We start from the raw sequence: 113,871 nt of genomic DNA, 5'->3' as shown, positions 1-113,871 counted from the left end.
CTCCCACGGACGGCGCGCTCGACGCCGCCGACGAGGCGGTCGACCTGCTGCTCGACACCGGCCGTGCCCCGGGCGACGTGCTGGTGCTGACCACGGGTGAACAGCACCCGTGGGCAGCGCACGAGCTGTCCTTCGGCGAAGCCGCCTACTGGGCGCAGCACGACGCCCGCGACGACGTCTTCTACGCGGACGTCACTGCCTTGGAGCGGGCGTCGTCCCGGCCCGTGGTGGTCGTCGCGCTCAACGGAGGCGCCGATGACGCCGCCGCCCGCGCGCTGCCCGCGGCCCTGCAGAAGGCAGCCGCGTTGCTGATCGTGTGCGGCGACCCCAAGCGGATCACCGCCGTGCTCGGCGTCGGCGTCTGAGTCGTCGGGCGGGTACGGACCCCCTTGGTCCGGTCGTGACCCGGCTGCCCAGTTCATGGGCAGCCGGTGGATGACGTCCGTCAGCGAGCTGCCGTGCGCCGAAGCGCGTCGGCAGCACCTCCGGCGGTGCGCAGTGGCAGCGGATCCGTCTCGGCCACGGCATCGGCCGGATGCCCCGGCGTCGATGTCGAGTTGGGCTGGCGCCCGCCGCGGCCTTCGCCCAGCACCTGCCAGCCACCACGGGTCAGCGTGATGTACGCACCACAACGCAGCCCATGCAGCGTGCAGGCGTCCCGCAGCCCCCACATCCAGGCCCCGTCCTCCTCCGTCCAGCGCTCGTCGCCGTCGCGGCAGTAGAGCAGCACGGCGGTGCGCACCGGCGTGCGGCGCCGCAGATCGTGCGGTATGACCCGGCGAAGATGTGCCAGCAGGGCATTGCGCAGCTCCCAGCCGTCCGCTGACGCGGACTGCCGGGAGAACGAGGCACTGGCGGCGAGTCGTTCCTCGTGGTCGAGTACGGCGACGACGGCGGTCGCCGGCTTCGGGTGGTGCCGCGTGTGCAGGGCACCGACCACCTCGCGCGGGTTGCGCAGCAGAGGGATACCGGCCGCAGTCCACTCGGCAGGCTCGAGCATCCTGGCGAGGCGGCTGGCGGAGTTCGCCGAGGTAGTGATCGAGGTGGCTGCGGACGAAGCGAATCCGAAGGTCACGGTCCTCCCTTCGCATACGCGCCCACAGTGCGGGCAGGGTCGGGTGAGGGCGCGCCACGGCATGGCCCTTCAGGACCGCGAACGGGCCGTGCGGGGAGCAGTCCCAATTCTTCCTGGCCCATGGGATTGCGGCAACGAGCAATTTGGAATCACCGACGGGAATCGGCGGGTATGAGGCTGATATCCCTCCCCAGTGGGCCCAACTGACTTCCGCGTCAGTTCTGAATAGCAAGGACCAGCGGAAACACCCCCTTCGCGCCCGCCCGGCGCAGCAGCCGTGCCGCCACGGACAGCGTCCAGCCGGTGTCCGCGTAGTCATCGACCAGCAGCACCGGGCCATCGGCGGCGGTCAGCGCCTCGGCCAGCTCCGGTGGCACGACGAACGCCTCGTGCAGCGCCCGCACCCGCTGGGCGCTGTTGGTACGTGAAACACGCACATCCGAGGCCTGCGGCAGGTACTCGACGGAGCCCAGCAGGGGCATCCGTCCGACGTCGGCGATGCGGCCGGCGAGCGAATCGATGAGCCGCGGCCTGCTGCGGGATGCGACGGTGACGACGCCAACCGGCCGTGGCGGCACATCGGATGAACCGGACGACCAGCCACCCGGCCCCTTCGCCCAGTCGGAGAGAACGGTCACCACCGCACCCATCATGTCGTCGGGAACCGGCGCGTCCGGTGCCTGAACGGCAAGCATCGGACGCAGCCGGTTGCCCCAGCCGATGTCGGAGAGCCGCCCCAGCGCCCGCCCGGAGAAAGACTGTTCGTCTTCCGGAATACGGCCCTTGAGGTTGACCCCGACGGCCGCCAGCCCGGTCGGCCACATCTTGCGCGGCTCGACCTCGACGCCCGGCCGGCCCAACTCCCCGCGCGCGGCGTCCAGTGCGGCAGCCGACACCTTGTCACTGAAGCGCGCTCCCGAGCAGTTGTCACAGCGCGCGCACGGGGCGGCCTCCTCGTCGTCCAGCTGACGCCTCAGGAACTCCATCCGGCAGGACGTCGACCGCGCGTAGTCCCGCATGGCCTGCTGCTCGGACTCCCGCTGACGCGCGACCCACGCGTAGCGCTCCGCGTCGTAGGTCCAGGGTTGCCCCGTGGCGGTCCAGCCGCCCTTGACCCGCTGGACCGCACCGTCCACGTCGAGCACTTTGAGCATGGTCTCCAGCCGCGTACGCCGCAGCTCGACCAGGGGCTCCAGCGCGGGCAGGGACAACGGCCTGTCCGAACGGGCCAGCACATCCAGGGTGCGCCGCACGAGCTCCTCGGGAGGGAAGGCGACCGACGCGAAGTACTGCCAGATCGCCTCGTCCTCCCTGCCGGGGAGCAGCAGCACCTCAGCATGCTCGACTCCGCGGCCTGCGCGTCCGACCTGCTGGTAGTAGGCGATGGGGGAGGACGGCGAGCCGAGATGCACCACGAACCCGAGGTCCGGCTTGTCGAACCCCATGCCCAGCGCGGAGGTGGCGACGAGGGCCTTCACCCGGTTGGCGAGGAGATCCTCCTCGGCCTGCTGCCGGTCGGCGTTCTCCGTGCGTCCCGTGTACGAGGTCACCGTGTGACCGCACTGACGCAGATAGGCGGTGACCTCCTCGGCCGCCGCGACTGTCAGGGTGTAAATGATCCCGGAGCCGGGCAGCTCGCCGAGATGGTCGGCCAGCCAGGCAAGGCGGTTCGCGGCGTCGGGGAGCTGGAGCACGCTCAGGCTGAGACTCTCCCGGTCCAGCGGGCCACGCAGCACGAGGGCGTCCGTCCCTGCTCCGGTGCCCAGCTGCTCGGCGACGTCCGCGGTCACCCGCGCATTGGCGGTGGCGGTGGTGGCGAGGACCGGGACACCCGCGGGGAGCTCGGCGAGTATGGTGCGCAGTCTGCGGTAGTCCGGCCGAAAGTCATGGCCCCAGTCGGAGATGCAGTGGGCCTCGTCCACGACCAGGAGGCCGGTTGCCGCCGCCAGCTTGGGAAGCACCTGGTCGCGGAAGTCGGGGTTGTTCAGCCGCTCGGGACTGACGAGCAGCACATCCACCTCGCCCGCCGCGACCTCGGCCTGGACGGTGTCCCACTCCTCGGTGTTGGAGGAGTTGATGGTCCGGGCGTGGATGCCTGCCCGCGCCGCGGCCTCCACCTGGTTGCGCATGAGGGCGAGCAGCGGGGAGACGATCACGGTCGGGCCGCTGCCGCGTGCTCGCAGCAACGATGTCGCGACGAAGTAGACGGCGGACTTTCCCCAGCCGGTCCGCTGCACGACCAGCGCGCGGCGCTTGTCGGCGACGAGGGCCTCGATCGCCCGCCACTGGTCCCCACGCAGCCGCGCCGTGCCCGAGGTGTCCGAGACGAGGCGGGCGAGTACGGAGTCGGCCGAAGCCCTGAGCTCTGCGCGGTCTGCGTTGGTCATGCCCCCATGCAACCCGATGGCACCGACAAAGCGCGAATGCGACGGCGCTCCCTGTGGATAACGTTATCCACAGGGGTCGCGGAGCGGACTTCTTCGCGAGACCGTCGTGCCATGAACAAGCACCACGATCCCACCGGGCCCGGCGGCGACCAGCAGATCACCCTGCGCGGCCCCGCCGAACTGGCCGATGCCCTGCCGTACATGATGGGCTTCCATCCGAACGATTCGATCGTGCTCGTCGCGTTGCACGGCAGCCGCGGTCGCTTCGGCGGCCGACTGCGGCTCGGTATTCCCCGCTCGCCGCGCGAATGGCAGCCTGTGGCCGAGCAGCTGGCCGAGTGCCTGATCCAGGGCTGCGAGCGCCGCGGCTCCCGCCCCGACGGCATTGTCGTCTTCCTCTGCCAGGACCCGGTCGGCGAGGAGACGGGCCTTCGGGTGATGGAGCGGTTGCGCCCGCTCGCCCAGCGGCTGCGCACCGCGTGCGGGGCCCTCGAGGTGCCTGTGTACGAGGCGCTGTGCATTTCGGACGGGCGTCATTGGTCCTACTGCTGTCCCGATTCGCGCTGCTGCCCGCCCGAGGGGAGCCCTCTGGCGCTGCCGGGCACTTCCGTGATGGCCGCTGCGGCAGCCTATGCCGGAATCCAAGTGCGCGGGAGTCTGCGGGAGTTGGAAGAGCGGTTCGCGCCCTTGAGCACGACCGATGCGCCGGAGCAGGTGCGAGCCCTGGACGAGGCCGGTGCGGCGCTGGTGCCCAGGATCCTGGAGGAGCAGGGCAGACGGCAGGTAGCCGCGGAGACCCTCGCCCTGGCCGGTCGGCTGCTGGACCGAATGGCCGGCGCACCGCGGACCGGCGCGTGCGCAGCAGCCGACTCCGCCGACGACCGGCTGATCACCCACGGCGAAGCGGCTGAGGTGATCCTCGGTCTGCAGGACCGGGAGACCCGGGATCGGGCGGCGGCGTGGATGGAGGGCCCCGATGCCCCTGCCGCTCTGCGCCTGTGGCGCGCCTTGTCACGGCGATGCCCGGGGCCCTACTCCGAACATGCCGCGGCTCCCCTGACCCTCGCCGGCTGGGTGTCGTGGTCCACAGGTGACGAGCCCGAGGCCCGAGTCGCCTTCGGGCTCGCGCTGCGCGCCGACCCCGAATACGTCTTCGCGCGACTGTTGCACCAGGCCTGCAACCAGGGCCTCGATCCGGAGACGCTGCGCAGCTGTCTGCGGAAGGCAGGCGGCGCGCAGTCTGCCGCCGGGGCCGGCGGCGCCCTCGAGAATCCGGGCAGCACCGGCAGTCGCGACTTCCGAGGACCCTCCGACCCCTGCACGAGGGCCGCTTCGCGGGGTAGGCATCCGCGCCCGGGGCGGGTCAGGACATCTGCCGGCAAGCAGGCCCGGGCGTCAGTCAGGCCTCGTCCTGACGCGGCTGCCGCCAGGACTCGTTCGCGCGCGGGCAGGCGCACCGGACAGCGTGGTGCCCGCGACGGGCGGTGACGACCGTGACCAGGGCACCCCCCACCCGGAGACCCGGCACCGACACGGCCGGCGATCTTCGCGGAGCGCACTCGGCTCACCGGCCGGGCGGCGTCCATCAGCCTCGCCGGCGCCTCCGAGGCCTTCCGCCACCGGCTGCCCGCCCGGAGAGGTACGCGGGGAGCAGCGCACGCGTACAGGGTGCCGGTGCCGAATCCGTCGGCGTGCCGTCCGGTGGCTCCGGCCGCCTGCGCGATGGACGGTGGCGGAGAGGCACACGCCCTGCGGATCAGCAGGCTCGGGTTCGCGACGGCCGAGCAGGCGGCCGAAGGGTTCGGCCGGGCGGGCGAGCCACCGGCACCGCGGCGCGGAAGGAGGGGCGAGAAACAGTTGGCGCAGGTGGCGAAGGGTGTGTTTATCGTCAGGGAGACGACTATGATCGCGGCATGTCGCCCTACGACCCGTCGGCCTTCCCGCCTTTCGCCGTCACCGTCGACCTGGTCGTGCTCACCGTGCGCCGGCATGCGCTTTGTGCGCTGGTGGTGCGCCGCGGGGAGCCGCCGTTCCAGGGCCGGTGGGCGCTGCCCGGCGGTTTTGTCAGGGGTGACGAGGATCTGGCGGCGGCAGCGGCGCGAGAGCTCGCCGAGGAGACCGGACTGTGTGCGCACGACCCGGCGTCCCCGGCGCCCGGAAACGGCGCTCATCTGGAGCAGCTCGCCACCTACGGCGACCCCAAGCGGGACCCCCGGATGCGAGTGGTGAGCGTCGCGCATCTCGTGCTCGCCCCCGATCTGCCCGCCCCCCGCGCGGGCGGTGATGCGAACAGCGCGCGCTGGGCCCCGGTGGAGGACCTGCTGGGCCAGGAGGAGGGGTTCGAGCGTGAAGGTGAACAGCAGGCTCCGCTTGCGTTCGACCATGCGCGGATCCTTGCGGACGGGGTGGAGCGGGCCCGCTCCAAGATCGAGTACTCCTCGCTGGCCACCGCTTTCTGCCCGCCCGAGTTCACGGTCGGCGAGCTGCGGCGGGTGTACGAGGCGGTGTGGGGAGTCGCGCTCGACCCCCGTAATTTCCACCGCAAGGTGACCGGCACCCCGGGCTTCCTGGTGCCGGCGGGTGGCACGACGACCCGCCAAGGCGGTCGCCCCGCCCAGCTGTTCCGGGCGGGCGGTGCCACGGTCCTCAATCCGCCGATGCTGCGTCCCGAGGTCTGACGACTCCGACCCGTGGTCCGACTCACCCGCACCCCTGCCGGAACGCGATGCGGGCTGACACCCGGGCGTCTGGCTGCTGCGCGAAAAGTCTGAAATGTCGCGTTATCTTGCTGCGGTACCTGTGCTGCCGCTGAGCGGTCTCCCCTTCCGCGAGAGAGGCGAGAGAAGCGATGCTCCAGGCCATCGGACTCACCAGCATCACCCGTGGAGACCGGCCGCCGGCCGTTGACGACCTCAGCTTCGAAGCCCGACCCGGCGCCGTCACGGCGCTGCTGGGCGCGGCCGGCTCCGGAAAGACCACGGCACTGCGGCTGATGCTCGGGCTCGAGTCCGGCCGAGGGGTCACCTACTTCCGCGGGCACCCCCTGTACCGCGTCGCCAACCCTGCGGGCGAGGTCGGGGTGCTGCTCGGGGATGTACCGGGGCACCCCGGCCGGACCGTTCGCGGCCAGCTGCGCATGTTGAGCGCGGCCGCCGGGGTCCCTGCCGCGCGCGCCGACGAGCTGATCGCCGTCGTCGGACTCGCCGGTCTGGCAGGGGAAGGGATGGGCACGCTCTCCCTCGGCATGGACCGCAGACTGGGGCTCGCCTCGGCCCTGTTGGGCAGTCCGCAGACGCTCGTACTCGACGAGCCGTCCAGGGGTCTCTCGCCCCGCGACAGCACTTGGCTGTTCGGGCTGCTTCGTGCCCATGCCGCCGACGGCGGCACCGTTCTGTGCGCCATGAGCGACGCCAAGGAGGCCGCCCGCATCGCCGACCGCGTCGTCACGATCGACCAGGGTCGTCTCGTCGCGGACCAGGACGTCGCGGACTTCGCGCGCACCAGGCTCCGCCCCCGCGTCGCCGTCCGCACCCCGCATGCCGCCCGCCTCTGCGCCGTCGTCAGCCGTGAGGCGCGCGCCGCCCAGCGCTCGGTGGAAGTGGTGGCCGAGAGCAGCAGCCGGTTGTCCGTCTACGGCAGCACCTGCGCCGAGATCGGAGATACCGCGTTCCGGCACGGCGTACTGGTGCATCGGCTCACCGACGAGGCCGGCGACACGGGTGCCGTCGTGGTCACCAGACCGGCCCCAACGCCTGACACCGCGCCCGCCACCGGGTCCGGCAACTCGCCCGCCACAACGTCCGGCCGGGTATCCGACCCCTCCTCCCCGGCCCGGACGCACTCCGCCCGGCCCGCGCGGGAGGTCATCGTCGCCCTGCCGCGGCGCCCTGTCCGCAGTCCTGTACGGCCGCTGCGCTACGAACTCCACCGCCTCCTCGGCACCCGTACGGCCTCGCTGATCGCGGTCGCCGTGCTCGCCGCCTCCCTCGCCTTGTGCGTGCTGCTCGCTCGTACCGTAGCCGTCCTGCAACCAGGCGTGTTCGTCGCCTGGTCCCCGTTCCTGCCGTTGCCACCGGCGGCCTTCGGTGCCGGGCTCGTGGGGGCGCTCTCCTTCGGCGAGGAGTTCCGCTTTCCCGCCCTCGCGGCAGCGCGTGGCACCGTGCCTCGCCGCCTTGCCCTGTTGTTCGCCAAGCTCGCCGTGACCGCGGCCGCCGCTCTGCTGCTCGCCTCGGTCGTCGTGGTGGCCGACGTTTATGCGCTTCGTCTGGTGTACGGGGCAGATCTCACACCCGTCCCGCAAAACTGGCTTGCCCTGGCGACAAGTTGGGGCGCTCTGTGCGTGGGCTGCGCTTGGGCCGGGCTGCTCGCCGCGGGGATCTTCCGTGTCACGGCCGCCGGGATCGCGGCCGTACTCGCGGTACCGGTCCTCATCGCACCGCTCGTACAGAACGCGCTCGTCACTCCGGCCACCCGTTCGATCGCCGGACTTCCCGGCCGGCTGCGCGAACTGGCCTGGATGCGACTGCCGCAGCAGGCCGAGCACTGGCTGACGGCGGCCGCACAACTGGTGGCCCAACCTGTCGGAGCAGCCTTCGTCTTGTCGTTGTCCGTCCTGATCTGCACATATCTGCTCATCGACCTTCGGCGCAGGGCGCGTTGGTGATCAAGGCCGACCGGCTATCCGCGAACTGCCCACAACTCCCTAGAGGGTGCTCGTTTCCTTCCGATAAGGCGTCAATTGCAGGGTGGACGCCGATCACCCTTTCGTGTGCTTTTCACCAAAGACCTCAAGGGGTCCGGAAGCCACGCCGACAAAGGATGCGTGAGTACCCTTGCGCACACCATGATGACCGCCGCCCGCCCCGCCGAGTCCGGCCTCGCCGGCCCGGGCGAACTCGACCGATACCCCTACGCGGAGTCGCCGGGCGCCGACCGCGTCGGACCCCCCTCCTGGGACGCCCCCGACGCCGAGCTGGGCCGGGTGGGCCGCCGTGCGGCCGGCAGCCGGGGCCGCGGACTGCACGGCCAACTCGTACAGCAGCTCGGCCAGATGATCGTCTCCGGGGACCTGGGCGCCGACCGCCCGCTCGTCCCCGAGGAGATCGGTCAGCGCTTCGAGGTCTCCCGCACCGTCGTACGGGAGTCGCTGCGCGTCCTCGAGGCCAAGGGTCTCGTGAGCGCCCGCCCCAATGTCGGTACCCGGGTCCGCCCCGTCAGTGACTGGAACCTGCTCGACCCCGACATCATCGAGTGGCGGGCCTTCGGCCCGCAGCGCGATGATCAGCGCCGGGAGCTCAGTGAGCTGCGCTGGACCATCGAGCCGCTCGCCGCTCGCCTGGCCGCCGGGCACGGTCGGGAGGACGTTCAGCAGCGCCTGACCGACATGGTCGAGATCATGGGCCACGCCCTCGCTCAGGGTGACGGGATCACTTTCTCGCGGGCCGATGCGGAGTTCCACTCCCTGCTCATCCAGCTCGCCGGCAACCGCATGCTCGAGCACCTCTCCGGGATCGTCTCCGCCGCCCTCCAGGTCTCCGGCGGCCCGGTCTCCGGCTGTGACCGCCCCACCGAGGCCTCCCTCGCCCACCACGCCAAGATCGCTGACGCCCTCGCCTCCGGTGACTCGAACGCCGCGGAGTCGGCCATGCGTCAATTGCTCACCGGTCACCCGGAAGTGGAACGAGTGGTGCCCGCCCCGCGCGAGCACTGACCGCGGTCGGCCGTGGCCTGTGTTCGCGGCCGAGGAGTGCGGGGGTGTACGTACCGTGTGTCTGTCGCCGGATTCCCTCGGGATCCGGCGACGCGATTGTGGGTGAATGCGCAACTACGGCCGCTTTGTCGCATATGGGGTGTGACTCGGGCCACGTGGATTGGGCGTAACACTCCTCGGAACAGCGCGATGACCTAAGAGGTGACAGCCGAGGAGGGAATACAGCCGCCATGGGCGGTGCTGTGACAGCTCCGAGGTTCAGCCCGCGCCAACCGGTCCATCCATAGTCCGGTGGTCGTCGGCTCCGGCCCGATCATGGGCGGAGCCGGAAGTCGTTTTCCATCGTTCCGAGAGGTTGTTCGTGTCGGCCAGCACATCCCGTACGCTCCCGCCGGAGATCGCCGAGTCCGAGTCTGTGATGGCGCTCATCGAGCGGGGAAAGGCTGATGGGCAGATCGCCGGCGATGACGTGCGTCGGGCCTTCGAGGCTGACCAGATTCCGCCAACCCAGTGGAAGAATGTTCTGCGCAGCCTCAACCAGATCCTCGAGGAAGAGGGTGTGACGCTGATGGTCAGTGCAGCGGAGTCGCCGAAGCGCGCCCGCAAGAGCGTCGCAGCGAAGAGCCCGGCAAAGCGCACCGCCACCAAGACCGTCGCGGCCAAGACCGCCACGGCGAAGACCGTCGCAGCCACCGCGGCGCCGGCGGCCGATCCCGTCGACGCCCCGGCCGACGACGAGTCCGCGGCAACTGCTCCTGCCAAGAAGGCGGCCGCCAAGAAGGCAGCGGCCAAGAAGACGGTGGCGAAGAAGACCGTCGCCAAGAAGACCGCGGCGAAGAAGACCGCGGGCAAGAAGGACGCCGACGAGGCTGTCGAGGGCGAAGAGCTGCTCGATGACGTCCAGCCCGGCGCCAAGGGCGACGAGGAAGAGGCCGAGGGCGAGAGCAAGGGCTTCGTCCTGTCCGACGACGACGAGGACGACGCGCCTGCCCAGCAGGTTGCCGTTGCCGGCGCAACCGCCGACCCGGTCAAGGACTACCTCAAGCAGATCGGCAAGGTCCCGCTCCTCAACGCCGAGCAGGAGGTCGAGCTCGCCAAGCGCATCGAGGCGGGTCTGTTCGCCGAGGACAAGCTGGCGAACTCCGACAAGCTCGCCCCCAAGCTCAAGCGTGAGCTGGAGATCATCGCCGAGGACGGCCGCCGGGCCAAGAACCACCTGCTGGAGGCCAACCTCCGGCTGGTCGTCTCGCTGGCCAAGCGCTACACCGGCCGCGGCATGCTCTTCCTGGACCTGATCCAGGAGGGCAACCTCGGTCTGATCCGCGCGGTCGAGAAGTTCGACTACACCAAGGGCTACAAGTTCTCCACGTACGCCACCTGGTGGATCCGGCAGGCGATCACCCGCGCGATGGCCGACCAGGCCCGCACCATCCGTATCCCGGTGCACATGGTCGAGGTCATCAACAAGCTCGCGCGCGTGCAGCGCCAGATGCTCCAGGACCTGGGCCGTGAGCCCACCCCGGAGGAGCTGGCCAAGGAGCTCGACATGACCCCTGAGAAGGTCATCGAGGTCCAGAAGTACGGCCGGGAGCCGATCTCGCTGCACACCCCGCTGGGCGAGGACGGCGACAGTGAGTTCGGTGACCTGATCGAGGACTCCGAAGCGGTCGTTCCGGCCGACGCGGTCAGCTTCACGCTGCTGCAGGAGCAGCTCCACTCGGTACTCGACACCCTGTCCGAGCGGGAGGCGGGCGTGGTCTCCATGCGCTTCGGTCTCACGGACGGTCAGCCGAAGACCCTGGACGAGATCGGCAAGGTCTACGGCGTGACGCGCGAGCGCATCCGTCAGATCGAGTCCAAGACCATGTCGAAGCTGCGCCACCCGTCGCGTTCGCAGGTGCTGCGCGACTACCTCGACTAGGCCGCGAGCGCAATCACACATCGGCGAAGGGCCCGGAATCCCGTGAGGGAGCCGGGCCCTTCGCCTTGCCGTGCAGGTGCGCACGTGCCCGGGTTGGCCGACTCTGAGTGGACCACGCAGAGTGCAGGAGGCTGTATGCGTTTTTGTTTCACCCTCCCGGGCCCGGCCAGGGCATCGGCACTGTTTGCCGCAGCGTTCCTGGCCCCGCTGATCGTGCCCGCTCCCGCGGCCGCCGACAGGGTCGTCATAGGCGGGTACCCGGTGCGGACCGAGGACAGTCCATGGGTCGTGGCACTCTCCAGCCGTGACCGGTTCGGCGGAACGCGGGCCGGGCAGTTCTGCGGCGGTGTGGTGGTGGCTCCCACCAAGGTCATGACGGCCGCCCATTGTCTGAGCCGGACCGTGCTCGGCAAGGAAGTGAGCGACGTCCGCGATCTGCGGGTCATCTCGGGACGCTCGGAGCTGAACAGCGCCCAGGGCCGCGAGATCCCGGTGCGCAGCGCCTGGACCACGCCTGGGTACGACCCTGCGGCCAACAGCTCCGACCTGGCCGTGCTGACCATCGCCGAACCGTTGCCCCCCTCGGCTGTGATCCCGCTGGCGGGCGAGGGAGACCCGGCCCACCAGCCCGGTACGCCGGCCACGGTCTACGGCTGGGGCGACACGAAGGGTGACGGCAGCTACGCCCCGTCGCTACGGGCGGCACAAGTGACGGTGCTGCCGGACGCGACATGCGGGACGGCGTATCCCGGGGGCCTCGGCGGGCGGTACACGCAGGCCACGATGCTGTGCGCGGGAGACCCCCGTGGGGGTTACGACGCCTGCCAGGGGGACAGCGGCGGGCCACTGGTCGCCCAGGGCAGGCTCATCGGCCTGGTCTCCTGGGGCAGCGGCTGCGGACTCGCCGGGAGCCCAGGTGTGTACACGAGGGTTGCGGCCGTGGCCAGGGGCGGTTTGGGCGAGGGCTGACCGGTCGGGGGCCGAGCCGTAGGGCAGAGCGCTCCGGGACACGGGCCTGCTGGTCGTGGGCGGAGCAGCCCGGGGCCGTGGGCCGACCCGACAGGTCCTCTGCGCGGCAGGGACCGGCGCCACGTTGTGGTCGCCGCTGCGGCGGCCACTGCAGCCGTGACAGAGCGAGAGCGGGCGGCTGCCCCTGGTGTTCGGGGGTAGCCGCCCGTCGTCCGGTCCTGGACCGGCACTGTGGCTCGTCGTGGATGCGAGGCGTCAGTGTTCCTCTTCACCGGCGCCGGCCGGCACGGCCGTCAGTCGGTCCGTCTCGTCCTGTATTTCTGCGGCGATCTTCTTGAGTTCCGGCTCGAACTTGCGCCCGTGGTGTGCGCAGAAGAGCAGTTCACCACCGCTGATGAGGACGACGCGCAGGTACGCCTGGGCGCCGCATCGGTCGCAGCGGTCAGCGGCCGTCAGCGGGCTCGCGGGGGTCAGAACAGTAGTCACGTCGCCTCTTCTCTAGCTCGACGAGCTGTCGTACCAGGGTCAACATCCAACCAGGCCGAAAACGTTCCCGCTCGTGGCTTTTCCTTGAAACTTCTTCCCAAGGTGGCTGTCTGCTGCCGGTTGGCGGCGAATGAGCCGTATTGCTTCGCTCTACGGATTTCGCGTTGCTTGTCTCGTTTGGCCCTCCCGGCTGGGTTGCCGGTTGTTGATGAGGACGTGCCCGGAGCCTAAATGGTTCATGCCTCGAAGGGAACGTGATGTGCACGTCACCCCATCGAGGGATCGAACATGCATGCGAGGCTGGACTAGCATGAGAAATGACGAGGGTGGTGTTACATCGGCTCTACCAGGCCTCGGTAGGCTCTCACCGGCGACCGACGCCGGGCCCTTACCCCACTTGGCCACATTTGAAATTCAGCGAGGAGCGAACCGCGTGACCGCCGAAACGTCCGTGCCGTCCACAGCGCTGCTGACTGCAGACCGTGACGGTTCCAACTACACCGCGCGGCACCTGCTCGTTCTGGAGGGGCTCGAGGCCGTCCGCAAACGGCCGGGCATGTACATCGGGTCGACCGACAGCCGCGGCCTGATGCACTGCCTCTGGGAGATCATCGACAACTCCGTCGACGAGGCCCTCGGCGGCCACTGCGACCACATCGAGGTGATCCTCCACGAGGACGGATCGGTCGAGGTCAGGGACAACGGCCGTGGCATCCCCGTCGATGTCGAGCCCAAGACGGGTCTGTCCGGCGTCGAGGTCGTGATGACCAAGCTGCACGCAGGCGGCAAGTTCGGTGGCGGCTCCTACGCGGCTTCGGGCGGTCTGCACGGTGTGGGCGCGTCCGTCGTGAACGCGCTGTCGGCCCGCCTCGACGTCGAGGTGGACCGAGGCGCTGCCACCCACATGATCAGCTTCCGGCGCGGGGTGCCCGGCATCTTCACCGAGTCCGGGCCCGACGCGCCCTTCGACCCGGCCAACGGGCTGCTCAAGGGCAAGCGTGTGCCCCGGACCCGTACCGGCACCAGGGTGCGCTACTGGGCCGACCGGCAGATCTTCCTCAAGGACGCCAAGCTGTCCCTGGAGAACCTGCATCAGCGCGCCCGCCAGACCGCGTTCCTCGTGCCCGGCCTGACCATCGTCGTCCGCGACGAGCGCGGCCCGTCCGCCGACGCCGCGGCCGGCGACGGCAAGAGCGTGGAGACCTTCCGCTTCGACGGCGGCATCAGCGAATTCTGCGAGTACCTCGCCCAGGACAAGGCCGTCTGCGACGTGCTGCGCCTCACCGGGCAGGGCACGTTCAAGGAGACCGTCCCGGTCCTCGACGACCGCGGCCACATGACCCCCACCGAGGTCACCCGTGAGCTCGGCGTCGACATCGCCCTGCGCTGGGGCACCGGGTACGACACCACGGTCAAGTCGTTCGTCAACATCATCGCCACCCCCAAGGGCGGCACCCATGTGACCGGCTTCGAGCGCTCCATCACCAAGACGGTCAACGAGGTGCTGCGCTCGGCGAAGCTGCTGCGCGTCGCCGAGGACGACATCGTCAAGGACGACGCCCTGGAGGGCATGACCGCAGTAGTCACCGTCCGGCTCGCGGAGCCGCAGTTCGAGGGCCAGACCAAGGAGGTTCTGGGCACCTCCGCGGCCAACAGGATCGTCGCCAATGTCGTGGCCAAGGAGCTCAAGGCGTTCCTGACCTCCACCAAGCGCGACGCCAAGGCACAGGCCCGTGCCGTGCTGGAGAAGGCCGTGGCCGCGGCCCGTACGCGGATCGCGGCCCGTCAGCACAAGGAGGCGCAGCGGCGGAAGACCGCACTGGAGTCGTCCTCGCTGCCGGCCAAGCTCGCGGACTGCCGCAGCGACGACGTGGAGCGCAGCGAGCTCTTCATCGTCGAGGGGGATTCCGCGCTGGGCACCGCCAAGCTCGCCCGTAACAGTGAGTTCCAGGCACTTCTGCCGATCCGCGGAAAGATCCTGAACGTGCAGAAGTCGTCCGTCTCGGACATGCTCAAGAACGCCGAGTGCGGCGCGATCATCCAGGTCATAGGGGCCGGCTCGGGCCGGACCTTCGACATCGACGCGGCGCGCTACGGCAAGATCGTGCTCCTGGTCGACGCCGATGTCGACGGGGCGCACATCCGCTGCCTGCTGCTCACGCTCTTCCAGCGCTACATGCGGCCGATGGTGGAGGCCGGCCGGGTGTTCGCCGCAGTGCCGCCGCTGCACCGGATCGAGCTGGTCCAGCCCAAGAAGGGCCAGGACAAGTACGTGTACACGTACTCCGACAGCGAGCTGCGGACCACCCTGCTGGAGTACCAGCGCAAGGGGATCCGCTTCAAGGACTCCATCCAGCGCTACAAGGGCCTCGGTGAGATGGACGCCGACCAGCTCGCGGAGACCACGATGGACCCGCGCCACCGCACTCTGCGCCGGATCAACATCAGCGACCTCGAGTCCTCCGAGCAGATCTTCGACCTGCTCATGGGCAATGAGGTCGCGCCCCGCAAGGAGTTCATCACCAGCTCGGCGGCCACCCTGGACCGCTCGCGCATCGACGCCTGACCCGGCGCTGCCCACCCAGGGGTGGAGACGCAGGCTCCACCCCTGGTCCGATCCGGGCCGCGCACCCCCTCCGTAGCATCGAAGCGTCGGAGGGGGACGGAGTGGCTGGTGACAAGTGGACCGACTGGCCGATGCGAGAGTCGCTCTCGCGCGTCGGCATCCCCCGAGCCCGGACGGTGCTCGATGGTGCCCTGATCGCTGCGCTGTCGAGCTGGGCGGGGTACAGCGCCTACGCATCGGAGGTCTTCGACGGCCTGCGGGTGGTGCTCCCGCCGCTGGGCTTCCTCGGCTGCGCCGCAGCCGTCCTCGGCTACCGTGCGACCACCCTCGCCAACCGGCTGCTGCCCTCGCTCGGGATGCTCGCCGCTGTTGCCGCCATCGGCGGGGGGGCGTACGCGGGCGGCGCCGACGTTCCGGCGACCGTGCTGTGGGTCTGCACGTGTGTGATGGCGATGGAGCGCCTCCCGCTCTTCGCCGCCCTGGCCACGGTCGCGGTACTGGCCACAGGCTTTGTGCTGACCGACGACAGCGAACTGGGGCCCTGGCTCACCACGGCAGCGGTACTGCTGACCGGCTACTCGCTGCGCCTCGACGCCGCTGCCCGGGGCACCGGCTTCCGGCTCCTCGCGCAGGAACGCGTCGCGCGCGAAGCCGAGGCCATCTCTGCGGCCCTCGGCGAGCGGGCCCGCATCGCACGCGAGATCCACGATGTGCTTGCGCACAGTCTCTCCGCTCAGCTGGTTCACCTGGAGGCGGCCCGGCTGCGGATCGAACGTGAACCGGAAGGGCCCTTCCGCGATCAGATCCTGGAGCGGGTGGTGGCGGCACGTGGCATGGCCAGGGAGGGACTCGCCGAGACCCGGCAGGCGCTCTCCGCACTGCGCGGGGAACTCGCGCCCGTCGAGGACTATCTGCGGCAGCTGGCCGCCGCCGACGAGGCACGGACCGAGGTGACGGGGGAGCGGAGGCAGTTGACGGCCGAGGCGTCGCAGGCCGTACGCAGAGTCGCGCAGGAGGCCCTGACCAATGTGCGCAAGCACGCGCCCGGAGCCAGGGTCCACATGCTGCTTGCCTACCTGGGGGACGAAGTGACCCTGGAGGTACGGGACTCGGGCAGCGAGGTCGCGCCCGGCGAACTCGGGGCGGCAGGCGGCGGGTACGGTCTGCTGGGGATGCGAGAACGGGCGGAACTGCTCGGCGGCTCCCTGGAGGCAGGACCGGAGGGAGAGGGCTTCGTGGTGCGCCTGCGAGTGCCGGCATGACCGGGCAGATCGCCAGGGTGATCGTCGCCGACGACCAGGCCGTGGTGCGCGAGGGCATTGTGATGCTGCTGGGCCTACTGCCCGGTATCGAGGTCGTCGGTTCGGCCAAGGACGGCGAGGAAGCGGTCGCCCTGGTCGCCGAACTCGCCCCCGACGTCGTCCTGATGGACCTGCGCATGCCCCGCTGCGACGGCGTGGAAGCGACGCGCCGTATCCGCAGCGAACATCCGGCGACCCAGGTCGTGGTCCTCACCACGTACGCGGACGACGACTCGCTGTTCCCCGCGCTACGGGCAGGGGCACGGGGCTACCTCACCAAGGATGCCGACGGCGACGAGATCGTGCGGGCCGTCCAGGACGTCGTCGCGGGACGGGCCGGGCTGTCGGCAGTGGTGCAGCGACGGCTGCTCGAGCGGGTCACCGCCGAGCCGCAGCCGGTCGGCCCGCGGCTTCCCGACGGACTCACCCGACGCGAGGGCGAGGTCCTCGGTCTGATCGCGGAGGGCCTGAGCAACGCGGACATCGCGCGCAGCCTGCAGATCTCCACGGCCACGGTGAAGACTCACATCAACAACCTCTTCGCCAAGGCCGGCCTTCACGACCGGGCCCAAGCGGTGCGCTACGCCTATCGCGAGGGCCTCGCGCAGCCACCGGGGTCGAGCATCACCTGATGGGGTGAAGACCACGAAGAGAAGAGTCCGGGATCTTCCTGATCTGTCCATCCTTGGGCAAGCGGCCGAGACGGTTCGCTGACAAGGAGAGCTGAGCGGTGGAGAAGCAGGAAGCTCGGGATGCCGCGGCGGTGCGGCTCGATGACCCGTGGTACGACGCGCTGGCCTCCGGCTGGGGTGATCTGGGCGGTGCGGGGGTCCCCGTGCCCGTCGCACCACCCGCGAAGGCGGCTGCGGCCGCGGGAGGGTCCGGCAGCGGGCCCAGCGCGGCCGACATCTACCTGGAGGTGCAGCGCAGCGCCGCCTTCCAGGAGGTACGCAGCCGCTATCGGCGCTTTGTCGTCCCGACCGTCCTCGCCTTCCTCGTCTGGTACCTGGCGTATGTGGTCGCCGCCACCACCGCGCCGGATCTGATGGCCAGGCCCGTGGCCGGCGCGGTGAATGTGGCGATGGTGGCCGGCCTCGGGCAGTTCCTCACCACCTTCCTGCTGACCTGGGCCTACGCACGTCACGCGCGGCTGCGACGGGATCGTGCGGCCCTCGACCTGCGGTGGGACACCCAGGAGATGACCCGGGGGGTCGGGCGTTGAGCGGCGACCACCAGGCCCTGGCGCTGCTGCTGTTCAGCGCGTTCGTAGCCGTGACGCTCGGCATCACCACGTGGGTGAGCCGCAACAGGCACGGCTCGGCGGAGGAGTTCTATGCGGGCGGGCGGCTCTTCTCGCCCATGGAGAACGGGTTCGCGATCGCCGGCGACTACATGTCCGCCGCCTCCTTCCTCGGTATCTCCGGACTCATCGCGCTCTTCGGCTACGACGGCATGCTCTACTCGGTCGGCTTCCTGGTCGCCTGGCTGGTCGTCCTGTTCCTCGTCGCCGAACTGGTGCGCAACTGCGGCAGGTTCACCCTCGCCGACGTGATCGCGTCCCGGATGGCCGAACGCCCCGTCCGTATCGCGACGGGAACTTCTTCGGTCACCGTGTCCGTTCTGTACCTGGTGGCGCAGATGGTCGGAGCCGGAAGCCTGGTCGCGCTGCTGCTCGGCGGGACGAGCGAGGCCGCGCGCTCGTGGACCGTCATCGGTGTGGGTGCCCTGATGGTGATCTATGTGTCGTTGGGAGGGATGCGAGCCACCACCTGGATCCAGATCGTGAAAGCCGTGCTGCTGATGGCGGGCGCGATCGCGATGACCGTGCTGGTGCTGATGCGCTTCCACGGCGACTTCAATGAACTGCTCACCACCGCCGCCGAACGCAGCGGCCACGGCAAGGACTTCCTCTCCCCCGGACTCCGGTACGGCGGGGACTGGATCGCGCGCCTGGACTTCATCAGCCTCGGCCTGGCGCTGGTTCTCGGCACGGCAGGTCTTCCGCACATTCTCTCGCGCTTCTACACCGTGCCGACCGCGCGGGCCGCCCGCCGCTCGGTCGTCTGGTCCATCGGTCTCATCGGCAGCTTCTATCTGATGACGATCGTGCTCGGCTTCGGCGCCGCGGCCGTGGTCGGCACCGACGAGGTACGGAAGTCGAGCGCCGCGGGGAACACGGCCGTGCCGCTGCTCGCCCTCGACCTCGGTGGGGGAGCGGGATCGACCGGAGGCGCCGTACTGTTCGCGGTGGTCGCAGCCGTGGCCTTCGCCACCATCCTGGCTGTCGTCGCGGGCATCACGCTGGCCTCGTCGGCCTCGGTGGCCCACGATCTGTACGCCTCGCTGCGGCGCCGCCACGCCCGTGGAAAACCGGCCGGGAGCAACTCCCGGACGCAGCACGGCGAGGTCGGGGTCGCCCGGGTGGCCGCGGTCGGCATCGGAGCCGTCGCCATCGCGCTCGGCCTGCTGGCACGCGATCTCAATGTCGCCTTTCTGGTGGGTCTGGCCTTCGCGGTCGCCGCCTCGGCCAATCTGCCCGTGCTGCTCTACTCGCTGTTCTGGCGGAATTTCACCACCCGTGGTGCGGTCTGGTCGGTGTACGGAGGCCTGGTCCCGGCCGTGCTGCTCGTGGTGCTGTCTCCGGTGGTCTCCGGCAGTCCGCAGGCGCTGTTCCCCGGCGTGGACTTCCGTCTCTTTCCACTCGAGAACCCGGGACTCGTTTCGATTCCGCTGGGCTTTCTGGCCGGCTGGATCGGAACGGTCACCTCGTCGGAGCCTCCGGACGCGGCGAAGCATGCCGAGACCGAGGTACGAGCGCTCACGGGCGCGGGCGCGGTCTGAGCCGTCGGCGGGCCGGACTCGTGCGCGGGCGGGGGCAGACGCTTGCCGTCCGGACGAGGGTCGGAGGCTCGCCGTCCGGACGTGGGTCAGAGACTCGCCGTCCAGACGTAGCGGTGCTCCGGGCGGCCTGTCTCGCCGTACTTCAGGCTCAGCTCCACGCGGCTCCCCCGCTCCAGCAGCTTCAGATACCGCTGCGCGGTCTGCCTGCTGACCCCCGCGCGGGCGGCGATCTCCTGGGCGGACAGAGGCCCTTCGGCGGACAGCAGAACCTTGCGCAGCAGCTCGGCGGTGGTCGGCGAGTGGCCTTTGGGCAGTTCGGGAGCGACCGACCCCGCGGACAGGGCACCGAAGATCCGGTCCACCTCCGTCTGCTCGGCCTCGCCACCCTTCTCCAGGGTGCGGCGGAGGGTCGCGTATGCCTCCAGCCTGGCGCGCAGTCCCGCAAAGTTGAACGGCTTGACCAGATACTGCAGCGCACCGTGGCGCATCGCCGACTGGACCGTGGCCACGTCGCGTGCCGCCGTCACCATGATCACATCGGTCTGGTGGCCGAGGCGGCGCAGCTCCCGGACGACCGACAGCCCGTTCTCGTCCGGCAGATAGTGGTCCAGCAGGATCAGTTCCACCTGCTGCTCAGAGATCCGGGCGAGAGCCTCCGCGGCCGAGTGGGCCTGTGCGACGACCTGGAATCCGGGCACCTTGGCCACATAGGCAGCGTTGATCCCCGCCACCCGGATGTCGTCGTCGACCACCAGCACGCCGATCATCGGATCGCCTCTCCTGCGCTCGTCTCTCCCGTGGCCGCCGGGCCCGCTGGGGCGTCCTTCGTCGTCGCCGGCCACTGCTCGGTCAGCGCTTCAGGGAGTACGACGGTGAATTCGGCGCCCCCGGCCGCCGCCCCGCGCACCCGTGCACTGCCGCCCTGCCGCTGTGCGAACCGGCGTACCAGGGGCAGTCCGAGGCCCCGCTTGCCGTGGGCCGGCAGTTCCTTGGTGGTCCAGCCCTCGGTGAAGATCAGTTCGCGATGATCGGCAGGGACCCCCGGTCCGCTGTCCGCGATCCGCAGCATCACCGTGCGTCCCTGCGCACGCAGGTCCACCTCGATCCTCGGGTCCTCCGAGCCGGCGGCCGCATCGAGCGCGTTGTCCACGAGGTTGCCGACCACTGTCACCAGGCCTCGCGGATCCACCAGCCGGTCGGGAAGCAGTGTCGCCGGGGCAATCCGCAGCGACACACCGCGTTCCGCCGCCACCGTCGCCTTCCCCACCAGCAGCGCGGCCAGCAGCGGGTCATGGATCTTCTCGGTGACCTGCTCCGCGGTGGCCCGGTGGACCCCGACGACCTCGGTCACGAACTCCACTGCCTCCTCGTGCATCTCCAGTTCAAGAAGCCCGAGCAGGGTGTGCATCCGGTTGGCGTGCTCATGGTCCTGGGCACGCAGGGCGTCGATGAGCCCCCGGGTCGAGTCCAGCTCGCGGCCCAGCTGCTCCAGCTCGGTCCGGTCACGCAGCGTGGCGACGGCACCGCCGTCGTCCGTGGGCATCCGGTTGGCGATCAGCACCCGGTTGCCGCGTACCGTCAGCAGATCCTCGCCGCTCACCCGCCCTGCCAGGACATCGGTGGTGCGTCCCTCGCCCAGCACCGCGTCCAGCGGCCGCCCGGTCGCATCGGGGCCGACGCCGAGCAGCCGCTGCGCCTCGTCGTTCAGCAGCCGGATCCGCCCCGAGACGTCGAGGGCCACGACGCCTTCCCTGATGCCGTGGAGCATCGCCTCGCGTTCCGCGAGCAGCGCCGAGATGTCGGAGAAGGCCAGGTCGTGGGTCTGCCGCTGCAGCCTGCGGGAAATCAGATAGGCCGCGAGCGCTCCGACGGCCAGTGCACCTCCCGCGTAGGCGAGGAGGCCCGGGATCGCCGCCAGCAGCCGGGCGCGCACGCTGTCGTACTCGATGCCCACCGAGACCGCGCCCACGATCCGGCCGTCGGCGTCCCGCAGCGGTACCTTGCCGCGGGCCGAGCGCCCGAGCGTGCCGCTGTCGATCTCCATCACCCGCCGGCCCGCCAGTGCCGCGCTGGGGTCGGTGGAGACGATCCGCCCGATCTCGCCGGGGGAGGGGTGGGACCAGCGCACTCCGCTGTCGTCCATGACGACGACGTACTCGGCGCCGGTGGCCACCCTGATCCGTTCGGCCTCCGCCTGCACAGGACCCGTGGCGGCCGGCCGGGAGCCGGTCAGTTCGGCGGCGAGCTCCGGTGACGCCGTGGTCTCGGCGATGGCGAGTGCACGGCGCATTGCCTGGTCGTCGAGTTGTGCGCTCAACGGCGCGAGAAACAGTCCGGTGGCCAGCGCGGTGACTCCGGTGGCGATGGCCAGCTGCATGAGCAGGACCTGGGAGAAGACCCGCTGCGGCCAGCCGAAGCGCCGTCGCCGGGCTGGGGCGGTCGGGGCAGGGCTCATGCCTAGGAACGGTAAAGGGCTCAGCGCCCATTCCGAAACGTCCAGCCCAGCGCAGGCCTCCTGCGCATCGTGCGATGCACTTACGTTTCTCCTGTGAGCGACGGAGCCGCCGGTGCGGTCGGGTGCCACGGTTCCGGACCGCCCCGGCGGCGTCGGTGCTGTGCGGCCACGACGAGACCTGCGGCTCCATGGACACAGACGGACGGCTTCTCCAGGACACGGCGGTGCGGTCCTCATGTGCGCCTACGGCGGGCTCGGCGCAGGCGCGGTCGGCGCAACGAAGTAATCGCGGGCAGGTGGCCCGGCAGATCCAGCTCGCGTTCACTTGGCGTCGCGCCCCTATTCTGGGGCCGCCCCGCAGTCCGGAACCACGAGGTGCCGCCTTGAGCGTGAGAAAGTCACAGATCCCTGTCGTCGTGCTGACGGGCTTTCTGGGGTCCGGCAAGACCACGCTGCTCAATCATCTGCTCCGGCACAACGGCGGCAACCGCATCGGCGTCGTCGTCAATGATTTCGGCTCCATCGAGATCGATGCCATGACCGTCGCCGGGCAGGTCGGCTCCGCCGTCTCGCTCGGTAACGGATGCCTGTGCTGCGCCGTCGACTCGAGTGAGCTGGACGAATATCTGGACCGGCTGACCAGCCCCGGCGCGCGGATCGACGTGATCGTCATCGAAGCGTCCGGACTGGCCGAGCCGCAGGAGCTCGTGAGGATGATTCTCGCCGGCGACAATCCGCGTGTGGTGTACGGCGGGCTCGTCGAGGTCGTCGACGCCGCCGAGTTCGACGAGACACGGGCGCGGCACCCCGAGATCGACCGGCATCTCGCGATCGCCGATCTCGTCGTGCTGAACAAGGCGGACCGGGTGGCCGAGGCGGAGCTGGACCGTATCCGCGGGCAGCTCGCCGATCTGAGCGCCGGGACACCGGTCGTGCCCGCGCGCTACGGCAGGGTCGATCCGGAATTCCTCTTCGACCACGCCGCCCGGCCGGAGCGGGACACCGGCACCCGCCAGCTCTCCTTCGAGGACCTGTACGAGGGGGAGCGCGATCACGCGGACCATCTGCATGCCGCGTACGAAAGCATCGACTTCACCACGCCCGAGCCCATGGACCCGCGCAGGCTGATGACCTTCCTCGACTCACGGCCGGAGGGGCTCTACCGCATCAAGGGGTTCGTCGACTTCGGGGCCGCCGATCCGGGCAACCGGTATGCCGTGCACGCGGTCGGGCGGTTCCTTCGCTTCTACCCCGAGCCCTGGCCGCGTGACGGGCAACGCCTCACGCAGCTGGTGCTGATCGGCTCCGGCGTCGACCGCGTCAAGCTGCGGGCGGAGCTCGACGAGTGCCGCACGGCCTCGCCGCAGGGCGCCCCCGATGAGCACAGCATGTGGGGCGTCCTGCGGTACGTGCCGCGCGGCGGCGACGAGCCCGACCCGGGCGCTTTCTAGCTCGCCGGGCCGGCCACCACCGAGACCGACGAGGCCAGCGGTGTGCCCGAGCCGTCCCGGCGGGGGTCCGGATCCGGCAGGTCGGCCGGTGCACCGCTCTTCTGCGCCGCACGGGCCGGGGCAGCCCCCGCCCAGGCCAGGATCAGCATGTCCTCACCCCTGAGGAAGCGCTGGCAGCGCACGCCGCCCGTGGCGCGGCCCTTGCGCGGGTACTGGTCGAACGGCGTGAGCTTCGCCGTCGTCGGTGCGTCGTCCAGCGTGCCCCGCGATCCGGCAACCGTGAAGACGACCGCGTCCGCCGCCGGGTCGACGGCGGTGAACGAGATCACCTCGGCCCCCTCGGTCAGCTTGATGCCGGCCATGCCGCCCGCAGCCCGGCCCTGTGGCCGCACCTGAGAGGCCGGGTAGCGCAGCAGCTGGGCGTCGGAGGTGATGAAGACCAGGTCCTCTTCGCCCGTGCGCAGCTCGGCGCCGCCCACGATGCGATCCCCCTCCTTGAGGGAGAAGATCTCCAACTCGTCCTTGTTCGCGGGATAGTCGGGCACCACCCGCTTGACCACACCCTGCAGAGAGCCCAGTGCGAGCCCCGGCGAGGACTCGTCGAGCGTGGTCAGGCAGACCACCGTCTCGTCGGCCTCGAGGGACAGGAACTCGGCGACCGGCGCCCCGCCCGAGAGGTTGGGCGCGGACGCGGTGTGCGGCAGCTGCGGCAGATCGATCACCGGCAGTCGCAGCAGCCGCCCGGCCGAGGTCACCACACCCACGTCGCCGCGCGCGGTCGCGGGCACGGCCGAGACGATCACGTCGTGCTTGGTGCGCTTGCCCGCGTCGTCGGGCAGCGGCTCCCCGGTGACCGTGCGCGCCAGCAGACCCGTGGAGGACAGCAGCACACGGCACGGGTCGTCCGCGACCTCGAGTGAGCCCGCGGCCACCGGCGTTGCCGCCGACTCCAGCAGCACCGTGCGCCGCTCGGTGCCGAACTTCTTCGCCACCGCGGCCAGTTCGCCCGAGACCAGCTTGCGCAGCTCGGCATCCGACTCCAGGATCGCGGTCAGCTCATCGATCTCGGTGTTCAGCCGGTCGCGCTCGCTCTCCAGCTCCAGACGGTCGAACTTCGTCAGCCGGCGCAGCGGTGTGTCCAGGATGTACTGCGTCTGGACCTGGCTGAGCGAGAAGCGCTCGATCAGCCGCTCCTTGGCCTGCGCGGAGTTCTCACTGGACCGGATCAGCCGGATGACCTCGTCGATGTCGATCAGGGCGACGAGCAGGCCCTCGACCAGGTGCAGCCGGTCGCGCCGCTTGGTACGCCGGAACTCGCTGCGCCGGCGCACCACGTCGAAGCGGTGGTCGAGATAGACCTCGAGCAGTTCCTTGAGGCCCAGGGTGAGCGGCTGGCCGTCCACCAGCGCCACATTGTTGATACCGAAGGACTCCTCCATCGGCGTCAGCTTGTACAGCTGCTCGAGGACGGCCTCGGGGATGAACCCGTTCTTGACCTCGATGACCAGGCGCAGACCGTGCCGGCGGTCGGTGAGGTCCTTGACGTCCGCGATGCCCTGGAGCTTCTTCGCCGAGACCAGATCCTTGATCTTCGCGATGACCTTCTCCGGGCCGACCGTGAAGGGCAGTTCGGTGACGACCAGGCCCTTGCGGCGCGCCGTCACGTCCTCCACTGCGACCGTGGCGCGGATCTTGAAGGTGCCCCGGCCGGACTCGTACGCGTCCTTGATGCCGTTGAGCCCCACGATGCGCCCGCCGGTCGGCAGGTCCGGTCCCGGCACGTACCGCATCAGCGTCTCGAGGTCGGCGCCCGGGTGCCTGATCAGATGGCGGGCGGCGGCGATGACCTCGCCCAGATTGTGCGGGGGCATGTTCGTCGCCATACCGACCGCGATTCCGGACGCGCCGTTGACCAGCAGGTTCGGATAGGCGGCGGGCAGCGCGACCGGCTCGCGCTCCTGGCCGTCGTAGTTCGCCTGGAAGTCGACCGTGTCCTCGTCGATCGACTCCGTCATCAACGAGGTGGCGTCGGCCATACGGCACTCGGTGTAGCGCATGGCGGCCGGCGGGTCGTCATTGCCCAGCGAACCGAAGTTGCCATGGCCGTCGACCAGCGGCAGGCGCATCGAGAAGGGCTGCGCCATGCGCACCAGCGCGTCGTAGATCGACGCGTCGCCATGGGGGTGCAGCTTGCCCATGACCTCGCCGACGACACGGGCGCACTTCACATAGCCGCGGTCGGGGCGCAGCCCCATCTCGTTCATCTGGTACACGATCCGGCGGTGCACCGGCTTCATGCCGTCACGTGCGTCCGGCAGGGCCCGGGAGTAGATCACCGAGTACGCGTACTCGAGGAAGGAGCCCTGCATTTCGTCCACGACGTCGATGTCGAGGATCTTCTCCTCGAAATCGTCCGGCGGCGGGGTCTTCGTGCTGCGGCGGGCCATCGCGGCTGCTGCTCCTTCACGTACCAGGCTGGATCTGACGCGGACCATTGTGGACCGTCCCACTGACAACGCCGACCTCGACCCGGGAACTTCGCCAGGCGTCAGCGCGCTTGCATACAGTGGCAGGTCTGGGAGCAAATCCAGTTTCGCGATCGAAGGGACGTACATGCCCATGGGTCACACGGCCACAGCGCAGGCCGGTTCCGGCGGCCTGACAGCCACAGAGCACCGCCTGGCCAACGGCCTGCGCGTGGTGCTCTCCGAGGACCACCTGACCCCGGTCGCCGCGGTCTGCCTCTGGTACGACGTCGGTTCACGCCACGAGGTCGCGGGGCGTACCGGCCTCGCCCACCTCTTCGAGCACCTGATGTTCCAGGGCTCGGGCCAGGTGAAGGGGAACGGCCACTTCGAGCTGGTCCAGGGCGCCGGCGGCTCGCTGAACGGCACCACGAGCTTTGAGCGCACCAACTATTTCGAGACCATGCCGACGCATCAGCTGGAGCTGGCGCTCTGGCTGGAGGCGGACCGGATGGGCTCGCTGCTGGCCGCCCTCGACGACGAGTCGATGGAGAACCAGCGCGATGTCGTCAAGAACGAGCGCCGCCAGCGGTACGACAATGTGCCGTACGGCACGGCCTTCGAGAAGCTGACCAGCCTCGCCTACCCGGAGGGCCACCCGTACCACCACACCCCGATCGGCTCGATGGCCGACCTGGACGCGGCGACCCTCGAGGACGCCCGTGCCTTCTTCCGCACCTACTACGCGCCGAACAACGCCGTGCTGTCGGTCGTCGGCGACATCGACCCGGAGCAGACGCTCGCCTGGATCGAGAAGTACTTCGGCTCCATCCCGTCCCACGACGGAAAGCAGCCCCCACGTGACGGCACCCTGCCCGAGAACATCGGCACGCAGCTGCGCGAGGAGGTCGTCGAGGAGGTCCCGGCCCGTGCGCTGATGGCCGCCTATCGGCTGCCCCACGACGGCACCCGCGAGTGCGACGCCGCCGACCTTGCGCTCACCGTCCTCGGCGGAGGCGAGTCCTCCCGGCTGCACAACCGCCTCGTGCGCCGTGACCAGACGGCTGTCGCGGCCGGATTCGGCCTGCTGCGCCTGGCCGGCGCACCGTCGCTGGGCTGGCTGGACGTGAAGACGTCCGGTGGTGTCGAGGTCCCGCAGATCGAGGCCGCGGTCGACGAGGAGCTGGCGCGGTTCGCCGCCGAGGGCCCCACGGCCGAGGAGATGGAGCGGGCGCAGGCGCAGCTGGAGCGCGAGTGGCTCGACCGGCTGGGCACCGTCGCCGGCCGCGCCGACGAACTGTGCCGCTACGCAGTGCTGTTCGGCGACCCGCAGCTGGCGCTGACCGCCGTGCAGCGGGTTCTCGAGGTCACCGCCGAGGAGGTGCAGGCGGTCGCGAAGGCCCGGCTGCACCCGGACAACAGGGCGGTCCTCGTCTACGAGCCCATCGCCCCGGACGAGGCCGACGAGGCGGACCGGACCCCCGAGAACGCCGAGAACGACGACAACGACGAGCACGAGGGGGCGGACCAGTGAGTGACGCTGCCGTGACCATGGACTTCCACCCGCAGCCCACCCCCGGCACGGCTCGGCCCTGGGCCTTCCCCGCCCCCGAGCGCGGCACTCTGCACAACGGTCTGACCGTGCTGCGCTGCCATCGCCCCGGCCAGCAGGTGGTGGCGGTCGAGATCTTCCTCGACGCCCCGCTGGACGCCGAGCCCGAGGGGCTGGACGGCGTTGCCACGATCATGGCGCGGGCTCTGTCGGAGGGCACGGACAAGCGCACCGCCGAGGAGTTCGCGGCCGAGCTCGAGCGCTGCGGTGCCACCCTCGATTCGCACGCCGATCACCCTGGCGTCCGGGTCTCCCTGGAGGTTCCGGCCTCGCGACTGCCCAAGGCGCTCGGCCTGCTCGCCGAGGCGCTGCGCGCTCCCGCGTTCGACGCCAGCGAGGTCGAGCGGCTGGTGCGCAACCGGCTGGACGAGATTCCGCACGAGACCGCGAACCCGGCCCGGCGTGCCGCCAAGCAGCTGTCCAAGGAGCTCTTCCCGGCCGCTTCGCGGATGTCGCGGCCGCGTCAGGGCACCGAGGAGACCGTGGCGCGGATCGACTCCGCCGCTGTACGGGACTTCTACGAGGCGTACGTGCGGCCCGCCACCGCCACCGCGGTGATCGTCGGCGACCTCACCGGGGTCGACCTGGACGCCGTACTCGCCGACACCCTGGGAGGCTGGACCGGCGAGCCGGCCGAGAGCCGTCCCGTACCGCCGATCACTGCCGACGACACCGGCCGTGTGGTGATCGTGGACCGTCCCGGCGCCGTACAGACCCAGCTGCTCATCGGACGTATCGGTCCGGACCGTCACGACCGTGTGTGGCCGGCCCAGGTGCTGGGCGCGTACTGCCTGGGCGGGACCCTCACCTCGCGGCTCGACCGCGTCCTGCGCGAGGAGAAGGGCTACACCTACGGCGTACGGGCCTTCGGCCAGGTACTGCGTTCAGCGCCCGACGGCACCGGAGCGTCGATGCTGGCCATCAGCGGCTCGGTGGACACGCCCAACACCGCCCCGGCGCTGGACGACCTGTGGAAGGTGCTGCGCACGCTGGCGGCCGAGGGCCTCACCGACGCCGAGCGCGATGTCGCCGTGCAGAACCTGGTGGGCGTCGCCCCGCTGAAGTACGAGACGGCGGCGTCCGTGGCGGCCACGCTCGCCGACCAGGTCGAGCAGCATCTGCCGGACGACTACCAGGCCCAGCTGTACGTACGGCTGGCCGAGACGGGCACCGTCGAGGCGACCGCGGCAGCGGTCAGCGCCTTTCCGGTGGACCGGCTGGTCACGGTGCTCGTCGGTGACGCGTCGCTCATCGAGGAGCCCGTCCGGGCGCTCGGCATCGGTGAAGTGACCGTTGTCACCAGCTGATTGAGGCGGCGGGCGACCGTCGGCCCGGTCGACAACAGAGAACACACAAACGGAACCCCGACTTCGGATGCGTTGTCGGGGTTCTGTCTTTTGTCCCCCCTGTCAGGGTAATTGCCTCTATCTCCTGTGGTGTGCGCTACAAAAGGGCCTGATTTTTTGCTGATTGACAGAAGATCGGCCTAGCGTCGATGCGGCTGTCCGCCGGTAGCCCGTCGCATCCGCGGCATCGGACAGCCATCGCCGAGTCCCCGTCCGGCGCGAGCCTGGGGAGCCGGGGACCCAATCGTCCCTGGGGTGAATCGGGCGCCTTCGTACCTGTGCGGAGGGGCCCGTAGGAGACCTTCCTGCTCCGAACCCGTCAGCTAACCCGGTAGGCGAGAAGGAAGGAAAGGACCAGCCACTTCATGGCGTTCACCCGTGCCACCGGGAAGCATCGTGGTCCGAGCCGGCTCGCGCGCCGCAGCGCAGGCATTGCCGGTGTCGCGACCCTTGCCACCACCGGAGTCATCGGAACCCTCGCCTCCCCGGCGCTCGCCGCCGACAGCGAAACACCTTCCATCGAGGACACCGGTCTGACCCAGGTCGTGACCGTGGACTCCCTCGCCGACGAGATCGCCGACCAGGCCGCTGCCCAGAAGCAGGAGGCCGTCGAGGCCGAAGCCAGGGCGAAGGCCGCGGCCGAGGCGAAGCGCAAGGCCGAGGCCCGCGCCAAGGCCGCTCGCGAGGCCAAGGAGCGCGCCGCCCGTGAGGCCGAGCGTCGTCGCCTGAACTCCTTCCGGCCTCCGGTCGCCGGTTCCTATGTCTCCACGGCCTACCAGGCCGGCGGTGCGCAGTGGTCCTCCGGCAGCCACACCGGCATCGACTTCCATGCCGCCTCCGGCACTTCGGTGGTGGCCGTCGGCTCCGGCACCGTCGTCGAGGCCGGCTGGGCCGGCGCGTACGGCAACAACATCGTGATCCGGATGAACGACGGCACGTACACCCAGTACGGCCACCTCTCGTCCATCGGTGTGTCGGCCGGCCAGCGGGTCACCCCCGGCCAGCAGATCGGCCTGTCCGGCTCCACCGGGAACTCCAGCGGCCCGCACCTGCACTTCGAGGCCCGGACCACCCCGGACTACGGCTCCGACATCAACCCGCTCGCGTACCTGCGCTCGCACGGCGTCAGGATCTGATCGCACGCACCGTTCGAAGGCCCCGGCCGGCCGCCGGGGCCTTCGGCGTTTCCTGTGTCGGCCAAAAGATATCCATGAATTTCGACCTGCCATCGGAAAATCACGCCGATTGCAATAGAGTCACGGAGAGGAAGAGGGCTTGGAACGTACTCGGTCGGCTGCGTTTCGCGCGGATTAAAGCGGAGGTTCGGTCATGCGCATTCCCGCGCACTCGGTATGCACGGCGATCCGCGACGACATCGTCTCCGGCGTGTACGAGCGCGGCAGCCGGCTGACCGAGGAGCAGCTGGCCCGCCGCTACGGGGTCTCCCGGGTCCCGGTCCGCGAGGCCCTGCGCACCCTGGAGTCCGAGGGCTTCGTCGTCAGCCGCCGGCACGCCGGCGCCCATGTCGCCGAGCCCACCGAGCAGGAGGCCGCGGACCTGCTGGAGATCCGGATGCTGCTGGAGCCGCTGGGTGCGGCGCGGGCGGCCCAGCGGCGTACCGAGGCGCATCTCAAAGTGCTGCGCGGCCTGGTCAGGCTGGGTCAGGAGCGAGCACGCCGCGGACAGGGCGAGGATCTGCGCTCGCTCGGCAGCTGGTTCCACGAGACCCTCGCCCAGGCCTGCGGCAGCCCCGGCCTGATCGCACTGCTCACCCAGCTGCGGCACAAGATCGCGTGGATGTACGCCGTCGAGCAGCCCGCCAGACCCGTCGAGTCCTGGGCCGAGCACGGCGCGATCGTGGATGCCGTGGCGCGCGGGGACGTGGAGCGGGCGAGGGCCTTGACGGCCGTGCACGCGGAGCGGGCCGTGGCGGCGCACCGGCTGCGCAGGCCCGAGTGGGTGAGGACTTCGCAACACGCCGTAAACACCGCGAGCGTCCGCAATTAACAAAAGCGTCGTATACAAAGAGAAGTCGCTTGCGGCCCCTGTTTTATGCTGCCCGAATTCGGTGCCCGGAAAAGAAACGAGACCGCGGCTTCCCGATTCGGGATGCCGCGGTCTCGTTGCGGATGATTTCGACCGGTAATTCGTCCGACGGGCCGAATCGGCCGGCCGTGTCAGACGGTCTCGGGGAGCTCGTCGAGACCCTCGGCCACCAGCTTGGCCAGACGGTCCAGGGCGCCCTCGGCGCCGTCGGAGTCGGACGCGAGCACGATCTCCTCGCCTCCGTGGGCGCCCAGGCCGAGCACGGCCAGCATGGACGCGGCGTTGACCGGGGGGCCGTCGGCCTTGGCGATCGTCACGGGGACGCCGGAGGCCGTCGCGGCGCGGACGAAGATGGACGCGGGGCGGGCGTGAAGGCCCTCGGCCCAGCCGACATTGACGCGGCGCTCAGCCATGGTGTTGCCCTTCAAGTCTCAACGGTTGTCTAGACCAGTCTCTCACGGGTTGCGCGGTGCTCGTATCGCCGAGCCGTGGACCGGTTGCGGACCGCCGATCGGCGTGTACAGCCTGCCTGTCGGCAACCGCCTCCGCGACCCGTGGACGGGCCGTACGCTTGCCCCATGCAGACCTCGTCGGAGCACGCTTACCCCGATCACTGGGAAGCAGACGTGGTGCTGCGTGACGGCGGCACCGCGCGCATCAGGCCCATCACCACCGAGGACGCCGACCGGCTGGTCAGCTTCTACGAGCAGGTCTCGGACGAGTCGAAGTACTACCGGTTCTTCGCGCCCTACCCCCGGCTCTCGGCCAAGGACGTCCACCGCTTCACCCACCACGACTACGTGGACCGGGTGGGGCTCGCGGTCACGGTCGGCGGCGAGTTCATCGCCACCGTCCGCTACGACCGCATCAATGCCCAGGGCCGACCCGCCAGCGCACCGGCCGACGAGGCCGAGGTCGCCTTCCTCGTCCAGGACGCACACCAGGGCCGCGGTGTCGCATCCGCCCTGCTGGAGCACATCGCCGCGGTGGCCAGGGAGCGTGGCATCCGACGGTTCGCGGCGGAGGTGCTGCCCGCCAACAACAAGATGATCAAGGTGTTCACGGACGCCGGGTACACCCAGAAGCGCAGCTTCGAGGACGGCTCCGTCCATCTGACCCTCGACCTCGAACCGACCGCCAAGTCCCTCGCCGTGCAGCGCGGCCGGGAGCAGCGCGCCGAATCGCGTTCGGTGCAGCGCCTTCTCGCCCCCGGTTCGGTCGCCGTGGTCGGCGTCGGCCGGGTGCCCGGCGGCGTGGGCCGCACGGTGCTGCGCAACCTCCTCGACGGCGGTTTCACCGGCCGTACCTACGCGGTGAACCGTGCCTTCCCGAAGGAGTGGTCCGAGGTCGACGGCGTCACCGCCGTGCGTTCGGTCGCCGAGATCGGGGAGCCGGTCGACCTTGCGATCGTCGCCGTCCCGGCCGAACGGGTGCCGGACGTGGTCGCCGACTGCGGCGAGCACGGCGTCCAGGGACTGGTCGTCCTCACCGCCGGATACGCCGAGAGCGGGGCGGCGGGCCGGGAGCGCCAGCGCGAACTGGTGCGCCAGGCCCGCTCGTACGGGATGCGCATCATCGGCCCGAACTCCTTCGGGATCATCAGTACCTCCGACACGGTGCGGCTCAATGCCTCGCTCGCCCCCGAGGCGCCGGCCCCCGGCCGGACAGCGCTGTTCACCCAGTCCGGGGCGATCGGCATCGCCCTGCTGTCCGGGCTGCACCGGCGTGGTGCGGGACTCTCCTCGTTCATCTCGTCCGGCAACCGGGCGGATGTGTCCGGCAACGACTTCCTGCAGTACTGGTACGAGGACCCGGGCACGGACGTGGTCCTGCTGTACCTCGAATCGATCGGCAACCCGCGCAAGTTCACGCGACTTGCCCGGCGTACGGCGGCCGTCAAGCCGGTCGTGGTCGTCAAAGGGGCGCGGCACAGCGGCGCCGCCCCACCGGGGCACGCGGTGCCGGTGACCCGTATCCCCGACGCGACGGTCGGAGCGCTGCTGCGGCAGGCGGGCGTGATCCGCGTCGACACGGTCACCGAACTCGTCGACGTGGGGCTGCTGCTGGCCGGGCAGCCGCTGCCGTCGGGGCCACGCGTGGCGATCCTCGGCAACTCCGAGTCCCTCGGACTGCTCACCTACGACGCCTGTCTCACGGAGGGCCTGCGTCCGCTTCCGCCCCTCGACCTCACGACGGAGGCGACGCCCGCGGACTTCCGCGCCGCGCTGGTCGAGGCGCTGCACGACGACGCATGCGATGCCGTGGTGGTCACGGCGATTCCATGGGTCGGCGAGAACGGTGTCATCGAGTCGGGCGACGGTGAGGTCCTGGCCGCGGCGCTGCGCGCCGCGGCGGCCACGGCGCCGGCCAAGCCGGTGACGGTGGTGCATGTGGAGCTGGGGGGCCTGGCGGAGGCGCTGTCGGCCGCGTCGAGCACGGCGACGGCGCCGGGCGGCACCCGTCTCGCGGCGGAGCCGGGGGCAGGCTCCCGGACCGCGGCCCCTGCCGCGGAAGCGGCGCTTTCAGGCGCGGCGGCCCACCGGCCTGCCGGCGCAGTGGCCGCGGGCGTGCCTGCGGCGGGCAGTTCCCCTGTGAGCGTGCAGGCCCCGTCTCGTGGAGGCGGCCCAACACGCGCACATGCCGGTACGCCCTCCGCCGGCGCTCCGCACGGCGGAGCCGGCGTCGACGGGGCCGGCAGTGCGGATCACCCCGACCTCCCGGACGGCGCCGCGCGCCCCGTGGCCGCGGCGCGCCGCGACGACGGCGGTGCCGAGCCCTCCGGGAACCGGTCCCCGAAGGCTTCCGGGGATGGCAGGGGCGGGGGGAACCGCATTCCCGCGTACCCCGCCGCCGAGCGGGCCGTCCGGGCCCTCGCCGAAGCCGTCCGGTACGCCCAATGGCGCCGGCACGCCGCCGAGCCCGGCAAGGTGCCCCAATACGAGGACATCGACGAGGCCGGCGCAGCCGGGCAGATCGAGCGGCTGCTCGGCGACGCCGGTGATCCCCGGGGCTTCACCCTCGACCCCGGGGGCGCCAACGAGCTTCTCGCCCGGTACGGGATCCATGTGCGCACCGCCCTCCCCGCCCTGGACCCCGACGCCGCCGTGCGGGCAGCCGGGCGGCTCGGCTATCCCGTGGCGCTCAAGACCACGGCCCCGCATCTGCGCCACCGCGCCGACCTCGGCGGCGTACGGCTGGATCTGGCCGATGAGGCGCAACTGCGACAGGCGTACCGCGAGTTGACCGACGTGCTGGGCAAGCCCGCCGAGCTGCAGCCGGTCGTCCAGGCGATGGTCCCGCGCGGCGTGGACACTGTCGTGCGCGCGGCCATCGACCCCGCCGCCGGTGCCGTGCTGTCGTTCGGGCTGGCCGGCGCACCCTCCGAGCTGCTCGGTGACACCGCCCACCGGCTCGTCCCTGCCACCGACCGTGACGCCGCCGAGCTGATCCGGACCATCCGCACGGCCCCGCTCCTGTTCGGCTGGCGTGGCTCCGCGCCCGTCGACACCCCCGCGCTGGAGGAACTCCTGCTGCGCGTGTCGCGGCTGGTCGACGACCATCCTGAAGTGGTCGGAATCGGTCTTGAACCGGTCGTCGTCGCTCAGCGCGGCCTCTCCGTGCTCGGCGCATCCGTACGCCTCGCACCACCTCCGGCCCGCACCGACCTGGGGCCCCGCAGACTCCCCAGCTACTGAGCGCTCACCGCCCCCGGGGCCCCGTAGGATGGACCGCATGGCGAAGACCGGTACGACGACCCAGGGGCTGCGCGCGGCGATCGAGCGCAGCGGCTACTACCCGGCCCTCGTGGCCGAGGCGGTGGAGGCCGCGGTCGGGGGTGAGCAGATCGCGTCGTACCTGGTGCACCAGGAGACCACCTTCGACGCCAACGAGGTGCGCCGCCATGTCACGGTCCTCGTCCTGACCGCCACCCGTTTCGTCGTCAGCCATACCGACGAGCAGGCCGCCGACACCAGCTCCCCGACGCCGTACGCCACCACCTCCACGGAGTCGGTCAAGCTCGGCCGGATCTCGTCCGTCGTGGTCAGCCGGGTCGTGGCCAATCCGGAGTCGTACGCTCCCGGCACGCTGCCCCGCGAGGTCGTCCTCACCATCGGCTGGGGCGCCGTCTCCCGTATCGATCTGGAGCCCGCTGCCTGCGGCGACCCGAACTGCGACGCCGACCACGGCTACACGGGCAACTCCACCGCCGACGACCTCAGCCTGCGCGTCAGCGAGGCAGGCGACGGCCCGGACACCGTCCGCCAGACGCTCGCCTTCGCCCAGGCGCTCTCCGAAGCCACGGCAGCCACCCGCTGATGGTCCAGCCCACCCAGCCCGCAGTGTGGCCGGACGAACCTGTTCCGCTTGCCCTCGACACCGCTCCCGTTCCCGAGTACGGCAGCGGCTCCCTCGCCGATCTGCTGCCGACGCTCGCGGCAGGCCAGGGCGTACCCGGGCTCATACCGAGCATCCCCGAGCTCACCCCCGCCGACCGGAACTGCGTCTTCCTGATCGACGGGCTCGGCTGGGAGCAGATCAAGTCCCACCCCGACGAGGCCCCGTACCTCACCTCGCTGCTCCCGACCTCGCGCGGCGGCACCGGGCGCCCGATCACGGCAGGATTCCCGGCCACCACCGCCACCTCGCTCGCCTCGGTCGGCACCGGCATGCCGCCCGGAGCGCACGGACTGCCCGGCTACACAGCCCGCAACCCGGAGACCGGCGAGCTGATGAACCAGCTGCGCTGGAAGCCGTGGACCTCGCCGCGTGTCTGGCAGCCCTACCCCACGGTCTTCCAGCTCGCCGACGAGGCGGGCGTGCACACCGCGCAGGTGTCGTCCCCGACGTTCGAGCACACCCCGCTCACCAAGATCGCGCTCAGTGGCGGCACGTTCCACGGCCGTCTCTCCGGCGAGGACCGGATGGACCTCGCCGCGGAGCATCTGGCGGCGGGCGACCGGTCCCTCGTCTACACGTACTACAGCGACGTCGACGGCAAGGGCCACCGCTTCGGCGTCGACTCCGACGCCTGGCGCGGGCAGCTGATGTACGTGGACCGGCTGGTGCAGCGCCTCGCGGAGCAACTGCCGCCCCGGGCGGCCCTGTATGTCACCGCCGACCACGGCATGATCGACATTCCGTTCGACGAGCAGTCGCGCATCGACTTCGACGAGGACTGGGAGCTGCGTGCCGGCGTCGCGCTGCTGGGCGGCGAGGGTCGCGCCCGCCATGTGTACGCCGTGCCCGGCGCCGAATCCGATGTGGCCGCCGTATGGCGCGAGGTGCTGGGCGAGCAGTTCTGGGTGGCGAGCCGCGACGAGGCGATCGCGGCCGGCTGGTTCGGCCCCACGGTCGACGAGCGGGTGTACGCGAGGATCGGCGATGTCGTCGCCGCGGCCTGCGACGACGTCGTGATCACGGCCTCGGTGAATGAGCCGCACGAGTCGGCGATGGTCGGTATGCACGGCTCCATGACCCCCGTCGAGCAGCTCGTCCCGCTGCTCGAAGTACGCTCGTAACCCTCCCGCGCCGCCGTCCGCCGAGCCTCGACGCGCGTACGGTCGGCGCACACCACCGACCCGAAAGGTCCTCGACTTCCCATGCCCGAGCTGGTGTTCTTCTCCGGAACAATGGACTGCGGAAAGAGCACCCTCGCTCTTCAGATCGAGCACAACCGCTCCACGCGCGGCCTCCAGGGCATGATCTTCACTCGCGACGACCGGGCCGGCGAGGGCAAGCTCTCGTCCCGTCTGGGCCTGGTCACCGACGCGGTCGAGGCCGATGAGGGCATGGACCTGTATGCCTACCTCGTCGATCACATCACGCGGGGAGGCCGGGCGGACTACCTGATCGTGGACGAGGCCCAGTTCCTCGCGCCGGTCCAGATCGATCAGCTTGCGCGCCTCGTTGACGATCTCGAGCTGGATGTCTTCGCCTTCGGTATCACCACCGACTTCCGGACGAAGCTGTTCCCGGGATCGCAGCGCCTGATCGAACTGGCGGACCGGATCGAAGCCCTGCAGGTGGAGGCGCTGTGCTGGTGCGGAGCTCGCGCCACCCACAATGCCCGCACGATGGGTGGGGAGATGGTCGTCGAAGGCGCCCAGGTGGTGGTCGGTGATGTGAACCAGCTTGCGGGCGAGGTCGGTTACGAGGTGCTGTGCCGACGCCATCACCAGCGCAGGACAACCAGCGCGACAGCCCACGCGAGTGCCCTGTCGCCGGACGTACTGCCGGTCGCATCCGACTGACCGCCACGTGGCGCCCGTGCCGGGCGGGTACGTGTCCGGCCGGGGGAAGTGCCCCCAGGGGAGCGCCGATTGACGCTTCGGGTGACGCTGCGAGGTTGTGGCCCTCTTCTCAGCAAGCATTGACGCGGTTTTCACGGCGCTGTGACCCGCGCCGCCTAACGTCCGCCGTGTGTCCAGTATCCGCAGACTTCTGCCGTCTGTCCTGGCCGCCTTGGCCTTCACCGCCACCGTGTCGTGCCAAGTGGCCGACGAGGATGCCGTCGCGGCGGGCAAACCGAGTCCCGTCTCCGCGCGCGGCACGCCCGAGCCCTCTGCTTCCCGGTCGTCGCCGTCCGCTCCACCTTCTGCGGTGGACACCGGTGCAGCAGTGCACAAGGCGCTGAACGCGCTGCCCCACAACGTGGGCCGGTACACGATCGCCGTCGAGGATCTCGACAACCGGGACCCGGTCGTACACGGCGCGGACACGGGTGGCTATGACACGGCGAGCATCGTCAAGGTCGACATCCTCGCGGCCCTCCTGCTTCGGGCTCAGGACCGCGGAACGTGGCTCACCGCGGAGCAGAGAAGGCTGGCCTCCGCGATGATCCGCAGCAGTGACAATCAGGCGGCGGACGCGCTCTGGCGGACCATCGGGGGCGCGCAGGGCCTCGACGCCGCGAACGAACGCCTCGGCCTGACGGCGACGGTCGCCGGTACGGGCGGGCACTGGGGTCTGACCCGGACCACCGCCGCCGACCAACTGATCCTCCTGGAGGCGGTCTTCGGCGACGTGTCCCCGTTCACGTCCCGCTCGCGGGGCTACGTCCAGTCGCTGATGAGCGATGTCGTGAAGGGCCAGCGGTGGGGGATATCCGCGGCCGCCGAGGCGTCGCAGGCCGACGGGAGCACGGTGGCGTTGAAGAACGGCTGGCTGCCGCGTACGGCGACGGGACTGTGGGACGTCAACAGCATCGGGCGCATCGAGCACGGGGGCCGCACCCTGCTCGTCTCGGTGCTGTCCGACGGGCAGCCGTCCCACCAGGCCGGTATCGACCTCGTGGAGCAGGTCGCGACCACCGCGGTGAGGGCCCTCGTCGACGCGACCTGCCCCCCGCCCGCGGGCAGCAGGAAAATCGCGCCGTAGTGTCGTCCGGACGTCCTGCCCGGGACGGCGAGTCGGTCAGCGAGGGTGCGACCGTACGATCGTGAACACCGCGCCCTCCGGGTCCGCGACCGTCGCGAGCCGGCCGGTCGGGCCCTCCTTGGGCCGGTGCAGCACGTGCCCGCCCAGCTCCTCCACCTGGCGAGCTGCCGCGTCGGTGTCCTCGACCTCGAAGTAGGTCATCCAGTGCGTGCCCCGGCTGCGGGGCAGCGTCCGGCCGACGCCGTGCAGGGACGCCACCGGGCGGCCGCCGAGCTGCAGGGTCAGGTGGTCCAGGTCGGCCGAGACGACCGCCTCCACCTCGTAGCCGAACAGGGCCTGGTAGAACTTCCCGACCCACGAGGTCTCCCGGGTCACCAACTCGTTCCATACCGGCGTGCCATGGGTGCCGTACACCGCGGTGCCCTGGTGCGCCGCTGCCTGCCAGATACCGAAGACCGCGCCCGCCGGGTCGCAGCCGATGGCCAGCCGGCCCGCGTCCCCGGCGTCCAGCGGGCCCACTCCCACGGTGCCTCCGCAGCTGCGGATCACCTCGGCCGTCGCATCCGCGTCGTCGGTGGCCAGATACGGGGTCCAGGCGACCGGCAGATGCCGGTCGGCCGGGAGCCTGCCGATGCCGGCGACCTCCTTGCCGTCGATCAGTGCACGGAGGTACGGGCCGAGCTGGGCGGGGCCGGGCGAGAACTCCCAGCCGAACAGCGACGCGTAGAAGTCCTTCGTCGCGTCAATGCCGTGCACCATCAAGCTCACCCAACAGGGCGTGCCGGGCGTGTGCCGAGTCGCCTCGGTCATCGTCACTCTCTCCTCGGACCATCGTGGTGGCCGTGCGGGGGGACCCGTGCGTGCCGTTCGTGCGGGAACGGACGCGCACCCACGCAGATGCTTCCACCACCGGGCGTCCGCCGCGCCCCGGCCGCGCCGGAATTGGCGGGTTCCCGCTGGAGGATGCCCGCATTGGCGTGACCCATCCGCTTCGGCGGCGTTATGGTGCGGCCGGTCGCTGCGCGAGGATGGCTTCATGAACCCCATCATCACCGCGACCGATCTTGCGAACGAGCTCTCCGGCCCCACCCCGCCGGTCCTGCTCGACGTCCGCTACCAGCTCGGTGGGCCGCACGGGCTGCCCGACTACGAGGCCGGGCACATCCCGGGCGCCGTCTTCGTCGACCTCGAAGCGGAACTGGCGGGACCGCCCGGAGCGGGCGGACGCCACCCGCTGCCCGACATGGCGGCCTTCGGAGCGGTGATGCGCCGTGCCGGAATCTCGGCCGGTACACCCGTGGTGACCTACGACGGAGACAAGGGCTGGGGCGCGGCGCGCGCCTGGTGGCTGCTGCGCTTCGCCGGGCACGCGGAGGTGCGGGTCCTGGACGGCGGTCTCGCCGCCTGGACGGGGCCGCTGGAGACCAAGATCCCCGAACCGGCCGAGGGCACCTTCGTGCCCGAACCGGGCGCGCTGCCGCTGCTGGACGCCGACGGCGCGGCCGCACTGGCGCGCGAGGGTCTGCTGCTGGACGCCCGCGCGGGGGAGCGTTACCGCGGCGAAGTGGAGCCCATCGACCGGGTCGCCGGCCACATCCCCGGTGCGGTCTCGGCACCGACGACGGAGAACGTGGACGAGGCGGGCCTGTTCCGGCCACGCGAGTGGCTGGCAGCACGCTTCGTCGGCCTCGGGGCCGGCGAGGACGCGAAGACCGTGGGCGTCTACTGCGGGTCGGGCGTATCGGCCGCCCAGCAGGCGGTGGCCCTGGAGCTCGCCGGCTTCCGGCCCGCCCTGTACGCCGGTTCCTGGTCGGAATGGTCGCTGGACCCGGACCGCCCGGTGGCGACGGGACCGCACCCGGGCTGACGGCGGCACCCGCGCTGCCCGGCCCGGGTCTGTGCTGCCGCAGCGCAGCACGGTCAGCGGCACGACCCCGGTGCCTGGCCACGCCGCCCGTACGCAAACGTGTCCGGCACGTTCACCGTGCCGGACCCGCGCGAGCGTTGGGCGTCCGCTACTCCTGCTTCTTGCGGCGGGTGCCGAAGACGATCTCGTCCCAGCTCGGGACCGCGGCGCGCCGGCCCGGGCGGACGCCGTCGGCCTCGGCCTGACGGTCCGTGGTGCCCGTCAGCCGGTCGCGGTGGCCCGCCACCGAGCGCGGCGGCATCAGCACATCCGCGTACGCGGAACCCGCACTCGCCGAAGCCGCCGGTGCCACCGGCTCCTCCGCCTCGGCGTCCTGCGGCGGCTCGATGGCCGCCGGCTCGGGCTGCGCGGGCCGCTCCGGGACGACCATGTCGCCCCGGAAGCTCGGCACCGCCTCCAACAGGCTGGTCAGTGAGTCCCGCTCGCTGGTCTCGTCGGTGTCGGACGGGGGAGCGGCCGCGGCGGGACGCTCGATCTGGCGGTCCAGGGCCCGGTCCAGCGGCCGGTCCCTGGGCAGCCGTGCGATGCGCGGCACGAACGGGAAGCTCGGCTCCTGGGCGATCGCGATCGCGTCGTCGGTCTCGCCGATCAGCGAGCGCGCCTCGTCGTCGACGGCCTGTACGAGTCGCCGCGGCGGATCGTAGGTCCAGCTCGCAGAGTGCGGCTCGCCCGCCACGAGGTAGACCAGCAGGACTTCCCACGTGCCGTCGTCGCGGCGCCAGGAGTCCCACTGCACGGTGTCCTTCTCGGCCCCGCGCAGCAGCAGCCGCTCCTGCACGGCCTCGCCGAGCTGTGGTCCGGTGTTCTCACCGGGCCGGCGTACGGGAGTCTTGCGGGCCCGCTCCGCCATGAAGGCGCGCTCGGCCAGCACCGGTCCTTCGAAGCGGCGGACACGGTCGACGGGGATGCCGGCGAGTTGTGCGACCTCCTCCGCGGAGGCTCCGGCACGTATACGGGCCTGGATGTCGCGAGGACGAAGGTGGCTCTCCACCTCGATCTCGATCTGGCCGAGGCGGGCGCGGTCGTTGCGCACGGCGGCACGCAGCCGCTCATCGATCGGAAGCGTGTATTCCGTGCTGTCCGCAGCCTTGAGCACCAGTCGTGTGCCGTCGTTGGAGACGGCCACGACACGCAGTTCGGGCATGGGGACCTCCCGGGTGGTGCCTGCCGACGTCACCTGCGTCGCTGCTTCCGCTAGTCGAGTGTGGCCTGCCCGGGTGCAGCCTGCCACAACCTTGCCGAGTTGCCCGGCGTGTCGGGCACAGGCCCTGGATCGCCGTTATGGCACGGTTATCCATTTACGACTCAGAGTGACCGGCCGGTCACTCTCCGCAACAGATTTCCGTACGATGCCGCGGCGCCGCCGGATCGAGCGCCGCTATCGGCCCCCTGTCTGAGGTCCGGGCACCACGAGGGGACCGAACCCAAGGCTGGCCACAGTACTCCATTCGGGCCATCGGGGTGCACCGCCGCGCCGCCGAACTTCTCCCGCGGCAGGGCAGTTGGCACCCCGGACTCCTGGTGATCACGGGCCGACGTTCGCGGAATCGACAGAAACGGAACTATTCGCTTCGGGTCAATCGCCCAGTACCCGCCGCAGATACGCGTTCTGGAAGAGCCGCCCCGGGTCCAACCGGTCCCGCAGCGCCGTGAATTCACCGAATCGTGGATACGCCTGTGCGAAGTACGCGGCGTCCCGCGTATGCACCTTGCCCCAGTGCGGACGGCCGCCGTGCGCGGTCATGATGCGTTCCGCGGCGGTGAAGTACGACTGATAGGGCGTACCCCGGTACATGTGTACGGCGATGTACGCGCTGTCCCGGCCCGAGGCCGTGGACAGCGTGATGTCGTCCGCCGGAGCCGTGCGTACCTCCACCGGGAAACCGACCCGCAGCGGCGAGCGTTCGACCATCGCCCTGAGCTCGCGCAGCGCGATGACCGCGGCCTCGCGCGGCAGCGCGTACTCCATCTCGACGAACCGCACCCGGCGCGGAGATGTGAAGACCTTGTAGGGGATGTCCGTGTATGTACGGGCGGACAGAGCGCGGCTGGACACCCGGGCGATCGCCGGGATGGCCGCGGGGAAGGCCCGGCCCACGGAACAGGCCAGCTGGAACACGCCGTTGGACAGCAGCTCGTCCTCGATCCAGCCGCTGATCGTCCCGGCAGGCGCGGCGGGACCCGCACTGCGGTTGTTGCGCTTGGTGTTGCAGTTGCCGGTGTGGGGGAACCAGTAGAACTCGAAGTGCTCGTTCTCCGCGAAGAGGGCGTCGAACTCGGCCGTGACCCGGTCGAAAGTCATCGGCTCCTCGCGGGCGGTGAGCAGGAAGACCGGTTCCACGGCGAAGGTGATGGCGGTGACGACGCCCAGCGCGCCGAGACCGATCCGGGCCGCCGCGTAGATCTCCGGGTTCTCCTTCTCGGAGCAGCGCAGCAGCGAGCCGTCGGCCGTCACCAGCTCAAGGCCCCTGATCTGCGCGGCTATCGAGGCCGAGTCGCGGCCCGTGCCGTGCGTGCCCGTCGAGGTCGCGCCCGCGACCGTCTGCTCCATGATGTCGCCCATGTTCGTGAGCGACAGGCCCTCACGGGCGAGGGCTGCGTTCAGTCGCCCCAGCGGCGTGCCCGCCTCGACGGTCACCGTCATCGCCGTACGGTCGATCTCCCGGATCCCGGTGAGCAGATCGGGGCGGATCAGCACACCGTCGGTGGCGGCGACGGCCGTGAACGAGTGACCCGTACCGACGGCCTTCACCTTCAGACCGTCCTCGGCCGCTTCGCGCACGGCATCGGCGAGCTCCTGCGGCGAGGCCGGAGTGACCTCCCGTGCCGGCTTGGCGGTCACGTTCCCCGCCCAGTTACGCCATGTGCTGGTCAGGCTGTTCAGACTGTTGCGCGTCCCGCTCACGCTGCCCCTCCCGCGTCGGCACCGGCCTGCGCAGCCGGCGGTACCCCAGGAACGCCACCGCGGCCGCAAGCACTCCCGCGATCCCGGGCACCGCGTACCCCGCAACCGCTCCGTGCGCGTCGACCACCCAGCCCGCGGCCGAGGAGCCCAGCGCCACGCCGACCGCGAGCCCGGTACCGGTCCAGGACATGCCCTCGGTCAGTTTGCTGCGTGGTACGTGCGCTTCGACAAGAGCCATGGTGGTCACCATCGTCGGTGCGATGGCAAGGCCCGCGACAAAGAGCGCCACGGCCAGGAAAGGCAGGCTCCCGGCCAGTTGGAGGGGGATCATACTCACGGCCATCGCACAGACGCCCAGTACCCACCTGCGCGAAGGGTCACCCTTGAGATGCAGCAGGCCGAAGACCATGCCCGCGAGGCAGGAGCCGAGCGCGTACACCGCGAGCACCACGCTCGCCGCGGCCTTGTGGCCCTCCTCCTCGGCGAACGCCACCGTCACCACGTCGACCGCGCCGAAGATCGTGCCGGTGGCGACGAAGGCCGCCACCAGCACCTGCAGACCGGGGGAGCGCATGGCCGAGCCGCCGGTGTGCTCCCCTGCCGGGTGCGGCGCGGGCTCGGTGGTCCGCTGGGCCGTCAGCCACCACACGCCGACGAGCAGGAACACCGCGGCGAGCAGCGGGCCGGACTCCGGGAACCAGATGGTCGACAGACCGATCGACACGATCGGGCCGACGATGAAGCACACCTCGTCGACGATGGACTCCAGCGAGTACGCGGTGTGCAGCTCCCGCGGTGAGCCCCGGTAGATCGTCGCCCAGCGGGCCCGGGTCATCGCGCCGACGCTGGGCACACAGCCGGCGGCGGCGGCGAACACGAACAGCGTCCAGTCGGGCATGCCCTGCTGGGCGCAGATCAGCAGCCCCGCGACGGCCGTGACGGAGACCAGCGTGGCCGGGCGCAGCACCCGGCGCTGACCGTGCCGGTCGACGAGACGGGAGATCTGCGGGCCGAGCACGGCGGCGGACAGCGCCAGCGTCGCGGAGAGCGCACCGGCCAGACCGTAACGCCCCGTGAGCTGGGAAATCATGGTCACGATGCCGATGCCCAGCATGGCCAGGGGCATCCGGCCGAGAAGGCCGGCGGCGGAGAACCCAAGGGTGCCGGGGACGGCGAAGATCGCGCGGTACGGACTGGGCAAGGAGTTCTCCGGTAAGGCGTATTGGGGCTCAGACAGGTTACGTCCGCGGGGGCCTCCCGCGCACGGCGGTTTCTGGGCCGATCACGGCGGGTGGCAGGATCGGTGGCATGTCCGACGAGCGCGATCCCGCCCCTTACGACGCCCTGCTGCTGCTGTCCTTCGGCGGCCCCGAGGGCCCGGACGATGTCGTTCCGTTCCTGGAGAACGTGACGCGCGGCCGCGGCATCCCCAAGGAACGGCTCAAGGAGGTGGGGCAGCACTACTTCCTTTTCGGCGGCGTCAGCCCCATCAACGACCAGAACCGCGCCCTGCTCGACGCGCTGCGCAAGGACTTCGCCGACCACGGCCTGGAGCTGCCGGTCCACTGGGGGAACCGCAACTGGGCGCCCTATCTGACCGACACCCTGCGCGAGATGGTCACCGCCGGACACCGCCGCATCGCCGTCCTCACCACCAGCGCCTACGCGTCCTACTCCGGCTGCCGCCAGTACCGCGAGAACCTCGCCGACGCACTGGCCACGCTGGAGACCGAAGGGCTCGAGCTGCCCCGGGTGGACAAGCTGCGGCACTACTTCAACCACCCGGGCTTCGTCCGCCCCATGATCGACGGGGTCCTCGCCTCACTCGCCGACCTCCCCGAAGAGGTCCGGGCCGGAGCGCATCTGGCCTTCACCACGCACTCCATCCCGACGTCCGCGGCAGACGCCTCCGGACCGGGGTCCGAGCACGGCGAGGGTGGCGCGTACGTACGCCAGCACCTGGACGTCGCACGGCTGATCGCCGCCGCGGTACGCGAGGAGACGGGGATCGAGCGTCCCTGGCAGCTCGTCTACCAGTCCCGCAGCGGCGCCCCGCACATCCCGTGGCTCGAGCCCGACATCTGCGACCACCTCGAGGAGCTGCACGACATCGGCGCGCCCGCCGCGGTCATGGTTCCCATCGGCTTCGTCTCGGACCACATGGAGGTCCTGTACGACCTCGACACCGAGGCCACGGCCAAGGCCGCGGAGCTCGGGCTGCCGGTGCGCAGGTCCCGGACCGTGGGCGCCGATCCGCGGTTCGCCGCGGCCGTGCGTGAGCTCGTTCTCGAGCGGGCCGCGACCGAAGGGGAAGTGCCTGTCGCGCGCTGCGCCCTCGGAGCCCTCGGGCCCAGCCACGACCTCTGCCCGGTCGGCTGCTGCCCGGCCCGCGCACCCCGGCCCGCCGCGGCGGGCGCCGACAGCCCGTACGTGTGAAGGAGACCCCTGTGACCGACCCTCTGACGTCCGAACTGCTGCCTCTGGCGCTGGAGGCAGCACGCCGGGCCGGCGCGCTCCTGCGGGACGGCAGGCCGGACGACCTGGGCGTCGCCGCGACCAAGTCGAGCCCGATCGACGTGGTCACCGAGATGGACATCGCCGCGGAGAAGCTGATCACCGGGTTCCTTGCCGAGCGCCGCCCCGACGACGGCTTCCTCGGCGAGGAGGGCGCGGCGGCGGTGGGCACCAGCGGAGTGCGCTGGGTCATCGACCCTCTCGACGGCACCGTGAACTACCTCTACGGCCTGCCCACCTGGGCCGTCTCCATCGCCGCGGAACGGGACGGCGAGACGCTCGTGGGCGTGGTGGAGGCCCCCATGCGGCGGGAGACCTTCCGGGCCGTCCTGGGCGGCGGCGCGTACCTCAACGACCGGCCCGTACGGTGCCGTCCCGCGCCCCCGCTGGACCAGGCGCTGGTCTCCACCGGCTTCAACTACGTCGCTGCCGTACGCACCCACCAGGCGGAGGTTGCCGGGCGGCTGATCCCGCAGTTGCGGGACATCAGGCGCAGCGGCTCGGCCGCCATCGACCTGAGTGACGTCGCGGCCGGCCGCCTGGACGGCTACTACGAGCGCGGCCTCAGCCCCTGGGATCTCGCGGCGGGCGATCTGATCGCCCGCGAGGCAGGTGCCCTGACGGGCGGCCGCCCCGGAGAGCCCCCGTCCGGCGAGCTGACCATCGCGGCCACCCCCGGTGTCTTCGAGCCCCTGCAGGCCTTGCTGGAGGACCTGGGCGCCTGGCACGACTGATGTCCCGCGGCGCGGTTCCCCGTCCCTGAGCCCGCACGGTGCATCGAGCCGCACGCCCCCGCGGCCCACTCGCCCCCGGGAACCGACGTCCGGCACGAAGAAGGAGGGCCCGGAACCGGGCCCTCCTTCGTCGTGCTCTGCTTTCGTGTTCGGCAGCTACGCAGCGCGTACAGCGCGTACCTGTACGCCGTGCTCGGCGGCCAGGCGGTGGAGGTCGTCCAGCTCAGCCTGCTCGACATCCGCGAGGAAGTCGTCTCCCGTTTCGCGAGCCAGCGTGAGGTCGGTCTCGGCGGCCTTGATGCGCTGCAGCAGTCCTGCGGTGAAAGCGTCCATGGTGCGCCCCCTCGGCGTAGGTCGTTGGCACGGGGGTGTGCCGGTCGGGTCCCCCTTGCCGCAGGCAGGGGGTGGGGTGGGGTGATCAACCCTGGAACAGGCCGTGGTGCGCCGCATGCAGGGCGTGATCGCGGGTGTGCCAGTCGTCATCCCCAGGGGTTCCCTCAGGGAAACCTCAACTGGCCCGGGAATCCGTTGTATTCCCCGTTGCCCTGCCTGCCCGGATTCGCCTTACGGCCGGTTTACGCGCGTAACGGGCAGGATGGATGCGCACAGCCAGTGCTCAGACGTGCCCTGTCACCACGAAGGGCTTCGAGGAAGGAACAGCGAAGTGCGCGTACTCGTCGTCGAGGACGAGCAACTGCTCGCCGATGCGGTGGCCACCGGACTGCGCCGGGAGGCCATGGCAGTCGACGTCGTGTACGACGGCGCCGCGGCCCTGGAGCGCATCGGGGTCAACGACTACGACGTCGTGGTCCTCGACCGTGACCTCCCGCTGGTCCACGGCGACGATGTGTGCCGCAAGATCGTCGAGCTGGGCATGCCCACCCGTGTGCTGATGCTGACCGCATCGGGGGACGTGAGCGACCGGGTCGAGGGCCTTGAGCTGGGCGCCGACGACTACCTGCCCAAGCCGTTCGCGTTCAGCGAGCTCACTGCCCGGGTGCGCGCGCTGGGGCGGCGTACGACGGTGCCGCTGCCGCCGGTCCTGGAGCGGGAGGGGATCAAGCTGGACCCCAACCGCCGCGAGGTGTTCCGGGACGGAAGGGAGATCCAGCTCGCACCCAAGGAGTTCGCGGTGCTGGAGGTGCTCATGCGCAGCGAGGGCGCGGTCGTCTCGGCGGAGCAGCTGCTGGAGAAGGCCTGGGACGAGAACACCGACCCGTTCACCAATGTCGTGCGGGTGACCGTGATGACCCTGCGGCGCAAGCTCGGCGAGCCGCCCGTGATTGTCACCGTGCCCGGCTCGGGCTACCGGATCTGATCCGGTGGCCGCCGCTCCGGCGCCCCTCGCGGCGCCCCCGAAACCGACCTGGGACCCCAGGGACCCGGTCCGCCCGTGGCTGCGTCCGACCATCCGGATACGGCTCACCCTGCTGTACGGCGGGATGTTCCTGATCGCCGGCATCCTGCTGCTGTCGATCATCTATCTGCTCACCGCCCAGGCGCTGACCGTCAGCGTCGCCGATCTGCCCTTCAGGATCGTCGAGGGCAAGGTGCTGCCCACCACGGACTGGTGCAGGCTGCCCGAGCAGGGCACCGGCGAGCAGTTCAACCAGGCCGTCTCCGCCTGCCTCCAGCACCAGCGCGAGATGGCCCTGAACGACCTGCTGCGGCGTTCGCTGTTCGCGCTGCTGGGGCTGAGTATCATCGCCTTCGCCTTCGGCTACGCGATGGCAGGGCGGGTCCTGTCGCCGCTGGGCCGCATCACCCGCACCGCCCGTCAGGTCGCCGGCTCCGACCTTTCGCGCCGGATCGAGCTGGACGGTCCCGACGACGAGCTCAAGGAGCTGGCCGACACCTTCGACGAGATGCTGGACCGCCTCGAGCGGGCCTTCTCCGCCCAGAAGCGGTTCGTGGCGAATGCGTCGCACGAGTTGCGTACACCGCTCGCGATCAACCGCACGCTGCTGGAGGTCCACCTTTCCGACCCGGGTGCGCCCGTGGAGCTGCAGCAGCTCGGCAAGACGCTGCTGGCCACCAACGAGCGCAGTGAGCAGCTCGTCGAGGGCCTGCTGCTGCTGGCCCGCAGCGACAACCAGATCGTCGAGCGCAAACCGGTGGACCTGGCGGAGGTCGCCTCGCGCGCCATCGACCAAATGCGCTCGGAGGCCGACGCGAACGGCGTGGAGATCCGCGGGGAGCGCGTGCCCGCCCTCGTCCAGGGCAACGGCGTCCTGCTGGAGCGGATCGCGCTGAACCTGGTACAGAACGCGGTGCGCTACAACGCACCGGAGGACGGGTGGGTGCATGTCTCGACCGAGATGCAGCAGGGCCATGCCGTCCTCGTGGTTTCGAACACGGGACCAGTGGTTCCCGCGTACGAGATCGACAACCTCTTCGAGCCGTTCAGAAGGCTGCGGCAGGAGCGCACAGGCAGCGACAAGGGGGTCGGACTGGGTCTGTCGATCGCCCGCTCGGTCGCGCGCGCCCACGGAGGCCGTATCATCGCGGAGCCCCGCGACGGTGGGGGTCTCGTGATGCGTGTCACTCTCCCGGTCTGAGGGAGTGACCGATGTTCGCTTTACGCGCAATTTTCGGGACCCGTGCCCGACCGCTCCGTGTGCGATCAATCACAGGGTCACATTTCAGGCCATCTACTCTCCGTGATCAAGACATGGGCTGGAACGCCTGGAAAAGTCCGGGTTTCCAAGGGTCCAGATGACGGGAAGTACACGGGGTGGCGCCCGTGAACTGCACCATTCGGACCGTGTACGGTCCTCATCGCCATCCAAGCCGATCACTCTTGAGGGGTTGGTTTGGGTGTCGATTGAGTAACAGACCTTGATGTGAGGCAAAATCTCCGCCTCAGGTCGGGCACAAGTCCGGCCTCTCACGCGTTACGTGCGCTGGAGACACCGCAACCACCCAGAGGGGGAGAGCGACATGGCAACGGACTACGACACCCCGCGCAAGACCGATGACGACGTCGATTCCGACAGTCTTGAAGAGCTGAAGGCCAGGCGGAACGACAAGTCCACCTCGACCGTCGATGTCGACGAGTTCGAGGCCGCTGAGGGCATGGAACTGCCCGGCGCGGACCTCTCCAACGAGGAGCTGGCCGTACGGGTCCTGCCCAAGCAGGCTGACGAGTTCACCTGCATGAGCTGCTTCCTGGTGCACCACCGCAGTCAGCTGGCGCGCGAGAAGAACGGTCAGCCGATCTGCCGCGACTGCGACTGAGGGACTGGTCGCCCGTGGCAGGCGAGACACCGTCCAGGAAACGGCGTTTCGGGCGTCACAAGCCGTCGCAGGCACTCCAGGGCGGCACAGGCCCGGCACCGGACGTCACCGCGTCCGCCGAGCACTCGGCCGCCGTGGCGCCGCACGGCGGTGCGGGTGAAGTGGAGCGAGGCCGGCCGGCCTCGCTCGAAGGAGCAGGTCAGGAGGGGCCCCCGACCAGGGCCCCACGCCTGGCCGCGGTCAGGAAGGGCGTCCGCAAGGGCGGCGACAGTGCCAAGGCCGGTCTGGCGAGAACCAGCGCGAGTGCGAAGACCGGGCTCGGCTTCCTCACCGACCGGATGATCGAGATCGCACCGCGTATTCCGGTGCGCGATCTGGCGACCCTGCGCAGGCAGTTTCCCGGCCTCACCCCCGAGCAGCTTGCCGACAAGCTGATCGCGGGCGCGGCCGCGGCCACCTCCACGGTCGGCGCCGGTATCGGCGCCGCGGCGATGATGCCGGTGCCGCCGGCCATGCCGGCAGAGCTCGCCGCGGAGATCCTCGGCGTCGGCATGATCGAGCTCAAGCTCATCGCGGAGCTGTACGAGGTCTACGGAGTGCGTCCGGCCGGCTCGATCGTCGACCGCAGCACCGTGTACCTGGCTTCCTGGTCGCATGAGCGCGGGATCGACGTGACCAAGCCGGCGACGATCGACGCCACCATGGGAGGCCAGTTCAGGCGCCGGCTGCGCCAGCAGATCATGAAGCGCATGGTCCGCAATCTGCCGAACCTGGTGCCCTTCATGATCGGGGCGACCGTCGGCGCGGTGATGAACCGCCGCGACACCCGCAAGCTCGCGGACCGGATCCGGCAGGATCTGCGCTCCCGGCAGGTCCCCTGGGACGCCCTGCCGTCGCTCCCGCCGCTGGAGCAGCACAAGGATCCGCTGCAGGCGCCCGAGCTTCCCCCGGCGCAGTGAGCGCTGAACACCCCAGGAGCGCCGACACGCCCTCGCGGGCGCGTCGGGTCGGAGCCCGGACGTTCCGGGCCTTGTGACTCCCAGGTCCTTCAGGCGGTACGAACCGCCGCCAGCGCGGCAGCCAGCGCCTCCGGGTCGCGTGTCGACAGATAGACGTACGGCGTCGGGTCCGCCGGGTCGATGACCTCGATCCGTACCGCCGTCGGAATGTAGCTGCGCAGCAGCATGAAAGCGCGCGCATCGGCCTTGTGCGAACGCCACGCCCGAGCCTCCTGAGCATCCAGCACCTGCGCGTCGCCGAGCGCCGACACCGGGATCCGGGCGTCGCCCGCCACAAGCGACCCGGCCACCACCCGGATACGCGCCGAGCCGTAGGAGCTGACCAGCGCGGCCGCCAGCGCCGCCGCCACGAGCACACCGCCGAGCATCGGCAGCGTCCCCAGCGGAAGCAGCACCAGACCGCCGGAGATGCCCACCAGAGCCGTGATGATCCACCACGATCGGGGGGCGGTCAGACGTTCTGCGTACTGCGCGGTGGAAGGCTGCATGAAGCCAAGCTTGGCACGGGGCGATCGGCGGGTAGCCGCGCGGGTAAGGTCTGCGCATGTGAGTACTGCGAACTCCCGGGGGGCGGCCCCCGGACCTCCGGCCGGCCCCGGTGCGCTGACCCCGCCGGCCGATGCCACAGCACCGGTGCGGCACCCCGACGCCCCTGCCCCCGGTGAACTCCTCGGCGCGCACTACGAGCATTGCTTCGGCTGCGGCGGCGCCCAGTCCCACGGACTGCACCTGGCGGCTCGGGCCGAGGAGGGTGTACGCGTCACCGCCGAGTTCACCGTCAAGCCCGCACACCAGGGAGCCCCCGGCCTCGCGCACGGCGGCGTGCTCGCCACCGCCATGGACGAGACGCTCGGCTCGCTGAACTGGCTGCTGCGGGTGATCGCGGTGACCGGAAAGCTCGAGACCGACTTCGTACGCCCCGTGCCCGTGGACACCGTGCTGCACCTCGACGCCGAGGTCACCGCCGTCGCCGGACGCAAGATCTACTGCACCGCCGTGGGCCGCATCGGCAGCCCGGACGGGCCGGTCGCGGTCCGCGCCAGCGCGCTGTTCATCGAGGTCAAGGTCGACCACTTCATCGACAACGGCCGCCCCGAGGAGATTCAGGCAGCCATGGCCGACCCCGACCAGATCCGGCGTGCCCGAGCCTTCGAGGTGAACCCCTGATGCGCGAGCCCGTCGATGTACTGATCCGCCGCGTGGACCCCGAGGTGCCGCTGCCGGTGTACGGACATCCCGGCGACGCCGGCGTCGATCTGGTGACGTGCGAGGCCGCCGAACTGGCTCCCGGCGAGCGTGCCGTGCTGCCCACCGGAGTGTCCATCGCGCTCCCGGACGGGTATGCCGCCTTCGTGCACCCGCGCTCCGGCCTGGCCGCCCGCTGTGGAGTGGCCCTGGTGAATGCCCCGGGGACGGTCGATGCCGGGTACCGTGGGGAGATCAAGGTGATCGTGGTCAATCTGGACCCGCGCGAGAGCGTGCGGTTCGAAAGGTTCGACCGGATTGCCCAACTGGTTGTCCAGCGGGTCGAGAAGGTGCGCTTCCACGAGGTTGCGGAGCTTCCCGGCTCGGCGCGGGCCGAGGGGGGCTTCGGGTCCACCGGCGGTCATGCCGCCGTGGACGGCTCAGCGGGTGGGAATCGATACGCTTCGGTCGTATCCGACCGGGAAGGACAGTGACGTGTTCGGACGTCGCAAGAAGAGTGGTTCCGCCAACGACATGGCGGACGCAACGGGCGAGGCCGAGCAGGTCGTCGACGAGCTCGACACGGACGCCGACGACAAGGGTGCGCCCCGCCGGGCGAACCTTCCGCCGGCGCCCCGGCCCGACGGCCCGTGGGACGTCTCCGAAGTTTCCAGGCCCGGCGAAGGCCGGGTGGATCTCGGCGGTCTGTTCGTGCCCGGAATCGAGGGCATGGAACTGCGCGTCGAGGTCGCCGGCGACGCGATCGTCGCGGCCACCGTGGTGCTGCGTGACAGCGCCGTACAGCTGCAGGCCTTCGCAGCGCCCAAGAAGGAAGGCATCTGGGGCGAGGTCCGTGAGGAGATCGCTTCCGGCATCACCCAGCAGGGCGGCGTCATCGACGAGGTCGAGGGCCCCCTCGGCTGGGAGCTGCGAGCCCAGGTGCCCGTACAGCTGCCGGACGGTACGGGCGGCGTCCAGCTGGTGCGTTTCGTCGGCGTCGACGGGCCGCGCTGGTTCCTGCGCGGAGTGATCTCCGGGCAGGGCGCGGTGCAGCCCCAGGCCGCCGGGCTGCTCGAGCAGGTCTTCCGGGACACCGTCGTGGTACGCGGCGAGGGACCGATGGCGCCGCGCGACCCCATCGTCCTGAAGCTGCCGGACGACGCGCAGATGGTGCCCGAGGGCGTCCAGCAGGAGGAGCAGGAGGGATCCCGTTTCTCCGGAGGCATGGGCCAGCTCCAGCGCGGACCCGAGATCACCGAGGTCCGCTGACCGACAGTGCGACGAGTGGGCCGTACCCCCTGAGGGAGTGCGGCCCACCGGTCGTTTCCCGGTCGTACGGCCGGCCCCGTCCGTGCGGCCCCTGCCCGTACTGCGGTTGCCGGGCCTCGCGCCGGAACCGGGCACGGCGAGATCGCCGAGCACCGACCCCGCGCGTCAGCCCCCGGACGCGGACGACAGACGGGCGGCCCGGATGGTCAGGTAGTGACGTTCCGGGAGGCTGTTCGTACGGGCCGCCGCCGCACGGTAGTGGTCGATCGCGCCCTGCCGGTCGCCCGCCATCTCCAGCAGGTGGGCACGGACCACATGAAGCCGGTGGTGGCCCTTCAGCCGGCCGTCGGCCTCGAGGGACTCCAGCAGGGCGAGCCCCGCCGCCGGGCCGTGCACCATCGCCGCGGCGACCGCACGGTTCAGCGTCACCACCGGGTTCGCGCCGAGACGTTCCAGCACGCCGTACAGCGCGAGGATCTGCGGCCAGTCCGTCTCCTCGGCCGTGGCCGCCTCGTCATGGACGGCGCAGATCGCCGCCTGGACCTGGTAGGGGCCGAGCGGGCCGCGGGGCAGGGCCTCGGTGACGAGCGCGACGCCCTCCGCGATCGCCTCGGCGTCCCAGAGACCGCGGTCCTGGTCGGCGAGCGGGATCAGTTCCCCGCCCGGCCCCGTACGCGCCGGGCCCCGGGCGTCGTTGAGCAGCATCAGCGCCAGCAGTCCGGTCACCTCGCTGTCGTCCGGCAGCAGCCCGTGCACGGCCCGCGTCAGCCGGATCGCCTCCCGGGACAGCTCCACCCGTTGCAGATCCGGCCCGGCACTGCTCGCGTACCCCTCGTTGAAGATCAGGTACAGCACGTGCAGGACGGCGGCGAGCCGGGAGGCCCGGTCCTTGTCGTCCGGCAGCCGGAACGGCACACCGGACGCCTTGATGCGCTGCTTGGCCCGGCTGATCCGCTGGCCCATGGTCGCCTCGGGCACCATGAAGGCCCGCGCGATCTCGGCCGTGGTCAGGCCGCCCACCGACCGCAGCGTGAGTGCGATCGCCGATGCCCGTGACAGCGCGGGATGGCAGCACAGGAACAGCAGAATGAGGGTGTCGTCCCGGCCCGGCGCGTCCTCGATGTCCGCCGCCGGCGCCGCCCTGCGGTCCTCCGGAAGCTGCTGGGCCACCAGATCCTCGCGCCGCCGCCGCGCCACCTCGCTGCGCACCTGCTCCGCCATGCGGCGCGAGGCGACCTGGATCAGCCAGCCCCGCGGATTGTCCGGGATCCCCTCCTCGGGCCACTGCGTCGCGGCGGCCAGCAGCGCCTCCTGCACCGCGTCCTCGGCCGCGCCGAAGTCTCCGTGGCGGCGGGTGAGCACGCCGACGATCCGCGGCGCGAGTTCGCGCAACAGATCGTCGGTCCGCACCGCGGCGTCGTCAGCGTCGGACAGCTGTCACAGCTCCTCGGACGGGGCCGGGGCCGACATCACCTGTCGTACCTCGATGGGCATGTTCAGCGGGGTGCCGCCGGGGCCCGGGGCCGTCGAGACGAAGGCGGCGAGCTCCACCGCACGCTCCTCGCTGTCGACGTCGACGATCCAGTACCCGGCCAGGAACTCCTTGGTCTCCGGGAACGGGCCCTCAGTGACCACGGCTGCTCCGTCGCCGCCGGCCCGCACGATCTTCGCGGTGTCCGGCATCGCGAGACCCTGTCCCTCGACGAACTCGCCGGCGTCCGCCATCGTCGTGTTCGCGTCCCTCATGAAGGCGATGTGTGCCTCGATCTCGTGGGGCGCCCAATCACCGATCTGCGGAAAATCGACCGTCTTCTCGCTGAACTGCATCAGCAGCATGTACTTCATGGTCCGCTCCTCACACTGTCGCGCCGTTCGGCAGGGCGCTTCTCACGGACAGGTCGCAGCAGGCGACACGATTTCGACATCCCGCGGGGGATTCCGCAGAAAAAGCTAGCGGGATCCCGGACCGCCCGCCGGGCGAACGCGCACGGCCCGCCCGGCGACCCCCGAAACCGCGTCAGAATCGCGTCAATACGCACCCCGGAGTACCTCGCCGTCCGTTGTGCCGCCCCCGCCCGTCGTAAGGTCGACGCTGCGCGGATACGGGCGCACAACAGGCGCGGCGCAGCGCTCGAAAGACAATGAGGCCATGGAAAGACAATGAGGCCATGGGACGCGGCAAGCTTCGGATCTACCTCGGCGCGGCGCCGGGCGTCGGCAAGACGTACGCGATGCTCTCCGAGGCGCACCGCCGGGTGGAGCGCGGCACCGACTGCGTGGTGGCCTTCGTCGAGCCCCACGACCGGCCGCGTACCGAGGTGCTGCTGCACGGGCTGGAGCAGATCCGGCGGAGTGAGCTCACCTACCGCGGCAGTGCCTTCACCGAGATGGACGTCGACGCGGTCCTTGCGCGGCGGCCCGCCGTTGCCCTGGTGGACGAGCTCGCCCACACCAACATCCCCGGCTCCCGGAACGCCAAGCGCTGGCAGGACGTCGAGGCGCTGCTCGCGGCCGGGGTGGACGTCATATCCACGGTCAACATCCAGCATCTGGAGTCGCTCGGAGACGTCGTCGAATCCATAACGGGCGTACGGCAGCAGGAGACGGTCCCCGACGAGGTGGTGAGACGGGCCGACCAGATCGAACTTGTCGACATGTCGCCACAAGCGCTGCGCCGCCGCATGGCCCACGGCAACGTCTACACACCGGACAAGGTCGACGCGGCCCTGTCCAACTACTTCCGGCCCGGAAACCTCACCGCACTGCGCGAACTCGCCCTCCTCTGGCTCGCCGACCGGGTCGACGAGTACCTCCAGCAGTACCGCGGCGAGCACAACATCAGCTCCACCTGGCAGGCCCGCGAACGCATCGTCGTGGGCCTCACCGGCGGTCCCGAGGGACGCACCCTCATCCGCCGCGCCGCCCGGGTCGCCGCCAAGGGCTCGGGCAGCGAGATCCTCGCCGTCTACATCGCCCGCAGCGACGGACTGACATCCGCATCACCGAAGGAGCTCGCGGTCCAGCGCACCCTGGTCGAGGACCTCGGCGGTACCTTCCACCACGTCATAGGCGACGACGTGCCCTCCGCGCTGCTCGAGTTCGCGCGCGGTGTCAACGCCACCCAGATCCTCCTCGGCTCCAGCCGCCGCAAGTCCTGGCAGTACCTCCTGGGGCCCGGCGTCGGCGCGACCGTCGCGCGCGAGTCGGGACCGGACCTCGACGTCCACATCGTCACCCACGACCACGCGGGCAAGGGGCGCGGACTCCCCGTCGCCCGCGGCGCCCGGCTCGGCCGGTCCCGGATCATCGCCGGATGGCTCGCCGGCGTCGGCGGTCCCTGCCTGCTCACGCTGCTGCTCACCAGCCTGGAGAACGGCCCGGGGCTCGCCAACGACGTTCTGCTCTTCCTCTTCCTCACGGTGGTCGCCGCCCTGCTCGGCGGGCTGCTGCCGGCCCTCGCCTCGGCCGCCGTGGGCTCGCTGCTGCTGAACTACTACTTCACCCCGCCCACCCACACGCTCGACATCGCCGAGCCACGCAATCTCGTCGCCATCGTGATCTTCTTCGCGGTGGGGGTGGCCGTGGCATCCGTGGTGGACCTGGCCGCTCGCCGTACCCACCAGGCGGCCCGGCTGCGCGCCGAGTCCGAGATCCTCTCCTTCCTCGCCGGCAGCGTGCTGCGCGGGGAGACGGCACTCGACGCTCTGCTGGAACGGGTGCGCGAGACCTTCGCCATGGAATCCGTGGCGCTGCTCGAGCGCACCAGCGACGTGGACCCCTGGACCTGCACCGCGAGCGCCGGGCCGCGGCCGGCGCAGCGCCCCGACGACGCGGATGTGGACATGCCCGTAGGCGACCGGATGGCCCTCGCCCTGTCCGGCCGCGTCCTGCCCGCCGAGGACCGCCGGGTGCTGGCCGCCTTCGCCGCGCAGGCCGCGGTCGTACTGGACCGTCAGCGGCTGGTCGGCGAGGCGGAGAACGCCCGGGAGCTGGCCGAGGGCAACCGGATACGCACCGCCCTGCTCGCGGCCGTCAGCCACGACCTGCGGACGCCGCTGGCCGGGATCAAGGCCGCCGTCAGCTCGCTCCGCTCCGACGACGTCGAATGGTCCGAGGAGGACCGGGCCGAGCTGCTCGAGGGCATCGAGAACGGCGCCGACCGCCTCGACCACCTCGTCGGCAACCTCCTCGACATGTCCCGGCTGCAGACCGGCACCGTCACCCCGCTGATCCGTGAGACCGACCTCGACGAGGTGGTCCCCATGGCGCTCGTCTCGGTGCCCGCCGACAGTGTCCAGCTGGACATCCCCGAGTCCCTGCCCATGGTCGCCGTCGACCGCGGGCTGCTGGAGCGTGCGGTCGCCAACATCGTGGAGAACGCCGTGAAGTACAGCCCCACCGCCACCCCCGTCGCCGTCGGCGCCAGCGCACTCGGCGAGCGGGTCGAACTGCGGGTCGCCGACCGTGGCAGGGGCGTGCCGGACGAGGCGAAGGAACGGATCTTCGAACCGTTCCAGCGCTACGGGGACGCGCCCCGCGGCGCCGGGGTCGGCCTCGGGCTCGCCGTCGCCCGCGGCTTTGTCGAGTCCATGGGCGGCACGCTCACGGCCGAGGACACCCCCGGCGGAGGTATGACCATGGTCCTCACTCTCAAGGCGGTACAGGGACATCCCCCGGCCGACGCCGACCTGCCCGCCAAGGTCACGTCATGACGTCAGCAGCACAAGAGCCCACACGGCAGAAAGGCAGGCCGGTAATGACCCGGGTGCTCGTGGTCGACGACGAGCCGCAGATCGTCCGCGCCCTCGTGATCAACCTGAAGGCGCGCAAGTACGAGGTGGACGCGGCGTCCGACGGCGCGTCGGCTCTGGAGCTGGCCGCGGCCTCCCACCCCGATGCCGTCGTCCTCGACCTCGGACTGCCGGACATGGACGGCATCGAGGTGATCAAGGGGCTGCGCGGCTGGACCCGGGTGCCCATCCTGGTGCTCTCCGCCCGCCACACCTCCGACGAGAAGGTGGAGGCGCTGGACGCCGGCGCGGACGACTATGTGACCAAGCCCTTCGGCATGGACGAGCTGCTGGCGCGGCTGCGGGCCGCCGTGCGCAGGGCGGAGCCGGTCCGCGGCGAGGACGATGTCGTCACCGTCGAGACGGACGACTTCACCGTCGACCTCGCGGCGAAGAAGGTGCACCGGGACGGCCGTGACGTCCGCCTCACCCCGACCGAGTGGCATCTGCTCGAGGTCCTGGTGCGCAACACCGGGCGGCTGGTCGGGCAGAAGCAGCTGCTCCAGGAGGTGTGGGGGCCCTCGTACGGCACCGAGACCAACTATCTGCGGGTCTACATGGCCCAGCTGCGCCGCAAGCTCGAGGCCGATCCCTCCCACCCCAGGCACTTCGTCACCGAGCCGGGCATGGGATACCGCTTCGAACGTTGATACGCCCCTGGTGGCGGCCGGTACGCTTTCTGTATGAGCGCTGTACCCCGTTCCGAGAAGGCAGTGAAGGAAGACAAGGCGGCGAGACCGGCCGGCCGATTCCGCCGCATGCTCGACCGGCTCTCCACCTCCCAGCAGGACATAGAGTCCGAGGAGCTGCAGGAGGACGCACAGGCATCGGGGTGTACCCGCATCGCCGAATGTGGTGATCGCCAGATCGTCAGGGTCACTGGTACCTTGCGCACGGTCACCCTGCGTCCGCGAGCCGGCGTCCCCGCGCTGGAGGCGGAGCTCTTCGACGGATCGGCCCCGCTGGATGTCGTCTGGCTCGGCCGCCGCTCCATCGCGGGCATCGAGCCGGGCCGGAAAATGATCGCCTCCGGCCGGATCTCCATGAGCCACGGTCGCCGGGTGCTGTTCAATCCCAAATACGAACTCCGACCAGTCGGACAGGAGTAGCCGGTGACGTCAGTCGACAAGCCGACCCCCACGACGACCGATCAGCAGCAGGACGCCGACGCCAAAGCCGTCACGGAGGCAGCGCTGTTCGAGGCGTTCGGCGGCGTGCGCGGCATGGTGGAGACGGTCCTGCCGGGACTGCTCTTCGTCACGATCTTCACGATCAACAAGGACCTGCACATCTCGGCGATCTCGGCTCTTGCCCTCGCCCTGCTGCTCGTCGCCGTCCGGCTGATCCGCAAGGACACGGTGAAGCACGCCTTCAGCGGCGTCTTCGGAGTGGCCTTCGGCGTCGTGTTCGCGATGATGACCGGCAACGCCAAGGACTTCTACCTGCCGGGCATGATCTACACCCTCGGCCTGGCGCTGGCCTACATCATCACGACCATCGCGGGCGTCCCGCTGATCGGCCTGATGCTCGGCCCGGTCTTCAAGGAGAACCTCTCCTGGCGGACCCGCAACCCGGGCCGCAAGAAGGCGTACGCCAAGGCGAGCTGGGCGTGGGGCCTCATCCTGCTCGCCAAGTGCGCGATCCTCTTCCCGCTGTACCTGTGGGCCGACACGACCCAGCTGGGCTGGGTACTGGTGGCTCTGAAGATCCCGCCGTTCCTGCTCGCGGTCTATCTGACATGGGTCTTCCTGGCGAAGGCTCCGCCGCCGATCGACGTCTTCGCGGAGATGGAGGCGGAGGAGCGGGCGGAGAAGGCGGCGGCTGCCGCGGCCGCGCAGCGGCACGAGGCATAGCCGCCCTCAGCTCACGGCACAGCCGCCCCGCAGACACCGAAGGGCCCGGAACCATGAGGTTCCGGGCCCTTCGCGTATCCGGCTGGCGTCAGCTCGTCGTGGTGTCCTCGCGGCGGACCGACAGCAGGTCCTCCAGCTGTTCCTCGCGTGCCTGCGCGGCCACGAACAGCAGCTCGTCGCCCGCCTCCAGCGTCTCCTCCGGGCTCGGGGTCAGGACCCGCGAGCCGCGGATGATCGTCACCAGGGAGGTGTCCTCGGGCCAGGCCACATCGCCCACCTGCGTGCCCGCCAGCGCCGACTCCGGCGGCAGCGTCAGCTCGACCAGATTCGCGTCGCCGTGGCTGAAGCGCAGCAGCCGTACGAGGTCGCCGACGCTCACCGCCTCCTCGACCAGGGCCGACATCAGACGCGGCGTGGAGACCGCGACGTCGACGCCCCAGGCCTCGTTGAAGAGCCACTCGTTCTTAGGGTTGTTCACCCGGGCCACCACCCGCGGCACCCCGTACTCGGTCTTCGCGAGCAGCGAGACGACCAGGTTGACCTTGTCGTCACCGGTCGCCGCGATCACGACGTTGCAGCGCTGCAGCGCAGCCTCGTCCAGTGACGTGATCTCGCAGGCGTCGGCCAGCAGCCACTCCGCCTGCGGTACCCGCTCGACCGAGATGGCGGTCGGCGCCTTGTCGATCAGGAGCACCTCGTGCCCGTTCTCCAGCAGCTCACCCGCGATGGATCGGCCCACCGCGCCGGCGCCCGCAATAGCGACCCGCATCAGTGACCGCCCTCCTCAGGACCCTCGCCGAAGGCCTCCTCGACCTTCGCGATCTCGTCCGTACGCATCATCACGTGGACCAGATCGCCTTCCTGCAGCACGGTCTGCGACGACGGCAGCATCGCTTCGCCCAACCGGGTGAGGAACGCGACGCGTACACCCGTCTCGTCCTGCAGCTTGCTCACCTTGTGCCCTATCCAGGCCGACGAGATGTGCACCTCGGCCAGCTGGACCGCCCCGCTCGGGTCGCGCCACTGCGGCTCCGCGCCCGACGGCAGCAGCCGGCGCAGCATCTGGTCGGCGGTCCACCGGACCGTCGCCACCGTCGGGATCCCCAGCCGCTGGTAGACCTCGGCGCGCCGCGGGTCGTAGATGCGGGCCGCGACGTTCTCGATGCCGAACATCTCGCGCGCCACCCGGGCCGCGATGATGTTGGAGTTGTCACCGCTGCTGACCGCGGCGAACGCGCCCGCGTCCTCGATCCCCGCCTCACGCAGGGTGTCCTGGTCGAAGCCGACTCCGGTGACCCGGCGACCGCCGAACCCGGAACCCAACCGACGGAAGGCCGTGGGGTCCTGGTCGACGACAGCGACCGTGTGCCCCTGCTGCTCCAGGGTCTGCGCGAGAGCGGCTCCCACTCGCCCGCATCCCATGATGACGATGTGCACGACCGTCCTTCCGGCTGTCCGTGTTCTTGGCTCGATGTCAAGGCTTTACAGGGTCTCAGACCGCCGCCCAAGCTACACACGCGCGGTCGCCACGGGGACCCCCGACGGGCCAGGAACAGGAGATTTGGCGCTGGAGCGGGTGGTGGATGGGCACCGCTCTTATCGAACGCTTACGATCCTCTGCGTGTCCAAACTGACCGACGTGCCCAAACGGATCCTGATCGGCCGGGCGCTGCGAAGCGACAAGCTGGGGGAAACGCTCCTCCCGAAGCGCATCGCACTCCCCGTCTTCGCCTCCGACCCGCTTTCCTCGGTGGCCTACGCGCCGGGCGAAGTCCTCCTGGTTCTGTCCATCGCGGGTGTGTCGGCGTACCACTACAGCCCGTGGATCGCAGCCGCGGTCGTGGTTCTGATGTTCACGGTGGTCGCCTCCTACCGGCAGAACGTCCATGCCTACCCGAGTGGTGGCGGCGACTACGAGGTCGCCAACACCAACCTCGGGCCGAAGGCCGGACTCACCGTCGCCAGCGCGCTGCTCGTCGACTACGTCCTCACTGTCGCCGTGTCGATCTCCTCCGGTGTGGAGAACCTCGGCTCCGCCGTCCCCTTCGTCGTCGAGCACAAGGTGCTCAGCGCCATCGTCATAATTGTCCTGCTCACTTTGATGAACCTGCGCGGCGTGAAGGAGTCGGGCAAGCTCTTCGCCATTCCGACGTACGTCTTCGTCGCCGCTGTCTTCATCATGATCGCCTGGGGCGCGTACAAGGGGCTCGTCCTCGACGACACCATGCAGGCCCCGACCGCCGACTTCGAGATCAAGCCCGAGCACCAGGGCCTCGCCGGTTTCGCACTCGTCTTCCTGCTGCTGCGCGCCTTCTCCTCCGGCTGTGCCGCGCTCACGGGTGTCGAGGCCATCAGCAACGGCGTTCCCGCCTTCCGCAAGCCCAAGAGCAAGAACGCCGCGACGACGCTGCTGCTCATGGGTGCACTGGCCAGCATCATGTTCTGCGGCATCATCGGCCTGGCCATGGCCACCGACGTCAAGATGGCCGAGAACCCCGGCCAGGACCTGCTCCGGAACGGCACACCGGTCGGCTCCGGCTATGTCCAGGACCCGGTGATCTCCCAGGTCGGCGCCGCTGTCTTCGGCGACGGCACCTTCTTCTTCGTGGTCCTGGCCGCGGCCACCGCACTCGTCCTCTTCCTGGCCGCGAACACCGCGTACAACGGCTTCCCGCTGCTCGGCTCGATCCTCGCCCAGGACCGCTACCTGCCGCGCCAGCTGCACACCCGCGGCGACCGCCTCGCCTTCTCCAACGGCATCGTGCTGCTGGCCGGAGCGGCCGTCCTGCTGGTCTGGATCTACGGCGCGGACTCGACCAAGCTGATCCAGCTGTACATCGTCGGTGTCTTCGTCTCCTTCACCCTCAGCCAGACCGGCATGGTCCGGCACTGGAACCGCCATCTGAGGACCGAGCGCGACAAGGCCAAGCGCCGCCACATGATCCGCTCCCGCGCGATCAACACCTTCGGGGCCTTCTTCACCGGCCTGGTCCTGGTGGTCGTCCTCGCCACCAAGTTCACGCACGGCGCCTGGGTCGCCCTGCTCGGCATGGTGATCTTCTACGGGACGATGAGCGCGATCCGCAGGCACTACGACCGGGTCGCCGACGAGATCGCCGCCCCCGACGAGCCCAGTGACGACACCGTGCGCCCCTCCCGGGTCCACTCCATCGTCCTGGTCTCCAAGCTCCACCGGCCGACCCTGCGCGCCCTCGCGTACGCCAAGCTGATGCGTTCCGACAAGCTCGAAGCGCTCAGCATCAACGTCGACCCGGCCGAGACCAAGGCGCTCAAGGAGGAGTGGGAACGGCGCGGCATCAATGTGCCGCTGAAGATCCTCGACTCGCCCTACCGCGAGATCACCCGGCCGATCATCGAGTACGTGAGGAGCCTGCGGCGCGAAAGCCCCCGGGACGCGGTCAGTGTGATCATCCCCGAGTATGTGGTCGGCCACTGGTACGAGCATCTGCTGCACAACCAGAGCGCGTTGCGCCTCAAGGGCCGGCTGCTGTTCACCCCCGGCGTCATGGTGACCTCGGTGCCGTACCAGCTCGAGTCCTCGGAGCTCGCGAAGAAGCGGGCCAAGAAGCGCCAGGAATGGAATGCACCGGGTTCGGTACGGCGCGGACCGGTGGACGGGCGTCCCAAGGAGCCCAGCAACAAGGGCTGAGCCATTGGCGTGGTGAACGGCCGGCGATGAGCCCCCTAGACTGGTGGGCTGGTCGTCCGGCCGTTTCCGCTGTGAGCCCCCTGATCCTCTGGAGTCACCCCGCTATGCAGAACGCCCCCGAATCCTCACTGGTCGGGCAGGAGTACGAGGTGGAGGTCGGCCCTGTCGCGCACGGCGGCCACTGCATCGCCCGCACCGAAGAGGGCCGGGTGCTGTTCGTGCGGCACACGCTGCCCGGCGAGAAGATCGTCGCCCGCATCACGGAGGGCGAGGAGGACTCGCGTTTCCTGCGCGCCGACGCCGTCAGGATCATCGAGGCGTCCAAGGACCGGGTCGAGGCACCCTGCCCGTACTCCGGCCCCGGCAAGTGCGGCGGCTGCGACTGGCAGCACGCCAAGCCGGGTGCCCAGCGGCGGTTCAAGGGCGAGGTGATCGCGGAGCAGCTCCAGCGGCTCGCCGGCCTGACGCCGGAGGAGGCCGGCTGGGACGGGACCGTCATGCCCGCCCCGGGCGACAAGCTCCCGGCGGGCGAGGTGCCCGCCTGGCGCACGCGCGTCCAGTACGCGGTGGACGCCGACGGCCGTGTAGGTCTGCGCAAGCACCGCTCGCACGACGTCCAGCCGATCGACCACTGCATGATCGCCGCACCGGGCGTCACCGAGCTGGGCATCGAGAAGCAGGACTGGCCGCAGATGGAGACGGTCGAGGCGATCGCCGCGACCGGCTCGAACGACCGCCAGGTCGTTCTCACCCCGCGCCCCGGCGGCCGCCTCCCGCTGGTCGAACTGGACAAGCCCGTCTCGGTGCTCCGGGTCGAGGAGCGCGACGGGGGAGTGCACCGTGTCCACGGCCGCGCCTTCGTCCGTGAGCGCGCCGACGAGCGCACCTACCGCGTCGGCATGGGCGGCTTCTGGCAGGTGCACCCGCAGGCGGCGGACGTCCTGGTCAAGGCCGTGATGCAGGGCCTGCTGCCGCGCAAGGGCGACATGGCGCTCGATCTGTACTGCGGCGTCGGCCTGTTCGCCGGCGCGATCGCCGACCGGGTCGGCGAGAAGGGCGCGGTGCTCGGTATCGAGTCCGGCAAGCGCGCGGTCGAGGACGCTCGCCACAACCTCCAGCACTTCGAGCGCGTCCGCATCGAACAGGGCAAGGTCGAGCAGGTCCTGCCGCGTACGAAGATCTCCGAGGTCGACCTGATCGTCCTCGACCCGCCGCGCGCGGGAGCGGGCAAGCAGACGGTCAAGCAGCTGGCGTCCTTGGGCGCGCGCCGTATCGCGTATGTGGCCTGCGACCCGGCGGCCCTCGCACGCGACCTGGCGTACTTCCGGGAGGGCGGCTACAAGCCGCGGACGCTGCGGGCGTTCGACCTGTTCCCGATGACGCATCACGTGGAGTGCGTCGCGATCCTCGAGCCGACGGCAAAGGGCGCCTGACCTGCATCTTTTTGGGTTGCTCCGTCTGCTCGACCTGTTTCCGCCCCTCCGTCGGGTGAAGCGCCGGATTGCTGCCCCATACCGTCTGACCTGCGGATTCAGGCAGGGGCGTCCACTGTTGCGCCAACGGCATCAGCGCACTCCTTGGACTGTTGACGCTCAAACGACGCACTTTCTGGAGCACCATCACATTCCCCGGTCGGGTCCGCGGGTGCGACCGGTTCCGCTGATTCCGGGAGCTGCGCTGTGGGCGGGTGGCTTTATAGCATTTCGAATGCCAAACTACTCCTATGGCTGATGACGCTGACTTCCTCCCGGGTGACGGTCCGAGTAGCGGTATCTCCGTGTCGCTGACCGCCGGCACTCTGCAGGCCATCCGCGAGCGGGTGGGCAGGCGCGGTGTCTCTGCGTATCTCGAGCGAGCTGCGCAGCGCCAGATCGAGCGCGACAACCTGGACGAGCTCATCGCGGACTTCGACAAGATCCACGGCCCGGCAGACCCCGTGGCCGTGGCATCCAAGCGGGCCAAACTCACCGGCTCAGCGCCAGGCGCCGAGGCTGCCGCGTGAGCGGCGCCCTGATTTTGGACAGCGAGGGTCTGGCGAAGGCCGTCCAGCGGGACCGGGACGTCCACGAGTGGCTGACAGCAGCCCGCGAGGCGGACCTTCCAGCGATCACTTCGGCCGCTGTCCTGGTCGAAGTCATCCACCCGAGGATCAACGACGCGGCCCTCAAGTGGACCCTGTCCCGCCTCCGCGTGGAGCCCGTCACGCAAGCGATCGCTCAGTCCGCCGCCGTCCTATTGCGGGCTGCCGGCCTCCACGGTCACAAGTACGCCATCGATGCCATGCTGTGTGCCACGGCTCTCGCTCAGACCGGCCGAGTGACGATCCTGACATCCGACGTAGAAGACATCCGAATGCTCACCGCCGAACATTCGCGGGTAGTGCCTGAGAAAGTCTGACCTTCCTTCAGCCCTCATCGCCTGGTTTCTGGCTGTATGGGCCGGAACGCCCACTGGAGAGGGAGGCTGCCCTTGGCAGACCAGGTTTATCGCCCCCGATTCAGACGGATTTCTGCGTGCAGGCGTTGGCCCGCCGTTCGGGGTGGCCTCGCAGGCGGTGCCGTAGCAGGGCTGTCGGCATCCCCGACCACCCTCGGCACGGCGAGCGTCCGCACCTCCCGCACCCTGCCGCCCGGCGTCGAGCCGCAGGCCCGACTGCCCAAGCACCTGCCGATGGCGGTCATGGTCACTCCGCTCCCCGAAGGGCAACGGCGGGACGGCTCGTACCTCTGCTGCCACCGCTGCCTGACGCTGCTCCATCCGGTTCCGACAAGGACTGGTGGTGCGAGCGCCACCGGTGCCGCCACCCGGGGCCCCGCACCGCACGGCCGGTCACTCGCCGCCTCGGCAGTGGGTGACCTGCGCCAACTGCGCAAGCTCCTGCGATAGTTCGTCACCGGCCCCGGACAGGCGCGGAGACGTCTCTGGAGGGCGAACTGCGCGCCATGGGCCTCACGGTCGAGTTGTGGAGGTCCTCGACTTCGGCGTCGCCGCCTTCCTCGACCCGACACCGCCAAGCTCACCACCACCACCGGCGAGCGTGGGACTTCCCGCCCACGGCGGGCAGGCCGCCCGTCAGGACACCGACGAACTGCCCGCCGACGAGGCGGTGATCGCAGAGGACCGAGCCGCGCCCACGCTCGTCGGACCGGAGGTCCAGGAACTCCGCACCGAACAGGGCGTTGAGATTCACGCGATCTATGAGGGCCGGCGTACCCATGCCTACTACGATCCCTCCTCCCGCATCGTGACGATTCACTCCGGCCCCGGCCGAGGCGAGTACGAGTCGCCCAGTGGGGCGGCGGTGGCCGTGGTGCGAGCCCTCAACCCGCTCGTCAACCCGAACCGCAACGGATGGTCGTTCTGGACGGTCACTGCCACGGGGAATCTGCTGCAAAGCATCCGCTAGTTGGGGACCTGGAGCGACGTCGCTACTCGGGCACTACAGTGCTCGGCCCATTCGTGGAGCCCGTCTCGGACCGACCACGCGTCCAGTAGGAACGAGACCCAAGGAGCCGGTCGACGCGTGCAGTTCGGCATCTCACTCAGCTGTCACGCCCGACATCGTGCCCAGTCCGCAACAGCACACAGACTCCGTCACAAGATCAGCGGCCACGTACTAGCATCGATGCCGAGTACAACCGGCTGACCGCCGGCGGCATGCCGGAGGAGTTCGCCAACTGCCCTTGCGGCCGGCCGTTCGTCTGTCACCGCGTCCCGGATCGACGGCGACCTGGAGTTGGTCGACACCATGCGCCGGCCCGCGGTCGTCGACACCGGGAACCTGGCGGGCCGCCGATGTCCCGCATTCAATGAGGAGGCTGTTCCATGGAACGCGTCACGCTGATCACTGGCGGTTCGACCGGAATCGGTGCCGCCACCGCCCGCGCCCTGATCAAGCAGGGCCACCGCGTGGCCGTCACCGGCCGCGACGCCGATCGACTGGCTGCCTTCGCTGCCTCCGCCGGAGCGGGGGAGCGGCTGCTGACGCTCACCGGTGACACCAGCGACGAGAGCCATATCGCCTCCGCTGTGCGTCACATCGTGGGCTCGTGGGGCCGGTTGGACACGGTCATCGCCAACGCCGGGTTCTCCCTGCCCGGCACCCTGGAGGACCACAACCCTGAGGCGATGCGTGCCATGGTCCTCACCAACGTCCTCGGCCCGGCTCTGCTGGTGCGGGAGACACTGCCACACCTCAGGGAGTCCAAGGGCCGGATCGTGATCGTCGGTTCGGTCGCCGGCGTCAGGAACACGCCCGGCAACCTGTACTCGGTCACCAAGTGGGCCGCGCACGCGCTGGCCGAGAACACCCGGCTCCTGGTCGCCAAGGACGGAGTCGGCGTCACCCTCGTCGCACCCGGGATCGTGGACACCCCGTTCTGGGACAAGCGCGGCGGAACCCCCGAGGCGGCACCGGCGATGAGCGCCGAGCAGATCGCGGAGGCGATCCTCTTCGCCGTGAACCAGCCCGAAGGCGTGGACATCAACCACCTCACCATGCGGCCGGCCGGCCAGGTCAACTGACCTCGCGCCCTCCTGCGGGGTCGTGCCAGTGGTGTGATGACCGCTCCTCGCACTGACCGCGGGAGGCGTGACGCGCCTGTCCGGTCGTTCAAGGGCTGACATGGTCCGGGAGAGGCGCGGGCGACGGGACGCTCGGTCTCGTCGCCCGTCTACCAGCAGAGTGGTGTCACTGCACGAGCATCGATTTGGCTCGCCCCATCAGATAGCCCATCTGTAACCGGTTGCGTGCTCCCAGTTCCTGCTTCATGGACGCGATGTGCGTCTGCAGGGACCGCTCGCCGATACCGAGCCGCCGTGCTATCTGCTTGTCCGAATAGCCCTCGACCAGCAGGCGCTTGATCGACTCGCGGATGGCGGGGATGACCTCGTCCGCCGCCTTCGCCGCGTGGTGCGGGACGAAGGGGAAGGGCTGCGCCCGGTCCCACGACCTGTTGAACGTGTCGCGGAGGAACCTCACGACGGCCGGCTCCCTCACCGCGGCTGCGGAAGTGCGGTCGTCGTTCGTGGCGATGAACGCGACGTCGTCCACGATGACGAGGCGGTCGAAGAACTCGTCGAGGGTACGAACCGACGCCCCGTGTTTCGTCACCTCGCGCACGTATTCCTTGGTCGCCTCATCGAAACGCGTGCTGTGCTGATAAAGCGTCCGCATTGCGATACCTGCGGCTATGTGACGCCGCACGCTTTCCAAAGCTTCTTTCAGGACTTCGCTCGGGCGGGAACCGTCCGGCTGTGCGGTGAGAATTTCCCGCCTGGCTCCCGAGAGAGCTTCACCGATTGCCTGAGTTATATGGGATACGCCGTGGATGTAGCGGATGTCCGAGCGTCGGCCGCTGGCGGCCGGCGACGCGCTGCTCAGCCGGCTGACGTGTTCTTCGGTGAGTCGACTCAGGTCCGTCAGGTGTTCAACCATTCCGCGGAAGAACGCTTCCGGCTCCGTCGAGCAGCTCGGCGGAGCGACGAGATGGTGATGACGTTGGGGGCTTTCGGCGTCTTCTGAGTCGTTTGCACTCTTCACTCGTCCCCCTGTTATGTCTGCTTTGCCTGACTATGGACCGTGCGGTTTCCGGTACTGCGGAAACCCGAACCATCTTAGAGCTTTGCCCGCCGGGTGCGGCCGCGACATATTGAGAGCACCGATCTCTGGGGGGAGAGATCTGGTCCAACCTCCCTTCCAGCTGCACGGCAAACGGTATGAGGAGCTTGGATTCATGTTGCAGGATCTGTCAGTGTTCACCCGCGCTGCCCGTACCACCTTCCGCGGCAACGTCACCGGCGCACTCGTCGCGTTAACCCTCGGGCTCGGCTCGTGGTCGATGGCTACGGCCGGAGCGCCGACGGAGGTGGGCACCGGTTCGGGCATGCTGTATGCCGGAGATGTCGGCTGGAATGGGGCAAAGCCCGGCGCCGCTTCCTGATCGCGCATGGCGCAGCGAGAGAATGGTTGATCCGTGACAGTCTGACCGGGTCACCTTGCCGAGCAACAATCACCTCAGCCGAACCGACGTCACGTAGGTGTCGGCCTTGAATCGGGCTGACTGGTACGGCCTTTCCCGCTGCCCGACGTGAAGCGAGCGGTCACGGCCTGACCGTCCCACGGAAGCCGTGCGATCTCTCGCCCGTCAGCTTCTACGGATTACCGAGGGTATGCGCGACATTTCGCGGCCTATTTGTCATTCACTCGTGCCCATGAACGATGGTGAATCTCGCCGTTCCGGGAGCTGGTCGCGATTTCTCTCCATGCGAACCATCGCCGAGCTCTGAGCTAGATTTCGAGGAACTTCTGTGTCTTATCGTGTCCTGGTGGTGCAGCCGGCGTTCTCCGCGAACGCCTATGTCGCTCATGCCCGTTCTCTCGGTTGGGACGTCCTGGTGGCCTCCCTCGAAGGCGAAGGCCGCAGAGTCGCCGAAGCCGTGCGATCTCTCGCCACAGAGATCATCACGGTGGACACCAATGACAACGCTGCCCTGGAGGCGGCTGTCGTTGAGGCTCACCAGCGGAACGCCATTCATGCCGTTGTCGCCGGCGGCGAATACTACGTGCCGGCCGCGGCACAGTTGTCCGCCCGGCTCGGTCTTCCCGGCCTGACCCCCGCTGCCGTTGTCCAGGTCCGGCACAAGGCGAGAATGCGCGAGGCGGTGGCCGCGGCCGGCCTGGAGGTGCCGAAGTTCACCGTGGTCCGCGATCTGACGGACATCGAAGAAGCGTGTGCGTACGTGGGCTTCCCCGCCGTCATCAAGCCGGTCGATTCCGGCGGTAGCGTCCATGTGTCGCGCGTCGACACCCCGGAAGAGGTACGCGCGGCGGTGGCCGCGATGCACGCCGAAGAAGGACTCGAGTTCGACCGGGCACTGACGACCGACGCGATCCTCGAGCAGTACGTGCCCGGTACGGAGTACAGCGCCGACGGTTATGTGCGCGACGGCGAAGTGGTCGTCGTGGCAGTGACGCGAAAGCTGCTCGGCCCCGAGCCGCGATTCCTGGAGCTCGGGCATCTCACGCCGGCCCCGCTCGACGAACCCATCCGTCATGACCTGGCGTCGTACGCTTCGGACGTCGTCAAGGCAGTCGGGATCACGACAGGGCCGTTCCACTGCGAGCTGCGACTCAGCGATGGCCGCCCGGTCCTCATGGAGATCGCCGCGCGCCTGCCCGGTGACAAGATCACCGACCTCATGGAGATGGCCACCGGCCTGGTGCTGCCGGGAAGAGTCCTCGCGGATATCACCGGCTCTGATCCCGTGAGTGCGGGGGCACACCGGGAACCTGTCGCCAAGGCGGCCGGGATTCGCTTTCTGACAGCGGGCGGAGCGGGTTCGTACGCGCGGCTCGACGGCTGGGACGAACTGACGGCCGAGCCGTGGGTGGTGGCGAGCCCGGTCCTCATTGAACCGGGCGCCGGGATCAAGACGGATGAAGCGGACTACAGCTGCCGGATCGCCGCCGTCGTCTTCACAGCGGATTCCCCTGAAGAGGCCCACGAACGCTGGTCCGAGATCGGTGACCGCGTGCGCGTGCTCGGCGCCTGACATGGAAGGGAAAACCAATATGGACGCTCTGCGCTTTCACTGGTGCTCGCCCCCCGACACGGGGCAGGCGACGCCGACGGATACGTACAAGATCGGCGCGCTCGACATGGGTGAAGTCATCGACTTCGTCCAGGAGGCCGAAGAACTCGGCGTCGACAGCCTGCTGTTCGGGATATCCAACTACCTGCCCGATCCGCTCCCGGTGCTCGGTGCTCTCTCGCAGGTGACGGAACGCGTGAAGTTCATGCTCGCCTACCGACCGGGCCTGATGTCGCCGACCCTCTTCGCGCAGGTCGTCAACACCCTGTCCTGGATGACGGACGGGCGTATCTCCCTCAACATCGTTTCCGGAATCTCGCCGGCGGAGCAGGCCGGTTATGGCGATTTCCTCAGCCATGACGAGAGGTACGCGCGGTGCAACGAGTTCCTTGAGGTCATTCGGGGTCTCTGGGAAGGCGAGTCGCCGCTGAGCTACGACGGGCAGCACTACACCGTCAAGGACGCGGCGCTGGGACTCGGCCACAAGGGCGGCGGAAGGCCCGAGATCTACATCAGCGGAGCGTCCGCCGTGGCACAGCAGACGGCGCTGGCCTCCGGTGACTGCTGGCTGCGTTACGGAGACACCCCTGAGGGGATCGCTCAGGCGAGCCGGCCGCTCATCGAAGGCGGGCGCCGGGTGGGCACCCGCATGCACGTGCTGGCCCGGGCCACTCGCGAAGAGGCGGTGGCGGAGCTCGCCCACCTCATGCGCAATCCGGATGAGGACCACGAGGCGTGGATCCGTCAGTGGGTGAACACGACCGACTCCGAAGCGGTGAAGTCCTCCTACCGGCTGGCGGAGGGTGCGACCGACGAATGGCTGTCGCCCTACATCTGGACCGGTGCCGTTGCGTACCGCGGCGGTCCGGCGCTGTGCATTGTCGGCAGCTATGAAGAAGTGGCCCAGTACGTCCACAGCTACAAGGCCGCGGGCATCAGCGAGTTCATCTTCTCCGGATGGCCGACCCGGGACGAGATGCGGAACTTCTTCACTCATGTCGTCCCCCTGATCCGGCGCCTCGAGGAGCAGTCGTCATGAGCGAGCAGGGTGACCGGGAGCTTCTGCTCGTCGGCGTCGGATTCATGGGTCGGCCGTACGTGGCGGCCGCCCGGCGACTGGGCCTGCGCGTACGCGCCATCGAGGCGCACGACTGGGCCGGTGCGATCGAGGATCTGGTCGATGCCGTCGAGCCCAGCCAGGGCAGGTACGGCTCGCTGGACGAACTGTGGGCCGAGACCGTCCACGCTGCCGTGGAGGCAAGCCGGCCGACCGGAATCTTCGGGTTCACCGAGTCGCACGTCCTCGGGGCGGCCATGGCTCAGGACCGGTTCGGTCTGCCCGGACCGTCACTCCAGGCTGCCGTGATCTCGCGGAACAAGGCACTGCAGCGCGGACGCTTCCGCGCCCACGGGATCGGCCAGCCCGAGTACCTCCTCACGAACGACCTGTCGGAATCGGCGGACTGGGCCGGCGCTCGCCTCCCTGTGGTGGTGAAGCCGCTGTCGTCGGCCGGCAGCGAAGGCGTCGAGCTGGTGGCCGACGCCGCCGCCTTCGAGAGTGCCGCGCTGCGGCGGGCCTCGGAGCGGCCGTTGCTGGTGGAAAGCGCGCTCGAAGGACCTGAGTACAGCTGGGAAGCCCTGGTTCGTGACGGCGAGATCTGGTTCGCGAACGTGACCGCCAAGACCACGACGGGCGCGCCCAACTTCGTCGAACTCGAGCATCGGGCCGCAGCGCCCCTGGCGGCGCCGGACGCCGAGCGCGTCGCCGAACTCGGCCGATCCGTCCTCTCGGCCATCGGGATGCGTACCGGAATCGTCCATCTGGAGTTCCGGATGACGAGTTCAGGGCCTGCGGTGATGGAGGTCGCGGTCCGCACGCCCGGCGACTACATCATGGAGCTGTGCTCCCTGACGTACGGGATCGACTGGCACGAGATGGTGGTGCGGCTCGCCGTCGGTGCCGAACTGCCACCGCCGCCGGAGGGGCCGGTGCGGCACGCGGCCAGCCTCTTCGTGGTCTCCGACCCCGGCGAGGTGGTCGCCCTCGACGGCCTGGACGCGGTCCGGAACCACCCTGCCGTCGTGGACGCCGCGTTCAAGGTGGCGGTCGGCGACACCGTCGGACGGACCTCCTCCTCCCTGCAGCGGACCGCGTACGCGGTGCTCGCCGCGGATTCGCCCGAGGACCTCGAAGAAGCAATCGAGTTCACCCGGCGAACCCTTTCGATCAAGACGGTTCCCGTGGCGGCTGAGGAGTAACCCATGCACATTGTTGTCGTCAATCGCTGGCCGAGGTTCCGTGACGGGCACCGCTGGGACTTTTCGCTCGGCCGCTTCGAGGAGCTCATCGACCATGAGCGGCATCGCGTCAGTTACGTGGTCGACCCGGTCGGCGCCACCGGCGTCCTCGCGGATCCCTCGCAGATCGCCGGACTCGTCGAGATCGGAGATGTCAACGACTTCGAGGCGCTCTGCGGAGCGGTTCGGGAGATCGCGGATCAGGTAGGCCCGGTCGATCAGCTCATCGCCGTGTCCGAATTCACGCTCGGCATAGCGGCTGAGGTCCGCGAGGCACTTGGCATCCCCGGCCCGCGCCCTGAGGATGTGGCGGTCTACCGCAACAAGCTGAGGATGAAGGAGTTGGTTGCGGAGGCCGGCATACGCGTGCCTCTCTTCGCTTCCTGTGAAACTGCGGAGTCCGCGGTGACGTTCGCTCGGACGACCGGGTTCCCGCTGATACTCAAGCCGGTGTCCGGGGCGGCGAGCATGGGAGTGCACCGCGTCGACGACGAAGGCACGCTCACGACGCTGCTGGGGCAGATCGATACCGGCGACTACGAACTCGAGGAGTTCATCGACGGGACCATCTACCACGTGGACGGGTTCGCGGGCGAAGATTCGCAGATCCCGTTCATGGCGGTGTCTCGCTACATCAATGACTGCCTGTCCTTCGAGGCCGGCGGGCAGCCGCTTGGTTCGGTCGTCGTTGAAGCGTCCGCGTTGCGGAGCCGCATAGAAGAGTTCGCGCAGCGGTGCATGTCGGCTCTGGGAATGACCTCCATGCCGTTCCACCTTGAACTCTTCGTCACTCCGGACGGAGACCTGGTCTTCCTGGAGATCGCAGGCCGCATCGGCGGAGCCGAGGTGCCGTATCTCACGGACAAGCTCTTCGGAGTCAATCTTTTCCAGGTCTGGCTCGACGCACTCTGCGAGGGGCGGGTGACGCTCCCGCCCAAGACAGGCGATCCGTCGGGCGGCTGGCTGATCATCCCGAAACCGGAAGGGCTACCGGCACGGGTCGTCACGGTGACCCCTATGCGCGAGGCTTTCGCGACGATCTGGCGAGAGCTGGTACCGAGCCCAGGTGAAGTCCTGCTTCCGGGGGGCAGCTATGACGCGGTGCACAGCGGGCGGTTCATCCTGATCGGGGATGAGGCGACCGTGGAAGAAGACATTCGGAAGATTATCGCCGGTTTCCATATCGAAACGGTCCCGGTGTCTGAGTGACAAGTCTCGCGCCGAGCGGCGGCCGGCGGAGCAAGAGGGAGCACCCAATCTGATGACCACGCGATCACGGCTGCACCAAAGGCTTTTCGCCTGCGGTGTTCTCCTCGGAATCGTCGCAGAGCAGATGATCTTGTTCGCCGTGCCTCTGCTTATCTTTCAGGACACCAAAGACGTATCTGCTCTCGGATTCGCTTATGTAATCGAGTGGCTTCCGGCCCTGCTTGCGTATCCGTTCGCTGGACTCCTCGCCGATCGGGACGGCGGCGCACGGCTGTTCCGCTTCGTTACCGCCGGCCGGGCCGTCGTCCTTGGCGGCGCCCTCGTCGGTTGTCTGGCCGCCCCTTCCTTGCTGACGCCGATCTTGATGACCTCCGGGGCGCTGCTTTCCCTCTTGATGGCGCCGGTACGGATGTCGGTCGAAAAGGTGGTGCCGCAACTGGCCAAGGGTACGGAGCTGGCGAAAATTCAGGGCCTGGTCCAGAGCATGGAGGTGTCGGCGATGGCCGTCGGCCCCGCCCTGGCCATGCTGGGCGTGGCCTTCATCGACAAGATCTGGCTCCTGGGCGGCGCCTCGGCAATCTTCCTCGCGGCGGCGGCCTGCTGGCTACCGCTGCCTCGCGGGCTGCGGTCGCCCAGCAGCGGTGGAGCGCGAGAGACGCTTGCCGAGCTCGGCCTGGGCTGGTCACTCCTGGGACGCAGCAGGCCGCTCGTCCTGCTGGCCGCCCTCAACTTCTCGATCAATCTGGTCTTCGCCACGGTGCTCAGTGCCAATGCCGCACTTGTCACGGGCGTGTTCCACGCCCCCGAATCAACGTTTGCCTTGCTCAACATCTGCGTCGGCGTACTTGGAATCATCAATCTCCTGGTGATCCCGTTCTTGCTCAGATACGTCGACGTTCGGATGCTCGGAGTCTTCGGCCTCGCTCTTCTCTGCGTTTGCCTGCTGCTTATTGGGTTCGCTTCCTCAATGCTGCTGTATGGTGCGGCATTCGTCGCGGCGATGCTCGGCGTGACGTACTTCAACGTTTTCAATCGAACGCAACGGATCAAGGTCCTGCCACAGGAGCACCTGGGCAAGGTGATGGGGCCGTTCTATCTGCTCAACATGCTGGCCCTGCCCATCGCCGGTCTTCTCGTAGCCGGTTTCGGATCCAGCGTGGGCCCGCAACGGCTTGTCGCCGTACTGGCGATAGCCCTCACCGGATTCGGCGCGATCATGCTGCCGTTGACGGTACGTGCTTTCGCTCGCGCAATTGCCGCTCGAGAGCTGTCTCTCGTGGACGCGAACGCAGGGTAGTGACAATAAAGTCATGACAATGATCTATCCAGAATCGAAACACCAGCTGCTCCGAGGAGCAACTTGATGGACGTGGGTTCCGCACGGTTCAGCGAACTCTTCGGCTCGTTCCCGACCCCGATTGCGATTGTCACGGCAACGGATGGAGAAGGCGAGCCGTTCGGTTTCACCAGTAACGCGGTTTGCGCTGTGTCGGCAGCGACGCAGATGCTGCTCATCTCCGTGGGCAAGGGGTCCCGCACTTTGCCGGCGATCATGTCGTCGCAGGCATTTGCGGTGAACTTCCTTTCTGCATCCGGGCGGGCAGCCTCACAGGTATTCGCGAGCAAGGCCACGGACAAGTTCGCGAATTTGAAATGGCAGCCTTCAGTCATCGCGGAAGGCGCGCCGCTGCTCCTCGATATCGCCCTGAGCTATGCGGAATGCAGGGTTGAGAATGCGATCGAGGTGAGTGACCATTGGCTCTTCATCGCCCGGGTGGAAGGCACCGGAGTCTTCCCTCGCGAACCATTGCTTTATCGTAGGGGCGAATACGGCGTCTGGTCGCTGCAGAATGCCGACGCAGAAGAATTGTCGGCCATTTAAAAGGGCATCGGCTATCGCCTGTCGATAATTCAAACAGAAAGGCATTGCATGGATATCGGAGCCGTAGACCACGTCGAGTTCTACGTCGGGGACGCCCAGCAGTCTGCGTTCTACCTCTGCACCGCGTTCGGCTTCCGCATATGTGGGCAGGCCGGCCCCGAGACCGGGCAGGCCGACCACCGCTCGCTGCTGCTGCGCCAGGGCGGTATCGAGATCGTTCTCACCTCTGCCCTGAGACCCACCCACCCCGCAGCGTCCTATGTCACGCAGCACGGCGACGGCGTCGCCAACATCGCATTCGAGGTCACCGACGCGGCCAAGGCGTTCGCGACGGCGGTGGAGCGGGGTGCCACCCCGGTCGAGCAGCCCGTCGTCCACAGCAAGGACGGCACCGAGGTGGTCACCGCCTCGGTCCTGGGCTTCGGGGACGTGGCGCACCGGTTCGTCCAGCGGACGGGAGACCGCGAGCAGTTCCTGCCCGGCGTGATGGACATCATCGCTCCCGATCCCGACGAGGGTGAGCACCTCCTGAGCACCGTGGACCACGCGGCGATCTGCTTGCCCGCGGGCCGGCTCCGTCCCACGGTCGCCTTCTACGAGAAGGTCTTCGGCTTCTCCCAGATCTTCGAGGAGTTCATCGAGGTCGGCAGCCAGGCCATGGACTCCAAGGTGGTGCAGAGCCCGTCCGGGAAGGTGACCTTCACGCTGATCGAGCCGGTGACCGACCGAGAGCCCGGCCAGATCGACACCTTCCTGGCCCGCCACGGCGGCGCCGGCGTGCAGCACCTGGCACTGCTGTGCGACGACATCGTGGGCACCGTACAGACCTTTGAGAACCGGGGCGTCAAGTTCCTGCAGACGCCGAATTCCTACTACGACCAGCTTCAGGAACGCTTCGCGCGCCTGAATCTCCAGGTCGAGGACCTGCGCCGGACCAACGTACTGATCGACGAGGACCACTGGGGCCAGGTGTTCCAGATCTTCACCCAGTCCCAGCACGTACGGAAGACGTACTTCTGGGAGGTCATCGACCGGCACGGCGCCCGCACCTTCGGCAGCGGCAACATCAAGGCGCTCTATGAGGCGGTGGCCCGCGAGAAGGCCCCTTCCTGACCCGGGTACTCGCGCATCTCGTCCATCGGCCTACGTACTTGTGAGGAAGACCATGACCGTTCAAGACTCCCGGACTTTCGCCCTGACCGACGAGGAACTCAGCCTCCTCCCGTCCGACGATGACGTCGCCTTCTACGCCGAGCACGGCTGGTACCTGTCGAAGAAGCTCTTCACCGACGACGAGACAGAGCAGCTGGAGGCCGCCGGCGAGCGCTTCTACGCCGGCCATCGTGACCGAACGCTGCCGGTCCGCCCACCCAAGCTGGCGTACTGGGAGCCGGAGCACGGTCCTGTTCAGCGGCACAACGACTACATCCACTACGAGGACGACACCATCGGCCGCATCCTGCGCAAGCCGCTGCTGGGTGCTGTGGCAGCACGGCTTGCCCAGGCCGAGCAGATACGGGTGTTCCAGTCGACCCTCATCTACAAGCCGCCGGTGGCGCAGGAGCAGTCGAACATCGTGCCCTGGCACTTCGACCGGCACTACTGGGCCACTTCCACCTCCGAGCGAATGCTGACGGCGTTCATCCCCTTCCACGACTGCAGTGAGGAGATGGGCACCATCACGATGGTCGACGGTAGCCACCTGTGGAAGGAGATGTCCGAGAACGACAGCACCTCTCTCCACTTCGCCGAGCGCGACCGCACCGAGCTGGACAAGATGCTCGAGGAGAACGCCGCCTTCAACGGAGTCGAAGTCCACAAGATCCCGGTCTTCATACCGAAGGGGCACGTGAACTTCCACCACTGCCTTACCTATCACGGCAGCGGTGCCAACGTCAGTGACCGTCCGCGTCGGGCCATCTCGTTCCACCTGCAGGACGGCGAGAACCGGTACCGCGAGTTCTTCCGCTCGGACGGCACCCAGGTCTCCTACAACCACGACGTGCTCGTTCGACGCACCGCCGAAGGCACTCCGGACTACAGCGACCCCGAGTTTCTCCCCCTTCTGTGGAGCAACCACTGATGCGTAGTGCCGCAGTGGTCGGAACCGGCCTGATCGGTACATCGATCGCCCTGGCCCTTCGGGGCCGGGGCGTGACCACGTATCTGATCGACACGAACCCGGAAGCGGCGCGCATGGCTGCCGATCTCGGGGCCGGTATCGCAGGAAGACCTCGTGAACCGGTCGATCTCGCGATCATCGCGGTGCCACCGCAGTACGTCGCGGCGGCGCTCAAGGAGCATCAACTGCAGGAGCTCGCACATGACTTCACGGATGCGGCGAGCGTCAAGGAATCGCCCCAGCGGGAGGCGGCCGCGGCCGGCTGCGACCTGACTCGCTTCGTCGGGGGGCATCCCATGGGTGGCCGGGAGCAGTCCGGGCCATTGGCGGCGAGGGACGACCTGTTCCAGGGACGGCCCTGGGTGCTCACCCCCTCCCCGCAGACTCGGGCACAGACCGTCGAGCGCGCGGAGAAGCTGGCCGAGTTGTGCGGAGCCCGGCCGGTCGTGATGGCCCATGCGGAGCACGACCGGGCGGTCGCGCTCACCTCCCACACCCCTCATCTGGTTTCGAGCCTGCTTGCGGCACGTCTGCTGCACGGCGACCAGTCCCAGCTGGGGCTCGCGGGACAAGGACTCCAGGACGTGACCCGCCTCGCCGGAGGTAGCGTCGAGCTGTGGACCGACATCCTCGGCTCGAATGCCGTGGCCGTCGCCGACGTCCTCGCAGAGTTCGCACACGACGTGCACCTGGTGGTCGACGCCCTGCGGGTGTTGGGCACCGCCCGGGAGCCGGAACAGCGGCGTGCCTCTACGGACCGGCTCTCGACGGCCCTGCTCCGCGGTGTACAGGGCCGGGCTCGGATCCCCGCACGTAGCACGGGCGGACTCAGCTTGAGCACGGCCTACGCGACCGCACCGAGAGGGGTCTGAACGGTGACTCAAGCTGCTCCGCCGCTCCCGCATGCACTGTCGCTTGCCGAGCTGCACGGATCGCTCAGTGACCCGGTCCTCGATGCGATGAACTTCCTCAACGAGGTCGTCGGCCGTTTTCCGGACGCCATCTCCTTCGCTCCTGGCCGGCCGACGGAAGGCGACTTCGAACCGGAGGACCTCGCACGTCATCTGCTCATGTACACCACGTACTTGGAGAAGGAACTCGGCTGGTCACGTGATCAAGTAAGAACCCAGCTGTTCCAGTACGGCCGTACCAACGGCATCATCCACGAGCTGATCGCCAGGACGGTCGCGAACGACGAGGGAATTCAGGTCCCGCCGGCAGCGATCGTGGTGACGACCGGTTGCCAGGAGGCCATGCTCCTCACCCTGCGGGCGCTCTTCGCCCGACCTGAGGACACTCTGCTGGTCAGCTCGCCGTGCTACGTGGGCATCACGGGTGTGGCCCGGCTCCTGGGCATCCGGGTGCGCCCCGTGCCCGAAGGCCCCACCGGACCCGACCCGGAAGCCGTGCTGGCGGCTGTCCGTGCCGGCAGGGAGGCCGGTGAACGCCCTCGGGCCTTCTATGTGGTCCCGGACTTCGCCAACCCGTCAGGAGCGAGCATGAGCCTCGCGGCCCGAGAGCGTCTGCTGGAGGTGGTCGCAGACGAGGACCTGCTCATACTGGAGGACGACCCTTATGGGTTCTTCGTCCGGATCGGATCGGCCCGCCCGACGCTGAAGGCCCTCGACCACTGCCGACGCGTGGTGCATCTGGGTTCCTTCGCCAAGACGGCGCTGCCCGGAGCCCGTGTGGGCTACGTCATCGCCGACCAGGAGGTCATCGGTCCGGCCGGCCGGCGCTCTCTGCTCTCAGACGAGCTGTCGAAGATCAAGAGCATGACCACGGTCAACACCTCGGCCGTCAGCCAGGCCGTCATCGGCGGAATGCTCATCGAGAGCGACTGCCGACTCCGCGAGGCGAACTCCCGGGCCATCGCCTACTACCGCACGAACATGGACACGCTGCTCGACGAGTTGGAGCGGCACTTCCCCGCGAAACGCCAGGCCGAGCTCGGCATCTCCTGGAATCGTCCGGACGGTGGCTTCTTCGTCGTCGTCAATGTCCCCTTCGCCGCCGACCACAATGCCCTGGAGCTCTCCGCACGCGCCTTCGGCGTGCTGTGGACCCCGATGTGCGACTTCCATGTGGACGGTGGTGGCACCCACCAGCTGCGTCTCTCGTGCAGTGCTCAGAGCCCGGAAGTGATCACCGAGGGCATTACGAGGTTGGCCGCCTTCATCACCGCGCAGATCACCGACACAACCGCCTAGTGGCGGGTGACTGAAACCTGTTTACCGTACGGAGAACGGAGAAAATGAGGTGCTGACGCTGCACACGTACGAGGCAGCGGCCAAGGAGCGGTTGCCGGGACCGGTATGGGACTTCCTTGCAGGCGGCAGCGGCACCGAGTCGATGCTGACGGCGGGGCGAGAAGCTTTGGACCGCATTCAGTTGCGGCCGCGTTGTCTCGTCGATGTCTCCCGCTGCGACTCCCGCACTGATCTGCTGGGTACGGAGCTCGCGGCTCCGTTGGGCATTGCCCCCATGGCTTACCATCAGCTCGCCCACCCTGAGGGCGAGGTGGCAACGGCGCGAGCTGCAGGCGACGTCGGCGCACTGCTCACAGTCAGCATGTTCGCGAGCCGGACTCTCGAGGACATCGCTGCTTCGGCGAGTGGCCCCTTGTGGCTCCAGCTCTACTGGCTCAAGCGCCGTGAGCTGATGACAGACCTGATCCGCCGGGCCGAGTCCGCCGGCTACCGCGCGTTGGTACTGACGGTCGATGCACCCAGGGTCGCGTTTCGCCCGCGGGATGCCGTCAACGGGTTCGCAGTTCCTCCTGGCATTCGAGCGGTCAACTTGTCTCCGGAGGTCATGGCTGCTTCCCACGGGAGCCGGGACGGGGAATCGGCTATTGCAAGACACTCGATGGAGCAGTTCGATCCCTCAATAACCTGGGAGGACCTCGCCTGGCTGCATGGAGTGACGTCCTTGCCGGTGGTGTTGAAGGGCGTGCTTACAGGAGAGGATGCCGCGCTAGCTGTCAAGAATGGTATTTCAGGACTGATCGTCTCCAACCATGGTGGTCGGCAGCTTGATTTCTCCAGGAGTGCTCCGGAGTGTCTTACGGAGATTGTGGATGCCGTGGACGGAAGATGCCAGGTAATTCTCGACGGGTCGATCCGGCATGGTGCCGACATAGCCAAGGCCCTGTGCATGGGTGCGGACGCGGTAATGATCGGGCGTCCGGCTCTGTGGGGTCTTTCTCATTCTGGCGCCGAGGGGGTTGCAGGGGTCTTGCGACTGCTCATCGACGAGCTTGAGGAGGTTATGGCCTTGATGGGCTCGCCGACCGTAGCCGATTTCGGGCGGTCTGGAGTCTCATATCCTATGTGTGGCCATCTCTTTCCACGCTGATGCCCGCCAGGGCCTGCCGGGCCACGTACGCGTCGTGCCGGACGCGCGTGAAGGGCACGCGGGGCGCCTCGCAGCCGCACCGGCAGCCGCGCAGCGCGTTCCAGCGTTGGTGCCACTGGTGCCACTGGTGCCCCGGGCCGCCGACCGCTGCGGCTGCTCAGGCGCGCCTGCCGCACCGGGTCCATGGCCGTCGAGCGGGCCGTGCACCGGCGAACTCACGGCGCTCGGTGAAGCGGACCAGAGCTGCTGAGGCTCCCGCCCTGGCGGCACCATGCCCCGCCGGCACGACCGGACGGCGGGCCGTCGCCGGCACCTCCGCACCGCGTGCGATCTGGGAGGGTGACGGCGCGTCCGCACGCACCGTGTCGAACTGCAACGGCGGAGCGGCGCTGGCGCTGTGGGATTGCGACTTCGATGTTCCGGGAGACGGCCACGAAGACGGCCCACAGGCGCTCGCTCCGCGGTCCTGAACGCCTTCCGCATCATTTCCGGCACCGCTTCGGGACTCCGGCCCGCGCTGCCCCCTGGGTGACCGGGGTACATCGACGCCGGATCGATCACCTGGTGCGACTCCTTGCGGGACCCGGCTCAACGCGCCCTGGGCGGCGAGAGCGACCATGAGCGAAGAGCCGGTCGGCATGTCCGGCAGGCAGTCCTTACGGACCTGTGACGGCCCGGCGCGGGTCAGGGGCGGATCGTGATCCGCGCCGTAGCGTCGGTGACATGCGAGTACTCCTTACTGGGGGCGCGGGCTTCATCGGTGCGCAGGTCGTGGCCGCCCTTGTCGCGCGCGGCCACGATCCGATCGTCCTTGATGCCCTGCTCCCCTCGGTCCATCCCGTTTCCCCGCTGATGGCGGCCGATGCCGACTGGGTCCACGGGGACATCAGGGACCGCGAGCTCCTTGCACGGGCGCTGCACGGCGTGGACGCGGTGTGCCATCAGGCGGCGATGGTCGGCCTCGGCAAGGACTTTGCCGACGCACCCAAGTACGTCTCCTGCAATGACCTGGGCACGGCGGTACTGCTCGCGGCCATGGCGGAGGCCGGGGTCCGCGATCTGGTGCTGGCCTCGTCGATGGTCGTGTACGGCGAAGGCCGCTACGACTGTCCGGTCCACGGCCGGGTCCGGCCCGGCCCGCGGCCGGTCGCGGCGCTCGAGGCGGGCCGGTTCGAGCCCGAGTGCCCCGTCTGCGGGCATGAACTGGCTCCCGGGCTGGTGGAGGAGGACGCCCCCGCCGATCCGCGCAATGTGTACGCGACGACCAAGCTCGCCCAGGAACATCTCGCGGCGGCCTGGGCTCGGTCCACGGGCGGCAGGGCCGTGGCTCTGCGCTACCACAACGTGTACGGACCGGGGATGCCGCGCGACACCCCGTACGCGGGCGTGGCGTCATTCTTCCGCTCGGCGCTGGAGCGCGGCGAGGCGCCACGCGTCTTCGAGGACGGGCGCCAGCGGCGGGACTTCGTGCATGTACGGGATGTCGCGGGCGCCAATGTGCTGGCGCTGGAGGCGGTGGGCGGCCGCGAGCCCGGCGTGCTGACGGCGTACAACACGGGCAGCGGAACACCGCACACGGTGGGGGACATGGCGGCCGAGCTGGCTTCTGCGCACGGCGGTCCGGCACCGGTGGTGACAGGGGAGTTCCGGCTCGGCGACGTACGCCACATCACCGCCGACTCGCGCCGCCTGAAGGCCGAGCTGAGCTGGAAGCCGGTGGTCGACTTCACGGCGGGCATGGCGGAGTTCGCGACGGCGGGACTGAGAGGTGCGGACGCGTGAGCGTGACGGTGGATGTGATCCTGCCGTGTCTGGACGAGGCGGAGGCGCTCCCCTGGGTCCTGGAACGGATTCCGGCCGGGTGGAGGGCGGTTGTCGTCGACAACGGTTCGACCGACGGGTCCGCTGACCTTGCACGGTCGCTGGGCGCGACGGTGGTGCACGAACCGCGCCGCGGTTTCGGCGCGGCCTGCCACGCGGGCCTGCTGGCCGGCGATGCGGAGTACGTCTGTTTCTGCGACTGCGACGCCTCGCTGGACCCCGGGCTGCTGCCGGACCTCGTACGACGGGTCGCGGACGGTGAGACGGACCTGGTCCTGGGCCGGCGACGGCCACAGGCACCGGGTGCATGGCCTCTGCATGCCCGCGCCGGAAATCTGGTGCTGGCGCGCATGCTGCGCCGCCGCACCGGGCTGTCGCTCCGGGACCTCGGCCCGATGCGGGCGGCGCGCCGCAAGGACCTGCTGGGCCTCGGCCTCACGGACCGGCGCAGCGGCTATCCGCTGCAGATGGTCGTCCGGGCAGCTGACGCGGGCTGGCGGGTGACCGAGCTGGACGTGCCCTATCTGCCCAGGACCGGCAGGTCGAAGGTGACCGGGACCTGGCGGGGCACGTGGCAGACGGTCCACGACATGCGGGCGGTGCTGGCGAAAACGCCCTTGAAGGAGACAGCATGACCACGCTGCTCGTCATCGCGAAGGAACCCGTGCCGGGACGGGTCAAGACGCGGCTCACCCCCCGGTACACGCCCCAACAAGCCGCCGCGCTGGCCGAGGCGGCACTGGCCGACACTCTGGAGGCGGTGCAGGCCACCGCTGCGGCGAGGCACGTACTGGTGCTCGACGGAGTGCCGGGCGCCTGGCTGCCGGCCGGGATCGACGTCGTACCGCAGGTCGCTGGTGGGCTGGACGAGCGGCTGGCCGCCGCGTTCGCGGCCTGCTCGGGACCCGCCCTGCTGATCGGCATGGACACCCCGCAGGTGACACCCGCACTGCTCGCCCAAGGGCTGGAACTCACCAGGAGCGGGGCCGTGATCGGGCCCGCTGAGGATGGTGGCTTCTGGGCGCTGGGCCTGGCCGAGCCCGATCCGGGGCTGTTGTTGGGTGTGCCCATGTCCGTGCCGGAGACCGGGGCCGTCCAACGGCGGCGTCTGATCGATGCGGGCCTGACGGTGCGCGATCTTCCCCAGCTGCGGGACGTCGACACACCCGACGACGCACGTCAGGTGGCGGCCGAAACGCCGGGCCGTCGCTTCGCCGCGGCAGTGGCGCGGCTGACCGGGGCGGGGGCTCGATGACGACGACGGTCCCCATGGGAACGACCTCTGGCACGGCGTGGCGGGCCGATCCCTACACAGCCGCGCTGCGCACCGGCCGCGGCCCGCTGTTCCTGCGTCGCCCGGACGGCTGGCTGTTGCCTCTGGAGGTCGAACGCTGGTGCGCGGCCCCGGACGCGGCGGATCTGACCGTGCTGGACCGCTGCCGGGGGCCTGTCCTGGACATCGGCTGCGGTCCTGGCCGACTGGTGGCCGCGCTGGCCGAGCTGGGCCGGTCGACCCTGGGGGTGGACGTCAGTCCGGCGGCCGTCGCCCGCACCGTGGGCTCGGGCGGCAGCGCGCTGTGCCGGTCGGTCTTCGATCCGCTGCCCAGGGAGGGCAGCTGGGGTACGGCGCTGCTCATCGACGGCAACATCGGCATCGGCGGCGACCCTCGTGCCCTGCTGTCGCGGGTTGCCCAACTCGTCGCCCCGGACGGCCTGCTGATAGCCGAGGCGGCTCCGGTGGACGTCGACGAGCGGGTCGACGTCCGTGTCGTGGACGGCGAGGGGGCCCCCGGCGCGGCTTTCCCGTGGGCCCGGTTGGGCTTGCCCGCGCTCCTCGTCTGCGCCACTGAGTCAGGCTGGAGCCACGTCGTGCCGTGGACGGTCGCCGGGCGCACATTTGCGGCCCTGTCCCACGGGTGACGGCCGCCGAAAGACGCACCCACGACCGGCGAAGATCTACCTGCCGTCTCCGGCATCCTCGTCGCTGTTCACCCGGGCCCCCTCACGGCGGGAACGTCGGCGCACCGGCCACGCGGCCAGTGCCCGGGCGGCCCGGGGCAGGATCAGCACGGCGGCCGCCAGAGCTGCGACGACGCCCAGGGCCACCAGCCAGTTGCGCAGGTAGTCCAGAGGCAATGCGGACGGGTTCGTCGGGGCACCCGGGCGCAGCAGCGGCGGCAGGGCGATCAGGGTCAGCGCACCGCAGACGATCAGCGCCGCCCGGAGCGCGCCGCGCGCGGGCAGGGCCGCCAGCACGAAGCCCACCGCCAGGACCAGCGGCGCGATGAGTCCGTCGTGGAGGACGATCGCCCCTCCCAGCCAGACCACGACCTCCCACGGATCCCGCACGCCGCCCGCGCCGAACAGCAGCCAGGCGCCGAAGCCCATCACCGCGACGCCGACCGCGCCCACCACGAACCGCAGCATCAGAGCACCTCCAGCCGGGTGACCCACTTGGTCTGGAGAACGCCGGGGCGGTTCGGGGCGATGACGCGGGCCGGGAACCCGTGATCCAGGGAGAGGATCTCGCCGTTGAGCCGCAGCGCGAGCAGGGTCAGCGGGTCGCGTGCGTAGCCGCGGCCCATCTCCATGATCCGGTACGCCCCGCGCTTCTCCAGGGACACCACGCGCAGCAGCGCCCCGGGCGGGGCACCCGCCCGGTCCAGCAGGTCCTGGATCCGTACGCCCGTCCACTCGGCCGATTTGCTCCAGCCCTCGACGCAGGCGATGGGCAGGGTCACGGTGTGCTGGGGCATGGCCCGCAGCTGGTCCAGGCCGAGCTCGTACGGTCGGGGCCCGGCCACCGACAGCCGCCATTGGCCCGCCGAGACCCCGGCAGCGAGCCCGGCCGCCGCCGCGGTGCGGTTGACCGGGAGGCCCTGCGGGCCGTGATCCGGGTGGCGCGGTGCCAGCAGGTCGAAACGCTTCAGCGGGGTGATCGACTGCCCCACCGTGACGACGGTGACCGCGCCGACGGCTGCCGCGACGCCCGCCAGGAACGACCGCCGGTCCGGCCCGTCCTCCGCCGGGAGCTCCAGAGTCCCGGGCGAGCGACGGGTCCAGTGCGCCTTGATCTCCGGGACCTTGACCGCGATGTGCAGCAGCAGGGCGCCCACCAGTACCCAGGCCACCGCGAAGTGCACAGGGACGAAGGAGAACGGCCACGGGTACCACTGGAAGGTGTTCAAGAGCCCGCTGAACAGCTGGAACACGGCCGCTGCCACCAGCACCGCCACCGACAGTCGCTCCAGCGCGTGCCGGAGGGAGCGGGTCGGCGGCCACACGAACAACCGCGGGTACACGGTCCACAGCTTCGCCATCAGCAGCGGGATCGCCGCGGTTCCGCTTGCCACGTGCAGCCCCTGGGTCAGCCGGTAGCCCCAGACCGGGCGCGGCGGCAGCAGCGGCTGCAGCCAGTCCGGCGGCTTCTGCAGAAAGTGGCTGATCACCCCGGTCAGGAAGCACACCGCAATCGCGACACCCAGCCAGCGGCCGACGGCCGTCGCGGTACGCGGATCATGCAGCCGACCTTTGAAGGACGGCAACCACGCCCCGACGGACGGTGCTCGCCCCGTGAACCCGTGCAGCCGGTCCTTGAGGGATGTCACGGCACCGCGCGTCAGCCCCGTTGGTCGCAGTCTCATGTCTCCATCACACCCCCGCCCGGGGCGTCCGGCGCTGCTTCGACACCTTACGGATCGCTGACGTCAGGCGATGGCAGCCCGTCCGCGATGGCGCAGGCTGGCACGCTGAGCAGCGTGATCAGCCCGCGCACACTCGGCACCGGCCTGCTGCTGGCCGCTCTCACCACCACGCTCGCCCTTACTGTTCGCCACGACGGCTATGTCACGGATTCCGTTGGCCTGGCCTGCTGGTACGGGGCCTGCTGGCTGCTGTTCGCACTGGCGGTCCGGTGCCTGAGGAAGGTCCCCGTTCGCCATGCCGTGGCGATGATCCTCGGCGGCTCCGTGATCGTCGCGGCGACCGGTCTCCTCGCTCCCCCACGCACCAGCAGCGACTCGTACCGCTACGCATGGGACGGCCGGGTGCAGGCGGCCGGGATCTCCCCGTACGACCACACGCCCGCCGACCCCGCCCTCGCCCCGCTGCGCGACCCGTGGCTCTTCCCGACAGGCGCGGGATGCGCAGGCCCGGAACGCGTGCGGATCTCCGGCCCCGGGGGCGAGATCCATTGCACCCGGCTCAACCGGCCGAGCGTCCACACCATCTACCCCCCGGTGGCGGAGGGCTACTTCCTGCTGGTCCACGCGCTCTCCCCGGACGACTCCCGACACAAGCCCCTCCAGACCGGAAACGCGCTGTTGTCCGTGGGCGTGACCGGCGCGCTGCTGCTGGTGCTGCGCCGACGTGGCAACCCGCGCGACGCCGCCTACTGGGCCTGGTGCCCGGCCGTGCCCATCGAAGCGGTCAACAACGCCCACGCCGACATCCTCGGTGTGCTCCTGGGCGTGGCCGGTCTCGCCGTCGTCGTACGGCACCGTGCGGCGGGCGGCGCCCTCCTCGGAGCCGCCACCGCCACCAAGCTCCTGCCCGCGATCCTGCTGCCCGGCGCGCTGTCCGGGGTGCGCAGATGGCGTGACGCCGCCGCAGTCGTAGTGCCCGCCGCGGCCGTCGTCGCGCTGACGTACCTCCCCTATGTGCTGCTGTCCGAGGCCTCGGTCCTCGGCTATCTCAGCGGCTACGTCGAGGAGGAGGGGTACGAAGACGCCTCGGCCCGCAGCCGGTACGCCCTGCTGCGGCTCGTGCTGCCCGACAGCTGGGCAGTCCCGGCGGTCGCCGTCGTCGTGCTGTGCGTCGTCGCACACGTCCTGCTCCACGGCGACCCCAGGCGTCCGTGGCACGGGGCCCTGCTGGTCACCGGCACGGCGTTCCTCCTGCTGACACCCGGCTACTCCTGGTACGCGCTGCTGCTTGTCGCGCTCGTGGCACTGGACGGCGGCTGGGAGTGGCTGACGGTCGCCGCGGCCGGGGCCGCCAAGTACATCACGGTGAACTCGGGCGGCAACCCGGACGTCATCGGCACGACGGCCTACGCCGTCGCAGCCGTCGCGGTGCTCACCGGCTGTGTCCTGCGCCGCGTGCGGCATTGGCGCGGCTTCGACGGACGGGTCGGCACCGACCCGGCCCACACGATCCCGTCCTAGCTCCAGAGATCCCGAGGTCCCCGTGTACGACCCCACTTCCCCTTCCAGCGCCTGCACACGACCGAGCGGCGCGCCGCCGGGCATGCCGGCTCCTCCTGTGCAGCGACTCGAGAGGCCGCTGGGCCGCGCTGCCGGTTGTCGCCGCTCTGTGCGGCATGGTGGTGCCCGCCGCCCTCGGCAGCTCATGCCCTTTTCTCCGTCTGGAGGCGGACGGCGCTGAGGTACGCCGAGGCCCGCCGCGTGACGTCATGTCTCCGCTTGTGCTCTTCGAGGTGCTTCACGCGCCATGACTCGGCGTACTCGATGCGGGCCTGCTGCATCGCGGCTTTCCGGCGCAGGCGTCGGCTCGGACGGAGTGGGCAGCCCATGGCAGGTCGTCGCCGGTCCTGGCCGGGACGGTGTCGACCAGGTCGGCGCCCGGCCGGCACGCCCCCGCCGTGTGCAGACCGCCGACTCCGGCGTGCCGGCGATTGCACAGGGGCCTCGCCAGGGCACGTACCGCACGACTGTGACGCTCGTCGCTCCATCCTTCGTCCGCACGATCCACAGATGCATTACGCATGGCGTAAATACATGGCACATGCGAGAGGAAGCTGAAGCTCTTCCTGGCGCATGCGTGATCCTGTTCGATCTCACAGTGCCGGTCCAGCGTGTGTGTGACGGGCGTTACCGCCCATGATCGGCTGAGGTCACATCGGCGTAACGGGCATTTCGTACGGTCGGAGGCACGATCCGACCCACAGAGAGGCCACCCGGTGACCACACAGGAGCCGCGGACCGGTAGCGCCCAGGTGCGGACGGTCTGCTCGTACTGCGGTGTGGGCTGCGGAATGGTCCTCGACATCGCGTCCGGCCCCGACGGTCGCCGCAAGGTGCTCAAGGCTTCGGGGGACAAGGCCCACCCTGCCAACTTCGGCCGACTGTGCACCAAGGGTGCGACGACGGCCGACATGCTCGCCGCCCCCGGTCGGCTGACGACGGCGCTCGTGCGCCCCGAGCGCGGGGCTGAGCCCCTACCCGCCGGTGTGGACGAGGCGATCACCGGCACGGCGCGGCGGCTGCGGACCATCATCGACGATCATGGGCCCGACGCGTTCGCGTTCTACGTGTCCGGGCAGATGAGCCTGGAGGCGCAGTACCTGGCGAACAAGCTCGCCAAGGGCTTCGTGCGCACCAACCAGATCGAGTCCAACTCCCGGCTGTGCATGGCGAGCGCGGGCAGCGGCTACAAGCTGTCCCTCGGTGCCGACGGCCCGCCGGGTTCGTATCAGGACTTCGAGAAGGCGGACGTCTTCTTCGTCATCGGCTCCAACATGGCCGACTGCCATCCGATCCTGTTCCTGCGGCTGATGGAGCGGGTGAAGGCGGGGGCCACGCTGATCGTCGTCGACCCGCGGCGCAGCGCCACCGCCGACAAGGCGGATCTCTTCCTGCAGATCAGGCCGGGTACGGATCTCGCGCTGCTCAATGGTCTGCTGCACCTGCTGGTGGAGAACGGGCACACGGACGCCGGGTTCATCGCGGAGCGCACCGAGGGCTGGGAGGCGATGCCGGAGTTCCTCGCGGACTATCCGCCCGCCAAGGTTGCCGAGATCACCGGCATCCCCGAGGCGGACATCCGCCGGGCGGCGGAGTTGATCGGTACGGCGGGGGAGTGGATGAGCTGCTGGACCATGGGGCTCAATCAGTCCACCCATGGCACCTGGAACACCAATGCCCTGATCAATCTGCATCTGGCGACCGGTGCGATATGCCGACCGGGCAGCGGCCCGTTCTCGCTCACCGGCCAGCCCAACGCCATGGGCGGCCGGGAGATGGGCTACATGGGCCCCGGCCTGCCCGGACAGCGGTCGGTGCTGGTGGACGAGGACCGCGCCTTCGTCGAGGAGTTGTGGGGCCTCGAGCCCGGCACCGTACGCGAGGACGGATCCGGCAAGGGCACCGTCGAGCTGTTCCAGCGCATGGCCGGGGGCGAGATCAAAGCCTGCTGGATCATCTGCACCAACCCCGTCGCCTCGGTCGCCAACCGCAAGACGGTCATCGAAGCGTTGGAGACGGCCGAACTCGTCATCACCCAGGACGTGTTCACCGACACCGAGACCAACGCCTACGCCGACGTCGTGCTGCCCGGTGCCCTGTGGACCGAGACCGAGGGCGTGCTGATCAACAGCGAACGCAACCTCACCCTCGCTCAGCCGGCCGTGGACCCGCCGGGGGAGGCGCTCGCGGACTGGCGGATCATTGCGCGTATCGCCTGCGAAATGGGCTACGAGCATGCCTTCTCCTACGACAGTGCCGAGGAGGTCTTCGAGGAGATCAAGCGCGCCGCGAACCCGAAGACCGGTTACGACCTGCGGGGCGTGACCTACGAACGGCTGCGCACCACATCTGTGCAGTGGCCCGCCGCGACCGCGGAAGGCCCGGACCGCAACCCGATCCGCTACCTGGCCAAGGACGGCGGTCCCGTGTTCCCGACGGTGAGCGGCCGCGCGGTCTTCTTCGCCCGTCCGCACATTCCGGCTGCCGAAATGCCCGACGACGACTACCCGTTCGTCCTCAACACCGGGCGGCTCCAGCATCAATGGCACACCCTCACCAAGACCGGAAAGGTCGCCAAACTCAACAAGCTCAATCCGACGCCGTTCGTCGAGCTCCACCCCGAGGACGCAGAACGGCTGGGGATCGTGGAGGGCGACTCGGTCGAGATCGCGTCACGGCGCGGCCGGGCCGTGCTGGCGGCCGTGGTGACGGGCCGGGTGCGGCCGGGGTGCTGCTTCGCGCCGTTCCACTGGAACGACCTGTTCGGGGAGTACCTGAGCGTCAATGCGGTGACGAGCGACGCCGTCGACCCGATCTCCTTCCAGCCCGAGTTCAAGGTGTGCGCGGTGACGCTGGCGAAGGTCGCCGCACCGGCAGCCTTGACTCCGGCGCCCCCTCACATCCCCACCGCGGAGCCGGCGGTGATCGTGCCGACCGCCGTCCAGCCCGGCACGGCCGCGGTCTTCGGGGTGGAGAGCACGCCACCGCCTGTGCTCGCCGAGCACGAACGTCAGTACCTGGTCGGCTTCCTGGCCGGACTGGAATCAGGCGCGCCCGGCGTTCCCGTGCTGCCGACCGGTGCGCCGTTCAGCAAGGACCACGCACAGTGGGTGAACGGTGTGCTCGCCGGCATGTACTCGCGCGCGCCGCAGACCGAGGAGGAATCGACGACGACGCATGCCACTTCTCAGGGCCGTGAGGTGGTCGTGCTGTGGGCCTCGCAGACGGGCAATGCCGAGGAGTTCGCGGCGGCCACCGCCGAGCGACTCACCGCAACTGGACACCGTGCTGCGCTCATCGGCATGGACGAAACGGATCCCAGGTCCCTACCGCCCGCCGCCGACCTGTTGTTGATCACCAGCACCTTCGGTGACGGCGACGCACCCGACAACGGATCCGGGTTCTGGGACGCCCTGACCGCTGCCGACACACCGCGCATGGACGGCAGGCGGTACGCGATCCTGGCCTTCGGCGACTCCTCGTACGACGACTTCTGCGGCCATGGACGCCGCCTGGACCAGCGGCTGGACGAGCTGGGGGCCGTACGCCTGGCCCCGCGCACCGACTGCGAACCCGACTACGAGCCCTCTGCCCACGCATGGCTCGACCAGGTCCTCACCAACCTCACCGCACCGCCGGCGACCGGCTCGGCCTCTGCCCCGGCACCCGTCCGCAGCGCCAAGCCGGCCCCCGCCGCTGCCCGGCTGACCGGCAACCGGCTCCTCAGCCTCCCCGGCGCGGGCAAGGAGGTCCGCCGGTTCACCTTCGACACCCGAGAACGCGAGACTCCGCTCGCCTACGAGGCCGGTGACGCTCTCGGCGTGCACCCCGTCAACTGCCCCGATCTCGTGACCGAATGGCTGGCCGTCACCGGTCTCGACCCTGCCGTCGCTGTCGACGTCGCCGGCATCGGCGAGATACCCCTGACCGACGCCTTGCGCCGGCACCTGGACATCACCAAGATCACCCCCGCCCTGCTGGGCTTCATCACCGAGCGCACCGGCGACCGCGAGGTGAAGAAGCTGCTGCGCCCCGACAACAAGGGCGAGCTCGCCCGGTGGTCCTGGGGCCGTCAGGCTGTCGACGTCGTCGCCGAGCACCCCGTGCGCGCCACACCGCAGGAGTGGGCCGGTGTCCTCAAGCGCCTGCAGCCCCGCCTGTACTCGATATCGTCCAGCCCGCTCACCGACCCCCACCAGGTGTCGCTGACCGTCTCCGTCGTCCGGTACGAGAACCTCAACGGCCGCCCCCGCAAGGGTGTGTGCTCGCCGTTCCTCGCCGACGCCGTGGCTGACACCCCGGTTTCGGTCTTCGTCCAGCGCTCCCCGCACTTCCGGCCGCCGGCAGACGCCGACACCCCGATGGTGATGGTCGGCCCCGGGACCGGAGTGGCTCCCTTCATCGGCTTTCTCGAGGAACGCCGAGCCCGTGGCCACCGAGCCCCCAGCTGGCTCTTCTTCGGCGAACAGCACCGCGCCACGGATTTCTACTACGAGGACGAGCTGACCGCCTTCCTCGCCGACGGCACCCTCACCCGCCTCGACACCGCCTTCTCCCGCGACCAGCGCGCCAAGATCTACGTCCAGGACCGGATGCGCGAACACGGTCCCCAGCTCTGGTCCTGGCTCCAGGACGGCGCACACTTCTATGTCTGCGGCGATGCCGCGCGGATGGCCAAGGACGTCGACGAGGCGCTGCGCGACATCGCCGTCACCCACGGAGGTCTCGACCAGGACGCGGCGGCTCTGTACGTCAAGCAGCTCGCCGCCGACAAGAGGTATGTCCGCGACGTCTACTGATGCGCGTTGGTGGAACAGGAGTGCGCGCCGGTTCCGGCTCGCTGGTCATCGTCCGCCCGGTTTGCGTGCGGGGTCGGCTCAGAGGGCCACGACAGTTGCTTCGGTCGCTTTGACGCTGGTCCAGACGGGAGTTCCATCGGCGAGGCCGAGCTCGGCGGCGGCCTGCGGGGTGATCTCGGCGACGAGGTCCGGCGCCTGCTCCGACGTGATCAGGACACGTAGGCGGCTCCCGCTGGTGGTGATCTCCCGTACGGTGCCGGGCCACACGTTGCGAGGGCTGCCGCTCGGCTTGTCTCGGTGCACGGCGACGGCTTCCGGAGCGATGATCGCGAGGGCGCCCATGCCGACGGGGAGCGGGTCCGCGACGACGAGCGTACCGCCGCTGGTGAGTTGGATGCCTTCGGCGGTGGCGGTGCCGGGCCAGGCGTTGCGGCCGAGCATGCGGGCGACCCAGGGGGAGCGGGGGTGGCGAGTGACCTCGGTGGGCGGGGCGTCCTGCAGGGCACTTCCGTCGTCCAGGACGAGGACCCGGTCGGCGAGCGCGACGGCTTCGACGGGGTCGTGAGTGACGATCAGGCATACACCGCCGAAGCCGTCGAGGTGGCGGCGAAGGGTGTGCCGGACGTGGGCACGGGTGGTCTGGTCGAGGGCGGCGAGCGGTTCGTCGAGGAGGAGGAGCCGGGGGCGGGCGGCCAGCGCCCGGGCGAGCGCAACACGCTGGGCCTGACCGCCGGAGAGCTGAGCCGGTTTGCGATGGGCGAGGTGGCCGACGCCGAGCCGGCCGAGCCATTCCTGGGCGCTGCGGCGGGCCTCGGTGCGGGGGACGCGGTGGGCGCGCAGTCCGTAGGCAGTGTTGGCGAGGGCGCTCATGTGCGGGAAGAGGGCACCGTCCTGCGGGACCCAGGCCACGCCCCTGCGGTGCGGGGGGAGTGTGGTGACGTCGGTGGCGCCGAGCCGGAGTTCGGCGTGGGCGCGTGGGGTGAGGCCGAGGAGGGCGCGCAGGAGGGTGGTCTTCCCGGCGCCGTTGGGGCCGACGACGGCGATGGTGGTGCCGGGTTCGGCGTCCAGGGTGAGCCGGTTGAAGCCGGTGACCTCGGCGTGCAGGGGCCAGAGCTCCTGCGGAGCCGCGCGCTGTGCGTCGGCGGCCTCGGGGGGCGGGGCCACACCTGATTCGGCTTCGTCCACCGGGGGCCGGGAATCGTGCGAGCGGACGGCGGGCGTACCGGTCCAGCGACCGCGCAGCGCTATGAGCACCAGCATCGCGATGGCGAGCAGCAGCAGAGAGACGGATGTCGCTGCCTCCGGCTCGTCCTGGAGCAGCAGGTACACCTGCAGCGGCAGTGTCTGCGTGGTGCCGGGGAGGTTGCCCGCGAAGGTGATGGTGGCGCCGAACTCGCCCAGCGCCCGGGCCCAGGTGAGGGCGGCGCCGGCGATGAGGCCGGGGGCGACCATGGGCATCGTGACGGTGAAGAACACCCGTACCGGTGAGGCGCCGAGTGAGGCGGCGGTCTCCTCGTAGCGGGGCCGGAGTCCGCCGAGGGCCCCCTCCAGACTGATGATGAGGAACGGCATCGCGACGAACGTCGCGGCGAGGACCGCTCCCGAGGTGTGGAACGGCAGGGTGATGCCGAAGGTGTTCTCCAGCCATGGACCGAGCAGCCCGCGGCGGCCGAATGCGAGGAGCAGCGCCACACCGCCGACGGTGGGCGGCAGCACCATCGGCAGCAGCACGAGGGAGCGCACGAACGCCTTGCCGGGAAACGGCACCCGGGCCAGCAGCCACGCCAGCGGTACGCCAAGGACCAGCGACAGGCCGAGCGCCCAGAACGAGACCAGCAGCGAGAGCCGCAGCGCCTCGATGGTTCCCGGCGTCGTGAGATGGTCCGCGAGTTCGCCCCACTGAGTCCGTACGAGGATCCCGATCAGCGGCAGCAACAGGAACGCGACGGCCAGCAGTGCGGGGATCGCCAGGGTGACCGGGCTGCGGGGGCCCGGTGCGCGACTGCGGATTCGTTTCATCGGAGATCCCTGGGACTCGGGGTGATGGATGAAGGGGGCTGTCCGTTCCCCCGGAACGGACAGCCCCCTCACGGCAGTCGCCGGGACTACGGCTTCTGGAAGCCCGCCTCCTGGAGGATCTTCTGTGCCTCGGGCGTGGACAGCCACGCGACGAACGCGGCGGCGGCCTCGGCGTTCTTGGACTCCTTCAGCGCGGCGGCCGGGTATTCGGCGATGGCGTTCTGCGCGTCGGGGATCTCGACCGCGTCGACCTTGTCGGGGGCCGTTTCGGCGTCCGTCCTGTAGACGAGACCCGCGTCGGCCTCACCGAGCTCGACCTTGCTCAGCACGGCGCGGACGTTCGGCTCCTGCGAGACCGGCTTCACCGTGATCTTCTGTGCGTCGAGGATCTTCTGGCTGTACTTGCCGGCCGGCACCTCGGGGGCGGCGAGGACGACCTTCAGCTTCGCGTCCGCGAGGTCCTTGAGTCCGTCGACCTTGTGCGGGTTGCCCTCGACGGTCGCGATGACGAGGCGGTTCTTGGCGATGACGGTCGGGGTGCCGGTGTCCGCCTTGACGCCGCCCATGCTCTTGGTGTCGGCGGTTACCAGGGCGTCGGCCGGGGCGCCCTGCTTCACCTGGGCGACCAGCTCCTGCGACCCGGCGAAGGAGAACGTGATCTTCGTGCCCGGGTTCTTCTTCTCGTACGCCGCGCCGGCGGTCTTGAACACGTCGGTCAGCGAAGAGGCTGCCAGCACCGTCAAGTTGGCCTTGGGAGCCCCGGTGGCGGACTCGTCGGCTTTCGCGCTGCCGGTGTCCTTCTCGGGGTCGTCGTTGCCGCATGCCGTGAGCGGAACGAGGAGTGCAGCAGCCAGTACAGCAGCGGCGGCGCGGCGTCTGGTGAAGGTGAGGGACATGAGGGTGGGACTCCCTGGGGACGTGGTCGGCCGGTGCCGTCCGAGCGGATGCTGATGAGCCGCGCCGGTGACGGGCGACGCCGCTTGGTTGCGCGAGGGGTCAGGTGCGGTCGATGTGCACGCTGGTCGACTTCACGCGGGCGGTGGCCTGCATGCCGACCTCCAGACCCAGTTCCTCCACGGCCTCCCGGGTCAGGAGCGAGACGAGCCGGTGCGGACCTGCCTGGATCTCGACCTGCGCGGCGACGTCGCCGAGCTTTACGGCGGTGACGATGCCGGGGAAGGCGTTGCGGGCCGAGGTGTAGGAGGTGTCGTCCTCGCCGTTGCCGCCCTGGGCGACCTCGATGGAGAAGGCGGCCAGATCACGGCCGTCGATGAGACGGCGGCCGCTGTCGTCGCGATGGGTCGCGACCCGGCCGGCATCCGCCCAGCGGCGCGCGGTGTCGGGACTGACGCCGAGCAGACGTGCCGCCTGTCCGATGGTGTAGGACTGCATGTGCGACACCGTATGGCGTTTCCCCTCTCATTTGCAATTGATCAGTCGATTCTCCATGGCAGCTGCGATGGAGATTGGAGGAACGCGCAATGGCACCGCGCAGGGCATCCTGTTGTGTGATCGCGCGGCAACCAGGTCTCCTCTGGTTTGCCAGGCCGGACCCAGAGACGCCCTGGCGCATGCGACGCGTGGTTGTCGGCTGCGATGGGTGTGGGCAGGCCGCGACGGACCGCTCCCTCGCGATCACGAGAAGGCCCCGCACGCGCCCTGTGCGCGGCCTTTTGGCTCAAGCCGACGAACCGACCGGGAGCCGGCACGTGCCGATCCAGATGGTGGTGATCGCGCTGATGTAGCGCGCCCCACAGCGGTCCGAGGGGACGACGAGCTGACTGCCCGCCGTGTCCAGGTCGCGGTCGTCCAGGCGGGTGGCCAGCAGCATCGGTGTGTTTCCGAAGTCGGCGTCGATCTCCGCCCAGGACAGCACCGTGTGGTGGCCGTCGCCGCCGCTCACCGTCAGCAGGAAGCGAGAACGGTCCTTGCGGCGGCGCGGGTCGAAGGCGGGGACGGCGTCGGTGATCACCTCACGCAGCAGCGGTCCTTCGAACGTGTGGTGCTGCGGGCCGCTGGTGGCGCATTCGAAGACCACGTCGGCCCGGTGCTGCTCCCAGCCCGACCGCAGGTCCGCGACGCTCAGTGCCGTCGGGCGGCGGACCTCTCCGCAGACGGCGAAGGTCAGGGGTGCGGTGCTGAGTCGACTCATCGGCTTCCCCTTCGAACGGTCGGTGCGGCGACTGCGGCCAGTACTACCCGACCATCGTTCCAGGGAATCGTGTCTGCAAGCCTTCTATGCCGTTTTCCCTTGTGATTGTGAGCTTGCTACGAATACTGCCCCGGCATCTTCCAGGCCATCGTCCCAGCCGGTGTCGCGCGGCACGGCACGAGCCTGCCGGTGCCCTTACCGACCGGGAGCTGTCCCGCCTCGACACAAGCTCGACCTGCGTGCCGCGTTGCTCTGCCGCTGACGCGCGTCGCTCGTCACGGGAGGTCGATGTGCACGTTCGTCGACTTCACCCGCGCCGTGACGGTGACGCCGACCTCGATGCCCAGCTCCTCGACGGACTCACGGGTCACCAGCGAGACCAGCCGGTGAGGACCGGACTGGATCTCCACCTGGGCTGCCACATCGTCGACGCGTACGGCAGTCACGATCCCGGCGAACGAGTTGCGTACGGAGGTGGCCACACCGTCCGGTACAGGATGCATGCCCGCGGCACGCTCCTGCGCGAACGCCGCCAGTCCCACCCCGTCGATCACGCGGTTCCCCGAGCCGTCCCGATCCATACGCAGCCGACCGCCGTCCGCCCACCGGCGAACGGTCTCCGAACTCACACCCAGCAGCTCTGCTGCCTGTCCAATGCTGTACGACGGCACACCCGCACTCTAGGCCAACGCCTTGCACCGGCCGCCGAGACGGCCTGACCAGGAGCAAGAGAGACGGTGCCCCGACCTCGGAGTCGTCGTGACCAGCCCAGGCAGAGCCCGCGGAACACGATCAAGCTGCCGGGTGAGGAGCGCGCCTGGACAATGGAAGAGGCGTGGTCCCTGCCGTGAACCGTGACGGGGCCGGTCTGCGGCTTTTCGCGGTACGTCTCGGCCGATCTCTCCGAGGCGACGCCGAGGCCGAGAGGAAGGCGGTCGCCATGACCAGCATCACTCACCGCATCGCCGCCCTGTTCCGGATCAAGGCGGACAAGGCGCTGGACAACGCCGGGGATCCGCGCGAGGTCCTGGGGTACTCCTACGAGCAGCAGCTGCAGATGCTGCAGCGGGTACGGCGCGGCGTGGCCGATGTGGCGACCAGCCGCAAACGGGTCGAGCCGGCCGCCGATGCGGGCGACGAGGCGGTGTTCACCGTCGCCCTGTCGGCTCTGTTGGACGCCGTGCGCAGTCTCGGCAGGTCGCTTCCGGACGAGACGATCACCCCGTCCGGCCTGGTACTGCCCGACGAGGACGCCGGCCTCACGCAGGTGCGGGAATTGCTCTCCGACGAAGGCCTGATCCCGGGGTGATGGCGATGCGCAGCCGCTTCGAGCCCGATCGGCAGCTGACCGCGCGCATGCTGGTCACGATGTTCCTGCTCGGGCTGCTGTACGTGGCGTTCATCGCCGCGTTGATCGTGCTGCTCAAGTCCGTCCTCCTGGTGGTCGTCATCGCCGCCGGGCTGCTTGGTGCCCAGTACTGGTTCTCCGACCGGATCGCCCTGTACGCGATGCACGGCCGCCTCGTCACAGCCGAGGAACAGCCCAGGCTGCACGGCGTCGTCGACCGTCTGTGCGCCACCGCGGACATGCCCAAACCCCGGGTGGCCATCTCCGACATGGACCTGCCCAACGCGTTCGCCACCGGCCGCAATGCCGACCACGCCGTCGTCTGCGTCACCACCGGACTGATGCGCCGCCTGGAGACCGAGGAACTCGAGGGCGTTCTCGCCCACGAGCTTTCCCACGTCGCGCACCGCGACGTCGCGGTGATCACCATCGCCTCGTTCCTGGGCGTGATCGCAGGTCTTGTCGTCCGCTTCGCCTTCTACTCCCAGCTGTTCGGCGGACGCAACCAGCGTGACCAGAACACCGCCGCCGTGTTCGCGATCGTCATGGGGGTCTCCGCCCTCGTCTATGCCATCAGCTTCCTGCTGATCCGGGCGCTGTCCCGCTACCGCGAACTGGCCGCCGACCGGGCCGCGGCCATGCTCACCGGGAAGCCTTCCGCGCTGGCCTCGGCGTTGACCAAGGTGAGCGGCGACATCGCCCGTATCCCCACCCAGGATCTGCGCACCGCCCAGGCGTTCAATGCGTTCTTCTTCACGCCCGCCCTCGGGCCCGGCACGGCGCTGGCCAACCTGTTCTCCACCCACCCCAGCCTGGAACGCCGACTGGAGGCGCTCGCAGCGATCTCCGCCGAACTGGGCGAGCCGGGCGGCCGGACGACGTGAGAAGGAGCTGATGCCCTGTGGGTCTCCTGGACGTCCTGTTCGGCCGGAGCAAGCCGGTCAAGCCCGACCTGGACCAGCTCTTCGGCCTGCCATCGGCAGCGATCACCCTCCAGGCGGCGATCGGCTTCACCCCGACCGGAGTGGGCTCGGTGTGCTTCGCCGCGATCGAGGGCGGGGTGTTCGCCCAGGTCCAGCAGGAGGTACGAGCCCTCCTGGACGCCGACTCCGAACGGGGCGGTGTGCCGGTGGAGTTCACCCGTGACGCTTATGGATACTCCTGGCTGATCTCCCGCCGCGACCCCGACAACCTGCCCGCCCTGGTCAACGACCTGCATGCGGTGAACACCGCCCTGCAGGACAGCGGATTCGGCCCGCAGCTCCTCTGCTCCCTGGTCACCTTCCACGACCCCGAGCGCCCCCTCGCGCTGGTCTACCTCTACAAACGCGGCACCTTCTACCCCTTCGCTCCGCTGCCGGGCCAAAAGCGCGACAACGCGCTGGAGCTCCAGGTCAAGGCGACGGTCAAGGACGACCTGCGCATCGAGCCCGACCTGAGCCGCTGGTTCCCGCTGTGGGGCGCGCCGGGCTTGTGACACCACGGGACCGCGCCGGCGCCCGGGGTTGCGACGACTGCGCCCTTCGGCCGGTTCCGGCTGTCGCCGACCTCGCTGCGCCTGCCCCGTCGGCGACCCCGCCGATGAGCATCACCGCGTGCACGGTCCGGTTGGCCATCTCGGACACCCACTCGTCGTGCGTCTGGTAGACGGACGTTGAACGGAACCGCAAGGAGGCCGGGCCCCGGGGACCGTCGCGGAGGTCCGCGGGCAGCCGGTCCCGCAGCGTTCGTACCCGGGCGCCGATGCCGGCGTCGAGCTTGTCCCAGCCGAACAGTTCCCCGAGCTTCCACCGGACCGCGAAGAGCATGCGCGGCACGGGGGAGGATCCCGTTGTCAGCGCGGAGAGACCAGGAAGCCCTCGACGATACGGCGGACCTTGCTCACCGCGTCGGCCTCTCCGGCCCGCAGGGCCGTGTTCGCGGCGCACAGCAGGGCGTCGATCTGGAAGACGGTGAGATCGACGTCGAGTTCAGCAAGCTCGCCGGTGGCCACGGCGAGCCGGAACTCGGCCGCGATGACTTCGCGCCACTCCTGCTGGTCCTGGAACAGCGCGTCGTGGACCGGTCCCGGCCGGCTGTCGAACTCCGCGAGATTCGCGGCTCTGAAGCAACCACCGGCGAACAGTGGTGTCTCGGCGTACACGATCCAGTGGTCGAGCAGCGCACGAAGGCGGGCTACGCCGCGGGGTGCCGACCCGGCCGGGCGGATGACGGCGTCGATGAACATCGCGCGCGCGAACTCGACAGCCGCAAGCTGCAGGGTTTCCTTCGTCTTGAAGAGAGTCTGGATGCCTGCCTTACTGAGTCCCGTGTCGACCGCGAGGCGGCCGAAGCTGACGCTGCCGAGCCCCTCGAGCGAGGCGATGTCGACGGCCTGCCGGAGCACGATCCTCCGTGTCCGGGCGCCGCGCAGGAGGCGTTTGTCCGTGACCTCCGGCTGTATCCGCTCCAAGGGCAGGAGCGCCTGCGATCCGGGACCACCGGCTCGTGAGGCGGCCGGTTCCGTTGCACTTCCCATACGGTCGATCGTACCCATTCCGCAGGGCACGGGAACTCGCAGCAGTCCTCTGCTCCGGGCGGGCCGCCGCAATGGCTCGGTCGGCGTTACGGCGATCGTGTGGCCGGTCCGGTCGAGCCGCCTGTTCGAGGTCACCCGGTTCCGTCAGTCGCGTGTCGTACGGCTGAGTACGTGAGCCAGGCCCTTGACCATCTCGGTCGCCATCACCGCCTGCCCCGAAGCCGAGAAGTGGATACGGTCCTCGCTCAACAGATCATCCCGGGCGTTGACGGGGTGGTCCCACATGTCGACGACAACTGCCTTGAACTCGGCGGCCAGAGCGCGAGTGATGTCGTTGGCCCTGGCGACCCGCTCACTCCAGTCCGGAAAGACCGGAACGACATAGGCCCTGCCCAAGGTGAACGTCGTCAGCTGGGCCCCGGTCCTTGACGCCAGGTCGTACATGCGCCGCAGTGCCTGCTCGATCTCGTCGAAGTCCGGCTTCCGTCGCACGAGATCGTTCGCGCCGCATGGCAGGTGGAGCAGGTCCGGGGTGAACTCCAGCATGCGATCGATCTGCCTTTCGAGGGTCTGCGCCGTCGTGGCTGCGACCTCGGCCGTGTTCAGGTACTCCAGATCCGGCCGTACTCGGCGAAGGATGTCCGCGAACCTGTCGGACCAGCCCACGTTCGCATAGCCGGGGCTGGGGTCTCCGGTGCCCGCCGACAGGCTGTCGCCGATCACGGCGAACCGGTGCCACGGGGCGTCGAAGAGAAGCGCTGCCGCGTCCAGTGACTGCAGGCAGAACGGATCGGACTCCTCGGTGCGTTGTGTCGAAGCCATAGAAAAAGAATACGTACGTCCGTATGTAAAGGCAACCCGCGTCCGGCCGTCCGTGTTCACCCGATCGTGGGATGCGTACCGATGCCCCGATGTGAGCCCGCCTGTCTGCAGGCGGGCTCACATGCGGTTCGTCGGGATATCTGCGTCCACGTCGACGAAAATCTGTCGTGGTGACGATAGACATTCGCTCCTCTCATGGTTAGGGTTCCTGACGTAGCCAAGGAAGTCGGCAAGGCGCCGCAGAGATGAGCCGGCGCGAGCAGGACAGGCACGGCAATGGAGTCATGGGGCCGGAAACGGAAGAGGGTCCCCTGGCTGATCGCCGGGCCGGGTGGCCCTCAGGGGTCTCCGAGCAGCACCGCATCAATGCAGTACCGACCCAGAAGAGATGAGAGAGAGGAGCGGACGCCATCAGGATCGCCCGGGCGACAATCGGTTCGCCCGGGTGCCGCAGACCCCGGATTGGAAGGTGGTCCCCGGTCAAGCAGCCGCGATCCCCGCGCCTCCGTCCTGTCGGGCGGACCAGCGGAAAACGAGAATCGGCGCTCAGTGCCGACAGATGGTGTTAACCCCCTCAGGGCCCCGGTGCCGAACGGCACCGGGGCCCCTCGACGCGTTATCACGAAGAGGTGCCGATGAACCCAGGAACCCCGCCGCATACCACCGACCGGTTCGACGACGACGACTACCCCGCGTACACCATGGGCCGCGCCGCGGAAATGATCGGGTCCACCCCCGCCTTCCTCCGGGCTCTCGGGGAGGCCCGGCTGATTGCCCCGCTGCGGTCCGAGGGCGGTCACCGCCGCTACTCCCGCTATCAGTTGCGCATCGCCGCCCGCGCCCGCGAACTCGTCGACTCCGGCACGGCAATCGAATCCGCCTGCCGCATCATCATCCTCGAGGACCAGCTCGAGGAAGCTCTCCGTCTCAACGCGGAGCTGCGGCGGTCCACCGCCGGCTCCGATGACGCGGCTGCTTCCTGAGGGCCGGTACCGGGAGGCGGGCCGTCTCGCAGCGGCCCGGCATCGGCTTGTTGGACCCTGGAGCAGGCGCCCGCGGAAATCTATGGCGGCGGCAGCAGAGATTCCCACAATGCGCAGTGAGGTTTTATGGCGTGACAGGCGGAGTGAAATTACTCGGCGTGTCCGGATGTTGGCACCGTGCTACTGTTGACCTCGGTTGCAGTTGTGGTTCCCAAGACTTGCATGTGCTCTGAGCGGATTTACTCCGGCAGGCGTACTCCTGTATTTCCGGTGCGGATTTTCCGGACGGGTAATCATCGCGGCGACTCGTGGCGCGCACAGTGCGCGCCCTTGGGCTCTGCCCCGAAGGAGATTCAGCATGGCCATTGGCACCGTGAAGTGGTTCAACGCGGAAAAGGGTTTCGGATTCATCGAGCAGGACGGTGGCGGCGCTGACGTCTTCGCCCACTACTCGAACATCGCCGCCTCCGGCTTCCGCGAGCTTCAGGAAGGCCAGAAGGTGAGCTTCGACGTCACACAGGGCCCCAAGGGCCCGCAGGCAGAGAACATCGTTCCCGCCTGACGCTGACGCGCACTTCGTAGCTGGGGCCCGCACCTTGGGGTGTGGGCCCCAGCTCGTTGCGTTGTTCGAAGAGCAGCCTGCGCTGTGATGGGTTCATGGCCGGCGGACCGGCAACGCTCTCTTGACTCACCATGCGGCGGACACGTTCCGCCCGCGGATTCGGACCCCATCCGTCCGCGCCTCACGATGGGGCATTCCTGGATTACGCCCGGGCGTACGTCCCATTGTTTCGACCCGTCGGATCCGGCTCTTTCCTTCTTTTGCCGGTCAGGCGTTCGTCTTTTCTCGGCTCGTTCCTGTGATGCTGCACGCGCTTATTGGCGGCGGGAATTCCTGGATACGATGCCGCATCGAGGAAGGTTCACTGTGAACCGCACGACCGGCACCAACGATTGTCAGACCCGCACCCGTGGGGGCATCTCCGCGACGTCGGAGCGCAGCGGCGGAGGATTCCGCTGGCAGGCACGGAGCCTGCAGAGCTCCCAGGGTAGTCCCGGCACCGGCGAGAGCCGCTCCGGTGGCTACGTCCGTCGACCCCCCGCGCCGCAGGGGGAGTTCGCGCTCCACGAGGTGAAGACCTTCGCCGAACTGGACCTGCCCGCGCCGTTGCTGGCGGCCCTCGTCGCCGCGGGCATGTCGGTTCCCTTCCCGGTCCAGAGTGCCACGCTGCCGAACTCGCTGGCCGGCCGGGACATTCTGGGCCGTGGGCCGATCGGCTCGGGCAAAACCCTCGCCTTCGGTCTGGCACTGCTGGCGCATACCGCCGGGCAGCGCGCGGAGCCCCGGCAGCCGCTGGCCCTGGTCCTGGTGCCCACCCGGGAGTCGGCCCAGCAGGTCACCGACGCGCTCACCCCCTTTGCCCGCTCGCTGAAGCTGCGGCTGGCCACCGTGGCCGGCGGCATGTCCATCGGACGGCAGGCCAACGTCCTGCGCAGCGGGGCCGAGGTCGTGGTCGCCACCCCGGGCAGCCTCACGGACCTCATCGAGCGCGGTGAATGCCGTCTGGACCGGGTGAGCATCACCGTCCTGGACGACGTGGACCAGATGGCCGACATGGGCTTCATGCCCCAGGTCGCCGAACTCCTGGACCAGGTACGCCCCGAAGGCCAGCGGATGCTCTTCTCCGCCACGCCGGACCGCAATGTCGACCTGCTGGTCCGCCGCTACCTCGAGGACCCGGTCGTCCACTCGACCGACCCCTTCGCGTGCGCCGCCTGAGCAGGTCGCGGCCGCACAGGCACATGGTCAGGATGCACATTCGGCCGTTGGACATTCAAGCCAGGAGGCTCTCTTGACGCTGCGTCAAGCCTACCCCCGACAGATGAACCGCTCCACAGGATCCGCGGGCGACGTGATGGGCCCGCTCGGGCCGCAGGTCTGTGACGACATGATGGTCGACGTGGCCCTGTCCGTTCTCGTCAGCGCCCGCTCCGGCCACCTGATCATCTGCGACCAGGACGGCCGGTGCACGGGCCTGGTCACCCGGGCGCAGCTCGAGAACCACCGCAGAGACTCCTGGTACACCGAACGCACTCGTCTGCGGGACATCGTCCACGACCGGGCGCCGTTCACCTCCTCCGCAACGCCTGTGCGGACAGCGGAACGCGCCATGCGGGACCGGCAACTCGAAGCATCGCCGGTGGTCGACGGGGAGGGCTGCACCATTGGCGTCCTTGCCCTCTCGCGCTGATTCCTCCATGTCCGCACGTGCCGGCGGGCCTGAGGGGTGCGCCGTCCGTCAGTACGGGTGCTTGTTGGCCTTGTTCGCCCATGCCTGGTAGGACGTGGCCCCCAACTCGGGGTGGAGCTGCTCGAGGGTGATGCTCCGCGCGTCCGGGGGCTTCGCGAAGTCCTCGTACTGGAAGGCGTCGTCGAAGCCGATCTCCTGAGTCGCCTTCCAGTCGCAGCTGTAGTAGACCGTGCCGATCCGGGACCAGTAGATGGCGCTCATGCACATCGGACACGGGGCGCCACTGGTGTAGATCGTGCACCCCTGCAGCATGCGAGCGCGCTCCGGCACGACGTCGGGGGAGCCCTCGGGGCGAGGCACCAACTTCAGGGTGTACTCGTCCTGGTGCTCTTCGGAGATGGTGGGCGCTTCAGGATTGAACAGCTGAACGGCCTTGCGAATGGCTTCCACTTCGCCGTGCGCGGTCGGGTCGGCCGTGAGGAGTACGCGGTTCTGGCCGCGAGCGATGATCTCACCGTCATTGGTGATGACCGCGCCGAACGGACCGCCCCAGCCGTTCTCGACGGACTCGGTGGCCAGTCGGACCGCTTCGTCCATGAACTCCTTGTGTCCCATCGCAGAATCCTCCCGCTCGTCCGGCCCCGACCGGCGCAGAGTTTCCTCGTGTGTCCGATAACTCCCTTTTGATCTAGACTACTCCGTATGGGTACCCGTGCAAGCCGTGCTCCCGGCGGCAGCGCCACGGTCGTGACCTCCCAGAAGGTCCGAGCGGGCCGGGACGCCGACTACAAGCGCTGGCAGGAGAAGACCAACCGGGTTGTGCGAGGCTTTGACGGCTTCCAGGGCACGGAGTCGTATCCACCGGTCCCGGGCGACGAGAACGAGTGGGTCGTCGTATTCCGCTTCTCCGGTATCGAGCAGTTGAGCGCTTGGCTGGATTCGGGTGCGCGTCGACAACTCCTCGATGAAGCCCGCCCGTTGTTCGACGGGACCCCGACGCAAGAGGTGCTCACCGGTGGCACGCCGGCCGAGGACGTCGTCACTGCGGTCATCTCGCACGATGTCCTGCCGGGGCACGAGCAGGACTTCATGCGCTGGCAGGACAAGGTTCTCAAGGAGCAGGAGAGATATCCCGGTTTCATGGGTTCGGAGTTGTTCAAGCCCGTGGAGGGCATCCAGGACCGTTGGGTGGTCGCCTTCCGCTTCGACACACGTGAACACCTCGACGGGTGGCTCGACTCCGAGGCCCGTGAGAAGCTTCTGGACGAGGGACGCGACTCCTTCCGTTCCTACGACGTCCGCAAGATCGGGTCGGCGTTCGGCGGCTGGTTCCGATTCGGCGAGGGCACCGATGAAGGCGTTCCACCCAACTGGAAACAGGCCATGTCCGTGGTACTGGCCCTGTATCCCACGGTGATGATTCTGGAACTCACGGTCGGTGACTGGTTCGACAGCCTGGGAGTACCCGGATATCTGGCTCTGTTCATCAGCAATGTACTGAGTGTCAGCATCCTTACCTGGCTGCTGATGCCGCTGGTCAACCGAGCGCTCGCCTTTTGGCTGCTGCCCGGTCGGGCGCAGTCCGCGCGCATTCATGTGGCGGGCGCCGCGATCGTTGCGTTGTGCTGTCTGGTGCTCATCACGATCTTCGGGATGACCACGGGTTAGACACCCGAAATGCTCGGCGACCACCTGCTGTCGATGGCCATCTCCATGGCACAAACTCCAGGCCGCGAGCTTGCGAGGCGGCCGGTAAAATGGGATGTCCCCGCTCGCGCCGTGCGGTTCTTCACACCGGATCTTCAGCTTCATCCGCAGCCGTAGCCAGTGCAAGTCCAGGAGCCCGTGATGCGCGAACCAGGGCAGGCCGGAGGGATCGAGGGGGCGGTCGTCCAGCGAGGCGACGCCGACTACGAAGCGGTCCGGGCGAGCATGGTGTGGAACGGGCTCAAGCCCGAGCGATTTCCTGAGGTGATCGTCCAGGCCGCCTCGGAGCGAGATGTTCCCGCAGCCATCGGGCTGGCTCGTTCCCGAGGACTCCGCGTCGCGGTCCGGTCCGGGGGGCACAGCTGGTGCGGGTCGTCCCTCCGCTCCGGCGGGATGCTTGTCGACCTCTCCCGGCTCCGGCGGTGCGACATCGATATGGCCTCCGCGACTGTGCAGCCCGCCGTCACCGGCAGCGAACTCGCTTCGGAACTCACGGCGAGCGGTCTGGCTTTCCCCACGGGGCACTGCGGGTCGGTCGCCGTCGGCGGATATCTCCTCAGTGGCGGCCTCGGGTGGAATTCCGGTGCCCTGGGGCCGGCTTGTCGAAGCGTGTACGAGATCGAAGCCGTGACCGCGGACGGTGAAGTGGTCCGGTGCAACGAGGACGAGAACGCGGACCTGCTGTGGGCAGCGCGTGGAGCTGGGCCGGGTTTCTTCGCCGTCGTCACCAGATTTCGGCTTCGCCTGTACGGACTTCCCGGGGCGATCATGTCGACTACGTACGCTTTTCCGCTTGCGGAGGTCCAAGAAGTGTCGAACTGGGCCACCGGGGCGGCGAATGAGCTCGAGCCGAACGTGGAACTTACTCTCGTCCTCTCAATAGCCGCCTCCCATATGACACAGGCGATGCCGCGGCCGAAGGTGATCGTCGTCGCCGCCACCGCTTTCGCGGATTCGAGCGAACAGGCCGTTCAGGCCCTACGGCCGCTGCAGAAATGTCCCATCGCCGATCGCGCCCTTTTCCAGGAGCTGAACGAGCCGACGTCCGCCGAGGCTCTGTACGACTCCGGCGGCCTCTGGCCCGCGGAGCGCCGCTACGCGGTCGACACGCTGTGGTCGGAGGCGGACTTCGGGACGCTGCTGTCCCAGCTCAGTGACGCGGTCGAGCGTGCGCCCTCCGACACGTGCCTTGTCCTCGCACCCGTGTCGCCTGCCTCGCGCGACGAGGATCTGCTGCGCGACATGGCGTTCTCGGTGCTCGGCTCGAGCTACGTCGTCCCCTACGCCATATGGGACGACCCCGCCGAGGATGACATCAGCGTCCGCTGGCTGCGCGAGGCGATGAGCACCGTCGAGCCGCTCGGGACGGGGCACTACATCGCCGAGACGGACCTGACCGCCGGCGCGACCCGCGCCGAGCGGTCGTTCACGACCGGCGACTGGCAGCGGCTGCAGGCCCTGAGAGCGCGGTACGACCCGGATGGCGTCTTCCACTCCTACCTGACGCCCTGACGCCCCGCCTGCGTGGGGCCGGCGCCCGGCCCCGGTTGTGTCCCGACGCCATGCCGTCCGTCGGGGTGCATGGGAAGTCCGCCCGGGTGAGTGGGCGTGCATGCCCTCGAGGCCGTCGCCACCGGGCGGGGCGATCGGCACGGCCGGGGTCGGGCCCCCGGGCGGCACAGGCATGCGGTACCGCGGGGTCGAGAACCGCGCGCCGGGGACAGCCTGCCGCTGAAACCATCGACGGTCACCGGGACGCCTTGGACACGCCCCCGACGGCTGCGCGGATCCCACCGGCCGCGGAGCGCCGCTCCCGGGCACCGTGCGGGGCGTCGCGTGAGTGTCCTGCGTGAACCGCGCGCCTCCCCCTCTCGTAATGTCTGAATTGCCCGACTATGCCCATGCGTGGACAACCCGGGGAAATCCCTTGTATGAGATGAACTGTCCGAATTTCATCATGGAGTCCATATAGTGGCTTGTTGCGCGGCTTGTTCGTTTTCTGGGGCGGTGTCACCGGGTGATCGATTCCTGTCGTTGTCAGTGATATCGGTCACGGACGCACGGAGTGGCCGGTATTGCCCCCCGCCCAGTTCCTGTCTACGGAAAGACAGTTGAGCCGCGCGGTATCGAATGGATCACGGAAATTCCCCGCCCGAAGCATCATGCGGATTGCTCCGTGGAATTCAGGTCTTGTTCCGCCTCTGCAATCTCGCTTACGGTCACCCTCAATCCGGGTGGACCGCCGAATCCTGCCGCCGTCCGGAAACCGCACCCACTCACGCACGGCAGGAGCGGGGAACCCAGGTAAGCCGCCGATCCGGATTAAGGAACGGCTCGGGGTGAAGTCGCGATGCATATTGCGGCCGGGCATCTCCAGCCCGAACCCGACAGCTCACCTCGCAGGCGAAGGAGAGGAATTGTCATGCCTGCAAAGGGTAAGCACCGCCGTCCCAAGTCCGGTCCGCTCTCCCGGGGTTTCGTCGCGGCGGGTACCGGAGGTGCCGCGCTCGCCCTCCCGATGCTGGGAGCGACCGCTGCCGGCGCGGCGCAGCCGACGACGGCCGTCACCGTCGAAAAGGCTGCAGCGCCGACCGTTGTCGTCGCCACGCAGGTAGCCGCGCAGAAGATCAGGCCGATCACTTACTCCGTGGTCACCGGGGATTCTCTTTACAAGATCGCAGGCGATCATTCCCTGAGCGGCGGCTGGAAGAAGCTGTACAAGGACAACCGGAAGGCCGTCGGCGACAATCCCTCGCTGATTCATCCCGGTCTCAAGCTGACGGTCGGAGCGAAGGCCAAGGCCGAGGCACCGGCCAAGCCCGCCACGGACCGCCCGTCCTCGGCGGCTCCTTCCAAGGCGTCCCCCAAGGCGCCTTCCTCCTCGGAGCGAGCCGAACGGGCAGGCCGCTCCGAGCGGAAGAGCGCACCGTCCGCCGAGAGTGGTGCCGCCGCCCCGCAGTCCGCGCCGACGTACTCCAACGACCTCGACGGCTGGATCAAGGAATCGCTGGACATCATGGCCCGGCACGGGATTCCCGGCACCTACGAGGGCATCCACCGGAACGTCATGCGCGAGTCCTCGGGCAATCCGCTGGCGATCAACAACTGGGACTCCAACGCAGCGGCCGGAACGCCGTCCAAGGGCCTCCTGCAGGTCATCGATCCGACCTTCCGCGCCTATCATGTCCCCGGTACGTCGATGGACAGCTTCGACCCGGTCGCCAACATCACGGCCGCGTGCAACTACGCCGCCGCCCGTTACGGCTCGATCGACAATGTGAACGGGCCCTACTGATCTGTGACTCCGGGCCGGGACGCGGCCGGAGAGGGCCGGCGATCGTCCGGCCGGCCGACCAGCATGCATGCCCGGGGCTCGGGGGACCCCGGGCATCGCGGTTTCCTGCCACAGTCCTCACCCGTACGGGTGGGGCAGGGTGCGCGACCAGGCGCTCTGCCGGTCAATGGAAGGGCGATGGAGCCTGACTATGCCGCAGCTTTGCTGCACGCCCTGTTCACACAGCCGCCGATCGGTCTGCACGTGCTGGACCCGGAGCTGCGGATCCTGCGGTTCAACGTCGGTGCGCCGGGTGCCCGGGGCATCGACCAGCGGGACGTGGTGGGCCGCTCCTGGCAGGAGCTGGGACTGGTCGCGGACGATGTTATTCGCATGCTCCACGGCGTACTGGAGACCGGGGAGCCGGTCAATGACTTCCGGCACCGTGGCCGCCTGCCCGGCGCCGACGAGGACCGGGTGTGGTCGGTCTCGGCATTCCGCCTGCAGGACGACGACGGCCGTGTCCTGGGAGTCGCCGCCACGGTGGTCGACATCACGGAGCGGGATCGTGCGCAGCGGCGTCTGGAGCTGCTGTACCGGGCGGGTGAGCGGATCGGCACCACCCTCGATGTGTTCCGTACGGCTCAGGAACTCGCCGACGCCGCCGTGCCCGAGCTGGCCGATGCGGCGGCTGTCGAGATCCTCGACCCCGTGCTGCACGGCGAGGCTCCCGCGCCCGGGCCACAGCTCGGGCAGGTCACGGTGCGCCGGGCAGGGTTCCGGGCGGCCGAGGGGGTCTCCGTCCGGGTCGCCCACGAGATCGGGGACGTCAGAGTGATGCGGTTCGGCACCCCGTACTCCCAGGCCATGAGCGATCTGCGGCCTCGTCTCGTACGCGCGCTGCGCGCCGACGACGCGTGGCTGCTCCGGGACCCGGCCCAAGCGGAGCTGGTGCGGGAGACGGGCACGCACTCACTCATCACGGTCCCGCTCGCGGCCCGCGGGGTGGTGCTCGGGATCGCGGCCTTCTACCGTACGAGAGGCTCGCCGCCCTTCGACGACGCCGACCTCGGCCTCGCCGTGGACCTGGTGACCAGGGCCGCGGTGTGCGTCGACAACGCGCGTCACTACTCACGCGAGCACACCCTCGCCCGTCTCACCCAGCGCGCACTCGTTCCGGCCCGTCTGCCCGTACACACGGCCGTGGAGACCGCGTACACGTATCTGCCGGTGGCCTCCGGTGGCGCCTGGTACGACGTCATTCCGGTGTCCGGTGCGCGGGTGGCACTCGTGGCAGGCGATGTGTCCGGGCACGGCATGCGCTCCGTGACCACGATGGGACGGCTGCGTACGGCGGTCAGTGCCTTCGCCGCCATGGATCTTCAGCCCGACGAGCTCCTCGAACGCCTCCACGACCTCACCTCGCAACTCGCGAGCGAGTACCTGCCCGGGCAGGGCCCCGGCGAGCCGCGGCTGACGGCCACCTGTCTCTATATGGTCTACGACCCCGTCACCCGCAGCTGTGCGCTGGCCCGGGCAGGCCACCCTCCACCGATCCTCTCCCTTCCCGACGGCGCGGTGGGGACCATCGACGTCGAGGAGGGGACGAGCCTTGGCCGGGGTGTTGCCTCGTACACGACGACCTGGGTGGACCTGCCCGAGGGCAGCATCCTCAGCCTTCAGAACATGGGACTGCTCCAAGGCGCCGCGGAAAGCCGGCTGCCCCTGTACCGAGAAGCTCTCACGGAGCCCCCCCACGGCACCCTGCAGGACATGTGCGACACCCTGGTCTCCTCCCTGCTCCCGGAGCCCCCTGACGACGACGCCCTGCTGCTCCTTGCCCGCACGCGCGCACTCGGCCCGGACCAGGTGGCGTCCGTGACGCTGCCCGACAGCGCGGAAAGCGCCGCCGCGGCCCGCCGGTTCGTCAGTCACCGGCTGGCGGACTGGGGGCGTGAGGATCTCGCGTTCGGCACCGAACTCATCGCCAGCGAACTGGTGACCAACGCCCTGCGCTACTCCACCGGCCCGGTCGAACTCCGGTTGATCCGTGGCAACGCCCTGATCTGCGAGGTCTCCGACTCCAGCAGCGCCGCCCCCCATCTGCGGTATGCCGAGGACGACGACGAAGGCGGCCGCGGCCTGTACCTGGTCGCGCAGTTCACCCGGAGCTGGGGCACCCGACGGACCGGGAAGGGCAAGACCATCTGGACAGAGCAGACTCTTGCCTGACGCCGGGACCACGCGGTCGTTCTCCGTCCCCGCCCGCCCGACCGTGGTCCGTTTCTTGTGCCCCCTGAGACGGCCCGCCGGCCGGCCCGGCTTCCGATCGCCGTGGCCCTCTGCTACGCGGGGACGGTCCCGGCCCCGCCGGGCAGGCCGCTCGCGGACGTCGCGGTGCCGGAGGGGTCCGCAACCATGGTCGCGCCACCGGCGCCGCCGGTCGGTTCGGCCGGCTCGAGCAGTCCGGAAGTGGCCAGGAGATATCCGAGTTGGGCCCGGCTGCTGCTGCCGAGCCGCTGGGACACCTTGCGCAGGTGCTCGGCCACACTGCGCCTGCTCATCCCCAGCCGGCGGGCGATGGTGTCGTCCGTCTCGCCGGAGACCACGGCCTGCAGGATGGCCCGCTGGACGTCGGAGGTGACGGTGGGCGAGCGTACCGACGCGCTGTCCGGGTGCACCGGTATGGAGCGGGCCCAGGCGTTGTCGAAGAACTGGGACAGCAAGCGGACCAGCGCCGGGTGCCGGATCTGCAGTGCCGCGATGCCGCGTTCCTCGGACACCGGAATGAAGGCGATCTTCCGGTCGCAGATGATCATCCGCTCGAAGACCTCGGTCAGCGTCCGTACCTCGGCGCCCGCATCGGTGATCTGCTCGATGTAGGACATCGTCGCCTGGTGGGAGCGCACGGTGTGCTGATAGATGGTCTGCTGGCTCACGCCGCGCGAGAGCAGCCGCAGATCCCTCTCCAGAGCCTCGCCGAGCACTCTGGGCGGGCGTCCGCCGCCCGGCTGCGCGGTCAGCAGTTCGTTCCGGCAGTCGTTCACGGCCGCTTCAAGGGCCTTGCTGATCAGGTCCCCTCCGGTGAGGAGGGTGAGTGGCGGCTGCTCATGCCGCCGGGTCTCGGTGTAGATCTCCGAGAAGGCCGCGAACACCGCCTTGGTGGCGTGCAGTTCTTTCTGCCGGCCGGCTATCGCGTCCTCCAGTGGACCGAGTACCGCGAAAGCAGCCGCCTCGGGCGGGACCGCGGTGGCCAGTTCCGGCGAACCAGGGCAATCGGTGACCAGTTTCAGTCTCCGTAGGCAATCCGGCACCTCGGTCCGAGGAAGGGTCCCTCTGGAAAGAGCTGACCGATAGCGGTGAAGCGCGGTGGCGCATGGCCCGCCCAGATGCGAACTGT

At 69.5% G+C, this 113,871-nt stretch carries 99 protein-coding genes, 3 pseudogenes and 2 riboswitches (1 of these 104 running past the window's edge); of the genes and pseudogenes, 72 read left to right on the top strand and 30 right to left on the bottom strand.

Features of this window, described 5'->3' with window-relative positions; genetic code table 11:
• On the top strand, positions 1–365 hold the 3' portion of the coding sequence (locus tag ACFYWI_RS11685) for a hypothetical protein (protein WP_389229065.1). Its footprint begins 256 nt before the window's first position; only the last 365 of its 621 coding nucleotides appear in the window; its start codon lies beyond the left edge, outside the window; its stop codon occupies positions 363–365.
• Between the two features lie 80 nt (positions 366–445).
• Here ACFYWI_RS11685 and ACFYWI_RS11680 read toward each other — a convergent pair whose 3' ends face one another.
• Positions 446–1,075, bottom strand: coding sequence for a hypothetical protein (locus ACFYWI_RS11680; protein WP_389229062.1), 630 nt, complete (start codon positions 1,073–1,075; stop codon positions 446–448).
• Positions 1,076–1,290: 215 nt separating this feature from the next.
• Positions 1,291–3,462, bottom strand: a complete 2,172-nt coding sequence (locus tag ACFYWI_RS11675) for a RecQ family ATP-dependent DNA helicase (protein ID WP_389229059.1) — start codon at positions 3,460–3,462, stop codon at positions 1,291–1,293.
• A gap of 111 nt (positions 3,463–3,573) precedes the next feature.
• Here ACFYWI_RS11675 and ACFYWI_RS11670 point away from each other — a divergent pair, with 111 nt between their 5' ends.
• From ACFYWI_RS11670 to ACFYWI_RS11645, 6 genes are all read left to right on the top strand, one after another.
• Entirely contained in the window at positions 3,574–4,950 is a 1,377-nt protein-coding gene (locus tag ACFYWI_RS11670) for a DUF4192 domain-containing protein (protein ID WP_389229056.1), read from the top strand.
• Positions 4,951–5,375: 425 nt separating this feature from the next.
• The gene (locus ACFYWI_RS11665; protein WP_389229053.1) at positions 5,376–6,140 is read left to right on the top strand and encodes an NUDIX domain-containing protein; all 765 of its coding nucleotides are present in this window, start codon (positions 5,376–5,378) and stop codon (positions 6,138–6,140) included.
• A gap of 170 nt (positions 6,141–6,310) precedes the next feature.
• A complete protein-coding gene (locus ACFYWI_RS11660; protein WP_389229049.1) occupies positions 6,311–8,125 on the top strand; it encodes an ATP-binding cassette domain-containing protein in 1,815 nt (604 codons plus the stop codon).
• A gap of 159 nt (positions 8,126–8,284) precedes the next feature.
• A complete protein-coding gene (locus ACFYWI_RS11655) occupies positions 8,285–9,172 on the top strand; it encodes a FadR/GntR family transcriptional regulator (protein ID WP_389229046.1) in 888 nt (295 codons plus the stop codon).
• Between the two features lie 361 nt (positions 9,173–9,533).
• Complete coding sequence (locus ACFYWI_RS11650) at positions 9,534–11,093, top strand: RNA polymerase sigma factor (RefSeq protein WP_389229043.1); 1,560 nt, start codon at positions 9,534–9,536, stop codon at positions 11,091–11,093.
• Positions 11,094–11,228: 135 nt separating this feature from the next.
• A complete protein-coding gene (locus ACFYWI_RS11645; RefSeq protein WP_389229040.1) occupies positions 11,229–12,062 on the top strand; it encodes a S1 family peptidase in 834 nt (277 codons plus the stop codon).
• 255 nt (positions 12,063–12,317) lie between these two features.
• On the opposite strand, the gene ACFYWI_RS11640 is transcribed toward ACFYWI_RS11645, so the two are convergent.
• A complete protein-coding gene (locus ACFYWI_RS11640) occupies positions 12,318–12,548 on the bottom strand; it encodes a hypothetical protein (protein ID WP_389229037.1) in 231 nt (76 codons plus the stop codon).
• 433 nt (positions 12,549–12,981) lie between these two features.
• Between ACFYWI_RS11640 and ACFYWI_RS11635 the strand changes: the two genes are divergently transcribed.
• From ACFYWI_RS11635 to ACFYWI_RS11615, 5 genes are all read left to right on the top strand, one after another.
• On the top strand, positions 12,982–15,114 hold the full coding sequence (locus ACFYWI_RS11635) for a type IIA DNA topoisomerase subunit B (RefSeq protein ID WP_389229034.1): 2,133 nt from the start codon (positions 12,982–12,984) through the stop codon (positions 15,112–15,114).
• Between the two features lie 101 nt (positions 15,115–15,215).
• On the top strand, positions 15,216–16,376 hold the full coding sequence (locus tag ACFYWI_RS11630; protein ID WP_389229031.1) for a sensor histidine kinase: 1,161 nt from the start codon (positions 15,216–15,218) through the stop codon (positions 16,374–16,376).
• Positions 16,373–17,047 (top strand): response regulator, encoded by a 675-nt coding sequence (locus tag ACFYWI_RS11625; protein ID WP_389229028.1) that lies wholly within the window; start codon positions 16,373–16,375, stop codon positions 17,045–17,047. Before ACFYWI_RS11630 ends, ACFYWI_RS11625 begins: the two co-directional genes overlap by 4 nt.
• Positions 17,048–17,145: 98 nt before the next feature.
• Positions 17,146–17,637 carry a DUF485 domain-containing protein gene (locus ACFYWI_RS11620; protein ID WP_389229026.1) on the top strand — a complete coding sequence of 164 codons (492 nt, stop codon included), beginning with the start codon at positions 17,146–17,148 and terminating at the stop codon, positions 17,635–17,637.
• Entirely contained in the window at positions 17,634–19,256 is a 1,623-nt protein-coding gene (locus tag ACFYWI_RS11615; protein WP_389229023.1) for a cation acetate symporter, read from the top strand. Before ACFYWI_RS11620 ends, ACFYWI_RS11615 begins: the two co-directional genes overlap by 4 nt.
• An 86-nt stretch (positions 19,257–19,342) precedes the next feature.
• On the opposite strand, the gene ACFYWI_RS11610 is transcribed toward ACFYWI_RS11615, so the two are convergent.
• Both ACFYWI_RS11610 and ACFYWI_RS11605 read right to left on the bottom strand, forming a co-directional pair.
• Positions 19,343–20,023 carry a response regulator gene (locus tag ACFYWI_RS11610; protein ID WP_389229020.1) on the bottom strand — a complete coding sequence of 227 codons (681 nt, stop codon included), beginning with the start codon at positions 20,021–20,023 and terminating at the stop codon, positions 19,343–19,345.
• Positions 20,020–21,711, bottom strand: coding sequence for an ATP-binding protein (locus tag ACFYWI_RS11605; RefSeq protein ID WP_389229017.1), 1,692 nt, complete (start codon positions 21,709–21,711; stop codon positions 20,020–20,022). The genes ACFYWI_RS11610 and ACFYWI_RS11605 overlap by 4 nt, the downstream gene beginning before the upstream one ends.
• A gap of 383 nt (positions 21,712–22,094) precedes the next feature.
• Between ACFYWI_RS11605 and ACFYWI_RS11600 the strand changes: the two genes are divergently transcribed.
• Positions 22,095–23,162: a CobW family GTP-binding protein gene (locus tag ACFYWI_RS11600; RefSeq protein ID WP_389229014.1), complete on the top strand. Its 1,068-nt coding sequence runs from the start codon at positions 22,095–22,097 to the stop codon at positions 23,160–23,162.
• Here the strand turns inward: ACFYWI_RS11600 and ACFYWI_RS11595 are convergent.
• Positions 23,159–25,609 (bottom strand): DNA topoisomerase (ATP-hydrolyzing) subunit A, encoded by a 2,451-nt coding sequence (locus ACFYWI_RS11595; protein ID WP_389229011.1) that lies wholly within the window; start codon positions 25,607–25,609, stop codon positions 23,159–23,161. The genes ACFYWI_RS11600 and ACFYWI_RS11595 overlap by 4 nt on opposite strands.
• Positions 25,610–25,775: 166 nt before the next feature.
• Here ACFYWI_RS11595 and ACFYWI_RS11590 point away from each other — a divergent pair, with 166 nt between their 5' ends.
• From ACFYWI_RS11590 to ACFYWI_RS11575, 4 genes are all read left to right on the top strand, one after another.
• Complete coding sequence (locus ACFYWI_RS11590) at positions 25,776–27,161, top strand: M16 family metallopeptidase (protein ID WP_389229008.1); 1,386 nt, start codon at positions 25,776–25,778, stop codon at positions 27,159–27,161.
• A 17-nt stretch (positions 27,162–27,178) separates the two neighbouring features.
• On the top strand, positions 27,179–28,546 hold the full coding sequence (locus ACFYWI_RS11585; RefSeq protein WP_389229262.1) for a M16 family metallopeptidase: 1,368 nt from the start codon (positions 27,179–27,181) through the stop codon (positions 28,544–28,546).
• A gap of 228 nt (positions 28,547–28,774) precedes the next feature.
• Positions 28,775–28,938: riboswitch (cyclic di-AMP (ydaO/yuaA leader) on the top strand.
• 12 nt (positions 28,939–28,950) lie between these two features.
• Positions 28,951–29,721, top strand: coding sequence for a M23 family metallopeptidase (locus ACFYWI_RS11580; RefSeq protein WP_389229005.1), 771 nt, complete (start codon positions 28,951–28,953; stop codon positions 29,719–29,721).
• 193 nt (positions 29,722–29,914) lie between these two features.
• Positions 29,915–30,592 (top strand): GntR family transcriptional regulator, encoded by a 678-nt coding sequence (locus tag ACFYWI_RS11575; RefSeq protein WP_389229002.1) that lies wholly within the window; start codon positions 29,915–29,917, stop codon positions 30,590–30,592.
• 170 nt (positions 30,593–30,762) lie between these two features.
• On the opposite strand, the gene ACFYWI_RS11570 is transcribed toward ACFYWI_RS11575, so the two are convergent.
• Positions 30,763–31,044 (bottom strand): HPr family phosphocarrier protein, encoded by a 282-nt coding sequence (locus ACFYWI_RS11570; protein ID WP_389228999.1) that lies wholly within the window; start codon positions 31,042–31,044, stop codon positions 30,763–30,765.
• A 165-nt stretch (positions 31,045–31,209) separates the two neighbouring features.
• Here ACFYWI_RS11570 and ACFYWI_RS11565 point away from each other — a divergent pair, with 165 nt between their 5' ends.
• The 5 genes from ACFYWI_RS11565 to ACFYWI_RS11545 all read left to right on the top strand — a co-directional run bounded on the left by ACFYWI_RS11565 (position 31,210) and on the right by ACFYWI_RS11545 (position 38,008).
• Complete coding sequence (locus tag ACFYWI_RS11565; protein ID WP_389228996.1) at positions 31,210–34,326, top strand: GNAT family N-acetyltransferase; 3,117 nt, start codon at positions 31,210–31,212, stop codon at positions 34,324–34,326.
• A gap of 37 nt (positions 34,327–34,363) precedes the next feature.
• Positions 34,364–34,948: a DUF5998 family protein gene (locus ACFYWI_RS11560; protein WP_389228993.1), complete on the top strand. Its 585-nt coding sequence runs from the start codon at positions 34,364–34,366 to the stop codon at positions 34,946–34,948.
• Positions 34,948–36,150 carry an alkaline phosphatase family protein gene (locus ACFYWI_RS11555; protein WP_389228990.1) on the top strand — a complete coding sequence of 401 codons (1,203 nt, stop codon included), beginning with the start codon at positions 34,948–34,950 and terminating at the stop codon, positions 36,148–36,150. The genes ACFYWI_RS11560 and ACFYWI_RS11555 overlap by 1 nt, the downstream gene beginning before the upstream one ends.
• 81 nt (positions 36,151–36,231) lie before the next feature.
• Complete coding sequence (locus ACFYWI_RS11550; protein WP_389228987.1) at positions 36,232–36,882, top strand: thymidine kinase; 651 nt, start codon at positions 36,232–36,234, stop codon at positions 36,880–36,882.
• A 169-nt stretch (positions 36,883–37,051) separates the two neighbouring features.
• On the top strand, positions 37,052–38,008 hold the full coding sequence (locus ACFYWI_RS11545) for a serine hydrolase (RefSeq protein ID WP_389228984.1): 957 nt from the start codon (positions 37,052–37,054) through the stop codon (positions 38,006–38,008).
• A gap of 36 nt (positions 38,009–38,044) precedes the next feature.
• Here the strand turns inward: ACFYWI_RS11545 and ACFYWI_RS11540 are convergent, their stop codons facing one another.
• Positions 38,045–38,818 (bottom strand): VOC family protein, encoded by a 774-nt coding sequence (locus ACFYWI_RS11540; protein ID WP_389228981.1) that lies wholly within the window; start codon positions 38,816–38,818, stop codon positions 38,045–38,047.
• Between the two features lie 226 nt (positions 38,819–39,044).
• Between ACFYWI_RS11540 and ACFYWI_RS11535 the strand changes: the two genes are divergently transcribed.
• The gene (locus ACFYWI_RS11535; RefSeq protein WP_389228978.1) at positions 39,045–39,875 is read left to right on the top strand and encodes a sulfurtransferase; all 831 of its coding nucleotides are present in this window, start codon (positions 39,045–39,047) and stop codon (positions 39,873–39,875) included.
• A 148-nt stretch (positions 39,876–40,023) separates the two neighbouring features.
• Here ACFYWI_RS11535 and sepH read toward each other — a convergent pair whose 3' ends face one another.
• The 3 genes from sepH to ACFYWI_RS11520 all read right to left on the bottom strand — a co-directional run bounded on the left by sepH (position 40,024) and on the right by ACFYWI_RS11520 (position 44,041).
• Entirely contained in the window at positions 40,024–41,079 is a 1,056-nt protein-coding gene (sepH, locus tag ACFYWI_RS11530; protein ID WP_389228975.1) for a septation protein SepH, read from the bottom strand.
• Between the two features lie 432 nt (positions 41,080–41,511).
• Positions 41,512–42,840, bottom strand: a complete 1,329-nt coding sequence (locus ACFYWI_RS11525; protein WP_389228972.1) for a D-arabinono-1,4-lactone oxidase — start codon at positions 42,838–42,840, stop codon at positions 41,512–41,514.
• Positions 42,791–44,041 (bottom strand): MFS transporter, encoded by a 1,251-nt coding sequence (locus ACFYWI_RS11520; protein WP_389228969.1) that lies wholly within the window; start codon positions 44,039–44,041, stop codon positions 42,791–42,793. The genes ACFYWI_RS11525 and ACFYWI_RS11520 overlap by 50 nt, the downstream gene beginning before the upstream one ends.
• A 107-nt stretch (positions 44,042–44,148) precedes the next feature.
• On the opposite strand from ACFYWI_RS11520, the gene ACFYWI_RS11515 reads away from it, so the two are divergent.
• Entirely contained in the window at positions 44,149–45,276 is a 1,128-nt protein-coding gene (locus ACFYWI_RS11515) for a ferrochelatase (protein ID WP_389228966.1), read from the top strand.
• Between the two features lie 11 nt (positions 45,277–45,287).
• Positions 45,288–46,088, top strand: coding sequence for an inositol monophosphatase family protein (locus ACFYWI_RS11510; RefSeq protein WP_389228964.1), 801 nt, complete (start codon positions 45,288–45,290; stop codon positions 46,086–46,088).
• 156 nt (positions 46,089–46,244) lie between these two features.
• Here ACFYWI_RS11510 and ACFYWI_RS11505 read toward each other — a convergent pair whose 3' ends face one another.
• On the bottom strand, positions 46,245–46,421 hold the full coding sequence (locus tag ACFYWI_RS11505; RefSeq protein ID WP_389228961.1) for a hypothetical protein: 177 nt from the start codon (positions 46,419–46,421) through the stop codon (positions 46,245–46,247).
• A 331-nt stretch (positions 46,422–46,752) separates the two neighbouring features.
• On the opposite strand from ACFYWI_RS11505, the gene ACFYWI_RS11500 reads away from it, so the two are divergent.
• The 4 genes from ACFYWI_RS11500 to ACFYWI_RS11485 all read left to right on the top strand — a co-directional run bounded on the left by ACFYWI_RS11500 (position 46,753) and on the right by ACFYWI_RS11485 (position 50,284).
• Positions 46,753–47,406, top strand: coding sequence for a response regulator transcription factor (locus ACFYWI_RS11500; protein WP_389228958.1), 654 nt, complete (start codon positions 46,753–46,755; stop codon positions 47,404–47,406).
• Between the two features lie 4 nt (positions 47,407–47,410).
• Positions 47,411–48,646: a sensor histidine kinase gene (locus ACFYWI_RS11495; protein WP_389228955.1), complete on the top strand. Its 1,236-nt coding sequence runs from the start codon at positions 47,411–47,413 to the stop codon at positions 48,644–48,646.
• A gap of 382 nt (positions 48,647–49,028) precedes the next feature.
• Positions 49,029–49,325 carry a DUF4193 domain-containing protein gene (locus ACFYWI_RS11490; RefSeq protein WP_005310959.1) on the top strand — a complete coding sequence of 99 codons (297 nt, stop codon included), beginning with the start codon at positions 49,029–49,031 and terminating at the stop codon, positions 49,323–49,325.
• 14 nt (positions 49,326–49,339) lie between these two features.
• Positions 49,340–50,284, top strand: a complete 945-nt coding sequence (locus ACFYWI_RS11485; protein WP_389228952.1) for a hypothetical protein — start codon at positions 49,340–49,342, stop codon at positions 50,282–50,284.
• Between the two features lie 89 nt (positions 50,285–50,373).
• On the opposite strand, the gene ACFYWI_RS11480 is transcribed toward ACFYWI_RS11485, so the two are convergent.
• Positions 50,374–50,832, bottom strand: coding sequence for a DUF3093 domain-containing protein (locus ACFYWI_RS11480; protein WP_389228949.1), 459 nt, complete (start codon positions 50,830–50,832; stop codon positions 50,374–50,376).
• A 58-nt stretch (positions 50,833–50,890) separates the two neighbouring features.
• On the opposite strand from ACFYWI_RS11480, the gene ACFYWI_RS11475 reads away from it, so the two are divergent.
• The 3 genes from ACFYWI_RS11475 to ACFYWI_RS11465 are packed head-to-tail and all read left to right on the top strand — an operon-like array spanning position 50,891 to position 52,798.
• Positions 50,891–51,511 carry a PaaI family thioesterase gene (locus ACFYWI_RS11475; protein WP_389228946.1) on the top strand — a complete coding sequence of 207 codons (621 nt, stop codon included), beginning with the start codon at positions 50,891–50,893 and terminating at the stop codon, positions 51,509–51,511.
• The gene (gene dut / locus ACFYWI_RS11470) at positions 51,511–52,023 is read left to right on the top strand and encodes a dUTP diphosphatase (RefSeq protein WP_389228943.1); all 513 of its coding nucleotides are present in this window, start codon (positions 51,511–51,513) and stop codon (positions 52,021–52,023) included. The genes ACFYWI_RS11475 and dut overlap by 1 nt, the downstream gene beginning before the upstream one ends.
• 1 nt (position 52,024) lies before the next feature.
• A complete protein-coding gene (locus ACFYWI_RS11465; protein WP_389228940.1) occupies positions 52,025–52,798 on the top strand; it encodes a DUF3710 domain-containing protein in 774 nt (257 codons plus the stop codon).
• A 165-nt stretch (positions 52,799–52,963) separates the two neighbouring features.
• On the opposite strand, the gene ACFYWI_RS11460 is transcribed toward ACFYWI_RS11465, so the two are convergent.
• Positions 52,964–54,208, bottom strand: coding sequence for an RNA polymerase sigma factor (locus ACFYWI_RS11460; protein ID WP_389228937.1), 1,245 nt, complete (start codon positions 54,206–54,208; stop codon positions 52,964–52,966).
• Between the two features lie 27 nt (positions 54,209–54,235).
• The gene (locus ACFYWI_RS11455) at positions 54,236–54,643 is read right to left on the bottom strand and encodes a YciI family protein (RefSeq protein WP_389228933.1); all 408 of its coding nucleotides are present in this window, start codon (positions 54,641–54,643) and stop codon (positions 54,236–54,238) included.
• A gap of 323 nt (positions 54,644–54,966) precedes the next feature.
• Between ACFYWI_RS11455 and ACFYWI_RS11450 the strand changes: the two genes are divergently transcribed.
• Genes ACFYWI_RS11450 through ACFYWI_RS11435 form a run of 4 tightly spaced genes read left to right on the top strand, consistent with a single transcriptional unit; the run spans position 54,967 to position 59,441 of the window.
• Positions 54,967–57,510, top strand: a complete 2,544-nt coding sequence (locus ACFYWI_RS11450) for an ATP-binding protein (RefSeq protein WP_389228930.1) — start codon at positions 54,967–54,969, stop codon at positions 57,508–57,510.
• Between the two features lie 44 nt (positions 57,511–57,554).
• Positions 57,555–58,238, top strand: a complete 684-nt coding sequence (locus ACFYWI_RS11445; protein WP_389228927.1) for a response regulator — start codon at positions 57,555–57,557, stop codon at positions 58,236–58,238.
• A gap of 33 nt (positions 58,239–58,271) precedes the next feature.
• Complete coding sequence (locus tag ACFYWI_RS11440) at positions 58,272–58,697, top strand: OB-fold nucleic acid binding domain-containing protein (RefSeq protein WP_389228923.1); 426 nt, start codon at positions 58,272–58,274, stop codon at positions 58,695–58,697.
• Positions 58,698–58,700: 3 nt separating this feature from the next.
• Positions 58,701–59,441: a DUF3159 domain-containing protein gene (locus tag ACFYWI_RS11435; RefSeq protein WP_389228920.1), complete on the top strand. Its 741-nt coding sequence runs from the start codon at positions 58,701–58,703 to the stop codon at positions 59,439–59,441.
• Positions 59,442–59,529: 88 nt separating this feature from the next.
• Here the strand turns inward: ACFYWI_RS11435 and ACFYWI_RS11430 are convergent, their stop codons facing one another.
• Together ACFYWI_RS11430 and ACFYWI_RS11425 are read right to left on the bottom strand one after the other, a co-directional pair.
• A complete protein-coding gene (locus ACFYWI_RS11430) occupies positions 59,530–60,210 on the bottom strand; it encodes a potassium channel family protein (protein ID WP_389228917.1) in 681 nt (226 codons plus the stop codon).
• A complete protein-coding gene (locus tag ACFYWI_RS11425; protein WP_389228914.1) occupies positions 60,210–60,878 on the bottom strand; it encodes a potassium channel family protein in 669 nt (222 codons plus the stop codon). The genes ACFYWI_RS11430 and ACFYWI_RS11425 overlap by 1 nt, the downstream gene beginning before the upstream one ends.
• Before the next feature lie 184 nt (positions 60,879–61,062).
• On the opposite strand from ACFYWI_RS11425, the gene ACFYWI_RS11420 reads away from it, so the two are divergent.
• The 6 genes from ACFYWI_RS11420 (at position 61,063) to ACFYWI_RS11395 (ending at position 67,635) form a co-directional block, all read left to right on the top strand.
• Positions 61,063–63,111, top strand: a complete 2,049-nt coding sequence (locus ACFYWI_RS11420; protein WP_389228911.1) for an APC family permease — start codon at positions 61,063–61,065, stop codon at positions 63,109–63,111.
• A 104-nt stretch (positions 63,112–63,215) separates the two neighbouring features.
• Positions 63,216–64,544 (top strand): class I SAM-dependent RNA methyltransferase, encoded by a 1,329-nt coding sequence (locus tag ACFYWI_RS11415; RefSeq protein ID WP_389228908.1) that lies wholly within the window; start codon positions 63,216–63,218, stop codon positions 64,542–64,544.
• Between the two features lie 290 nt (positions 64,545–64,834).
• Positions 64,835–65,113: a hypothetical protein gene (locus ACFYWI_RS11410; protein WP_389228905.1), complete on the top strand. Its 279-nt coding sequence runs from the start codon at positions 64,835–64,837 to the stop codon at positions 65,111–65,113.
• Positions 65,110–65,508, top strand: a complete 399-nt coding sequence (locus ACFYWI_RS11405; RefSeq protein WP_389228902.1) for a PIN domain-containing protein — start codon at positions 65,110–65,112, stop codon at positions 65,506–65,508. The genes ACFYWI_RS11410 and ACFYWI_RS11405 overlap by 4 nt, the downstream gene beginning before the upstream one ends.
• A gap of 565 nt (positions 65,509–66,073) precedes the next feature.
• The gene (locus ACFYWI_RS11400; RefSeq protein ID WP_389228899.1) at positions 66,074–66,517 is read left to right on the top strand and encodes a hypothetical protein; all 444 of its coding nucleotides are present in this window, start codon (positions 66,074–66,076) and stop codon (positions 66,515–66,517) included.
• Positions 66,518–66,936: 419 nt separating this feature from the next.
• Positions 66,937–67,635 (top strand): SDR family oxidoreductase, encoded by a 699-nt coding sequence (locus ACFYWI_RS11395; RefSeq protein WP_389228896.1) that lies wholly within the window; start codon positions 66,937–66,939, stop codon positions 67,633–67,635.
• A gap of 166 nt (positions 67,636–67,801) precedes the next feature.
• Here the strand turns inward: ACFYWI_RS11395 and ACFYWI_RS11390 are convergent, their stop codons facing one another.
• Positions 67,802–68,653 carry a LuxR C-terminal-related transcriptional regulator gene (locus ACFYWI_RS11390; RefSeq protein ID WP_389228894.1) on the bottom strand — a complete coding sequence of 284 codons (852 nt, stop codon included), beginning with the start codon at positions 68,651–68,653 and terminating at the stop codon, positions 67,802–67,804.
• A gap of 193 nt (positions 68,654–68,846) precedes the next feature.
• Between ACFYWI_RS11390 and ACFYWI_RS11385 the strand changes: the two genes are divergently transcribed.
• The 16 genes from ACFYWI_RS11385 (at position 68,847) to ACFYWI_RS11310 (ending at position 85,313) form a co-directional block, all read left to right on the top strand.
• On the top strand, positions 68,847–69,053 hold the full coding sequence (locus ACFYWI_RS11385; protein ID WP_389228891.1) for a hypothetical protein: 207 nt from the start codon (positions 68,847–68,849) through the stop codon (positions 69,051–69,053).
• Positions 69,054–69,420: 367 nt separating this feature from the next.
• Positions 69,421–70,665: an ATP-grasp domain-containing protein gene (locus ACFYWI_RS11380; protein ID WP_389228888.1), complete on the top strand. Its 1,245-nt coding sequence runs from the start codon at positions 69,421–69,423 to the stop codon at positions 70,663–70,665.
• A 19-nt stretch (positions 70,666–70,684) separates the two neighbouring features.
• On the top strand, positions 70,685–71,743 hold the full coding sequence (locus ACFYWI_RS11375) for an LLM class flavin-dependent oxidoreductase (protein ID WP_389228885.1): 1,059 nt from the start codon (positions 70,685–70,687) through the stop codon (positions 71,741–71,743).
• On the top strand, positions 71,740–72,963 hold the full coding sequence (locus ACFYWI_RS11370; protein WP_389228882.1) for an ATP-grasp domain-containing protein: 1,224 nt from the start codon (positions 71,740–71,742) through the stop codon (positions 72,961–72,963). The genes ACFYWI_RS11375 and ACFYWI_RS11370 overlap by 4 nt, the downstream gene beginning before the upstream one ends.
• Positions 72,964–72,966: 3 nt before the next feature.
• Positions 72,967–74,211: an acetyl-CoA carboxylase biotin carboxylase subunit family protein gene (locus ACFYWI_RS11365; protein ID WP_389228879.1), complete on the top strand. Its 1,245-nt coding sequence runs from the start codon at positions 72,967–72,969 to the stop codon at positions 74,209–74,211.
• A gap of 52 nt (positions 74,212–74,263) precedes the next feature.
• Positions 74,264–75,508, top strand: a complete 1,245-nt coding sequence (locus ACFYWI_RS11360) for an MFS transporter (protein ID WP_389228876.1) — start codon at positions 74,264–74,266, stop codon at positions 75,506–75,508.
• Between the two features lie 66 nt (positions 75,509–75,574).
• Entirely contained in the window at positions 75,575–76,093 is a 519-nt protein-coding gene (locus ACFYWI_RS11355; protein ID WP_389228873.1) for a flavin reductase family protein, read from the top strand.
• Positions 76,094–76,141: 48 nt separating this feature from the next.
• Entirely contained in the window at positions 76,142–77,206 is a 1,065-nt protein-coding gene (gene hppD / locus ACFYWI_RS11350) for a 4-hydroxyphenylpyruvate dioxygenase (RefSeq protein WP_389228870.1), read from the top strand.
• 52 nt (positions 77,207–77,258) lie between these two features.
• Entirely contained in the window at positions 77,259–78,176 is a 918-nt protein-coding gene (locus tag ACFYWI_RS11345) for a phytanoyl-CoA dioxygenase family protein (protein WP_389228867.1), read from the top strand.
• Positions 78,176–79,087, top strand: a complete 912-nt coding sequence (locus ACFYWI_RS11340; RefSeq protein WP_389228864.1) for a prephenate dehydrogenase — start codon at positions 78,176–78,178, stop codon at positions 79,085–79,087. Before ACFYWI_RS11345 ends, ACFYWI_RS11340 begins: the two co-directional genes overlap by 1 nt.
• A 3-nt stretch (positions 79,088–79,090) precedes the next feature.
• The gene (locus ACFYWI_RS11335; RefSeq protein WP_389228861.1) at positions 79,091–80,425 is read left to right on the top strand and encodes a PLP-dependent aminotransferase family protein; all 1,335 of its coding nucleotides are present in this window, start codon (positions 79,091–79,093) and stop codon (positions 80,423–80,425) included.
• 49 nt (positions 80,426–80,474) lie between these two features.
• Entirely contained in the window at positions 80,475–81,572 is a 1,098-nt protein-coding gene (locus tag ACFYWI_RS11330) for an alpha-hydroxy acid oxidase (protein ID WP_389228858.1), read from the top strand.
• A gap of 723 nt (positions 81,573–82,295) precedes the next feature.
• Positions 82,296–83,354, top strand: coding sequence for an NAD-dependent epimerase/dehydratase family protein (locus ACFYWI_RS11325; RefSeq protein ID WP_389228855.1), 1,059 nt, complete (start codon positions 82,296–82,298; stop codon positions 83,352–83,354).
• A complete protein-coding gene (locus ACFYWI_RS11320; RefSeq protein WP_389228852.1) occupies positions 83,351–84,028 on the top strand; it encodes a glycosyltransferase family 2 protein in 678 nt (225 codons plus the stop codon). The genes ACFYWI_RS11325 and ACFYWI_RS11320 overlap by 4 nt, the downstream gene beginning before the upstream one ends.
• Positions 84,025–84,648, top strand: coding sequence for a DUF2064 domain-containing protein (locus ACFYWI_RS11315; protein ID WP_389228849.1), 624 nt, complete (start codon positions 84,025–84,027; stop codon positions 84,646–84,648). The genes ACFYWI_RS11320 and ACFYWI_RS11315 overlap by 4 nt, the downstream gene beginning before the upstream one ends.
• A gap of 14 nt (positions 84,649–84,662) precedes the next feature.
• The gene (locus tag ACFYWI_RS11310; protein ID WP_389228846.1) at positions 84,663–85,313 is read left to right on the top strand and encodes a methyltransferase domain-containing protein; all 651 of its coding nucleotides are present in this window, start codon (positions 84,663–84,665) and stop codon (positions 85,311–85,313) included.
• Between the two features lie 36 nt (positions 85,314–85,349).
• On the opposite strand, the gene ACFYWI_RS11305 is transcribed toward ACFYWI_RS11310, so the two are convergent.
• Complete coding sequence (locus ACFYWI_RS11305) at positions 85,350–85,820, bottom strand: hypothetical protein (protein WP_389228843.1); 471 nt, start codon at positions 85,818–85,820, stop codon at positions 85,350–85,352.
• Entirely contained in the window at positions 85,820–87,037 is a 1,218-nt protein-coding gene (locus ACFYWI_RS11300) for a molybdopterin-dependent oxidoreductase (RefSeq protein WP_389228840.1), read from the bottom strand. The genes ACFYWI_RS11305 and ACFYWI_RS11300 overlap by 1 nt, the downstream gene beginning before the upstream one ends.
• An 87-nt stretch (positions 87,038–87,124) precedes the next feature.
• Between ACFYWI_RS11300 and ACFYWI_RS11295 the strand changes: the two genes are divergently transcribed.
• Together ACFYWI_RS11295 and ACFYWI_RS11290 are read left to right on the top strand one after the other, a co-directional pair.
• Positions 87,125–88,558, top strand: a complete 1,434-nt coding sequence (locus ACFYWI_RS11295) for a glycosyltransferase 87 family protein (protein ID WP_389228837.1) — start codon at positions 87,125–87,127, stop codon at positions 88,556–88,558.
• 830 nt (positions 88,559–89,388) lie between these two features.
• The gene (locus tag ACFYWI_RS11290) at positions 89,389–93,396 is read left to right on the top strand and encodes a molybdopterin-dependent oxidoreductase (RefSeq protein WP_389229259.1); all 4,008 of its coding nucleotides are present in this window, start codon (positions 89,389–89,391) and stop codon (positions 93,394–93,396) included.
• A 78-nt stretch (positions 93,397–93,474) separates the two neighbouring features.
• Here the strand turns inward: ACFYWI_RS11290 and ACFYWI_RS11285 are convergent, their stop codons facing one another.
• The 5 genes from ACFYWI_RS11285 to ACFYWI_RS11265 form a co-directional block, all read right to left on the bottom strand.
• Entirely contained in the window at positions 93,475–95,415 is a 1,941-nt protein-coding gene (locus tag ACFYWI_RS11285; RefSeq protein ID WP_389228834.1) for an ABC transporter permease, read from the bottom strand.
• Positions 95,416–95,501: 86 nt separating this feature from the next.
• Positions 95,502–96,311 (bottom strand): molybdate ABC transporter substrate-binding protein, encoded by an 810-nt coding sequence (gene modA, locus ACFYWI_RS11280; RefSeq protein WP_389228831.1) that lies wholly within the window; start codon positions 96,309–96,311, stop codon positions 95,502–95,504.
• 100 nt (positions 96,312–96,411) lie between these two features.
• Positions 96,412–96,807, bottom strand: coding sequence for a molybdopterin-binding protein (locus tag ACFYWI_RS11275; RefSeq protein WP_389228828.1), 396 nt, complete (start codon positions 96,805–96,807; stop codon positions 96,412–96,414).
• A gap of 286 nt (positions 96,808–97,093) precedes the next feature.
• A complete protein-coding gene (locus ACFYWI_RS11270; protein ID WP_389228825.1) occupies positions 97,094–97,567 on the bottom strand; it encodes a molybdopterin-dependent oxidoreductase in 474 nt (157 codons plus the stop codon).
• A gap of 275 nt (positions 97,568–97,842) precedes the next feature.
• Entirely contained in the window at positions 97,843–98,238 is a 396-nt protein-coding gene (locus tag ACFYWI_RS11265; protein ID WP_389228821.1) for a molybdopterin-binding protein, read from the bottom strand.
• Between the two features lie 269 nt (positions 98,239–98,507).
• On the opposite strand from ACFYWI_RS11265, the pseudogene ACFYWI_RS11260 reads away from it, so the two are divergent.
• From ACFYWI_RS11260 to ACFYWI_RS11245, 4 genes and pseudogenes are all read left to right on the top strand, one after another.
• Positions 98,508–98,684: pseudogene (locus ACFYWI_RS11260) on the top strand (PspA/IM30 family protein); the annotation flags it as partial.
• A 9-nt stretch (positions 98,685–98,693) separates the two neighbouring features.
• Positions 98,694–98,876, top strand: a pseudogene (locus ACFYWI_RS11255) (hypothetical protein); the annotation flags it as partial.
• Between the two features lie 5 nt (positions 98,877–98,881).
• On the top strand, positions 98,882–99,799 hold the full coding sequence (htpX, locus tag ACFYWI_RS11250; RefSeq protein WP_389228818.1) for a zinc metalloprotease HtpX: 918 nt from the start codon (positions 98,882–98,884) through the stop codon (positions 99,797–99,799).
• Between the two features lie 17 nt (positions 99,800–99,816).
• Positions 99,817–100,392: a hypothetical protein gene (locus ACFYWI_RS11245; RefSeq protein ID WP_389228815.1), complete on the top strand. Its 576-nt coding sequence runs from the start codon at positions 99,817–99,819 to the stop codon at positions 100,390–100,392.
• On the opposite strand, the gene ACFYWI_RS11240 is transcribed toward ACFYWI_RS11245, so the two are convergent.
• The 3 genes from ACFYWI_RS11240 to ACFYWI_RS11230 all read right to left on the bottom strand — a co-directional run bounded on the left by ACFYWI_RS11240 (position 100,322) and on the right by ACFYWI_RS11230 (position 102,255).
• The gene (locus ACFYWI_RS11240; protein ID WP_389228812.1) at positions 100,322–100,843 is read right to left on the bottom strand and encodes a DUF2867 domain-containing protein; all 522 of its coding nucleotides are present in this window, start codon (positions 100,841–100,843) and stop codon (positions 100,322–100,324) included. The two genes, ACFYWI_RS11245 and ACFYWI_RS11240, sit on opposite strands and share 71 nt — an antisense overlap.
• Positions 100,750–101,433 carry a TetR/AcrR family transcriptional regulator gene (locus ACFYWI_RS11235; protein WP_389228809.1) on the bottom strand — a complete coding sequence of 228 codons (684 nt, stop codon included), beginning with the start codon at positions 101,431–101,433 and terminating at the stop codon, positions 100,750–100,752. Before ACFYWI_RS11235 ends, ACFYWI_RS11240 begins: the two co-directional genes overlap by 94 nt.
• 144 nt (positions 101,434–101,577) lie before the next feature.
• On the bottom strand, positions 101,578–102,255 hold the full coding sequence (locus tag ACFYWI_RS11230; RefSeq protein ID WP_389228805.1) for an SGNH/GDSL hydrolase family protein: 678 nt from the start codon (positions 102,253–102,255) through the stop codon (positions 101,578–101,580).
• Positions 102,256–102,890: 635 nt separating this feature from the next.
• Here ACFYWI_RS11230 and ACFYWI_RS11225 point away from each other — a divergent pair.
• The 4 genes and pseudogenes from ACFYWI_RS11225 to ACFYWI_RS11210 all read left to right on the top strand — a co-directional run bounded on the left by ACFYWI_RS11225 (position 102,891) and on the right by ACFYWI_RS11210 (position 105,490).
• Positions 102,891–103,238, top strand: coding sequence for a MerR family transcriptional regulator (locus ACFYWI_RS11225; protein ID WP_389228802.1), 348 nt, complete (start codon positions 102,891–102,893; stop codon positions 103,236–103,238).
• Between the two features lie 358 nt (positions 103,239–103,596).
• Positions 103,597–103,800, top strand: coding sequence for a cold-shock protein (locus ACFYWI_RS11220; protein ID WP_389228799.1), 204 nt, complete (start codon positions 103,597–103,599; stop codon positions 103,798–103,800).
• Positions 103,801–104,142: 342 nt separating this feature from the next.
• Positions 104,143–105,012: pseudogene (locus tag ACFYWI_RS11215) on the top strand (DEAD/DEAH box helicase); the annotation flags it as partial.
• A gap of 109 nt (positions 105,013–105,121) precedes the next feature.
• Complete coding sequence (locus tag ACFYWI_RS11210; protein ID WP_389228796.1) at positions 105,122–105,490, top strand: CBS domain-containing protein; 369 nt, start codon at positions 105,122–105,124, stop codon at positions 105,488–105,490.
• Between the two features lie 48 nt (positions 105,491–105,538).
• On the opposite strand, the gene ACFYWI_RS11205 is transcribed toward ACFYWI_RS11210, so the two are convergent.
• Positions 105,539–106,105, bottom strand: coding sequence for a nucleoside deaminase (locus tag ACFYWI_RS11205; protein WP_389228793.1), 567 nt, complete (start codon positions 106,103–106,105; stop codon positions 105,539–105,541).
• An 87-nt stretch (positions 106,106–106,192) separates the two neighbouring features.
• On the opposite strand from ACFYWI_RS11205, the gene ACFYWI_RS11200 reads away from it, so the two are divergent.
• The 4 genes from ACFYWI_RS11200 (at position 106,193) to ACFYWI_RS11185 (ending at position 112,703) form a co-directional block, all read left to right on the top strand.
• Positions 106,193–107,158 (top strand): antibiotic biosynthesis monooxygenase, encoded by a 966-nt coding sequence (locus ACFYWI_RS11200; RefSeq protein ID WP_389228790.1) that lies wholly within the window; start codon positions 106,193–106,195, stop codon positions 107,156–107,158.
• 180 nt (positions 107,159–107,338) lie between these two features.
• Positions 107,339–108,709 carry an FAD-binding oxidoreductase gene (locus ACFYWI_RS11195; RefSeq protein ID WP_389228786.1) on the top strand — a complete coding sequence of 457 codons (1,371 nt, stop codon included), beginning with the start codon at positions 107,339–107,341 and terminating at the stop codon, positions 108,707–108,709.
• A 718-nt stretch (positions 108,710–109,427) separates the two neighbouring features.
• Positions 109,428–109,618, top strand: a riboswitch (cyclic di-AMP (ydaO/yuaA leader).
• Position 109,619: 1 nt separating this feature from the next.
• Positions 109,620–110,492, top strand: coding sequence for a transglycosylase SLT domain-containing protein (locus ACFYWI_RS11190; RefSeq protein ID WP_389228783.1), 873 nt, complete (start codon positions 109,620–109,622; stop codon positions 110,490–110,492).
• 177 nt (positions 110,493–110,669) lie between these two features.
• A complete protein-coding gene (locus ACFYWI_RS11185; protein ID WP_389228780.1) occupies positions 110,670–112,703 on the top strand; it encodes a SpoIIE family protein phosphatase in 2,034 nt (677 codons plus the stop codon).
• Positions 112,704–112,816: 113 nt separating this feature from the next.
• Here ACFYWI_RS11185 and ACFYWI_RS11180 read toward each other — a convergent pair whose 3' ends face one another.
• On the bottom strand, positions 112,817–113,785 hold the full coding sequence (locus ACFYWI_RS11180) for a LuxR C-terminal-related transcriptional regulator (protein ID WP_389228777.1): 969 nt from the start codon (positions 113,783–113,785) through the stop codon (positions 112,817–112,819).
• Positions 113,786–113,871: the final 86 nt, after the last annotated feature.

The sequence above is a fragment of the Streptomyces sp. NPDC002889 genome (assembly GCF_042888425.1).
Classification (GTDB): domain Bacteria; phylum Actinomycetota; class Actinomycetes; order Streptomycetales; family Streptomycetaceae; genus Streptomyces.
The sequence above is the reverse complement of the archived record's forward strand: the minus strand, read 5'-3'. Positions and strand labels throughout refer to the sequence as shown.

Excerpts from the sequence above, each read along its gene's own strand:
- modA (WP_389228831.1), bottom strand. The coding sequence starts at position 96,311 with ATGTCCCTCACCTTCACCAGACGCCGCGCCGCCGCTGCTGTACTGGCT.
- ACFYWI_RS11285 (WP_389228834.1), bottom strand. The coding sequence starts at position 95,415 with ATGAAACGAATCCGCAGTCGCGCACCGGGCCCCCGCAGCCCGGTCACC.
- ACFYWI_RS11210 (WP_389228796.1), top strand. The coding sequence starts at position 105,122 with ATGAACCGCTCCACAGGATCCGCGGGCGACGTGATGGGCCCGCTCGGG.
- ACFYWI_RS11445 (WP_389228927.1), top strand. The coding sequence starts at position 57,555 with ATGACCCGGGTGCTCGTGGTCGACGACGAGCCGCAGATCGTCCGCGCC.
- ACFYWI_RS11440 (WP_389228923.1), top strand. The coding sequence starts at position 58,272 with ATGAGCGCTGTACCCCGTTCCGAGAAGGCAGTGAAGGAAGACAAGGCG.
- ACFYWI_RS11660 (WP_389229049.1), top strand. The coding sequence starts at position 6,311 with ATGCTCCAGGCCATCGGACTCACCAGCATCACCCGTGGAGACCGGCCG.
- ACFYWI_RS11200 (WP_389228790.1), top strand. The coding sequence starts at position 106,193 with ATGGGTACCCGTGCAAGCCGTGCTCCCGGCGGCAGCGCCACGGTCGTG.
- ACFYWI_RS11490 (WP_005310959.1), top strand. The coding sequence starts at position 49,029 with ATGGCAACGGACTACGACACCCCGCGCAAGACCGATGACGACGTCGAT.
- ACFYWI_RS11580 (WP_389229005.1), top strand. The coding sequence starts at position 28,951 with ATGGCGTTCACCCGTGCCACCGGGAAGCATCGTGGTCCGAGCCGGCTC.
- ACFYWI_RS11375 (WP_389228885.1), top strand. The coding sequence starts at position 70,685 with ATGGACGCTCTGCGCTTTCACTGGTGCTCGCCCCCCGACACGGGGCAG.
- ACFYWI_RS11205 (WP_389228793.1), bottom strand. The coding sequence starts at position 106,105 with ATGGGACACAAGGAGTTCATGGACGAAGCGGTCCGACTGGCCACCGAG.
- ACFYWI_RS11515 (WP_389228966.1), top strand. The coding sequence starts at position 44,149 with ATGTCCGACGAGCGCGATCCCGCCCCTTACGACGCCCTGCTGCTGCTG.
- ACFYWI_RS11415 (WP_389228908.1), top strand. The coding sequence starts at position 63,216 with ATGCAGAACGCCCCCGAATCCTCACTGGTCGGGCAGGAGTACGAGGTG.
- ACFYWI_RS11610 (WP_389229020.1), bottom strand. The coding sequence starts at position 20,023 with ATGATCGGCGTGCTGGTGGTCGACGACGACATCCGGGTGGCGGGGATC.
- ACFYWI_RS11185 (WP_389228780.1), top strand. The coding sequence starts at position 110,670 with ATGGAGCCTGACTATGCCGCAGCTTTGCTGCACGCCCTGTTCACACAG.
- ACFYWI_RS11480 (WP_389228949.1), bottom strand. The coding sequence starts at position 50,832 with ATGCAGCCTTCCACCGCGCAGTACGCAGAACGTCTGACCGCCCCCCGA.
- ACFYWI_RS11565 (WP_389228996.1), top strand. The coding sequence starts at position 31,210 with ATGCAGACCTCGTCGGAGCACGCTTACCCCGATCACTGGGAAGCAGAC.
- ACFYWI_RS11505 (WP_389228961.1), bottom strand. The coding sequence starts at position 46,421 with ATGGACGCTTTCACCGCAGGACTGCTGCAGCGCATCAAGGCCGCCGAG.
- ACFYWI_RS11550 (WP_389228987.1), top strand. The coding sequence starts at position 36,232 with ATGCCCGAGCTGGTGTTCTTCTCCGGAACAATGGACTGCGGAAAGAGC.
- ACFYWI_RS11590 (WP_389229008.1), top strand. The coding sequence starts at position 25,776 with ATGCCCATGGGTCACACGGCCACAGCGCAGGCCGGTTCCGGCGGCCTG.
- ACFYWI_RS11235 (WP_389228809.1), bottom strand. The coding sequence starts at position 101,433 with ATGGGAAGTGCAACGGAACCGGCCGCCTCACGAGCCGGTGGTCCCGGA.
- ACFYWI_RS11675 (WP_389229059.1), bottom strand. The coding sequence starts at position 3,462 with ATGACCAACGCAGACCGCGCAGAGCTCAGGGCTTCGGCCGACTCCGTA.
- ACFYWI_RS11410 (WP_389228905.1), top strand. The coding sequence starts at position 64,835 with ATGGCTGATGACGCTGACTTCCTCCCGGGTGACGGTCCGAGTAGCGGT.
- ACFYWI_RS11230 (WP_389228805.1), bottom strand. The coding sequence starts at position 102,255 with ATGGCTTCGACACAACGCACCGAGGAGTCCGATCCGTTCTGCCTGCAG.
- ACFYWI_RS11270 (WP_389228825.1), bottom strand. The coding sequence starts at position 97,567 with ATGAGTCGACTCAGCACCGCACCCCTGACCTTCGCCGTCTGCGGAGAG.
- ACFYWI_RS11535 (WP_389228978.1), top strand. The coding sequence starts at position 39,045 with ATGAACCCCATCATCACCGCGACCGATCTTGCGAACGAGCTCTCCGGC.
- ACFYWI_RS11540 (WP_389228981.1), bottom strand. The coding sequence starts at position 38,818 with ATGACCGAGGCGACTCGGCACACGCCCGGCACGCCCTGTTGGGTGAGC.
- ACFYWI_RS11220 (WP_389228799.1), top strand. The coding sequence starts at position 103,597 with ATGGCCATTGGCACCGTGAAGTGGTTCAACGCGGAAAAGGGTTTCGGA.
- ACFYWI_RS11625 (WP_389229028.1), top strand. The coding sequence starts at position 16,373 with ATGACCGGGCAGATCGCCAGGGTGATCGTCGCCGACGACCAGGCCGTG.
- ACFYWI_RS11450 (WP_389228930.1), top strand. The coding sequence starts at position 54,967 with ATGGGACGCGGCAAGCTTCGGATCTACCTCGGCGCGGCGCCGGGCGTC.
- ACFYWI_RS11195 (WP_389228786.1), top strand. The coding sequence starts at position 107,339 with ATGCGCGAACCAGGGCAGGCCGGAGGGATCGAGGGGGCGGTCGTCCAG.
- ACFYWI_RS11275 (WP_389228828.1), bottom strand. The coding sequence starts at position 96,807 with ATGCAGTCCTACACCATCGGACAGGCGGCACGTCTGCTCGGCGTCAGT.
- ACFYWI_RS11670 (WP_389229056.1), top strand. The coding sequence starts at position 3,574 with ATGAACAAGCACCACGATCCCACCGGGCCCGGCGGCGACCAGCAGATC.
- ACFYWI_RS11190 (WP_389228783.1), top strand. The coding sequence starts at position 109,620 with ATGCCTGCAAAGGGTAAGCACCGCCGTCCCAAGTCCGGTCCGCTCTCC.
- ACFYWI_RS11560 (WP_389228993.1), top strand. The coding sequence starts at position 34,364 with ATGGCGAAGACCGGTACGACGACCCAGGGGCTGCGCGCGGCGATCGAG.
- ACFYWI_RS11575 (WP_389229002.1), top strand. The coding sequence starts at position 29,915 with ATGCGCATTCCCGCGCACTCGGTATGCACGGCGATCCGCGACGACATC.
- ACFYWI_RS11310 (WP_389228846.1), top strand. The coding sequence starts at position 84,663 with ATGGGAACGACCTCTGGCACGGCGTGGCGGGCCGATCCCTACACAGCC.
- ACFYWI_RS11665 (WP_389229053.1), top strand. The coding sequence starts at position 5,376 with ATGTCGCCCTACGACCCGTCGGCCTTCCCGCCTTTCGCCGTCACCGTC.
- htpX (WP_389228818.1), top strand. The coding sequence starts at position 98,882 with ATGCGCAGCCGCTTCGAGCCCGATCGGCAGCTGACCGCGCGCATGCTG.
- ACFYWI_RS11555 (WP_389228990.1), top strand. The coding sequence starts at position 34,948 with ATGGTCCAGCCCACCCAGCCCGCAGTGTGGCCGGACGAACCTGTTCCG.
- ACFYWI_RS11340 (WP_389228864.1), top strand. The coding sequence starts at position 78,176 with ATGCGTAGTGCCGCAGTGGTCGGAACCGGCCTGATCGGTACATCGATC.
- sepH (WP_389228975.1), bottom strand. The coding sequence starts at position 41,079 with ATGCCCGAACTGCGTGTCGTGGCCGTCTCCAACGACGGCACACGACTG.
- ACFYWI_RS11395 (WP_389228896.1), top strand. The coding sequence starts at position 66,937 with ATGGAACGCGTCACGCTGATCACTGGCGGTTCGACCGGAATCGGTGCC.
- ACFYWI_RS11595 (WP_389229011.1), bottom strand. The coding sequence starts at position 25,609 with ATGGCCCGCCGCAGCACGAAGACCCCGCCGCCGGACGATTTCGAGGAG.
- ACFYWI_RS11365 (WP_389228879.1), top strand. The coding sequence starts at position 72,967 with ATGCACATTGTTGTCGTCAATCGCTGGCCGAGGTTCCGTGACGGGCAC.
- ACFYWI_RS11305 (WP_389228843.1), bottom strand. The coding sequence starts at position 85,820 with ATGCTGCGGTTCGTGGTGGGCGCGGTCGGCGTCGCGGTGATGGGCTTC.
- ACFYWI_RS11355 (WP_389228873.1), top strand. The coding sequence starts at position 75,575 with ATGGACGTGGGTTCCGCACGGTTCAGCGAACTCTTCGGCTCGTTCCCG.
- ACFYWI_RS11585 (WP_389229262.1), top strand. The coding sequence starts at position 27,179 with ATGGACTTCCACCCGCAGCCCACCCCCGGCACGGCTCGGCCCTGGGCC.
- ACFYWI_RS11295 (WP_389228837.1), top strand. The coding sequence starts at position 87,125 with ATGGCGCAGGCTGGCACGCTGAGCAGCGTGATCAGCCCGCGCACACTC.
- dut (WP_389228943.1), top strand. The coding sequence starts at position 51,511 with ATGCGCGAGCCCGTCGATGTACTGATCCGCCGCGTGGACCCCGAGGTG.
- ACFYWI_RS11645 (WP_389229040.1), top strand. The coding sequence starts at position 11,229 with ATGCGTTTTTGTTTCACCCTCCCGGGCCCGGCCAGGGCATCGGCACTG.
- ACFYWI_RS11345 (WP_389228867.1), top strand. The coding sequence starts at position 77,259 with ATGACCGTTCAAGACTCCCGGACTTTCGCCCTGACCGACGAGGAACTC.
- ACFYWI_RS11570 (WP_389228999.1), bottom strand. The coding sequence starts at position 31,044 with ATGGCTGAGCGCCGCGTCAATGTCGGCTGGGCCGAGGGCCTTCACGCC.
- ACFYWI_RS11325 (WP_389228855.1), top strand. The coding sequence starts at position 82,296 with ATGCGAGTACTCCTTACTGGGGGCGCGGGCTTCATCGGTGCGCAGGTC.
- ACFYWI_RS11605 (WP_389229017.1), bottom strand. The coding sequence starts at position 21,711 with ATGAGCCCTGCCCCGACCGCCCCAGCCCGGCGACGGCGCTTCGGCTGG.
- ACFYWI_RS11455 (WP_389228933.1), bottom strand. The coding sequence starts at position 54,643 with ATGAAGTACATGCTGCTGATGCAGTTCAGCGAGAAGACGGTCGATTTT.
- hppD (WP_389228870.1), top strand. The coding sequence starts at position 76,142 with ATGGATATCGGAGCCGTAGACCACGTCGAGTTCTACGTCGGGGACGCC.
- ACFYWI_RS11385 (WP_389228891.1), top strand. The coding sequence starts at position 68,847 with ATGTTGCAGGATCTGTCAGTGTTCACCCGCGCTGCCCGTACCACCTTC.
- ACFYWI_RS11430 (WP_389228917.1), bottom strand. The coding sequence starts at position 60,210 with ATGCGGGTCGCTATTGCGGGCGCCGGCGCGGTGGGCCGATCCATCGCG.
- ACFYWI_RS11315 (WP_389228849.1), top strand. The coding sequence starts at position 84,025 with ATGACCACGCTGCTCGTCATCGCGAAGGAACCCGTGCCGGGACGGGTC.
- ACFYWI_RS11290 (WP_389229259.1), top strand. The coding sequence starts at position 89,389 with ATGGTCCTCGACATCGCGTCCGGCCCCGACGGTCGCCGCAAGGTGCTC.
- ACFYWI_RS11360 (WP_389228876.1), top strand. The coding sequence starts at position 74,264 with ATGACCACGCGATCACGGCTGCACCAAAGGCTTTTCGCCTGCGGTGTT.
- ACFYWI_RS11225 (WP_389228802.1), top strand. The coding sequence starts at position 102,891 with ATGAACCCAGGAACCCCGCCGCATACCACCGACCGGTTCGACGACGAC.
- ACFYWI_RS11300 (WP_389228840.1), bottom strand. The coding sequence starts at position 87,037 with ATGAGACTGCGACCAACGGGGCTGACGCGCGGTGCCGTGACATCCCTC.
- ACFYWI_RS11370 (WP_389228882.1), top strand. The coding sequence starts at position 71,740 with ATGAGCGAGCAGGGTGACCGGGAGCTTCTGCTCGTCGGCGTCGGATTC.